At 41.7% G+C, this 115343-nt stretch carries 103 protein-coding genes and 2 pseudogenes (2 of these 105 running past the window's edge); 80 read left to right on the forward strand and 25 right to left on the reverse strand.

Features of this window, described 5'->3' with window-relative positions:
• Nucleotides 1-1702, reverse strand: the 5' portion of a protein-coding gene (locus A5867_RS03395; RefSeq protein WP_087626858.1) for a DUF2264 domain-containing protein. It extends 134 nt beyond the left edge of the window; the window shows 1702 of its 1836 coding nt (coding positions 1-1702); it begins with the start codon at nucleotides 1700-1702; its stop codon lies beyond the left edge, outside the window.
• A gap of 169 nt (nucleotides 1703-1871) precedes the next feature.
• On the opposite strand from A5867_RS03395, the gene A5867_RS03400 reads away from it, so the two are divergent.
• The gene (locus A5867_RS03400) at nucleotides 1872-2720 is read left to right on the forward strand and encodes a hypothetical protein (RefSeq protein WP_074934378.1); all 849 of its coding nucleotides are present in this window, start codon (nucleotides 1872-1874) and stop codon (nucleotides 2718-2720) included.
• Entirely contained in the window at nucleotides 2717-4384 is a 1668-nt protein-coding gene (locus tag A5867_RS03405; RefSeq protein WP_087626859.1) for a heparinase II/III family protein, read from the forward strand. The genes A5867_RS03400 and A5867_RS03405 overlap by 4 nt, the downstream gene beginning before the upstream one ends.
• A 59-nt stretch (nucleotides 4385-4443) precedes the next feature.
• Here A5867_RS03405 and A5867_RS03410 read toward each other — a convergent pair whose 3' ends face one another.
• Nucleotides 4444-5487: a LacI family DNA-binding transcriptional regulator gene (locus tag A5867_RS03410; RefSeq protein ID WP_005232137.1), complete on the reverse strand. Its 1044-nt coding sequence runs from the start codon at nucleotides 5485-5487 to the stop codon at nucleotides 4444-4446.
• Between the two features lie 177 nt (nucleotides 5488-5664).
• Here A5867_RS03410 and A5867_RS03415 point away from each other — a divergent pair, with 177 nt between their 5' ends.
• The 13 genes from A5867_RS03415 to sufB all read left to right on the forward strand — a co-directional run bounded on the left by A5867_RS03415 (nucleotide 5665) and on the right by sufB (nucleotide 19008).
• Nucleotides 5665-6087 (forward strand): hypothetical protein, encoded by a 423-nt coding sequence (locus tag A5867_RS03415; protein ID WP_087626860.1) that lies wholly within the window; start codon nucleotides 5665-5667, stop codon nucleotides 6085-6087.
• On the forward strand, nucleotides 6050-7891 hold the full coding sequence (locus A5867_RS03420; protein WP_087626861.1) for a DUF2264 domain-containing protein: 1842 nt from the start codon (nucleotides 6050-6052) through the stop codon (nucleotides 7889-7891). The genes A5867_RS03415 and A5867_RS03420 overlap by 38 nt, the downstream gene beginning before the upstream one ends.
• The gene (locus A5867_RS03425) at nucleotides 7875-9026 is read left to right on the forward strand and encodes a glycoside hydrolase family 88 protein (protein ID WP_087626862.1); all 1152 of its coding nucleotides are present in this window, start codon (nucleotides 7875-7877) and stop codon (nucleotides 9024-9026) included. The genes A5867_RS03420 and A5867_RS03425 overlap by 17 nt, the downstream gene beginning before the upstream one ends.
• Nucleotides 9027-9071: 45 nt before the next feature.
• Complete coding sequence (locus tag A5867_RS03430) at nucleotides 9072-10343, forward strand: sugar ABC transporter substrate-binding protein (protein ID WP_034857867.1); 1272 nt, start codon at nucleotides 9072-9074, stop codon at nucleotides 10341-10343.
• Nucleotides 10344-10429: 86 nt separating this feature from the next.
• Nucleotides 10430-11332, forward strand: a complete 903-nt coding sequence (locus A5867_RS03435) for a sugar ABC transporter permease (protein WP_081117115.1) — start codon at nucleotides 10430-10432, stop codon at nucleotides 11330-11332.
• A gap of 13 nt (nucleotides 11333-11345) precedes the next feature.
• Nucleotides 11346-12218, forward strand: a complete 873-nt coding sequence (locus A5867_RS03440) for a carbohydrate ABC transporter permease (RefSeq protein WP_005232123.1) — start codon at nucleotides 11346-11348, stop codon at nucleotides 12216-12218.
• An 11-nt stretch (nucleotides 12219-12229) separates the two neighbouring features.
• Nucleotides 12230-12886 (forward strand): hypothetical protein, encoded by a 657-nt coding sequence (locus A5867_RS03445; RefSeq protein ID WP_010748767.1) that lies wholly within the window; start codon nucleotides 12230-12232, stop codon nucleotides 12884-12886.
• Between the two features lie 59 nt (nucleotides 12887-12945).
• Entirely contained in the window at nucleotides 12946-13488 is a 543-nt protein-coding gene (locus A5867_RS03450; protein WP_010748768.1) for a GNAT family protein, read from the forward strand.
• A 294-nt stretch (nucleotides 13489-13782) separates the two neighbouring features.
• Nucleotides 13783-14556: a Fe-S cluster assembly ATPase SufC gene (gene sufC, locus A5867_RS03455; protein ID WP_005232112.1), complete on the forward strand. Its 774-nt coding sequence runs from the start codon at nucleotides 13783-13785 to the stop codon at nucleotides 14554-14556.
• A gap of 13 nt (nucleotides 14557-14569) precedes the next feature.
• Nucleotides 14570-15874 carry a Fe-S cluster assembly protein SufD gene (gene sufD, locus A5867_RS03460; protein WP_005227369.1) on the forward strand — a complete coding sequence of 435 codons (1305 nt, stop codon included), beginning with the start codon at nucleotides 14570-14572 and terminating at the stop codon, nucleotides 15872-15874.
• A complete protein-coding gene (locus tag A5867_RS03465) occupies nucleotides 15871-17115 on the forward strand; it encodes a cysteine desulfurase (RefSeq protein WP_015508911.1) in 1245 nt (414 codons plus the stop codon). The genes sufD and A5867_RS03465 overlap by 4 nt, the downstream gene beginning before the upstream one ends.
• On the forward strand, nucleotides 17093-17587 hold the full coding sequence (gene sufU / locus A5867_RS03470; RefSeq protein WP_005232105.1) for a Fe-S cluster assembly sulfur transfer protein SufU: 495 nt from the start codon (nucleotides 17093-17095) through the stop codon (nucleotides 17585-17587). The genes A5867_RS03465 and sufU overlap by 23 nt, the downstream gene beginning before the upstream one ends.
• 29 nt (nucleotides 17588-17616) lie before the next feature.
• Nucleotides 17617-19008 (forward strand): Fe-S cluster assembly protein SufB, encoded by a 1392-nt coding sequence (gene sufB / locus A5867_RS03475; protein ID WP_005232103.1) that lies wholly within the window; start codon nucleotides 17617-17619, stop codon nucleotides 19006-19008.
• Between the two features lie 288 nt (nucleotides 19009-19296).
• Here sufB and A5867_RS03480 read toward each other — a convergent pair whose 3' ends face one another.
• From A5867_RS03480 to A5867_RS03495, 4 genes are all read right to left on the reverse strand, one after another.
• Nucleotides 19297-19482 carry a DUF6440 family protein gene (locus A5867_RS03480; RefSeq protein WP_015508919.1) on the reverse strand — a complete coding sequence of 62 codons (186 nt, stop codon included), beginning with the start codon at nucleotides 19480-19482 and terminating at the stop codon, nucleotides 19297-19299.
• A gap of 497 nt (nucleotides 19483-19979) precedes the next feature.
• On the reverse strand, nucleotides 19980-20381 hold the full coding sequence (locus tag A5867_RS03485; RefSeq protein WP_087626863.1) for a VOC family protein: 402 nt from the start codon (nucleotides 20379-20381) through the stop codon (nucleotides 19980-19982).
• A gap of 139 nt (nucleotides 20382-20520) precedes the next feature.
• Nucleotides 20521-21030 carry a GNAT family N-acetyltransferase gene (locus A5867_RS03490; RefSeq protein WP_087626864.1) on the reverse strand — a complete coding sequence of 170 codons (510 nt, stop codon included), beginning with the start codon at nucleotides 21028-21030 and terminating at the stop codon, nucleotides 20521-20523.
• Nucleotides 21031-21151: 121 nt separating this feature from the next.
• The gene (locus tag A5867_RS03495; protein WP_087626865.1) at nucleotides 21152-21460 is read right to left on the reverse strand and encodes a hypothetical protein; all 309 of its coding nucleotides are present in this window, start codon (nucleotides 21458-21460) and stop codon (nucleotides 21152-21154) included.
• Nucleotides 21461-22351: 891 nt separating this feature from the next.
• On the opposite strand from A5867_RS03495, the gene A5867_RS03505 reads away from it, so the two are divergent.
• The 15 genes and pseudogenes from A5867_RS03505 to A5867_RS03575 all read left to right on the forward strand — a co-directional run bounded on the left by A5867_RS03505 (nucleotide 22352) and on the right by A5867_RS03575 (nucleotide 41940).
• The gene (locus A5867_RS03505; RefSeq protein WP_087626867.1) at nucleotides 22352-23488 is read left to right on the forward strand and encodes a DNA/RNA helicase domain-containing protein; all 1137 of its coding nucleotides are present in this window, start codon (nucleotides 22352-22354) and stop codon (nucleotides 23486-23488) included.
• Nucleotides 23451-23786 carry a nucleotide pyrophosphohydrolase gene (locus tag A5867_RS03510; protein ID WP_087626868.1) on the forward strand — a complete coding sequence of 112 codons (336 nt, stop codon included), beginning with the start codon at nucleotides 23451-23453 and terminating at the stop codon, nucleotides 23784-23786. Before A5867_RS03505 ends, A5867_RS03510 begins: the two co-directional genes overlap by 38 nt.
• Before the next feature lie 479 nt (nucleotides 23787-24265).
• A complete protein-coding gene (locus A5867_RS03515; protein ID WP_005227479.1) occupies nucleotides 24266-25009 on the forward strand; it encodes a hypothetical protein in 744 nt (247 codons plus the stop codon).
• Nucleotides 25010-25800: 791 nt separating this feature from the next.
• Nucleotides 25801-26982 carry a YdcF family protein gene (locus A5867_RS03520; RefSeq protein WP_087626869.1) on the forward strand — a complete coding sequence of 394 codons (1182 nt, stop codon included), beginning with the start codon at nucleotides 25801-25803 and terminating at the stop codon, nucleotides 26980-26982.
• A 60-nt stretch (nucleotides 26983-27042) separates the two neighbouring features.
• Nucleotides 27043-28488, forward strand: a pseudogene (nagE, locus tag A5867_RS03525) (N-acetylglucosamine-specific PTS transporter subunit IIBC); the annotation flags it as partial.
• Between the two features lie 214 nt (nucleotides 28489-28702).
• Nucleotides 28703-29722, forward strand: a complete 1020-nt coding sequence (locus A5867_RS03530) for a serine hydrolase (RefSeq protein WP_087626871.1) — start codon at nucleotides 28703-28705, stop codon at nucleotides 29720-29722.
• A 226-nt stretch (nucleotides 29723-29948) separates the two neighbouring features.
• Complete coding sequence (locus tag A5867_RS03535) at nucleotides 29949-30530, forward strand: GNAT family N-acetyltransferase (RefSeq protein WP_087626872.1); 582 nt, start codon at nucleotides 29949-29951, stop codon at nucleotides 30528-30530.
• Between the two features lie 343 nt (nucleotides 30531-30873).
• Nucleotides 30874-33111, forward strand: coding sequence for an excinuclease ABC subunit UvrA (locus tag A5867_RS03540; RefSeq protein ID WP_087626873.1), 2238 nt, complete (start codon nucleotides 30874-30876; stop codon nucleotides 33109-33111).
• 241 nt (nucleotides 33112-33352) lie between these two features.
• Nucleotides 33353-34828 carry a helix-turn-helix domain-containing protein gene (locus tag A5867_RS03545; RefSeq protein WP_087626874.1) on the forward strand — a complete coding sequence of 492 codons (1476 nt, stop codon included), beginning with the start codon at nucleotides 33353-33355 and terminating at the stop codon, nucleotides 34826-34828.
• A 377-nt stretch (nucleotides 34829-35205) separates the two neighbouring features.
• Nucleotides 35206-39384 carry a hypothetical protein gene (locus tag A5867_RS03550; RefSeq protein WP_087626875.1) on the forward strand — a complete coding sequence of 1393 codons (4179 nt, stop codon included), beginning with the start codon at nucleotides 35206-35208 and terminating at the stop codon, nucleotides 39382-39384.
• 39 nt (nucleotides 39385-39423) lie between these two features.
• Entirely contained in the window at nucleotides 39424-39942 is a 519-nt protein-coding gene (locus tag A5867_RS03555) for a hypothetical protein (protein WP_087626876.1), read from the forward strand.
• A gap of 26 nt (nucleotides 39943-39968) precedes the next feature.
• Nucleotides 39969-40532, forward strand: a complete 564-nt coding sequence (locus A5867_RS03560) for a hypothetical protein (RefSeq protein WP_087626877.1) — start codon at nucleotides 39969-39971, stop codon at nucleotides 40530-40532.
• Nucleotides 40533-40566: 34 nt separating this feature from the next.
• Nucleotides 40567-40896 carry an LPXTG cell wall anchor domain-containing protein gene (locus A5867_RS03565; protein ID WP_087626878.1) on the forward strand — a complete coding sequence of 110 codons (330 nt, stop codon included), beginning with the start codon at nucleotides 40567-40569 and terminating at the stop codon, nucleotides 40894-40896.
• Nucleotides 40897-41072: 176 nt separating this feature from the next.
• Nucleotides 41073-41468 carry a hypothetical protein gene (locus tag A5867_RS03570; protein WP_087626879.1) on the forward strand — a complete coding sequence of 132 codons (396 nt, stop codon included), beginning with the start codon at nucleotides 41073-41075 and terminating at the stop codon, nucleotides 41466-41468.
• A 124-nt stretch (nucleotides 41469-41592) separates the two neighbouring features.
• Nucleotides 41593-41940, forward strand: a complete 348-nt coding sequence (locus A5867_RS03575) for a hypothetical protein (RefSeq protein ID WP_087626880.1) — start codon at nucleotides 41593-41595, stop codon at nucleotides 41938-41940.
• Between the two features lie 371 nt (nucleotides 41941-42311).
• On the opposite strand, the gene A5867_RS03580 is transcribed toward A5867_RS03575, so the two are convergent.
• Nucleotides 42312-43055: an EAL domain-containing protein gene (locus A5867_RS03580; protein WP_010748787.1), complete on the reverse strand. Its 744-nt coding sequence runs from the start codon at nucleotides 43053-43055 to the stop codon at nucleotides 42312-42314.
• 134 nt (nucleotides 43056-43189) lie between these two features.
• Here A5867_RS03580 and A5867_RS03585 point away from each other — a divergent pair, with 134 nt between their 5' ends.
• From A5867_RS03585 to A5867_RS03595, 3 genes are all read left to right on the forward strand, one after another.
• Nucleotides 43190-44314 (forward strand): GGDEF domain-containing protein, encoded by a 1125-nt coding sequence (locus tag A5867_RS03585; protein WP_249270009.1) that lies wholly within the window; start codon nucleotides 43190-43192, stop codon nucleotides 44312-44314.
• Nucleotides 44315-44738: 424 nt separating this feature from the next.
• Complete coding sequence (locus A5867_RS03590) at nucleotides 44739-45056, forward strand: hypothetical protein (protein WP_034868787.1); 318 nt, start codon at nucleotides 44739-44741, stop codon at nucleotides 45054-45056.
• Between the two features lie 58 nt (nucleotides 45057-45114).
• A complete protein-coding gene (locus A5867_RS03595; protein ID WP_087626881.1) occupies nucleotides 45115-45657 on the forward strand; it encodes a DUF3267 domain-containing protein in 543 nt (180 codons plus the stop codon).
• A gap of 192 nt (nucleotides 45658-45849) precedes the next feature.
• On the opposite strand, the gene A5867_RS03600 is transcribed toward A5867_RS03595, so the two are convergent.
• Together A5867_RS03600 and A5867_RS03605 are read right to left on the reverse strand one after the other, a co-directional pair.
• Entirely contained in the window at nucleotides 45850-46269 is a 420-nt protein-coding gene (locus A5867_RS03600; RefSeq protein ID WP_005232083.1) for a DUF2000 domain-containing protein, read from the reverse strand.
• A complete protein-coding gene (locus A5867_RS03605) occupies nucleotides 46262-47095 on the reverse strand; it encodes an AraC family transcriptional regulator (RefSeq protein ID WP_087626882.1) in 834 nt (277 codons plus the stop codon). The genes A5867_RS03600 and A5867_RS03605 overlap by 8 nt, the downstream gene beginning before the upstream one ends.
• Nucleotides 47096-47422: 327 nt before the next feature.
• Here A5867_RS03605 and A5867_RS03610 point away from each other — a divergent pair.
• A pseudogene (locus tag A5867_RS03610) lies at nucleotides 47423-47567 on the forward strand (putative holin-like toxin).
• A 518-nt stretch (nucleotides 47568-48085) separates the two neighbouring features.
• On the opposite strand, the gene A5867_RS03620 reads toward A5867_RS03610, so the two are convergent.
• Nucleotides 48086-49510 (reverse strand): glycoside hydrolase family 1 protein, encoded by a 1425-nt coding sequence (locus A5867_RS03620; protein WP_074536600.1) that lies wholly within the window; start codon nucleotides 49508-49510, stop codon nucleotides 48086-48088.
• Nucleotides 49511-49678: 168 nt separating this feature from the next.
• On the opposite strand from A5867_RS03620, the gene A5867_RS03625 reads away from it, so the two are divergent.
• Nucleotides 49679-50392 carry a GntR family transcriptional regulator gene (locus A5867_RS03625; protein ID WP_005227520.1) on the forward strand — a complete coding sequence of 238 codons (714 nt, stop codon included), beginning with the start codon at nucleotides 49679-49681 and terminating at the stop codon, nucleotides 50390-50392.
• Nucleotides 50393-50536: 144 nt separating this feature from the next.
• Nucleotides 50537-51865, forward strand: a complete 1329-nt coding sequence (locus A5867_RS03630) for a PTS sugar transporter subunit IIC (RefSeq protein ID WP_005227522.1) — start codon at nucleotides 50537-50539, stop codon at nucleotides 51863-51865.
• Nucleotides 51866-52057: 192 nt separating this feature from the next.
• Here A5867_RS03630 and A5867_RS03635 read toward each other — a convergent pair whose 3' ends face one another.
• Nucleotides 52058-52810 (reverse strand): MurR/RpiR family transcriptional regulator, encoded by a 753-nt coding sequence (locus A5867_RS03635; RefSeq protein ID WP_005227526.1) that lies wholly within the window; start codon nucleotides 52808-52810, stop codon nucleotides 52058-52060.
• 145 nt (nucleotides 52811-52955) lie between these two features.
• On the opposite strand from A5867_RS03635, the gene A5867_RS03640 reads away from it, so the two are divergent.
• The 8 genes from A5867_RS03640 (at nucleotide 52956) to A5867_RS03680 (ending at nucleotide 62194) form a co-directional block, all read left to right on the forward strand.
• A complete protein-coding gene (locus A5867_RS03640) occupies nucleotides 52956-54281 on the forward strand; it encodes a 6-phospho-beta-glucosidase (protein WP_074536597.1) in 1326 nt (441 codons plus the stop codon).
• A gap of 2 nt (nucleotides 54282-54283) precedes the next feature.
• Nucleotides 54284-55009 carry a glucosamine-6-phosphate deaminase gene (locus tag A5867_RS03645; RefSeq protein WP_087626883.1) on the forward strand — a complete coding sequence of 242 codons (726 nt, stop codon included), beginning with the start codon at nucleotides 54284-54286 and terminating at the stop codon, nucleotides 55007-55009.
• Between the two features lie 14 nt (nucleotides 55010-55023).
• Entirely contained in the window at nucleotides 55024-56286 is a 1263-nt protein-coding gene (locus A5867_RS03650; RefSeq protein ID WP_005227532.1) for a PTS transporter subunit EIIC, read from the forward strand.
• 363 nt (nucleotides 56287-56649) lie between these two features.
• The gene (locus tag A5867_RS03660; RefSeq protein ID WP_074934582.1) at nucleotides 56650-58689 is read left to right on the forward strand and encodes a BglG family transcription antiterminator; all 2040 of its coding nucleotides are present in this window, start codon (nucleotides 56650-56652) and stop codon (nucleotides 58687-58689) included.
• A complete protein-coding gene (locus A5867_RS03665; protein ID WP_005227537.1) occupies nucleotides 58686-58967 on the forward strand; it encodes a PTS sugar transporter subunit IIB in 282 nt (93 codons plus the stop codon). Before A5867_RS03660 ends, A5867_RS03665 begins: the two co-directional genes overlap by 4 nt.
• A 16-nt stretch (nucleotides 58968-58983) precedes the next feature.
• Nucleotides 58984-60348: a PTS ascorbate transporter subunit IIC gene (locus tag A5867_RS03670; protein ID WP_005232062.1), complete on the forward strand. Its 1365-nt coding sequence runs from the start codon at nucleotides 58984-58986 to the stop codon at nucleotides 60346-60348.
• A 22-nt stretch (nucleotides 60349-60370) separates the two neighbouring features.
• The gene (locus A5867_RS03675) at nucleotides 60371-61228 is read left to right on the forward strand and encodes a transketolase (RefSeq protein WP_005231438.1); all 858 of its coding nucleotides are present in this window, start codon (nucleotides 60371-60373) and stop codon (nucleotides 61226-61228) included.
• A gap of 3 nt (nucleotides 61229-61231) precedes the next feature.
• Nucleotides 61232-62194: a transketolase C-terminal domain-containing protein gene (locus A5867_RS03680; protein WP_087626884.1), complete on the forward strand. Its 963-nt coding sequence runs from the start codon at nucleotides 61232-61234 to the stop codon at nucleotides 62192-62194.
• Nucleotides 62195-62308: 114 nt separating this feature from the next.
• Here A5867_RS03680 and A5867_RS03685 read toward each other — a convergent pair whose 3' ends face one another.
• Both A5867_RS03685 and A5867_RS03690 read right to left on the reverse strand, forming a co-directional pair.
• Nucleotides 62309-63775 (reverse strand): PH domain-containing protein, encoded by a 1467-nt coding sequence (locus A5867_RS03685; RefSeq protein ID WP_087626885.1) that lies wholly within the window; start codon nucleotides 63773-63775, stop codon nucleotides 62309-62311.
• Nucleotides 63765-64256 carry a PH domain-containing protein gene (locus A5867_RS03690; RefSeq protein WP_005227545.1) on the reverse strand — a complete coding sequence of 164 codons (492 nt, stop codon included), beginning with the start codon at nucleotides 64254-64256 and terminating at the stop codon, nucleotides 63765-63767. The genes A5867_RS03685 and A5867_RS03690 overlap by 11 nt, the downstream gene beginning before the upstream one ends.
• Nucleotides 64257-64506: 250 nt before the next feature.
• On the opposite strand from A5867_RS03690, the gene A5867_RS03695 reads away from it, so the two are divergent.
• The 4 genes from A5867_RS03695 (at nucleotide 64507) to A5867_RS03710 (ending at nucleotide 68049) form a co-directional block, all read left to right on the forward strand.
• Nucleotides 64507-65226 (forward strand): ABC transporter ATP-binding protein, encoded by a 720-nt coding sequence (locus tag A5867_RS03695; RefSeq protein WP_016609705.1) that lies wholly within the window; start codon nucleotides 64507-64509, stop codon nucleotides 65224-65226.
• Complete coding sequence (locus tag A5867_RS03700; protein WP_016609706.1) at nucleotides 65223-65963, forward strand: ABC transporter permease; 741 nt, start codon at nucleotides 65223-65225, stop codon at nucleotides 65961-65963. The genes A5867_RS03695 and A5867_RS03700 overlap by 4 nt, the downstream gene beginning before the upstream one ends.
• A gap of 21 nt (nucleotides 65964-65984) precedes the next feature.
• Nucleotides 65985-66818 carry a MerR family transcriptional regulator gene (locus A5867_RS03705; RefSeq protein WP_087626886.1) on the forward strand — a complete coding sequence of 278 codons (834 nt, stop codon included), beginning with the start codon at nucleotides 65985-65987 and terminating at the stop codon, nucleotides 66816-66818.
• A gap of 388 nt (nucleotides 66819-67206) precedes the next feature.
• Complete coding sequence (locus tag A5867_RS03710) at nucleotides 67207-68049, forward strand: class I SAM-dependent methyltransferase (RefSeq protein WP_087626887.1); 843 nt, start codon at nucleotides 67207-67209, stop codon at nucleotides 68047-68049.
• Nucleotides 68050-68168: 119 nt separating this feature from the next.
• Here the strand turns inward: A5867_RS03710 and A5867_RS03715 are convergent, their stop codons facing one another.
• The 3 genes from A5867_RS03715 to A5867_RS03725 form a co-directional block, all read right to left on the reverse strand.
• Nucleotides 68169-68630, reverse strand: coding sequence for a GNAT family N-acetyltransferase (locus tag A5867_RS03715; RefSeq protein WP_087626888.1), 462 nt, complete (start codon nucleotides 68628-68630; stop codon nucleotides 68169-68171).
• A 99-nt stretch (nucleotides 68631-68729) separates the two neighbouring features.
• Nucleotides 68730-69248: a helicase gene (locus tag A5867_RS03720; RefSeq protein WP_228078793.1), complete on the reverse strand. Its 519-nt coding sequence runs from the start codon at nucleotides 69246-69248 to the stop codon at nucleotides 68730-68732.
• Nucleotides 69249-69289: 41 nt separating this feature from the next.
• Nucleotides 69290-70198 (reverse strand): YafY family protein, encoded by a 909-nt coding sequence (locus tag A5867_RS03725; protein ID WP_087626889.1) that lies wholly within the window; start codon nucleotides 70196-70198, stop codon nucleotides 69290-69292.
• Between the two features lie 93 nt (nucleotides 70199-70291).
• Between A5867_RS03725 and A5867_RS03730 the strand changes: the two genes are divergently transcribed.
• The 12 genes from A5867_RS03730 to A5867_RS03785 all read left to right on the forward strand — a co-directional run bounded on the left by A5867_RS03730 (nucleotide 70292) and on the right by A5867_RS03785 (nucleotide 83566).
• Entirely contained in the window at nucleotides 70292-70720 is a 429-nt protein-coding gene (locus tag A5867_RS03730; RefSeq protein ID WP_016609714.1) for an effector binding domain-containing protein, read from the forward strand.
• A 15-nt stretch (nucleotides 70721-70735) separates the two neighbouring features.
• A complete protein-coding gene (locus tag A5867_RS03735) occupies nucleotides 70736-71248 on the forward strand; it encodes a ClbS/DfsB family four-helix bundle protein (protein ID WP_005227560.1) in 513 nt (170 codons plus the stop codon).
• A gap of 421 nt (nucleotides 71249-71669) precedes the next feature.
• Nucleotides 71670-74027, forward strand: coding sequence for an HAD-IC family P-type ATPase (locus A5867_RS03740; protein WP_087626890.1), 2358 nt, complete (start codon nucleotides 71670-71672; stop codon nucleotides 74025-74027).
• Between the two features lie 299 nt (nucleotides 74028-74326).
• The gene (locus A5867_RS03745; protein ID WP_349290011.1) at nucleotides 74327-75328 is read left to right on the forward strand and encodes a LacI family DNA-binding transcriptional regulator; all 1002 of its coding nucleotides are present in this window, start codon (nucleotides 74327-74329) and stop codon (nucleotides 75326-75328) included.
• 52 nt (nucleotides 75329-75380) lie between these two features.
• Entirely contained in the window at nucleotides 75381-76109 is a 729-nt protein-coding gene (locus A5867_RS03750) for a sugar phosphate isomerase/epimerase (protein ID WP_140397099.1), read from the forward strand.
• Entirely contained in the window at nucleotides 76084-77073 is a 990-nt protein-coding gene (locus A5867_RS03755) for a sugar kinase (RefSeq protein WP_170927489.1), read from the forward strand. The genes A5867_RS03750 and A5867_RS03755 overlap by 26 nt, the downstream gene beginning before the upstream one ends.
• A complete protein-coding gene (locus tag A5867_RS03760; RefSeq protein WP_087626894.1) occupies nucleotides 77051-77668 on the forward strand; it encodes an orotidine 5'-phosphate decarboxylase / HUMPS family protein in 618 nt (205 codons plus the stop codon). Before A5867_RS03755 ends, A5867_RS03760 begins: the two co-directional genes overlap by 23 nt.
• Nucleotides 77665-78207 carry a 6-phospho-3-hexuloisomerase gene (gene hxlB / locus A5867_RS03765; protein WP_087626895.1) on the forward strand — a complete coding sequence of 181 codons (543 nt, stop codon included), beginning with the start codon at nucleotides 77665-77667 and terminating at the stop codon, nucleotides 78205-78207. Before A5867_RS03760 ends, hxlB begins: the two co-directional genes overlap by 4 nt.
• Before the next feature lie 94 nt (nucleotides 78208-78301).
• Nucleotides 78302-79588, forward strand: a complete 1287-nt coding sequence (locus A5867_RS03770) for a citrate transporter (RefSeq protein WP_087626896.1) — start codon at nucleotides 78302-78304, stop codon at nucleotides 79586-79588.
• A 15-nt stretch (nucleotides 79589-79603) separates the two neighbouring features.
• On the forward strand, nucleotides 79604-81721 hold the full coding sequence (locus A5867_RS03775; protein ID WP_087626897.1) for a hydantoinase/oxoprolinase family protein: 2118 nt from the start codon (nucleotides 79604-79606) through the stop codon (nucleotides 81719-81721).
• On the forward strand, nucleotides 81718-82377 hold the full coding sequence (locus tag A5867_RS03780; protein WP_087626898.1) for a hypothetical protein: 660 nt from the start codon (nucleotides 81718-81720) through the stop codon (nucleotides 82375-82377). Before A5867_RS03775 ends, A5867_RS03780 begins: the two co-directional genes overlap by 4 nt.
• 262 nt (nucleotides 82378-82639) lie before the next feature.
• Nucleotides 82640-83566, forward strand: a complete 927-nt coding sequence (locus A5867_RS03785; RefSeq protein WP_170927490.1) for a LacI family DNA-binding transcriptional regulator — start codon at nucleotides 82640-82642, stop codon at nucleotides 83564-83566.
• 415 nt (nucleotides 83567-83981) lie between these two features.
• Here A5867_RS03785 and A5867_RS03790 read toward each other — a convergent pair whose 3' ends face one another.
• Together A5867_RS03790 and A5867_RS03795 are read right to left on the reverse strand one after the other, a co-directional pair.
• On the reverse strand, nucleotides 83982-84170 hold the full coding sequence (locus A5867_RS03790) for a hypothetical protein (protein WP_005227564.1): 189 nt from the start codon (nucleotides 84168-84170) through the stop codon (nucleotides 83982-83984).
• Between the two features lie 603 nt (nucleotides 84171-84773).
• On the reverse strand, nucleotides 84774-87521 hold the full coding sequence (locus A5867_RS03795) for a sigma 54-interacting transcriptional regulator (RefSeq protein WP_087626899.1): 2748 nt from the start codon (nucleotides 87519-87521) through the stop codon (nucleotides 84774-84776).
• Between the two features lie 252 nt (nucleotides 87522-87773).
• Between A5867_RS03795 and A5867_RS03800 the strand changes: the two genes are divergently transcribed.
• The 9 genes from A5867_RS03800 to A5867_RS03840 all read left to right on the forward strand — a co-directional run bounded on the left by A5867_RS03800 (nucleotide 87774) and on the right by A5867_RS03840 (nucleotide 96205).
• Complete coding sequence (locus tag A5867_RS03800) at nucleotides 87774-88214, forward strand: PTS sugar transporter subunit IIA (RefSeq protein WP_087626900.1); 441 nt, start codon at nucleotides 87774-87776, stop codon at nucleotides 88212-88214.
• Nucleotide 88215: 1 nt separating this feature from the next.
• On the forward strand, nucleotides 88216-88698 hold the full coding sequence (locus A5867_RS03805; RefSeq protein ID WP_087626901.1) for a PTS sugar transporter subunit IIB: 483 nt from the start codon (nucleotides 88216-88218) through the stop codon (nucleotides 88696-88698).
• 2 nt (nucleotides 88699-88700) lie between these two features.
• Nucleotides 88701-89474 carry a PTS sugar transporter subunit IIC gene (locus tag A5867_RS03810; RefSeq protein WP_087626902.1) on the forward strand — a complete coding sequence of 258 codons (774 nt, stop codon included), beginning with the start codon at nucleotides 88701-88703 and terminating at the stop codon, nucleotides 89472-89474.
• Nucleotides 89471-90295: a PTS system mannose/fructose/sorbose family transporter subunit IID gene (locus A5867_RS03815; protein ID WP_087626903.1), complete on the forward strand. Its 825-nt coding sequence runs from the start codon at nucleotides 89471-89473 to the stop codon at nucleotides 90293-90295. Before A5867_RS03810 ends, A5867_RS03815 begins: the two co-directional genes overlap by 4 nt.
• A 48-nt stretch (nucleotides 90296-90343) precedes the next feature.
• Nucleotides 90344-92926: a family 78 glycoside hydrolase catalytic domain gene (locus A5867_RS03820; RefSeq protein ID WP_087626904.1), complete on the forward strand. Its 2583-nt coding sequence runs from the start codon at nucleotides 90344-90346 to the stop codon at nucleotides 92924-92926.
• Nucleotides 92927-93128: 202 nt separating this feature from the next.
• Nucleotides 93129-93587, forward strand: a complete 459-nt coding sequence (locus tag A5867_RS03825) for a hypothetical protein (RefSeq protein WP_087626905.1) — start codon at nucleotides 93129-93131, stop codon at nucleotides 93585-93587.
• 322 nt (nucleotides 93588-93909) lie between these two features.
• A complete protein-coding gene (locus tag A5867_RS03830) occupies nucleotides 93910-95217 on the forward strand; it encodes a DUF3440 domain-containing protein (protein ID WP_016609725.1) in 1308 nt (435 codons plus the stop codon).
• Between the two features lie 36 nt (nucleotides 95218-95253).
• Nucleotides 95254-95745, forward strand: a complete 492-nt coding sequence (locus A5867_RS03835; protein ID WP_087626906.1) for a hypothetical protein — start codon at nucleotides 95254-95256, stop codon at nucleotides 95743-95745.
• Entirely contained in the window at nucleotides 95672-96205 is a 534-nt protein-coding gene (locus A5867_RS03840) for a ParB/RepB/Spo0J family partition protein (RefSeq protein WP_005227576.1), read from the forward strand. The genes A5867_RS03835 and A5867_RS03840 overlap by 74 nt, the downstream gene beginning before the upstream one ends.
• A gap of 63 nt (nucleotides 96206-96268) precedes the next feature.
• Here A5867_RS03840 and A5867_RS17885 read toward each other — a convergent pair whose 3' ends face one another.
• The 3 genes from A5867_RS17885 to A5867_RS03850 form a co-directional block, all read right to left on the reverse strand.
• Nucleotides 96269-96421: a hypothetical protein gene (locus A5867_RS17885; RefSeq protein WP_010748814.1), complete on the reverse strand. Its 153-nt coding sequence runs from the start codon at nucleotides 96419-96421 to the stop codon at nucleotides 96269-96271.
• Between the two features lie 490 nt (nucleotides 96422-96911).
• A complete protein-coding gene (locus A5867_RS03845; RefSeq protein WP_087626907.1) occupies nucleotides 96912-97787 on the reverse strand; it encodes a LysR family transcriptional regulator in 876 nt (291 codons plus the stop codon).
• A gap of 458 nt (nucleotides 97788-98245) precedes the next feature.
• On the reverse strand, nucleotides 98246-99751 hold the full coding sequence (locus tag A5867_RS03850) for a helix-turn-helix domain-containing protein (protein ID WP_087626908.1): 1506 nt from the start codon (nucleotides 99749-99751) through the stop codon (nucleotides 98246-98248).
• A 267-nt stretch (nucleotides 99752-100018) separates the two neighbouring features.
• Between A5867_RS03850 and A5867_RS03855 the strand changes: the two genes are divergently transcribed.
• Nucleotides 100019-100285 carry an LPXTG cell wall anchor domain-containing protein gene (locus tag A5867_RS03855; protein ID WP_223597606.1) on the forward strand — a complete coding sequence of 89 codons (267 nt, stop codon included), beginning with the start codon at nucleotides 100019-100021 and terminating at the stop codon, nucleotides 100283-100285.
• Nucleotides 100286-100467: 182 nt separating this feature from the next.
• On the opposite strand, the gene A5867_RS03860 is transcribed toward A5867_RS03855, so the two are convergent.
• On the reverse strand, nucleotides 100468-101043 hold the full coding sequence (locus tag A5867_RS03860; RefSeq protein WP_087626909.1) for a recombinase family protein: 576 nt from the start codon (nucleotides 101041-101043) through the stop codon (nucleotides 100468-100470).
• Nucleotides 101044-101220: 177 nt separating this feature from the next.
• Here A5867_RS03860 and A5867_RS03865 point away from each other — a divergent pair, with 177 nt between their 5' ends.
• Nucleotides 101221-102711: a helix-turn-helix domain-containing protein gene (locus A5867_RS03865; protein ID WP_034868770.1), complete on the forward strand. Its 1491-nt coding sequence runs from the start codon at nucleotides 101221-101223 to the stop codon at nucleotides 102709-102711.
• Between the two features lie 196 nt (nucleotides 102712-102907).
• Here the strand turns inward: A5867_RS03865 and A5867_RS03870 are convergent, their stop codons facing one another.
• Nucleotides 102908-103111 carry a hypothetical protein gene (locus tag A5867_RS03870; protein ID WP_005227584.1) on the reverse strand — a complete coding sequence of 68 codons (204 nt, stop codon included), beginning with the start codon at nucleotides 103109-103111 and terminating at the stop codon, nucleotides 102908-102910.
• Between the two features lie 422 nt (nucleotides 103112-103533).
• Nucleotides 103534-105021, reverse strand: a complete 1488-nt coding sequence (locus A5867_RS03875; protein WP_005227596.1) for a helix-turn-helix domain-containing protein — start codon at nucleotides 105019-105021, stop codon at nucleotides 103534-103536.
• A 478-nt stretch (nucleotides 105022-105499) separates the two neighbouring features.
• On the opposite strand from A5867_RS03875, the gene A5867_RS03880 reads away from it, so the two are divergent.
• Nucleotides 105500-105895 (forward strand): hypothetical protein, encoded by a 396-nt coding sequence (locus tag A5867_RS03880; protein ID WP_005227597.1) that lies wholly within the window; start codon nucleotides 105500-105502, stop codon nucleotides 105893-105895.
• 986 nt (nucleotides 105896-106881) lie between these two features.
• On the opposite strand, the gene A5867_RS17890 is transcribed toward A5867_RS03880, so the two are convergent.
• Nucleotides 106882-107199, reverse strand: coding sequence for a hypothetical protein (locus A5867_RS17890; protein ID WP_164890368.1), 318 nt, complete (start codon nucleotides 107197-107199; stop codon nucleotides 106882-106884).
• 505 nt (nucleotides 107200-107704) lie between these two features.
• Here A5867_RS17890 and A5867_RS03900 point away from each other — a divergent pair.
• The 8 genes from A5867_RS03900 to A5867_RS03940 form a co-directional block, all read left to right on the forward strand.
• The gene (locus tag A5867_RS03900; RefSeq protein ID WP_087626910.1) at nucleotides 107705-108073 is read left to right on the forward strand and encodes an LPXTG cell wall anchor domain-containing protein; all 369 of its coding nucleotides are present in this window, start codon (nucleotides 107705-107707) and stop codon (nucleotides 108071-108073) included.
• A gap of 12 nt (nucleotides 108074-108085) precedes the next feature.
• Entirely contained in the window at nucleotides 108086-108910 is an 825-nt protein-coding gene (locus A5867_RS03905; RefSeq protein ID WP_087626911.1) for a WxL domain-containing protein, read from the forward strand.
• Nucleotides 108911-108933: 23 nt separating this feature from the next.
• Entirely contained in the window at nucleotides 108934-109866 is a 933-nt protein-coding gene (locus A5867_RS03910) for a WxL domain-containing protein (RefSeq protein ID WP_087626912.1), read from the forward strand.
• An 84-nt stretch (nucleotides 109867-109950) separates the two neighbouring features.
• The gene (locus A5867_RS03915) at nucleotides 109951-111015 is read left to right on the forward strand and encodes a DUF916 and DUF3324 domain-containing protein (RefSeq protein ID WP_087626913.1); all 1065 of its coding nucleotides are present in this window, start codon (nucleotides 109951-109953) and stop codon (nucleotides 111013-111015) included.
• A gap of 365 nt (nucleotides 111016-111380) precedes the next feature.
• Nucleotides 111381-112799 carry an HTH domain-containing protein gene (locus tag A5867_RS03925; protein WP_087626914.1) on the forward strand — a complete coding sequence of 473 codons (1419 nt, stop codon included), beginning with the start codon at nucleotides 111381-111383 and terminating at the stop codon, nucleotides 112797-112799.
• A gap of 76 nt (nucleotides 112800-112875) precedes the next feature.
• Entirely contained in the window at nucleotides 112876-113355 is a 480-nt protein-coding gene (gene lepB / locus A5867_RS03930) for a signal peptidase I (RefSeq protein ID WP_087626915.1), read from the forward strand.
• A gap of 74 nt (nucleotides 113356-113429) precedes the next feature.
• On the forward strand, nucleotides 113430-114194 hold the full coding sequence (locus tag A5867_RS03935; RefSeq protein WP_087626916.1) for a hypothetical protein: 765 nt from the start codon (nucleotides 113430-113432) through the stop codon (nucleotides 114192-114194).
• 47 nt (nucleotides 114195-114241) lie between these two features.
• Nucleotides 114242-115343, forward strand: partial view of a hypothetical protein gene (locus A5867_RS03940; protein WP_087626917.1) — the 5' portion only. Its footprint extends 62 nt past the window's final position; 1102 of the gene's 1164 nt are visible here — the first part of the coding sequence; it begins with the start codon at nucleotides 114242-114244; its stop codon lies off the right edge, out of view.

Consider the following 115343-nt stretch of genomic DNA (forward strand, 5'->3'; position numbering starts at 1 on the left):
GTCCGGCGAGAACGGTTTTGCTTATTTGAGGGATGACTGTTCGACTATAAAGTAGATTCGTGTTGGGTTCTGGCATCAAGAGGGTACCTTCTTGATGCGTCGGGAAGCTTTTGATACCGACACAGCCAACCGAGCTTTGATAAAAGATGCCTTCTTTGCTAGAAAGCGCAGCACCATCAGCTGGTGCTGCAAAGCTGCCATTGACCAGTTGCAACCTTCGATCCGTTTGAATCCGATGGTAACGCAGATGCCAAGGATACATCGGAATCACAAAGGTTTCGATGACGACCTGCTCGTAGGGGCGCCAGCGACTATAGACGTAGTCATCTTCAATCGCAAAGGCTTCGTAACCAAAAGCTGTTTTAAAATCCGTCTGCCCCTCTGAGATCGCCAATGTATTATCATAGGCACCTTGTTTCAATAAAACGGTTGCTTTCGGTACGCTAAACCCAAACGTTGTCGAATAGACAAACTTTTCGTATTTGGCATTGCCGTGAGCATGTTCGTGGGAATGTTGCCCCGCAGTGAAAGCTTGCAATTCTGTGCCTTCTTGGTTATGCACCAAAAGCATCCGACTATGCGGATTGCGCACCGTTGTGGCAAAGGTTGGCGCCTGCTCCTCAAGCGTCCAAAATTCAGCATCCGCTGGGATGGCCAATACACAGAAATTTTTGAAAGCCCAATAAGGCGATCCTGGTGCGTTATAGCCTTCAGCCATATTTAGGTTGGGGTAGGCATAGCCAATACTTAAAAAGCCTTCTTGCGTAAAGATTGGTTGGCGAAACCAGTAACGCATGTTTTGTAGCAGTAAATATTTTCCTTCATTTTTTGTGAAGCCTTCATATTCTATATCGGCGAAAGCACCGACAGCAAAGAAACTTGATTGCGCAAACCGATACGTTAGACTACGACCAAAAGGCAATGCCGCACCGGTTTTTGTGAACCACTGCTTAAAGGATTGCGCAAACGTAGCGGCTCTTTGACGGTAGTTAAACTGATACGGGCATTGGGAACGACAAGTAAGAACACTGTAAAGGAGTCCGTAGTATTGCATCCCAAAAGGAATATAATAGTCGATTTGGTTTTCATAGCCATCAAAATACCAGCCGTCTGCTAAGTAATACCTCTCGATCTCTTCTTGATCAGCCAAAAGGGTGGTTTCTACAAAAGGCAATGCTGCCATTTCAAAGAAGGTATTAACTAAAATCCGAAAGAAGAGCCAATTGGTTTTAGGGATCGTGTGCTGATTGATCTGATTGAGCCAATCAAAGAGATTTGTTTGCTCTCTTGGTGTGAGGAGATCCCAAAAGACGGGTTTGGTAAAAATCAAATAGCTAGCAAGGGCACCCATTTCCACAAACAATTGGTCGTAGTCATGCAGTTTTCCCCAGTACTCCTGAGAGGTCGGGGTGGTGCCTGCAACGATCCCGGCATTGGCTTGTTGAAAAAGTTTTGGGTAACGAAGGCACGCTTCTTCTTGGCTGAACAATGGGCCCAATCCCCAGAGTGTCCGTAAAAAGCCTTCGACGTCACTCTTTTCCTGAGTGTACACTGCTCCTGAATTTCCTAGGTGGACCCTCCCGGGAGTTCCTTGTTGTGCCATACATTCGTATACGGGAGTGACCAGATCAACAAGGGCCTCTTCTAGATCGGTTTTGGTTCGAAGAGGGTTCTTACTTAATGCTTCTTGGAAGTTTCTCATGTAAACAGCTCCTTTTATTTGTTATTTTACTTTATTTAGTAAAATAAAGAAATGGAAACTGTTACATTTTTCGATTTTAAGTAAAAAAATAGTAAAAAATCGCTGGAAACAGTTACATTTTTTTGTCGACATCGCTATAATGGAGAAAATATGAGAGGAGCTACATGCAATGACCCAGATTTCCTTAACGATTTATGACCAAAAGCATCAAGTAAAAAAAGGCAAACGAACACCTGAAAGTGAACCTACCCTTCTTCAAGCGACGGCGGAAGACTTTGTCACGTTGGCATCCCAAGCGTATTGTTACGAGGACGGAGATAAAATCGTTGTCTCGCTCTCACGCAGTGGACAATTTGTGTGGGTCACACTCGATGAAACGCTGGCGACTACTTTGGTGTACATCAAAGGCAACGAGTGGATCTACCCCGTACATCTTAGTGAAAATGCCAAAGAAGCCGCGCCAGAAGGCCGTTTTGCTGGGAAAAGCCATTATTTGAGTGTGCGGGTAGCAACAAAAGAAGAACTAGCGGCTTACCGCAACGTCGCCTTAAACCCTCATGATCAAAAAGAATTCTTGGGTGCCTATCCGCATGCCCATGCCAATGTTGAAACAAGAGATGATGCGACGTTTTTCGCTTGTAACGCCATTGATGGTATTTTTGCCAATACGTCTCATGGCAATTATCCCTATGGCTCATGGGGGATCAATCAACAAGCAGATGCCGCTTTGACGATCGACTTTGGTCATGAGGTCCGCATCGACCAATGTGCGCTTACGTTACGGGCGGATTTTCCCCATGATAGCTATTGGCAACAAGTCACGTTGGCGTTTTCCGACGGGAGTCAAGAAATCTTGCAGACGGTCAAAAGCAGCCAGCCTCAACGGTTTTCTTTCCAGCCGCGAACGGTCACTTGGGTGAAATTGCATGAGCTGATCCAAAATGACGATCCCTCACCATTTCCAGCGTTGACCCAAATCGAAGTCTTCGGACGCTCCATTCAGGAGGAAAACGCGTGAATCCAGCAGATGTAAAAGAAGAAATTTTACAGGCGGCACAGGCTTATCTTGAGACTGGTGAGATTCCCTATTTGCCTTATCAAGGCTATCAAGAGTATCTCGAATCGGGGAATCGTGTTGCCTTCGAATCCCATTATTTTGCCCGCCGACGGATGTTGGTGGTTTTAGGACTTGCTTATGAAATGGAGCGTAAGGCAGCAATCAAAGTGCTGTTGGAGCAAGTGATTTGGGAAATCTGCAATGAATATACATGGTGTCTGCCAGCGCATCTGCCGATTGTCGATGGCCAGTTTTCTTCGCAAGCGCGCCACACAGTCGATCTTTTTGCAGCTGAAACTGGGCAATCCTTAGCAGAGTTGTTTATGTTGGTTGGGGGAGACCTTTCACCAGTCATCACAGAACGAGTGTTGTATGAGATCGATCAACGGCTTTTTTTACCCTTCGAGGAGCAAACCTGGGAGTGGGAGACAAAAGAGAACAATTGGTCCGCAGTTATTGGTGGCTGTCTTGGAATGACGGCGCTCTATGTATTGCCGAAAAAAAGCGAGCGACAATTGCGGATGATCAAACGATTGGATACTGCAATGCAAAGCTATCTCAACAGCTTTGGCGAAGATGGTGCTTGTGTAGAAGGTGTCGGATACTGGGCGTATGGGTTTGGTTATTTTCTGTATTATGCGCAATTGTTGGCAGAAGTATTGCAAGAAGATACCTACCTAAAACAGCCTAAAACCAGAAAAATTGCTGCTTTTCCTTACTACACGATGATTTCTCCAGGCCATTACATTCCTTTTTCTGATTATTCGGCGATCGAACTGCCTAGTGGCTTGGTCAGTTATTGCTACGAGCATTTAGGCGTGGCGGTTCCCCAATTATCGGGGGTCAGTCCGTTAGATTTTGATCCTTGCTACCGGTTTGCCCATAGCTATCGAAATTTGTATTGGCATAACGAGGCGATCACACGAGAAACGAATGCCTCGTTTCATCACTATTTTGAACAAGCGCAGTGGTTCATGGCAAAAGATGTGCAGCAGGATCTCTTTTTTGCTGCCAAAGGGGGGAGCAATCAAGAAAGCCACAATCATCTCGATGTCGGTCATTTTGTATTAGGAACGACAGAGGAGTTGTTTCTGACGGACCTTGGTGCAGGGGAATACACCAAAGAGTATTTTGACGAGAACACGCGTTATCACTACTTTCCCGCAGCCGCAATCAGTCATTCGCTGCCGATCATCAACCAGCACACCCAACGCCCAACAGCCGAGGAAGCAACGGTGCTCCAGGTCGATGACCAGCAATTTGACTTACACCTCAGTGCGTTCTATCCGAAAGCAGCGGTCACTGAATACCAGCGGCGCTTCGTTGTCTCGCAGCAACAAGTAACGATCGAAGACCATTTTGTCTTTGACGAGCACCAACCAAAGAATCTGGTGGTGGAAAACTTTATTACGAACATACCACCAATGGTGCAAGATAAGACCGTTCAACTAATGACAAAAAAAGCACGCTGTGTTCTTGGTTTTACCAGTGATAAGATCCAAATACAGCCAGTCACTTATCAAGATCACCATGGTGTACAGGCACAAGCGTATTTGATTCAAGCCGAATACGCGCTTGAGCAGACAGGGGAAATCAAAACGACCATTAAAATAAAAAAAGGGTGAGAAGGATGCGGTGCTTCCTTGCAATGACATTGATCAATGCGAGAAGACACCGCAGCTTCTCAGCCTTCTTTTGGTTTTGCGGTAGATTGACGAATCACCAGCTGGGTACTTAAAAAGATGCGTCTGGCGATCCCAGGATTTTCGATGCGGTTATAGAGTAGCTCTAACCCCGTTTCACCCATCTCTTCAGTAAATGCTTGGACTGAAGAAAGGGGTGGAGAGACATAGCGGGACACCGAAATATCGTTGATGCCCATAACACTGATGTCTTCAGGAATCTTGATTCCATGAGCCGTTAACGTATGGATGACCCCGATCGCAAAGGCATCATTGGCTGCCAAAATCGCAGTCGGCAAGCGGTCTTGCCACAAAGCCAAAGCCTGCTCCGTTAATTCTTCCCCCGTTTGGACATCCAACCGACTATTTTCTTTCACGATGAAATAATCCTCATCAAACAGCTGATAATGCTGCATCATATCGACATAGGTGTTGACCGTTGGCGTTTTGTACCGCCGATACCCATACATATTTTGACTTTCCTCGGCGCCGATAAAGGCGATTTTTTGATGACCAAGTCCCATCAAGTGAGAAAGAGCCAACTCCGTTGCTTGCGTAAAATCGGTATTGACAGAATCGTAGTCATCCAGGGGAAAGTTACTGCCAATCACACAGAGGTTGGGGTGTAGCTCATGGAGTTTTTTGACCCGCTCTTCTGTAAACTTGCCGATCGCCAGTAAGCCGTCGACGGACTGGATCACTGACTCATCAAGGTTGGAGATTTTTAACAGATCGCAACCCAGTTCGGCGGCTCGTTTTTCCACACCCAAACGAATCGACATATAGTAAATGTCTTCCAATTCTTCATCATCCATCCGCCACTGAACGATCCCAATCGATTTGTTGTGTTTTTTTGGTACATCCACTGGTAGTTCACGCTGCTTTTGCTTGTTTTTGTATTTCGTATAATTTAGTTTTTCAGCTGCCTCGAAAATCTTTCGTTTGGTTTCTTCGGTCACTGAAAGACTAGGATCGTAGTTCAGAACCCGTGATACGGTTGATATTGATACCTCAGCTATGGTCGCTATGTCGGTAATCGTAGCCATAGAATCCCTCCTCCAATGCTTCTCCTCTTCAGTATATTTCTTTTTAGTAAAAAAACCAAGAGAGAAATTGCCCTCAAGTAAAAATTTTACTTTTTTTAGGAAAAACTATTGATTATTTTCCTAAAAAAAAGTATGATTTGAAATGAAGAAAGCGTTTTAAAAATGAGGGTGGCATGAATGAAGTGGATTAATTCGTTATTTATCCTGGGTCTACTTATAGGGTTGACTGCTTGTTCTCCAAATGAAGCAACGCAGACGCAAGCATTTTCCCAAAGCAGCGAAAAGCAATTAAAAGAACGAGCGCTTTGTTATTCTGACGAAGATTTTTCGCAAGGTGTCGTCCCGTTGCATGAATTCGTGAAGCTATCTGGCACCATCGTAAAGAGTGATGCGAAAACAGCAGACATTGAGAAAGGGGATCGATTTATTCTAGAAACAGCGGCTGGACAGTACCAAGTATTCAATGAACAAAGTCAACAACTGAAACTGCAAGATGTGGTGACGGTCTACGGAGAATATTATGGTTTTATTAAAGCGACATTGATTGAAAGGAAGGATGCGGATGCAATCACAGAAGCTGCAGCAATTGAAAAAAAATAAATTTGAAAGTTATGAAGATGTAGCAGCCGGCTTCAAAACGATCATGGACCAACTCAAACCCGCTTTTGCAAGCAGTCGTCCCGGTCATTTGGCTTTAGGCAGCCATGGGACTGTCTATGAGAAAGAGGTACAGGAACTTGAAGCGTTCTTGCGACCGCTTTGGGGACTCGCGCCTTATCTAACCCAGCAAGAAGATTCATTCATGGAAACCTATCTCTCAGGAATTATTGCTGGTACAGATCCAGAGAGTCCCGATTATTGGGGTGTTGTGGAAGACTTCGACCAACGAATCGTGGAGATGGCTTCGCTAAGTACCTTTTTATTATTAAACAAGGAAAAAACGTGGGATGTTTTATCCCAACGCCAAAAAGATGATCTCCATGCGTGGCTGATCCAAGTCAATCAACGAGAAATTCCCGCAAACAATTGGCATTTCTTTCGGGTTCTCGTCAATGTAGCCATGAAGCGTTGTGGCCGCAGCTTTTCCCAAGAAAAGATCGATGCTGACTTGGCATTGATCGAGACCTTTTATTTAGGGGAAGGATGGTACTGTGACGGAGTAGCCACTCAAATCGATTACTATGTATCTTTTGCGATCCACTACTATAGTCTTCTGTACTGTCGATTTGTCCCTGAGGATCTTGAAAGGGGAAGGAAGTTCAAACAACGAGCCACCGATTTTGCTCAAACCTTCAAACATTGGTTTGCAGCAGGTGGAGCTGCCGTTCCATTTGGTCGAAGTTTGACGTATCGCTTTGCGCAAGTTTCTTTCTTCAGCGCATTGGTTTTTGCGGATGTTGAAGCATTGCCATGGGGAGAGATCAAAGGGTTGATCAGTCGTCACCTGCATCAGTGGATGCAGCAAGACATTTTTACTTCCGAAGGGATACTGACGGTCGGCTATTCGTACCAGAATCTGATCTTTGCCGAAGGCTACAATGCACCAGGTTCACCTTATTGGGCGTTAAAAACCTTTCTTTTGTTAGCGGTACCAAAGGAGCATCCCTATTGGCAAGCCACCCCGACGCCATTAGCGATCACTGAAAGAACACTGGCTCATCCCATCAGTAAGAACTTTTATCAACACAATCAAGACTTGACGCATGCCTTGATGTTTCCTGCAGGACAATTTATCAACTATCAAAGTCATGCCAGCAGCAAATATAGCAAATTTGTCTACTCAACGACGTTTGGCAATAGCGTGCCCAAAAGCAATTATTGGTTTTATGAAGGAAATTATGACAATACGTTGGCTTTATCAGAAGATGACCATTACTTTCGCACTAAAGGATTGGATCGCCAGTATCAGCTTTTACCTGATCGGATCATTCATGAATGGAATCCATGGGAAGACGTCCAGATAAAAACAACAATCATTCCACTGATAGGCAGTCACCTTCGCATTCATGAGATCAATTCTCAGCGCGCCCTTTCTTTCTATGAAGGTGGGTTTTCATCACCGAAAGAGCCTACTGCCATCACTGAAAAAAACGCACGCAGCGCTGCGGTACGAACATCGATCGGCTATTCGAAAATCGAGGCGATCGCTGGCTATGAAACGAGCGATGTCCTACGAACGGAGCCAAATACGAACCTCTTGTATCCTGCAACGTGGCTGCCGTATCTAACTGCTCAACGACAAGCGGGAAAGCACCTGTTCGTTTCCCTCGTCACCGGCTTGCTTCCACAAGAACAAGAACAAGCAGTGACCGTCGAAGTGACAACAAACAACATTACGATCAATCAATCCGGACATATGATCCAGGTTGAGCGAATAGGAGGAAAAAATGGAAACCAGCTATGACGTACAGCTATCACAATGGGTAGCCGAGCAAATCGACTTCACCGTTAATCAAGTAAGAAAGAATACTAAGACCTTTGACACGTTGGTCCCACCGGCAGCAAGTGAACAGCTTGTCTATCGACCAGAAGCCAACCATGATTGGACGGCGAGTTTTTGGACTGGCATGTTGTTTTTGAGTAAAGAACTGACGGGATCAACAGAATTTGATGAAACCATCGAAAAACAACTGCACTCTTTCCAAGAACGATTGGACCAAAGAATTGGACTAGAAACCCATGATATCGGGTTTTTGTATAGTTTGACTGCGATTGCCGACTATCGAGTGAACGGACGGGAAACTTCGAAAAAACTCGCGATTGCCGCCGCCGATCTATTGATGGCCCGTTACTCACCCAAAGCCCAGATCATTCAAGCGTGGGGCAATCTCGATGATCCGCAACAACGGGGGCGCATCATTATTGATTGCTTGATGAATTTGCCGCTATTGTATTTTGCTTCCCAAATGACGGGGGATGAATCCTACAAACAAGCAGCCTATGCTCATGCCAAGCAGACCCAGAAATACATCGTGCGAGACAACGCCACGACGTACCACACCTATTACTTCGACGTTGAAACTGGAGCGGCGATCGGCGGCAATACCCAACAAGGCTATGCCGATGATTCCTGCTGGGCGAGAGGGCAAGCGTGGGGAATCTACGGATTTACGCTGAGTTACCTTTACACCGGTGATACCAGTTTCTTGAAGACTGCTCAAGACCTTGCGGATTACTTTATTGCTGAATTACCGGCGGACAAGGTCAGTTATTGGGATTTAGTGTTTAACGATGGTAGTCAGGAAGAAAGGGATAGTTCGGCCGCCGCCATCGCAGTCTGTGGCTTGCTAGAACTGGCGAAACATTTACCGATCACGCAGCCAAACCAAGCCGCCTATCAGGAAAACGCCTTGGCGATCTTGGCGTCGTTAGCCCAAAACTATACAACGATCGACCATCCCGAATCAAACGGACTTTTGATGCATGGGGTTTATGACAAGAATTCCCTCAAAGGGGTCGATGAATGCATGATCTGGGGCGATTATTATTATATGGAAGCGCTGATGCGGGTGTCACAAAGTTGGTATTCCTATTGGTAGTTTTAGGGGCGACCCTTTAAAAAAATGTTTAATGGAGGAATGAACATGCACTTTTTGAAAAAAGGTTTATTAGCAGCAACGATGTTTGGGACAATCGCAGCCTTGGCAGCGTGTGGAGGCGGAGCGACAGATGATTCCGCTGCTTCTGAAGATGGCGACATCAAATTGACCGTAACCACTTGGAATTACGATACGACACCTGAATTCGAAAAACTATTCCGTGCCTTTGAAGAAGCGAATCCGGGCATTACCGTTGAACCTGTCGATATTGCTTCAGATGATTATGATACCAAACTGACGACGATGCTCTCTTCAGGAGATACGACAGATATTTTGACCATGAAAAATTTACTTTCTTACTCTAATTATGCGTTGCGGGACCAATTGGTGGATCTCACCGACCATATCGGATCATTGGATATTGCCCCAGCGCAAGAAAGCTATGACATGTATGACGTAGAAGGCAAAACCTATGCACAACCGTATCGGACGGATTTTTGGGTCTTGTATTATAACAAAAAAATGTTCGATGAGGCAGGTTTAGACTACCCATCAAACATCACCTGGGACGAATATGAGGAGCTTGCCAAGCAGCTAACAAAACCAGACGAACAAATTTATGGTGCGTATCAACACACGTGGCGTTCCACTACCCAAGCGATTGCAGCTGCCCAAAATGGCGCCAACTTGATCGATCCTCAATACGACTACTTGGAAGCGTACTATGATCGTGCATTGCGGATGCAAGACGAAAAAGCGCAAATGGACTTTGGGACAGCAAAATCAACGAAAGTTACGTATCAATCACAATTTGAAAATGAAAAAGCAGCCATGATGTACATGGGAACTTGGTATATGGGAGCGTTGATGACCAATATCGACGATGGCAAGACAGATGTTGAGTGGGGCATTGCGGAAATGCCGCAAAATGAAAAAGGGGAAGTAACGACATTTGGTTCTCCGACTGCTTTTGCCATCAATAAAAATTCAAAACATCAAGAAGCTGCACAAAAATTCTTAGACTTTTGTTCTGGTGAAGAAGGCGCCAAAGTATTAGCAGAAGTCGGTGTCGTTCCTTCGTATAAGACTGACGCCATTGATGAACTTTACTTCTCCCGTGAAGGCATGCCCGCCGATGAAGTATCGAAAAAAGCCTTCAATCCAGAAACCGTCGCGATCGAGTTTCCTGTCGATGAAAATGGACCAGCGATCGACAAAATCTTGCAAGAAGAACATGACTTGATTCTTGTAGGGGATGAAACACCAAAAGAAGGCATTGCGAATATGGAAAAAAGGGTGAAATCTGAAACCGAATAGTCCTAACGAGAGAAGGGACTTGGGCAAAAAAGTTCCTTCTCTTTATTAATGAAAGGGGGCCTGCTGGCAAGCAGCAGGAGACAAATATGGAAATAACCTCAAAATCAAAAGCAGCCAATAAGTTGAAACGCAAAAATACGCTAACCGCGCTGTCTTTTATTGCACCGAACTTTATCGGCTTTTTCTTATTTACCTTAGTGCCCGTTGTGTTCTCATTGATTCTGGCTTTCATGGAATGGGATTCCTTTCGTTCACCTGAATTTGTGGGAATGAAAAATTTCAGCAAAATGCTAGGGGACGACACCTTTTGGATATCGTTAAAGAACACCTTTCTCTATACGATTGGCGTCGTTCCATTGACGTTAGTATGTTCCTTAGGCTTAGCGATTTTATTGAATAAAAAAGTACGTGGAATGAAGTTTTTCCGTACGGCCTTCTTCTTTCCTTATGTCACCTCGTTAGTTGCGATCGCTGTCGTGTGGAACATGTTGTTTCACCCAACGATGGGACCAATCAATCAGTTTTTGAAATTTTTTATTGAAAATCCTCCTGGTTGGACCTCCAGCTCTGATTGGGCTTTGACGGCGATCATCATAGTCAGCGTCTGGCGTGGCATGGGGTATTACATGATCTTATACTTGGCAGGGTTACAAAGTGTGCCAAAGGAATTGTATGAAGCGGCTTCGATCGATGGCGCCAACAAGTGGCAGCAGTTTCGCAACGTGACTTTGCCGTCCTTACGACCAACGACCTTCTTTGTTTCGATCATGCTGGTCATCAACTGTTTCAAGATCTTCGATTTGGTCCAAGTCATGACTGCCGGCGGACCCGGTCGAGCCACCAATGTCTTGGTGTATCAAATTTACAACGAAGCGTTTGTGAAATTTAATTTTGGTTACGCATCTGCGATCGCCATGGTCTTGTTTGTGATCGTTTTGGGCATCACGGTGATCCAGTTTAAGTGGAACCAAAGACAAGAACGGGTGTAAGGAGGGAGTACAGATGGAAAATACACTGAGTAAAAAGAATGTTCAAGCCAAACCAAAACAAAAAGCCAAGCTGTCGGTCGGCAGTGTCTCCTTGATTCTTTTATTAACATTTCTCGCGTTAGTGACACTGATCCCGTTTCTTTGGATGATCTCTGCTTCTTTTAAGACCAATAACGATGTTTTTAGCGTACCGATCCAATGGATTCCAAAAAGTTGGCACCCTGAAAACTATACGGTGATCTGGGATCGCATTCCTTTGCTGACTTTTTTCAAGAACACAGCATTTTTGAGCGTCATCATTACCTTGATCCAACTGTTTACCTCTAGCTTTGCGGCCTATGGGTTTTCGAAGATGCATTTCAAAGGACGCGACCTGTTGTTTCTGACATACATCGGTACGATTGCGATTCCTTGGCAATCATATATGATTCCTCAGTTCATCATGATGCGCCAGTTCGGGCTGACAGACACGCTTTGGTCTTTGGTCCTCTTACAAGCCTTCAGTGCCTTTGGCGTCTTTTTGTTGAAACAATACTATAGTAGTATTCCTGACTCATTGTGTGAAAGTGCGCGGATCGACGGCCTGAGTGAGTGGGGGATCTATCGAAAAATCATTCTACCACTGACGAAGCCCGCTTTAGCGAGTCTGACCATCATCACCTTCGTCAATACATGGAACGATTATATGGGACCATTTATCTACCTTTCCTCAACCGAAAACAAAACCATTCAGTTAGGGTTGAAAATGTTTGTCGGCTTATATGATGCCGAGTACGCCCTGATCATGGCAGCATCTGTGGTCTCCATTTTGCCAGTAGCGATCGTCTTTTTAGCAATGCAAAAATACTTCGTAGAAGGAATCGCTACTTCGGGAATGAAAAATTGAGGTGATCAATCATGTTTACCAAACCTACCTTTGAAAACAATCTTTACATGCGGATCTTCCGCTGGCTATATATTGGCTTTGCCCTGAATATCAGTTTTTGGGTCGTGAATACACCCTACACCCTCACGGCAATGTTCTTGGCAGTCGATCCTAGAAACCTCCTTTGGTTTGCATTGGCACTCTTGCTGATTGGTCCAAGCATGATCAGCCTCCTGGCTGCGATCGATCGCTTTGCAGAACACAAAGACATCGATCCAGTAAAAGATTTCTGCTACTTTTTACGAACCTTTGCCGTGCGCGGGTTTCTCTATTGGCTCATCGGCTGGCTGGGAAGTGTCATTGCGATCGTGGATATTCTGTTTGCGGTTCAATTTGAAAGTGGCAAATGGCTCGTTCCTTTCTTTCTTTTGTTAGGGATGCTTTCCATAGCTCTTAGTATCAACGCGTGGTACTTCCAAGTGCGTAATCCAAAAGCCGCTAAGAAAGATGTCCTGCGTACCGCACTTTTCTTCACTTTGAAAAAATGGCCTGTTAGTTTGTTAGCAACCTTTTTGTTTGTTGCCGTTTTTGTCGCCTTGATTTTGAAGCCGCAATTTGGCTTTACTCTTTTTCCAGTCCTTTTTTTCGGACTCCTTTATTTAAACTTACGGAAATTTCAGATAAAATAGAAAGAAAGTCGTCTACGAATAAAGGAGACGACTTTTTTAGGAGAAAGGGGGGCTTGAAGATGGCAGAAACAGTCACACTTCAACCGATTACGGAAGAAATGATTGCTGAACTTTGGTCGATCAGCTATGGGCCTAAGGCAGATTTAGAATGGAAAAAATGGGACGGACCGTATTTCCAAGACCCCGTGTTGACGTGGGAAGAATTTCGAACGGGGTTTGGTGCTAGCTGCATCGACAACCCGTTACGTAAAGCGATCAGCTATCAAGGAAGAATCGTGGGGATCGCGACCGCTTACTGGGAAGACAATACCTTGCAGCAGTGGTTGGAATTCGGGATAGCCATCTATGATGCTTCCCTTTGGAATCAAGGGATTGGCAGCCAAGCAATTCGCCAGTGGATCAATGAGTTGTTTGAATCACAGCCTCATATCCAGCGTGTCGGTTATACCACGTGGTCGGGCAATCACCGCATGATGAAACTAGGAGAAAAGCTAGGGATGACCAAAGAAGCCCAGATCCGCAAAGTCCGTTTCTGGGAAGGCACCTATTATGATTCCATCAAGTATGGCATCTTGCGAGAAGAATGGGCACAGCAGAAGTGAAGGTAGGGGATGCGGCAGCCAATGTCGTATTCCTTTTTCTTTTTTACAACAAATCAAAAAAATTTCTAGTATTACAGACAATAACCATGTACTATCTCTATGTAATACTTTATAATAATTCCAATGTACCTGTCTCTTATACACATCTAGATGTGTATAAGAGACAGATGTAATACTTTATAATAATTCCAATGTACAGATTAGAAATATTTTAAAAAAGTCGGGAATAGCGTTTGAAGTTCATTCTCAATTAGTCTAAAATAGTGAGAAAGAAAAGATACTGGAGGGAAAGAAATGTCAGTTTTAGAAATCAAAAATCTACACGTCCAAATCGAAGATAAAAAGATCTTAAAAGGCGTTGACTTAGTGTTAAAAACTGGAGAAATCCATGCCATCATGGGACCAAACGGTACAGGGAAATCAACCTTGTCCGCTGCCATCATGGGCAACCCGAATTATGAAGTGACAGAAGGGGAAATTTTGTTCGACGGCGAAAATGTATTGGAAATGGAAGTGGATGAGCGGGCTCGTTTAGGTCTGTTCTTGGCGATGCAATACCCAAGTGAAATTCCAGGCATCACCAATGCGGAATTTATGCGGGCAGCGATCAATGCCAAACGTGACGAAGACGACAAAATCTCTGTCATGGATTTCTTGAAAAAATTAGATGAAAAAATGGATTTATTGAATATGCCAGAAGAAATGGCGGAACGCTATTTGAATGAAGGCTTCTCTGGTGGAGAAAAGAAACGAAATGAAATCTTACAATTGTTGATGCTAGATCCAACCTTTGCGATTTTGGATGAGATCGACTCTGGTCTAGATATTGATGCCTTGAAAGTCGTAGCAAAAGGCGTCAATGAAATGCGCGGCGAAGGCTTTGGCGCTTTGATCATCACCCATTACCAACGTCTGTTAAACTACATCACACCAGACGTGGTTCATATCATGATGGAAGGCCGTGTCGTGATGACCGGTTCGGCAGATTTAGCCAAACGCCTAGAAGCAGAAGGCTATGCTGGGATCAGTAAAGAGTTAGGAATCGACTACAAAGAAGAAGAAGCGTAAGGAGGCAAGGTAAATGGCAAAATTACAGGATTATCTTGAACAAGTCAACGTTTTTTCAGCGTTAAAAGAAGAGCCTGAATGGATGTTGGAATTACGCCAAGCAGCCCTTGCGAAAGTGGATGAACTTGCGTTTCCAAAAATCGAGCGGGTGCGTTACGAGCGTTGGCCATTGTTCAATATCGACGAACAAGCACTTGCTGGTGAGTACGCTTTGCCAGAAGAAGAAGTGGCAGGCGCAGTTCCCGCCTTTGACGCGATGGATAACCATCCGACTCTCGTTCAGTTTGATGACACCACCATCTTTGAGCAATTACCGCAGGAGTTGATCGACAAAGGCGTGATCTTCACCGACTTGTTTACAGCAATGAAAGAAGTACCAGAGTTGGTCAATCAATACTACATGACCAAAGCAGTACCAATGGATGAAGACAAAATGACCGCAGCACATGCGGCGTTTATGAATAGCGGCATGTTCTTGTATGTACCAAAAAACGTGGTGATCGAAGAACCCCTTGAAGCGATTTTCTATCACAATGGCAATAGCCAAGCGCATTTCTTCAAACACATTTTGATCGTTGCTGATGAGCACAGTGAGTTCAGCTACTTGGAACGTTTCCAAACCAAAGGCGACCAAGCGAAAAAACTGTCTGGCAATATCGTAGTGGAAGTGATCGCCAAAGCAGGTGCGAAGGTCAAATTCTCTGCGATTGATCAGTTAGGTGTCAACATTACTACGTACATGAATCGTCGCGGCTACGTATTACGAGATGCGATGGTAGATTGGGCGATCGGAGTCATGAATGACGGCGACGTCGTTGCGGACTTTGATTCTGATCTTGTAGGCGAAGGCGCGCATTCGGAAGTCAAAGCGGTCGCAATCAGTGCTGGGCGTCAAACACAAGGAATCGACACTCGCGTCACCAATAAAGCACCGCATTCCATTGGACATATCCTGCAACACGGCGTTATCAGAGAACGCGGCGTCTTAACCTTTAACGGTATCGGACACATTTTAAAAGGAGCCAAAGGAGCGGACGCGCAACAAGAAAGTCGGGTCTTGATGCTTTCTGACCAAGCCCGTGGGGATGCCAACCCAATCCTTTTGATCGATGAGCACGAAGTAACCGCCGGACACGCAGCCAGTGTGGGACGGGTCGATCCAGAAGAAATGTACTACTTGATGAGTCGTGGGCTGCGCAAAGCAGAAGCGGAACGTTTGGTGATTCGTGGCTTCTTAGGCTCCGTCTTGACCGCGATCCCAGTCAAAGAAGTGCAACAAGAATTGGTTGCCGTTATCGAAGGGAAGTTACTCGCATGATCGATGCCCAAAAAGTGAAACAAGCGTTTCCCATCTTGGATCAGCTCGTAAATGACGAACCATTGATCTACCTCGACAATGCCGCCACTACGCAAAAGCCAGAGGCGGTGCTGCAGGCGATCACCGATTATTACCATCAAGACAATGCCAATGTTCATCGTGGGGTCCATACCCTCGCAGAACGGGCGACCCATTCCTATGAAGGCGCACGGGAAAAAGTGCGCAGCTTTATCCATGCGAATGAAACGGCGGAAGTGCTGTTTACTCGAGGGACGACCACTGGTTTAAATTGGGTCTCCCGCAGCTACGGCGACCGTTTTGTCAATGAAGGCGATGAAATCGTGATTTCCTATATGGAACATCATTCCAATATCATCCCTTGGCAACAATTAGCAGCCCGAAAAAAAGCTACCTTGAAATATATCCAGCTGACGCCAGAAGGCACCTTGGACATGGAAGATGCCAAGAAACAGATCACAGAAAAAACCGCTATCGTTTCGATCGCTCACGTTTCCAATGTTTTAGGCGTGATCAATCCGATTGCGGAGCTAACCAAATTGGCGCATCAGCACCAAGCCGTCATGGTGGTGGATGGTGCTCAGGCTGTTCCACATATGACAGTTGATGTCCAAGCACTGGATTGTGATTTCTATGCCTTTTCTGGCCATAAAATGTGCGGACCAACTGGCATTGGTGTCTTGTACGGCAAGCGGCAATGGCTGGATCAGATGGAGCCCGTCGAATTTGGCGGTGAAATGATCGATTTTGTCCATCTGCAAGAAAGCACGTGGAAAGAACTGCCGTGGAAATTTGAAGCTGGTACACCAAATATTGCTGGTGCGATCGGTTTAGGTGCAGCGGTGGATTACTTAACAGAAATCGGCTTAGAAAACATCCACGCCCATGAAGCAGACTTAGCTGCTTACGTTTTGCCAAAACTGCAAGCCATTGAAGGCTTGACCATCTATGGCCCCCAAGAAGCAGCAAAACGCACGGGAGTGATCGCCTTTAATCTAGCAGGCATCCATCCTCATGATGTTGCCACCGCTTTAGACATGGAAGGCATCGCGGTAAGGGCAGGTCATCATTGTGCCCAACCCCTCTTGAGCTATTTGCAAGTCCCAGCGACTGCACGGGCCAGCTTTTACCTGTATAATACAAGAGAGGACGCCGATCGATTGGTTGACGCCATCAAGCTGACGAAGGAGTTTTTCCAACATGGCACTAACGAAATTAGATAATTTGTATCGACAAGTCATTCTGGATCATTCCAGCCACCCACATCATCGGGGCACCTTGGATGATTCAACGTATAAAGTCGAATTGAATAACCCTACCTGTGGCGACGTGATCCACTTGGAGCTCGCTGTCGAAGGAGACACCATCAAAGATATCGCGTTTACTGGCGAAGGCTGTTCCATCAGTACCGCCAGTGCATCCATGATGGGGGATGCGATTATCGGTAAGACACTAGCAGAAGCTGGTGAGCTATCAGGCTTGTTTTCTGAACTCGTCCAAGGAAACGACATTCCCCAAAGCGATCGCTTAGGCGATGCTTCCATGCTTGGAGGTGTGGCGAAGTTTCCTGCACGCATCAAGTGTGCGACTTTAGCTTGGAAAGCATTAGAAAAAGCCATTGCTGCTGACAGTACACAAGCATCTGTCAGTCACAGCCACGCCAATGAATCTGACACTGAAGAAACCAGCGAATAGACAACCGCACTACAAAAGGAGTGAGAACCATGGGTGTACCCGAATTAGAAGAATATAAATTTGGCTTCCACGATGACGTGCAGCCTGTTTTTAGTACCGGCGAAGGATTGACCGAAGACATCGTCCGTGAAATCTCACGGGTCAAGCAAGAGCCAGAATGGATGCTTGAGTTCCGCTTGAAGTCTCTTGAAGCCTTCAACAAGATGCCCATGCAAAACTGGGGCCCAGACCTGTCTGACATCGATTTTGATGCCATCAAATATTACCAAAAACCAAGTGATCGTCCTGCCCGTGATTGGGATGACGTACCAGAAAAAATCAAAGAGACCTTTGAACGCATTGGTATTCCAGAAGCCGAGCGGGCATACCTGGCTGGCGCTTCTGCTCAATACGAATCAGAAGTCGTTTATCACAACATGAAAGAAGAGTTTGAAAAACTTGGCATCGTCTTTACCGATACCGATTCAGCCTTGAAGGAATACCCTGAGCTGTTCAAACAATACTTTTCAAAATTAGTCCCACCAACCGATAACAAGCTTGCTGCTTTAAACTCAGCCGTTTGGTCAGGTGGTACCTTTATCTATGTACCAAAAGGCGTTCGTGTCGATGTGCCATTACAAACCTATTTCCGAATCAATGCCGAAAATACCGGTCAGTTCGAACGCACATTGATCATCGTTGACGAAGGCGCTAGTGTTCATTACGTTGAAGGCTGTACCGCCCCAACCTACTCAAGCAATAGTTTGCACGCAGCCATCGTTGAAATTTTTACCCTAAAAGACGCTTACTGTCGCTACACCACCATTCAAAACTGGTCAGACAACGTCTACAACCTAGTAACCAAACGGGCCAAAGCCTTAGAAGGTGCTACCGTTGAATGGATCGATGGCAACCTAGGTGCCAAAACAACCATGAAATACCCAAGTGTGTATCTTGATGGCAAAGGCGCACGAGGCACGATGCTTTCCATTGCCTTTGCAGGTGCCAACCAAATCCAAGATACTGGTGCAAAAATGATCCATAACGCACCAAACACCTCCAGCTCCATCGTCTCAAAATCAATTTCTAAAGACGGCGGTGCAGTAAACTACCGTGGACAAGTCACCTTCGGCAAGAAGAGCGCAGGCTCTATCTCCCATATCGAGTGTGACACTATCATCATGGATGACCTATCGAAATCCGATACCATCCCATTCAATGAGATTCACAACAGTCAGGTGTCCCTAGAACACGAAGCCAAAGTCTCCAAAATCTCAGAAGAACAACTGTACTACCTAATGAGCCGCGGTCTCTCCGAAAGCGAAGCAACCGAAATGATCGTCATGGGATTCGTCGAACCATTCACCAAAGAATTACCGATGGAATACGCAGTCGAATTGAACCGGTTGATTAGTTATGAGATGGAAGGGTCTGTGGGGTAATAGGGGTACACCATTACATTCAAAGCTTCATTGACTTGATTAGTATGTTACTGTTTTCCATAAAATAATATGAAAAAAGGAGTACTCTTAGGAGCGCTCCTTTTTGTCGTTTTTTTTATTTGACAAAAGAAATATGGGGCACCACGAAAAAACTGTATCCAAAACCACACCATGTCTATTTTCCTTACCTTATCTGGAACTCAAACAAATGAATTGACTTGATCGTTTAACAAACAGAAGAAAATACCAACTATGAGATAAAAAAAGACCAACAAAAGTTGATCTCACTTACTCTTTATAATGAATACTTCCATCTGGCTCTAATCTTGGTGTAAGTGCAACACTTTTTCCACTAGCACCTGTAACTATCGTTTGAATATACTGCACTTGTGTCTCAGGATCGGTAATAATAAAGATTTCATTAGTGCTTTTTTTATAGACTTTTTCAACTGTAAACTCTGTATTGGTGGTCATACAATCACTCCTTTAAAATTCAGTACCAACAAAGATATCAAACTCAAAAACTTTTTTAAGTAAAAAAGGCAACTCAAGAATTCCCTTTATCCGATATATTCTGTTTATTTCTTCCTGTCTATGCCATAAGTAGCGAAAGCAGGGAGAAAGAGGACTGCCAAGAAGATACCTACCCATTTGAATACTTTAGGAACTTTACTCAATAAAAAACGCCTCCTTGATAACAATGATCATAGACTGAATTAGTTATTAGACGTGTACAAAAAATAAAGAAAAGACCATTTTTGCAAGAAAGGAACCAGCGGCAAAAGCAAGCGCAATCAATAAAATTTCCCAGAGACTTAACCGAGTACTACTCTTTTTCATCGAATCACCTCTAGAAAAAGAATACCACGATAAATAAATAATATCAAAAGTAAATGGTACTAAATAAACAAACATCCAATTTATTTAAATAAAAAAATGCGTTAAACGAGTAGTAAGTAAAAGGTAGTATGCTAATGCGAGGTCATGATCATCCATGTGATACCATATTTATCTTCAACCATACCATAGAGCGAGGCCCAGAACACTGGTGCAAGAGGGTCAATCACTTTTCCGTCTATCGAGAGGCTATTGAAAATAGTAGTAACTTCATCAGCGGATTCTTTTACAAGACAAAAGGAGAAAAAATCATTTGCTGGTCTATTTAGTCTGCCGTCTGTCATCATGATTCTCTGTCCGTCGATGATGATTTCTGAGTCCATAACGAAATCATCAGGCATCTCAGGATCTAAACCTGAATCTACCGGAGCTTCACTCGCATAAACGATGGACTTAACTTGAGCATCTAACGACTCTTGATAAAATTTTATTGCATTTTCACAATTTCCTTGAAAACTTATAGCTGGGATAAGCATACAAAAATTCTCCTTTTTATTGATAGTATCATAAAGAAGTTACTCGCTTCTTTCAGTTTTTTCTTAGGAATCGGAAAATTTTGAATTAGCTATCTGCCAAATAGTCAACTAGAACATAGATGATACGAATCTATATCTATTAAAGAACAAAAAAATAGATTACTTCGCCGTGTTCATCAACGTCTTGAGGAATAAAACCTTGGTTTTGCCAAAAGCGCTCATTGTGTTCATTGGAGGCATTTAAAGCGATGTATAGAGCGTTCTTTGCTTTAAGGTAATTCTTTAATTCAGAAACAACGCGGCTACCTACTCCTTGGTTTCTAAAAGGTTTATCGATACAAAAATCGAGAATAAATGCTTTTGAATCTTCTGAGTAGTAGATTTTGTAAGTAGTAAATCCAACATATTCTTGTTGATTATTGTATATGAATACAAATTCCAGCTGAGAATCTCCTTCTGTTGGGGAATTATGAAGATCCATGATTAGTTCGTAGTATTCGGAAGAGCGAAACCAGTCTACGATTTCATCTAATTCAGCACCGCTTTCTGGAAGGTTGGGGAAAATGTCACTTTCTTCATATTGTCTTTTTTTCTCCCAAAACTGGTTAATCTCTGATTTAGACTTTAACTCTTTGAAATAGAAATCCATGTATATCTCCTTATATTTTTAAGTTAAGTGTACAAAATATCTGATTATTAGTCCATTACCGACAAAAAACTGATTGATAACGGTATCAATCAGTAAGGGCGTAAAACAATCGAGGAGAGTATTACTTAGCATCGTTTTCTTTAAAGTAGTCAACAATGTACGCTTTAATTTTTTCAAAATCTTTAGTCAGAAAAAATTTAGAAGGAACTTTTATGATGGGGAGGTTATTTTCATTATCAAAAGGAGCGAATGGCTCAGGAAGAACCAAGTAATCAACAGTATCTTTATCTCTCAGATAATTGATTGAAACATCGTAAAACGGTGAAAAATAGTCTTTGAGGCTTGTGTCTCTTTGATAAAGAACACCTGGAGTTAATGGTGTGTAAGATAATCCATTGCTCAAAACTAAGACAAAACAAATTCTTTTCATAAACAATCACCTTTCCTTTCGATTAGATACTAGCGTCATCTCAACAGTCAAGGATTCGTTATTCATTTGGTAAATCCATTTTAATAGACAAATGGATAAAAAATAGTGAGTAATAGAAACATAATTCAGTTGTTGGGTAGAAGGGAACCAGCAATCACAAGTTGTTCCTTTAATTTAAAAAACAAGTGATAAAAAAACACCAAGAGCAATTATGATTAAGATTTCAAATGCTCTTTCCAGAAACAAATTGTTGCTTTTTAAAAATATCGTTTTCTTTTTATAGGGGAACCAAAATGACTGGTTTGCGTAGTCTGGCGGATATACGGAATCTAAAATACCACTGATAAACAGTAATGGAATAGCTTTGAAAATATTGTCATGGAAGGCTAAATAAATATAGTATGTTAACAAAGACATTTGAGCGATCCGCAGATGTCTTAGGTTGGTAACTGTATAGTTCATCAAATCATCCTTTCGTAAATGATTATCTCATATTGAATGATTTGGTCAAATTAAAATTATAAAATATTTATTTATTTTAATATTGAAAAATAAATTATTTTAATTTAATAAACAATTTATAAATATCCTAAACAGAGGATGTTTGATGAATTAGCAAATGGGATTTTCAGCTATTTATTTTAGAACGTTTTAGAGAGGATTCGTTTGAAAAGAGTTTCAGGATAATAGGTTAGTCTATTAAATCATTAGCAAAGTATGCACGTTGGACGAAATTAGTAGATTAATCAACAGGGATTTTTTAGATAATGGTTATTTTGCTAAAACAAAAAATTACCAATTTTGTCTTTAATGCTTTAAGAGCAAAATATGCAATGATATACTAAAATAAATAACCTTAATGGAATAGACACTAAACGGAGACTCTAAAATATGACCAACCAACTAATCATAGAAGATCATCATTTCAAGAAAGGTGAGCTATCTAGCATAACGACGGCATATATCGATCAGTACCCAGTCGTTTACATACTCTACAACCGAAATGAAAAGAAAAGACCTGTTGCGTACATTGGTCAAACGGTTCAAGTGAACAAACGATTGAAGCAGCACTTGAATAACTCTAAGCGCAAAGAAATTAAAGAAGTCTTACTGATTGGACATGAAAAATTCAATCAATCAGCGACCTACAATATCGAAACCAATTTGATCAATCACTTCATTGGGGATGAGCAGTTTCAGTTACAAAATGTCAGTCAAACAAGACAGGTGCAGATGCATCAGTATTATGAAAAAGAGTATTATGATGAAGTGGTCTTCCAAGAGTTATGGGAAGAATTGCAAAGACGGCAATTGGCGAAGCACTCAATCGATACGATTCGCAACAAAGCTTCTCGCTTTAAGCTAAAAGATCAATTAAGAATGAAAAGTAGTCCACAAATAATTCAATGGATCGATGATATCGTAGAAAAACGTGTAACACCGATTCCAGAATCAACAGCATCTTTTGAGCTTCAGATTATGGAAACCCATGATGCGTTGAAGAATAAAATCTTTTCTCTCGATAAAAAGGAAGGTCTGTCACGGATTATCTCAACATTCGATTATGTTCATAAGAAAGACGGAGCTTCATATCTTGTAGATCCTGGCGGGATCAACCTGCCATGGAATACGACCGATACGAAGCGAACATGGGCGGAGCGACCAAATACAATCAGTGAAGTCGGTTCAATCTACACCGTCCAAGGCTTTGATTTAAACAATGTAGGAGTCGTCATTGGTCCTTCCGTTGATTACGATCCAGAGACCGACCAGCTTGTCATCGATATCGATAAATATGAGGACAAAGGGGCGTTTACGGGACGTGACGATATGAACCAAGAATTGACGAAGAAAGCCAAAGAAACGATCATCCTTAATTCATTGAATGTATTAATGAAGCGAGCAATCAAAGGGCTTTACATCTATGCAATCAATCCCAATCTCCGCCAAAAACTCATAACCCTACAAAACGAAAGGAGCCAGTCCAACCATGCAAAATCACCCCTCTTCAATGGAACGGATCAATAAATTCCGAGATGATCGCAATTGGCGACAATTCCATAATGAAAAAGATCTAGCTATTTCTATCTCCATCGAAGCCGCCGAATTGTTGGAGATTTTTCAATGGAAAACATCTGAAGAAGCCACTCAAGATTTCGAACATCTAAAAGAAGAAATTGCCGATGTTCTGATTTATTCCTATATGCTGGCAGACAATTTGGGCCTTGATATTGATGAGATCATCAAAGAAAAGCTGGAAAAAAACAACATGAAGTATCCGGTGAAAGAAAGTAAAGATTCGAAAAAGAAGTATAATGAATTGTAATAAAAAGAAGCAAGGACGCTGCAAGTTCTTGCTTCTTTTTTTGATGGAATAGGAGCAGCAACGGCTTTCTGAATTCATCTCGATTGGTTATGAACGTCAAAAATCTGTCATAATTGAGAAAGTTGAAGATAACTTCAAATTGGTTACAATTTTTCGGAAATTTGAAGTTAACTTCAAATATGCGCTTTTTTGATAAAAAATGAAGTTAGGCTTAGTGTCTGCTCGAGCAAAAACAAGATTATCCTATCCGAAAATGAAGGCAGGGTCATCGGGAAAAAATCGGCAATAATGAGAGGCGTTTTCTATCAAAAATATTTCTCCTCAAAAACCTAAAAAACCTATTGCCCCCCAAGCCCTCTTACTGTATAGTAAACAAGAATATTTCATGAAAATAACCAAAAATAACTAATTAAAAAGACTTTGTTATTGAAAATTGCGATTAAACGATGCTGTAAACGGAATGTAAGAAGGAGAAAACAATGACGTATCTAACAAACAATCTTGTGAATTGCATGATCACTTTAGGGTTTATCTTCATCCATCTATCTTCAAATGTTATCTCATCTAGAAAACTAAACGTGCAATACATGAGCTCCTTTGCCGCTGGCGTAGGGATCTCCTATGCGATCGTTCATCTATTGCCCCATTTGGCGTATTTTCAAACGGTGTTGATCGATGAATTTGGCTGGGATTCGGGGATTTTTTATAGTCATGGGGTCTATGGCATCGTTTTGTTTGGCTTAGTCTTCAGTTACGTGATCTACAAAATCGATGAGCGAACGTTTATGGTGTTAGAAAAGAAAGACATCACCAGTGCCAAAAACGCCTTTTTTTGGTCGGATATCGCTTTTCATGTGATCTACAATATCATGATCGGCTATATCGTGATTGCCAATACGCTATCAGAGCGTTTTTACATTTTGACCTACTTTATTGCCTTTGGTTTGCACTTTCTCATGAACGATTGGCTGCTCTATCACCATCATGGTGCCCTCTATAACAAATATGGCCGCTTTGTGCTTTCCTTCAGTATTTTCGCGGGAGCTGCGTTCTCCCTCTTTGTTTCATTGCCCTACTATTTGGTGGTCATCATTGAAGCCTTGATCACCGGCGCTTTGCTGGTGAATATCATCAAATTTGAGTTACCCAATGAAGGAGAAGGCAGTATTCGTGGGCTATTGGTAGGCACGATCTGCTCCGGAATTTTGTTTGTATTTGTCTAACGCAAAAAGTAGGACTGAATCATGGATGATTCGGTCCTCCTTTTTTTATAAATACGCAAAGTAACAGATAATTCTATATGAATCGAAAAACATCACAACAGTTTTTATATTTTTGACCATTATTTACAATTTTATTGCGATGTTCGCTTGCTTTTCCAAAAGACATTCTATAGAATGTAAGCGAATAGAAACCAAAAAAAATAGGCACCCCGTAATTCTGTTGGCGCAGACTTACGAGGCCCTGATCAGTCACTTCTCTAAACAGGATGACCAATCAAGTTGCCATAGTTGATCCCTAAAGGCTCAACGTGTTTATTGTACCGAAAATCTCGCGGTTTTTCTAGTGATTCCAGCGATTTTATCGGAAAAAACGCGGGATGCTGGAGGTTTATTTTGCTGTGTCAAGTCATTGGACATTTCCTGTCTGATGACTTTTTTTGCGTTTGTTTCGTTTCTTATTGGCGCCGATAAGAAAGAACCTACGCCTTTCTAGTGACGATTAGAAAGAAGTCGATTACACCTGACGAGGTGAGACAGACAGTGATGTCCACGGTATAGAAGAGGGGATAGCGATGATGAAATCTTACTTTGTGTTGTCCCTCAGTCTATAAGGAACCAGTGTGACAGCAGACGAACTAGGGTCAGCTTTATCCACTAGAAGCACGTAACTTGCCTAGGTTTCTATTCTAAAAAAAAGAAGGTCGCTTTCTTTACCATGGCAAGCGGGTTCATCTCTTTGAATCCGCTTACCTTCAAGAAGTGAAATATTAAATAGAAAAGAAGGTCTTTTTATGAAAAAAATGAACCATTATCTTTTATTGATGATCGCAATGCTCGTATTGGGCGGATGCACGGAGATGAACCAAACGAAAACCTCCGATACAACAATCAATACAAGTGAACAAACAGAACAAAGTATAGCATCAGCAACTGCAGAAGAACAAACGGAAGATGGGTTTAGCACTTTAGAAAACAATAACCCAACACAAGAACGAATCGATTATTTGTTAGATAAGGCAATGTATTATTATTGGCACGGGGGAGACCTCAAGGAAAATGAACGTGAGGTTTTTGCTGGTTTGACCCTTAAAGGGGATCAAGAAGTACGTGAAGAACTGCTGAAGCAAGTGATACGCCTAGATCCGGTCACCACCGATTATCGACGCTCATTAGCCAGCACAAAAGTGATCAATAATAAACTTGATGAAGCAGTGGCGATTTTCAAAAGTGTAGTTGAGCAAGAACCAGAAAACTATCAAGCACTTGTTCAGTATTACGTATATGCAGGTTTATTAGAAGGCTCCTTTGATGAGACAGTGTATAAGAAAATGGAAACCTTAAATAAAGTCCAAACAGAAAAATTCAAAGATGGATTTGAACGCATAGAAGCGGTACGCAAGCAAGAAGTGCCGACTGCGATCAAAGAATACGAAGAAAATCACTTATTTATTTTACTCGGTTATGCCTTAGATGATGAAGGACAAATGCAGGAAACGTTGATCAATCGCTTAGAGCATGCACTGAAACTTTTGGAGAAAAATCCCACAGCGAAAATCATTGTGACAGGAGGCGTTCCGAAGAAAGAGAATACGGAAGCAAAACTGATGCAGCAATGGTTGATTGAAAATGGCATTGACGAGAAGCGAATTATTCAAGAAGCATTGGCAACAGATACGATTGAAAATGCCTTATTTTCAATTGATTTAGCAAATGAGCTTGATTTCAGTAATAAAATCACAGTGATTAGTTCTGCGAGTCATGTCCGCCGCGGAAAAGTTTTGTTTGAAACTGCGGATCGTATTATCAATGGTCAGCTGCATCCACAAGGAAAGCCTAAATACGAGATAGACATCATTGGTGAACCAGATAATGAAGAGCTGATCAAAACCTCAACGGAACAAGAGCGCCTTGTTTTGTACCGTGATTTGCTGCGGATCGAAGGCATCTGGCAATACCCAAACTTGCAGCGATGAGAAACGTATTCGATTCAAAAACACAACACACAAATGACAGAGTTGGAGGAATCAAGAGAGATGAAAGGATATATGCAACGAATCGGGCGTTCATTGATGCTGCCAGTGGCTACATTACCAATTGCTGCACTTTTTATGGGGATCGGCTATTGGATCGATCCTAGTGGTTGGGGAGGCAACAATTTACTTGCTGCCTTTTTACTGATGACTGGTAGTACGATTTTAGATAATTTAGGTATTTTGTTTGCTGTCGGACTGGCATATGGTATGGCTAAAGATAAGGATGGTGCTGCCGCTGTTTCTGGACTAGTCGCTTTTTTAACACCGATCACGTTGCTAACACCGAGCGCTGTAGCTATGTTTCAGGGTATAGATGCTGAAGCGGTCAATATTGCTTTTTCTGCCATCAATAACAAAAATGTTTTTATCGGTATTTTGGCAGGGATCGTTGCTGCTGAGACCTATAACCGATTTGGGCAAGTCAAGTTACCGATGGCATTTTCTTTTTTTAGTGGCAAGCGACTGGTTCCGATTTTGACAACAGCGGTTATGGCCATCGCATCGGCGGTTTTAATTTTCCTTTGGCCAACGGTATACAGTGGACTCGTGTCATTTGGTAGTTGGATCTCCAGCTTAGGAGCCATCGGTGCTGGTTTATATGGGTTCTTTAATCGGCTGTTGATCCCGACTGGCTTGCATCACGCCTTAAACAATGTTTTTTGGTTCAATATTGCAGGGATTGATGATATTGGCAAGTTCTGGGCGAGTGAAGGAGTCAAAGGTGTGACTGGGATGTATCAGGCGGGGTTCTTTCCAGTGATGATGTTTGGTCTACCTGCCGGTGCTTACGCAATTTATCAATGTGCAAGACCAGAGAAGAAAAAACAAATTGGCTCGTTAATGGTTGCGGCAGCCTTTGCTTCTTTCTTTACTGGGGTGACTGAACCCTTAGAGTTTTCTTTCATGTTCGTTGCTTGGCCGCTATACCTCATCCATGCTGGATTGACTGGTTTATCATTGATGATTGCGGCAACTTTCCAATGGACGGCTGGTTTCAATTTCAGTGCAGGTTTTATTGATTTTCTTTTGAGTTTGAGGGTTCCTATTGCCAATAAGCCTTATATGTTACTTGGTTTAGGAGCGGCGATGGCAGTTGTTTATTACTTTACTTTCTATTTTGCTATCAAAAAATTTAATCTAATGACACCTGGCAGAGAGAAAGATGATGTTCCTTTTTCCAAAATGAAGGCAAAAGAAGGCCAAGATAATCACCATGCGCTAGCCCGAAAAATTCTTGTCGCATTAGGAGATACCAAAAACATTCAAAGTATCGATCACTGTGCCACGCGCTTACGAATTGCCGTAAAAAAGGTAAGTATCGTTGATCAAAAGGCACTTAAACAACCACCAATTGCAGGACTTGTCGTTATTGATGAACAGCATTTACAGTTGATTATTGGAACGGATGTAGGGTTCGTTGCTGAAGCATTGGACCAAATGATGAGATAGGTTGTCATTGCTCATGAAATGACAGATGGATAGAATGGTTGGGTGTCTTTGTACAAAAAGTACAAAGATACCACCATTGTGAAGCGCTTTATTCTATGATACCCTGATAACAGATAGGAGGAGATAAGGATGTTGCGTTTCCAAATATGAAAAGGGTAGGCTGGTGTTGATGACAAGTTGTCCTTGTACGAAACATTCGGAGGAAGAGAAAATGAATACCCAATTAATTGATAAGAGATTAGAACAAAAGCAAAAAGAGTACGCTTTTTATGGCAACATTCGTGTGGTCAAAGCTGACAAGGTTTTGGTGGATCGCTCTTTTGGCTATGCAAACGATGCAGACAAATTGCCAAATCGTGCCCATACCCGTTTTGGCATTGCCTCAGGTTGTAAGCTTTTTACGGCACTAGCCATTTGCCAATTAGTTGAAGCAGGCAAACTGAGCTTTGACACGACACTGCAGGAGTGTGTTCCAGATATATTGCCAAACTTTGATCCAGCTGTGACTGTTCATCATTTGCTGACACATACCTCTGGTATCCCTGACTATTTTGATGAAGAAGTATCCGATGATTTTGAAGCACTTTGGCAAGATTTGCCGACCTATCGAGTGCGAACCCCCCGTGATTTTTTGCCGCTTTTTCAAAAAAAAGCAATGGCTGATCCAGTGGGAAGCAAGGTCAAGTACAACAATGCAGGGTACATCCTCTTAGGAGTGATTGTAGAAGCAGTTAGCGGCTTGCACTTTACCGACTATATTGAAAAGAATATTTTTGAAAAAGCAGAAATGACAGATGCTGGTTACTTTGCCCAAGACACGCTGCCTCGCAATACGGCATTGGGATATATTGAAACGGAATCAGGACTTAAGACCAATATATTTTCCATCCCAGCCAAGGGCGGACCGGATGGCGGTGCTTATGTATCAGTTGAAGACTTAGAAAAATTCTGGCATGCATTGATCAGCGGGCAATTACTGAGTAAAACAATGACCGAGATATTTTTGACACCACAAGTCCATGAGGAAGATGAATTTTTTTATGGCTATGGCGGTTTGATGAAAGTGGTAGAACAAAAAGTGGTGAAGTATATCCAGATGGGCTATGATCCAGGTGTCAACTACCATTCCGTCTACTACCCAGATCAGCAGTTGTTGATCGCGGTATGTTCAAACAAATCGGCACATGCCTATGAAATGCAAGAAGTGTTAGAAGAATTTTTCGTAGACTAATGAAGTAAGACCGAAACAGAGAGGAAGTCTGCTGTTTCGGTTTTGTTTATGTATGTAACCTACATAGTAAGTCTTTGAAAAATGAAAGAAAGCAATTGGTTTTTTGTTTTCCTAAACGAAATCTATATTTAATAAACGAATTGGCGAGCAGTTGTTTTCTAAAGTACCTTTGATTAAAATAGGCACAGCAGCTATCATATATTAACTAAGCAAAGGAGTATGCCACATGCTAATAGGCAACAAAGTCACTTTAACCCCTGCGGAAATCAAAGATAAAGAAGCGATCTATCAATGGTGTTTTCACTCTGAAACCACAAAATATCATTCCGGACCACCTTCTTATCCTAATGCACCGATCGCCACTGAAGCAGAGTTTTTTAAGGACTATCAAGAGTATTACTTTACTGGTGCTCAACCGCAAAATGGCAGAGGCTTTTTGATTCTACATGCAGGTGAACCGATTGGCTTTATTAGCTACTCCTCGTTTCATCTAAAAGACGGCATAGCAGAACTGGATATCTGGTTGAACCGGGAAATTCATTGCGGCAAAGGATTTGGCACCGATGCGATCGTCACCCTCGGTGATCATTTACATGAAACATTCGGCATTCAAAAATTGATGATGCGACCATCGAGAAAAAATATTGCTGCAGTCAAATCTTACGAAAAGGCTGGTTTTACGCAATCTTCCCAAGACCTTGCTGACTATTTGTTGGAAGAGTATCTTGATTTATATGCCGAAGGGGATTATGGGGCAGAAGAAACGGTGACATTGATCAAAACGTTTCCGTCAACTGCATTGAGCTGATCTATAACAGTCGGCTTCAAACGGTTAAAGGTTATTTCATGAAAACAGTCCATTTCACTTTGCAAGCAAGGGGAAATAGACTGTTTTTTTACCTTTTAGCAATTTAAGGTCATTCAAAATACTCGTTCTTCGCTCTGTCTTCTAACTTCGTTCGCACGCTAAATTCCTTCCTATGCAACAGTTATCGAAAAATCGCATAAGCCCCCACCATTGCTATTCCAACATTTAGAACAAAACATAAAATAAACATAGTTTTTTTTCAATATTCCGAGAAACAGCGAGAATGTTTGTGCTATAATGGTCGCTCACTGAAAAAATTCAACAGAATCTGGGAGGGTATAGCATGCAGGAATACATTACGATCCACAACGCCAGGCAGAACAATTTGAAGGGCTTTGACTTGAAGATTCCCAAAAGAAAAATCACGATTTTCACGGGTGTCTCTGGTTCAGGCAAGTCATCGATCGTCTTTGACACGATCGCACAAGAAGCTGGGCGACAGCTGAATGAGAACTTTTCGAAATTTGTCCGCAACTTTTTGCCAAAATATAGCCAGCCCGATGCGGATGCCATCGACAATCTTTCGATGGCGGTAGTAGTTGATCAAAGCCGTTTAGGCGGCAATTCCCGCTCCACATTAGGGACGATCACAGATATCAATCCCTTGATCCGCTTGCTTTTTTCTCGTCTTGGTCAACCGTATTTAGGTCCTGCATGGAATTTCTCCTTCAATGACCCTCATGGGATGTGTCCCACTTGCGAAGGGATTGGGCGTATCGTCGGGTTAGATTTAGAAAAGGCACTGGATCTCGAAAAGTCCTTAAACGAAGGGGCGATCCTGCTTCCTGGCTACAAAGTCGGCTCTTGGCTGCTGAAGTCTTTCACCAATACGGGCTTTTTTGACAATGACAAGCCGTTGAAAGAATATAGCGAAGAAGAAATGAACCGCTTTTTGTATGCCCAAGGAGAAAAAATCGATTCCTTGTATATGGAAGGGATGAGTTCCACCTATGAAGGCTTAGTCGCTCGTTTTAATCGCTCCAATATCAAAGGTGGCAATGAAAGCTCCGCTGCTACGCAAAAGAAAATCGCTTCTTTCATGAATGAGCAGAAGTGTCCTGACTGTCAGGGAAAACGATTCAATCCACAAGTACTCGCGTGCAAAATCGCGGGCTATTCGATTGCGGACTTTTTGGCGATGCAAGTGGATGAACTATTGACGGTTCTTCAAGAAATCTCGGAGGAGAGTGTCCAACCACTGCTTCAAAACATCCAAGCGAGAATCACTGATCTAATCAATATCGGGTTGGATTATGTTTCCTTAGACCGTGAAACGACGACCCTTTCTGGTGGGGAAAGTCAGCGGGTAAAAATGGTCAAACACTTGTCTTCTAGCTTGAACGATGTGATCTACATTTTTGATGAACCGAGTATTGGGCTGCATCCAAGGGATGTCCATCGATTGAATGAATTGTTAGTCAAACTACGGGACAAAGGGAACACCGTCATCGTAGTGGAGCATGATCCAGATGTCATTAAAGCAGCTGACCATATTATCGATGTTGGTCCTAAAGCGGGGAAAAATGGCGGCTATATTACCTACGAAGGAACCTTTGAAGGATTGCTGCGCTCAGATACACTGACTGGCAAAGCATTTGGACAGATGGTGGACTTTAAAGAAGCACCTCGCCAGAGTCAGCAGGTTATCGAAACGAAAAAATCGACGCTGCATAACTTGAAAAATACAGTACTGCGGGTGCCATTAGGAGTATTTACAGTGGTGACCGGTGTCGCTGGTTCTGGAAAGAGTAGTTTAGTGAATGGGGTTTTTGCTAAAGAATACCCCGAAGCCATTACGATCGATCAATCAGCGGTGGCGGGAAATATCCGCTCCAATCCAGCGACCTATTCTGGGATCATGAATGACATTCGGAAGTTATTTTCCCAAGAAAACAAGGTCTCAGCAGGTCTTTTTTCCTACAATTCCGAAGACGCCTGTGAAACGTGCAAAGGCCACGGTACCATCAAGATGGAACTGTCCTTTATGGATTCCGTCGAGGTTTTGTGTCAGGCCTGTGGCGGCAAACGGTTTAAAGAAGAAGTCTACCAGTATCGCTTGAAAGGCAAGTCGATCGATGAAGTCCTTGCCATGAGCATCACAGAAGCGGTGGAATTCTTTGAGGAAAAAGCGATTCAAAGAAAACTAAAACAGATTTTGGCTGTGGGACTAGGATACATGACCCTTGGACAGCCATTGAATACCTTGTCTGGTGGTGAATGCCAGCGACTGAAGTTAGCAAAAGAATTAAGCAAAAAAGGCAATATCTACATTATGGATGAACCAACAACCGGATTGCACATGGCAGACATCAAGAGCATTTTGGCGATCATCGAACGACTAGTGGAAAAAGGCAACACGGTGATCGTGATCGAACACAACCTTGAGGTCATGAAAGCAGCGGATTGGCTGATCGATGTCGGTGTTGATGGCGGGATTCGCGGTGGCGAAGTGTTGTACGAAGGGATTCCAGAAAAACTGATCGAGTGCCAGTCCTCGATTACAGCCCAGTATTTATTTTAATGAGAAAACCAAAAAAAGCCGCAAGCAGCTCTTTCATCGAGCGCTGCTTGCGGCTTTTTTCTTTTTCCTCCAGCAAAAAAGAATATGATAAGTCTAAAAAGTGAATTTCTCCTCGTTATTTTTTTCATTTTTAGTAGGTTTTTTGATTAAAAATATATAAATTTGAGTATATAATTACCAAATAGTGTGCTATTTATGTAATAGTATAGAAAAGAATTTCTTGAAAAAAGGAGTGGGATGAATGAGAGAGTTGCAATTGGCCTTCATCAGCAACCGTACGACTGCGCGCTTGTTTCGGCTGCTGAGTACGATTGAGCGAGACCGTGTGTTCACGATTGGCGACTTAGCAGAGCGCAATCAGGTGACGCAACGAACGATTGCCAATGATATCAAATACATGAAAGAATATTTTGGGGACAGTATTGCCCTCGTTTCGGGCAATAGCGGGTTTGTTTTCGAAGAGAAAAAGCCAGCAGACTATCAAAAAAGAAAGCAAAGCTTGTTAAAAAATGAATGCTTATTTGAAATTATCGGGAATATTTTCCATGGCAAACTATCTAAGGTGGATGAGCTGGCACATCATTATCATTTTTCAGAGAGTACGTTTCGGCGTCTACTCAATCAGCGAAACCCTATTTTAAAAAGCTATGGCTTGCAGTGGGCATCTAATCCCTTAACGATTGAAGGAAGTGAAGCCAACTTGCGTAAGTTTTTCAAAGATTTTTATTACGAAGGTGTGGAAACGATCTATACGTTGGTTCCAGATCAAGCCTTGCATGACTTGATCTTAGGTCAATTGGAGGACAAGTTCGGCTATTATGAAATCGGATCTGGGGCGACTCCCGCAGCGTTTTACTACACGTTTTATATTGCCATCAAGCGTGCGAGCCTCGGCTATCGTATCACTATGCCGAAAGAACTGGTTAGACAAGCGTATAAAGGGAACAGTTTTTCCAAGCTCTACGCACTGAAGGAAGGCATTGAAAAAATCTATCAGGTTCAGCTGCCCAAAGAAGAATTCGCTTGGATCTACTTAGTCACCTTGTGCAAGCGAACCTTGGATCAAGAAGAACGAGAGGAAAAATTTTACCAACAATTTCATCAAGGCGAAGCCATCACAACTGTGACGGACTTGTTTCTTAAAAACCATGAGGTGCCCCAAGCACAAGCCAAAACGGTTGCGACATTTTTACGTTCTTTCTTTTTATCGAGAAAAATTAACCATGCGATTGCGCCGGTTTTGAACAAGGAAATGGATGATATCAAAGAGGTGATCATGCGTTCCAACAGTGAGAGTTACCAAAAGAACTTACAATTTCTTAAGGAGCAGAGCAAAAAACTCTCCTTGTCTACTGCTTACTTAGAAGACATCTGTGTCAGTTTAACGATTTATAGCGAGCTGATTTTCGATTATTATGCACCAGCAAAAACCATTTATTTCCTCTTAGAAGGGGATCATTTTGTGTGCCAGCATATCCAAACAAGAGCGATCCAGCGATTTGGCAGCAAGCATAAATTGACGTTTGTTCAACTGCAATATTTAACAAAACATACGCTTAATGCTGCCCATATCGATTTGATCGTGACCAATTACAATCGCTACCTTGTTGATTATAAAGTCAAAACAGATTACTTATTGTTAAAATCTCTCCCGGATGATCGCGATTGGGAACACCTCGAAAGGAAAATAAATCCCCATCAAAAACCGCTCTTTTAAACCAATTGCTGTGCTGTTCACGCGTTTAAATAGGTATGTTATTTATTCATCTATTTCAGGTGTTTATGAAAATAATGATTTTCCTTTGAGAAACGACCACGCTATTCTTAGTTTAGTAAGCAACACGCGTGTCATACTTACAAATAGTTTGTCCCAATAACCTTCGTTTTTGAGAATCCAGAACTCATATGTAGTTATTATTTTATGAAAACTTAATCTAACAACTTTCTCCAGACATTTGATTCATCAAAATGTCTTTTTTTGTCGTTCCCTCAAAAACGAAGAATATTGAGACAGCTTTGCGTGAAAAAGCAAGGAGCTATTCCCTAGCTTTCAGCTTTCTTAACGCAACAAAGACTTGAAGAAAGGAGGATATGATGAAATTACTTACATTGTTTTCTGCCGTATTACTACTGAGCAGCACGGGCGTCAACACGACGATGGCGTTCCAGCAAGTTGCTTATGCAGAAACAGAGTCACTTTCTGAAGGGACGCAACAATCTTCTGGGGAGGAAACCAATAATTCTGCTGATCAATCGGAAACGCAAGAGTCAACCGAGCAAAGCAGCGAGGAACAAACAACCTCATCGGAAGCCACCGATGATTCAACGACCGCTAGCCAAGAAGAAGTAGAAGAAACTGAAGCACTGCCCGAAACAGAAACGCCAGACAGCTCCGAAGATGAAGAGGAGCCTGAATCTGAAAACGAGCAAGTCGAAGGGTTCGATGCAGAAGCTGCAACCATCCCACTGACTGTAGCAAGTGAGGCGCAATTGCGGGCAATTTTACTTGGGGAACCCTTCACCGATGAAGAGGGCACGGAGTATCGTTACGAAGAAATCGCTAATGAGCAATCGCTAGTGCTTACTTTTGCCAGCAACTTGGCATTAACTGAGCCAATCAGTGGGATCCAACGGACGAACGTTACCCTTCGTAGTCAAGAAATGCCTGTGATCGTTTCACAGACGGCAGCCGAGAACCTGATGCAGTTTGCGGCACCCGTTCAACTGGCTTGGCAAGGGGTGCAGCAACAAGGCATCCAGTCAGCGCAAGGGTTGGCTCAAACAACTGGGGCATCAACGATCACTTTTGAAGATACCCAACTGGAGCTGACCACTACCGCAGGACGCGTGGTGAATAACAACCAAGCACATCTTCATTTCAAAGGAACCAATGTGGTGACGACAGCGACGTCTTCCATTCCAACCTTATTCACGGCGGAAAGGCTTTTGGTTGAAGGGCAATTGACGATCAATCATCGCTCCTCAAATGCCACACCGATTTTTGAAATGAACCAAGTAGCAGTCGCTAGCCAAGCTGAAATTTCTGTCACTCGCAGTACCAACAGCAATACTGGCACCGTCTTTCACATGACGGGTACCGCAGCAAGCCTTGATTTTGGTCAAGGAAGTGTGACGACGATTCGCCAATCTGGTGCGATGGTCTCCTTGCCAAATGCCAATCAAGACAGCCGATTGACGTTAGCCACAGGGGCAACTCTGGATGTTGGTACAGGACAAGGACTTTCCGGGAACTCTACCAGTACGTTAGGAGAGATACGGTTACAAGCAGGTAGTCAGTTAAAGCTATCTGAGTATGGAACAGTCAGTACGACACCCGCCATCAATGTCGGACGCCGCTTCATCGTTGAAAATAGTACCGCAGACCAACCTACCATCATCGAGGGAACGCGGACGGGCACAACGACCGGGGCATTTATTCATGTTCGTTCCTCTGAGGCGGAAGTTCGCTTTGGTGCGTTCACCCAAATGAATGTAAATCAAACAGGGCCACTATTAACTGCTTCTTTAGCAGATGTTCTTGTGGGAGAAAACACACGGATCGATGCTGCGACCGGCAATGGCTTTACTGGTAGCACCATGGTCAAGAGTTTTCGGATGGAAGATCATAGTCATATTGAATTGCAAGAACGGACAAGCAGTAATTCAAATGTCCAACGGTTCTTTGTCCGAGATTCCTTTGTCACAGGCAACGATGTCACCTTGAATGCGAAACGACAAGTGACGACTGGTGACGCTGCTTTCATGCAATTACAAGCGGCGAATGCTCGTTTTATTTCAGGCGATAATAATCAAATGACCATTTCGCAGCGAGGAGCCATCTTCACTGGTTCAGCCACCACAAGTGAGCTGCACTTTGGGAAAGAAAATACCATCCAGCTCACCTCTGGGCGAGGATTAACAGGGAGTACCGGATCTACACGAAGGATGGTGGTGGGCGAAGAAACAAAAATTTTTGTATATGAACATGGCACAAATGATAACCAGCATTTTGTTCGCTTGCGTGATGAACTAAAACTGGAAGCTGGTGCGGAATTGCATATCCAGCGAACATCTACCCGAACAGCGGAAGCCATTCGGCTGACCCGCGCCAACTCTCAGTTTACGATGGAGGAAAGAAGCAAACTGTCTGTCGAAGTCCGGGGGATCGCCTTTTATGGAACCACGACAACGAATGTCTATGTGGGTGACAATGCTGAAATAGATTCGAAAGCTAGTTACGGCTTTACAGGTCGACGAACGATTCGCTCGTTTGTTACTGGGAAAGAGGCAAAAATCAGTCACACTGAGGCAACCAGTGGAAACCTGACTGTGGCAACGGGCTTATCAGATTCGCCTTTTCGAGTGAGCCATACCTTTACACTGGGAGAAGATGCAGAATTTACTCTTCTACGTGAGCGCAATCGAAATGATGCTGGTGCGATTCGAATCAATAATACGAGTGGTGTAGCTACTTTGAAAAAAGGCGCAAAAATGTCCATTCAGCAAGTCGGCGGTGCTTTCTATGCTCCCCGAGGTGCAAGTTTTGTGATGGAAGAGGGGTCATCCTTTTATGCCAATACCTCTAATGGCTTCAACTCAAGTACCCGTCGCTTTAGTCAAATGACGATCGGGAAAAATGCCGATTTCCACCTAACAGATGCCGCTATGACCGTCAATCGTTCCACTAGTCGACCAATGATCGACATTGCCAATACGACCACAGTAGGAGAAGATGCCCAATTTCTGGTAGAGACAGAAGTCAATCGAAGCGAACTTATCTATTTTAGAAATTCGCGGGCCAACTTGAATATCAATGGGGTACAACGATTCGAATTGGTTCACCCGACGACACGAGCGGGTAACAGCCGTACCACTTTGCAACGCTTGATTCGCTCAGGAACTAATACGAATGCGGATGGGTTGAGTATCAATTTTGATAATCAGAAAGTGTCTCTTTGGACAACCACTGGTGAAGCACCAACAGAAGAATTCATCAATGTTTCTGGTACGTTGCGTATCAATCGCAATAGCGGATCGAATCCCTCGTGGGGTTCTTTCAATGTCGAGTCGCGTTCTCGTTACTTGAGTGTTCAGAATGCGGATGGGTCGCTAGAATCTTTAAATGGTGTCGACTTTGCTGCAGCAATCAGCGGAAACAACTACCGTCGTTTGGTTTTTTCAGAACCAGAAGGCCTCGTTGCCCGAATCGATGCATTGAGTGATCAGTCGACTGAAATCACTGGTTCCATGTACGAGGATACCGATGTCACCTTGATCTCCTATACCAATACTGACGGAGAACTCGTTGAATTAGACAAAAACTCTGAACGAATTGAATGGGGCGACTATCGTGATGAAAATCAGCTGTATCGCTATTTCCGTATTCCATTAAGAGAAAATGAACGATTGGAAACAGAGACAGAAGTGTCGATTTTCTTATCAAAACCTTCGATTGAGACCTATGTCGATGTCACAGCTCGTCAAACCGTCATCAAAGGGGTAGACCTTGAAGCGTACAATATCACCTTAGATCGTTATAGGATCAACGAGTTACCTACAAAAGAGGCATTGGATGCTTTGATCCTTCAAGAAAGTCGCGCGCAAGCCGCAGACGTCTTGACGGAAGCGGATATGACGGATGGCTTTCGCATCGTAGAAACGGATCTTACACGAGAAATGGACGAAGACGGCAGCTACTTCGCTGTTCTTGAGGTGGGGAATAAAGCCTACCAGATGACTATCGGTATCGATGTGACATCGAAACTGGAGCATATGCGAGTGACGATCCCAACCAAAATGGTCTTTGAATCCTTGTACAATACGGCGGAATCGAATCGTAATTTTGAAAGCCAAGCGTATGAGATCCGCAATCAATCGCCACTTGCTGTGGATACCTATATCAATCAATTGGCGATCGATGATCATGCCGGAATCATCTTGTTAGAAGAGGGAGAAGATCCCCTCGATTACGCTGAAAGTGAAAGTGAAAGCGAAGAGGAAGACCCAACCCTTACTTATGACGATATCTCAACCCCGCTGTTGCGATTGAACCTAAAAACGGAAGAAACCCAGATCCAACTCTATGAAACGATGGAAGAACAACACTTGGTTCGCTTAGAAGAAAGAAGTCGCGTGCCGATTTCCTTAACGGGGGATTTCTATGGGGATTACCCGCAATGGGTCGTTGATTCAGAAGCCGATCAAGGTGGGTATTATGAAGACTTGCTCGTACCGAATTATCGCATCGTCTTACGCTTTGTCCCACGAGACTAAGGAAAAAAGATCGTACCAAAAGTGAAGGAGGTGAATCCATTGGAGCAAACGAGTCAAACCGAAACGAAGGATCGACGGAAATGGATTTTGTGGTTGTTGCTATTGCTAGTACTTATCGGTGGGATCGGGTACTACTTTTACCAATCAAAAGCAGCAGTCCCTTTGATCAGTGCCGACCTGTTGCCAGAATCTGGCGATGCCACCGATCAGCGGGTTTCTGAACGAGCACAGGAAATTGCAGATGCGAATTATTTCACCCTGCAAATCAATCCAGAAGCCATTTTTGAAGATGGTCAAAGTACGGGATCCATCGAGATCGTCAATCCGGGCACCAATGTGTACCCAATCGCCGTGGATATCTCTTTACTGTCGAGCGGGGAAGTCATCTATTCTTCCGGTGCGATCTATCCAAACCAATTTGTTGAAAATGTCGCCTTGGCGACACCGTTGGCAAAAGGGGAATATCCCGCCAAAGCCACGATCAATATTTACGACCCTGAAAGCAAAGAAAAACAAGGGGTCACTGAAGCTGAATTAACGATTATCGTTAAGAATTAAAAAAAAGGAAAAGTGAGGAAGTAAAAATGAAAAAATTTGTAGCAGCCATTCTAAGTACAGCAACGATCGCAGGAGTAATCGCAAGCGGCACCACCGCTTTTGCGACACAAACCATTGACGGACGTGAAGGCGATACGTCAGGAGATGTCCAAGTAAACGGGATCATCGGTGAATTCGATAATACAACCCCTGGACCAAATCCAGAGCTAATTGATCAATGGATCAATGTAACGATTCCAACGACTGCTTTGTTCTATACGACAGAAGCGTCAAGTCATAAAGAGATCGTTTCGCCTACGTACACTGTGACAAATAACTCAGCAGTTGGTGTGATCGCTTCTGTTGCAGGTGTTGATACACCATTGAATATGTCTGAAGTAGACTTGTTAAACGTAAACGGGATTGAGTTGTTTGAAAACGGCACACCAACCGTAACAGAAACAGAATTGTTTACCCTTGAAGGCAACCATGGAACGAATGAAGGCACGTTTGCGTTCACTGGTGAAGCAACCCCTGTCAATGCATCAGAAGAATCAAACCCAAGTTTCAAATTGGTCTTGAGCTTTGCGCCTGATGTAGAGGAAGACTAAGAATTGAAATCCCAGTAAAGAAGGGATCTATCGTATGAAAAAACGAAAACGAATCGTTCTTTTCGTCGCTGTGTTACTGACTCTGACTGTCTGGGATCTATCGGCAACCAGCGTCGCAGAGGCGACGACAGGGCAAGTTTCTGTGACTGGTCGAATCGGTGAAACGGTGACGCAAGAGGAAGAAACAGACGATGACAATAAGAAAACGATCGTAGCAGATGGTTCTCAAATCGGACAAGGAAAATTACCGAAAACAGGTTCATCAAACACAAGCAGTTTGATCATTCTTGGGTATGCACTCCTAGTACTGTTTGTCGTCGTAGTAACAAGAAAAAAGAAACACGGTGAAAGCGTCGCTCCTTAACTATAGGCATCGCTAGAAGCGTAAAGGAGAAACTGTGGGGAAAACTTGCAGTTTCTCTTTTTTTGATGAAAGATTTAACAAATAAAAAATGGACCAAAAGAAGCAACAGTACTTAGTGATACCACAAACGCTGTATAAGTGAGGTCAGTGATAGCTTTGAAAGAAGGATACAGAAGATGAAAATCAAGAAAGAAGCGTTTGAAAGAACCATCATAAATAGTGAATATATCGGGTACTATACCCATCTGCTGAGTGCAGATAGTTGCCCGTATCACCAAGGAAAGCAACTCGATACCATGCGTTACTTACTAGAAAACGATCGTATAGAAGAAATAAAAGCCAATGCTCGCTATTTATTTCCTTTACGTAAATATAAATTACCCAGCAACCTGCAAAAAGAGTATCAATTATTGGAAGAAAGTGTCTCCTTTATCTCAAGTTTAAATACTCATCTGCTGATTCCTCAAGCAGCGATTGAGCAAAGTCTTTCAATCAAGGCAGAAAATGGAGCAAAAGATCAAAAAGAGCATTACAAGCAGTTGGTCAGAGGATTGCTGGATATTCTGCATTGACGCCTGTACCTGGGTGATTTTTCAGCAGCTAGAAAAAATAGTGAATGAATAACTAGAAGAACAAGCTGAGCTTTAGGAAGAAAATAACGGGGCTTGTTCCCCTCAAAGAAAGGAGTAAAAAAGCATGACGGTATTTACATCAAAAACAGAATACCTTGATGGATTTCAAAAGAAATTTGCGGAGTCACACCGCGCCAATGGCGATTTAGCGGCGTATGTTGAAAAGCAATTGGCCCTCCTTGATGAATTGGTAGCAGCCATTTCACCAGAAACATTTTGGACGATCACCCCAGATATTTTGGGCATCGACGCCAAACTGGTCTTAGTCACAGAAATGATGCGATTCGACGATTTTTCCGACAATGAGATCATTCGAATCGTTGAAAATGATTACCGCTTTTATCTAAAAGAACTGTGTGGTTACAATCTAGGAACAAAAGCGAAACATTCTCTGGTTTTCAATGTGAGATGAATCAAGGAGGGAATGGTAGGCATCACTTCTAGCAAGACGAGAAGGTAAGAAGTGATGACTATTTTTAATACTTTTGCAATTAGGGAAGGTGAGCGATTGAAATAGAAGGGGTGTATCGAAAAAAGAGTGAATAGACAAAAAGCATTCAGGAATTGACTTCTTGAATGCTTTTTGTCTATTCACCTATCAAAAAAAGGTCTTTTCTTTGATTTCTACTTTCTCTCATGTGAAATCACCGTTTAAACGATGCCGAATCAGCAAAAATTCTGCAAATAAAATTATTTGTGTTATATTTGAAGGGCATCTGTTCATTTTTTTAATAATCGTTTATTTTTGATCGCGTATAGTGAGAAAAATAAACGATGCGAGGGCTATTTTTTTCGCTTTAATTGATCAGCTGGGGCAGGTTTGTCCAAATAAAACCCTTGTTGAAGAAAAATCTCTTCTTCAAGCAGGTACTCATGGATATCCGAGGTTTCGACCCCTTCGACAATAAATTGGATTTTACGATTGCTGGCGATATTTCGCCAGAAGTCGATCAAAAAGAAAATCTCTTTTTGGGACAGGACTCGCAACGAGATAGGCGAAAACTTGATCACATCGATTTTATCCAGCATCGGTGCAATATTTGTCAGTGAATGAATGCCTGTCCCTACATCATCCAATGCGACAGAGAAGCGCATCTTTTTTATTTGGTTGATTTTGTTCATAAGAAAGGACTTGGGATCACAAGCGATAGAAGGTTCTGTATCGTCTTCGGTGATCTCAATCAAAATACGATCATGGTAGGGAGCTAAATCAGCTAACATCAAAAAGGTTTCTGGGTAGCTGAGTTGTTGCGGGTGGATATTGAGACTGATTTTTGTTTCTTCGTTCGGATGAAGCAAGCTGAAAATTTCATTTCGATACCACTGCAGTAAACGAGTATGTAATTTTTTGTATTTGATCACTTGCTGGAAGAAGGAAAGGGGAAACCTATTTCTTTCGGTACTTCTCAATAATAATTCGTAGCCAATCACTTTCTGACTATCTGCTTTCATTTGAAAGATAGGCTGGGCATCAAAATATAATTGGGGAAATATCGATAAGAGTTCTTGTTCTATTTTCTCAGACATTGGTTTCTGCTCCTTTCTGGGGTCGCTTTATTTTTAGTTTCATGAAGTGCAGGAAAAAAGCTTATTTCGTGCGCTGCATCGTTAAAGAATCGAACCTTTCAAAATCATGGGCGAACGATTTTAAAGAAAAATCTATGAAAGAAAGAGGGAGTAGTGTGTTTGTCCATCTGATTTATGCTGCGATCTATTCTGTGTTAGTCGTGAGCTTGCTCATTTCGTATGATTTGTTTATCAAGAACTTCAAAGAATTGAATTTACGCCTGTCGTTTAAAATTCTTATTGGTATTGTTTTGTTTATTTCGCAAGTCTACTTTATTATATCATTTTCTTTGAACAGTATCGGTTATGTTGCGTATGAATATACGATTCCAATCTTTATTTATTATTTTGGCATTCTCAAAGAAAAAATCTATCTGGTTGGGTTAGTACCCGTCATTTTGCTGACCTTTTTTGCATTGATCAATAAATTTGAATGGGAAGCCATGCTCTTTATTATCGGATTAAATTACATCATTTTAATCGTTACGGGCTTATTAAAGAAAAGATTTTATGGACAACCAAATCACACGGCATTTTACCTATTTTCGATTTTCGTTACGGTTGTCTCGCCGATGCTCAACGCATTGCTTTTTTATCGCCGCGAAATTAGCGTTTGGGATGTAATGTCTTTAGGCATTGGATCTGTGGGGATCGTTTCTTTATGGAAGTATTATTTGCAGAATCAAAAAAATTTCCTGGAAAAAATTAACACAAAAATGATTGAACGCAATTATGATGAGTTGACCAAGGTGAAAAATTTCCGCAGTCTGAACGAGGATATTTCAAAGCTGGCGCTACTTGAGAAGGACCAGCTCGTCGTGGTGATGATGGATTTAGATCATTTTAAGCGCATCAATGATCACCATGGACATCAAATCGGCAATCAAGCCCTATCCTTCTTTTCGGAAAAACTGATGACGTTTCTCTACCAGAAAAGTCCTTCCCATTTAGTCGAAGTCTATCGATATGGCGGCGAAGAATTTTTAGTCCTATTTAAAGAGAATACTTCTGATGCTGTGAAAGCAATTATTGAAGAATTCCATTTGTTTTTAAGCAATGAACAGTTGAAATTAGAAACCGCCCAACTGACTCTTTACTTTTCGGCAGGGATTTCAGAAGCAGCCTCTGCGTTAGACATTTCAGAAACCTTTTACCAAGCAGATCAAGCATTGTACGAAGCCAAAAGGAAGGGCAGAAACCGCACGATTATTTTTTCTTGAGACGTTTGCTTTTCTCAAGTAGATCAGGTGTTGTAAAAAAACAAAAGGAAAGACAAGGTCGTATGTTTTTTTTAGACGAATATTTTTCAGAAGAAGTTTTAATAAAGAGACAAGGTTCGCAGGCTTCTTTGTCCAGCGTCGTAGCTTTTTCAAAAGGAAGAGAGGAAGCAATCTGGTAAGTATAACGGTTTACCGATTATCTTGAGAGGTTAATTGAAGGGAAAAAACAAGTAGAGTGCTTTTTAAGAAGTGGGAAGAAACCACTTCTTTTTTTGCACCAAGCATTGGGCAGTCGCGCTTGGCAGCATCGACTTGGTTTTCTGGCGTGTTTACAGTCTTTAAAAGCAATGGTATATTTATTTGATAAGTAAATAAAATTATTTTGTACCTGTGTGTAACGATTACTGACTAAGGAGACTTCCCCATGAAACCAATTCGGCGAATACTGTACCAAAGTGTTTTGTACGTAGCTATTCCTTTGATCGTGAGTCTACTGATTGGTTACCTAGCCAAATGCTCACTCCTGATTCCTGCCTCCATTATTTATGGCGTTCTGTTGGTGTTTATGATCCCTTCCGACAGCTTTTTATCAAGCAGCGTGGACTACCAAACGAAACGTATGAATCCAAGTTTTCGTCCTCCGCCATTACAGAGAAGGATTGAAGGTGCGCCAGAGATGATCAATTTCCTCTTCGTTTTAACGGCACTGGTTTTGTGTTTGCTGCTCTTGTTGGTTGGGTAAAGGGAGTTCATAGAAATCATATACTAAGAAGAATGACAAAAAGAAAAGGAGAACAGCGATGAAATTACTCAAACAAATCAATTTGATGGATGATAAAAAAACAATAAAGAGATTGAATCTCGCGGCGATCCCTAGTTTTATTTTTTTCTATGTGTTCTTTACACTCTTTGTCTTAGGTGGTCATGGGTCAAATGCTGAAACTTCGTTTGTTTTCGATCTTTTGATCTTAATGGTTGCGTATTTTATTCTCATCATTATTCATGAATTGATCCATGGTGCCTTCTTTAAGCTTTTTGACCCTAAAGGGAAGGTAAAGTTTGGGTTCAAAAATGGGGTAGCATATGCCACGAGTCCCCATTCCTTTTATTCAAAAGGGAAATTTGCCATCATTTTATTGGCGCCATTCCTTGGCATTTCTGTGGGTCTCTTTCTATTTTATTTATTTGGCTGGTTGACGGCATCTCTTTTTATCTTGATTGCTACCGCACATGCCGCTTCTTGTGTGGGAGACTTTTACTTTCTTTTTCTGATTGTTAAAGCACCAGCGAACAGTTGTGTAGAAGATACTGAAGTGGGGCTGAATATTTATCAAGGAGAGTAGTTTATTTTTCAATTGATCTTGGCAAAATCAAAGAGCAAGAAAATGTATGCTAGAAAATCTCTTACAAAAAAACAAACACCTCAAAAGTGTTTGTTTTTTTATAGGACTGTTTATAAAAAACGTATATAGCAAGAAGACTGTTCGGTCGACAAAAAGAAAACTTGTTTTAAACGACCGTTTTTTACTAGCGCTTTACCGATACAACGGCAAGCTGCCAGCGACTTTATTGATACTCTTTTTCTTGCCTTTTAAACAAAGACCAAAATAAGCCAGTGTTTCTGTGGGAATTGTCTCAAGCGTCTGACGGTATTGCTCGTAAGAATTGGTGGTCTGAGCAACGTCGGAAAAATCAATGATGGTTACTTCTGGATCTGCTTGTTGACTGATCGATTCACGAATGGTCTGCAACTGTTCCTTGTTCGTTTTTAAGATAGGAATGGGAAAGTTGACAATGCCAAGGTGTTTTCTGCCTGTGGAATCGTAAATATCCTCTCCGATTCCTTCGGGAAACAATTTGCCTAAGGTTGCGCCTAAAATTGCTGCAGTATTTGCAACTAAGCCAATCGGTAATTGTTCATCGATAATCATGACACATTTTTCTTGGTTATTCATACGTTCTCACTCCATCTTCTTGGTAAATTGTTTGGTAAGCTTTCGGGGTGACCCCAATCAAGCTTTTAAAGATACGGGTAAAATGACTTTGGTCACTAAAACCTGTCAGAAAAGCGACTTCTGCAATTGCTTCTTGTGCTTCTAGTCTTTTCTTGGCAGCACTGATGCGCACCGTACTTAAATATTGAAACGGCGACAGCCCATACGCTTTGGTAAACTGCCGAATCAAGACGTACTGATTCATTCCAAGAACGTCACTTAATTCACTCAAGGACAATTTTTCGGCATAATGTTGATCGATATAGGCTTTTGCCGTTGTGGCTTTATTTGACACCGGGTCCGTTTGTTCGTGGGTGAAATCCGCATACTGAACAAGCAGGTCGTGAAGCAGACAAGTAAAGCGTTCTTGCTTTTCAAACTCATCACCGCGATCCGACAGCAGCAGCTGATGCACTGCATGAAATTCCTCTTTTTCTTTCACTTGGCGAATGACCGGTTCAGGAAAGTGGGGCGTCAATTGAGTGTTAAAAATTTTTTGTACTTGTACCGCCATGTTCTCCGGGGTTAAGTGGATATTACGGTAAACCAGCTTCTCCTCCGTGAGTTGCTGGCAGCGGTGGGCAGCCTTTGGTGGAATCAAAATCAAGTCGCCTGCTTCAACGATATAGCAGGTATTTTGACAGGTGAATTGACGCGTCCCAGCTTCCATCAAGCCAATCACATAATATTCGTGCCAATGGTTAGGAAACTCCTGCTGGATGCCGTTAAATAATAAAGCTTCTACACCAAGGGTGCTATCTTGAATGATTTTTCGTTCATTTCTCATCTGCATTCTCCTTTTTGTTACTATAACAAAAGTGGTTTTTGGTGAATAGAATGATATTGACTTTTGACTATTTTTCTTGATGGAAGACACTTGGTTGGGACTGAGAAAAGGGACTGGAGAAGGTCGGAAAAGAGTGGATCAGGCTTGAAGAGAGAACAGCGGGTTATTTTGACGAATTTATGGAATGAATCACAGCAGATGGACCATGAGCCGTGAAAAAATAATGATAAATCCTTGGCATTTGAAAGTTTTATTGATGGAAGTATGGTACCATTTGACTGCAGTAAAGTTTGTGACGGTGGCTATCTTTGAAAGGTGGTGGTGCTTATGAATGTAAGTACTAACTCTTCAGAAAGGAGAAGCCTTTTTGTCCACAGCGGAAGCAATCGGGCTAATGATCAGTTTTGGTACATTTACCGCCATGCTGATCTTTGGTATCCTAGCCGCAGTGAAAAATGACAAAAAAAAATAACCGTCAACTTTAGCAGGAAAACGGTTATTTTTTAAGTTAATAAACCTGTCGCCGTCTTAAATGGCGCTGCAGAGGGGTTGTGGCCACAACTCCTCTTTACATAGTTAGTATAGCAAGAAGAGAGTGATTTTTCAACTTTAACAAGGATATTTTCAAACAAAATCGATAAGCGACATAGGCAAAACCTTATTCTCAATTGGAATAAGGTGTTCGATGTAGTCATTTTGGAGAAGTGTTCGAACATCTAAAAACGAATGCAATGTTTAAAGAAAAGGGAAGCATGATTATCGAAACTAGCGGCTAATAAGTTCCAGATAAATTCTGGTACATTTATTGCCATGCTGCTCTTTCGTATCCTAGCCACAGTGAAAAATGACAAAAAAATACCCGTCGACTTTAGCAGGGAAACGGTTATTTTTTTACTAACAAAACCCTGTCGCCTTCTTAAAAGGTGCGAAAGAGGAGTTGTGGCAACAGGTTTCTTCTATACAGATCACTATCGATCATATTCGTGAATGCTAATCTACCAGTCGCTCGAGATCGTAGGAAAAACCGTTTTGCTTACTTAGTTCCTTGTAAAACAAGCCGCTTTTCTTTATTGTACGTTTCTGTGTGGCTAAATCTAAAGAAACTAAGCCGTAGCGGTTTTTATATGCATTGATCCATGACCAACAATCAATGAATGTCCATAGATGGTATCCTTTTATATTACAGCCATCTTGAATTGCTTTCCATAAATAGGCGAGATGGTCTTGGATAAATTCAATGCGATAGTCATCAATCACCTGTCCATTTTCATCCATGAACCGTTCTTCATTAGCAACACCCATACCGTTTTCTGAGATAAAGGATTCAATATTTCCGTAGTTATTTTTGATGTCCATACATAAATCATAAATTCCTTTTTCATAGATTTCCCATCCACGATATTCATTCATTCGACGGCCAGGCATAATATGCGGTTCAAAGAACCATTCTGGTAAGAATGGACTTTCTAGATTAACGGCAGAAGTTCTTGCTTTGACACGGCGTGGTTCATAGTAGTTTAGACCAAGTATCTGTGCGGTATTCTCTTCAATAATTTTTAGGTCTGTGTCATTGAAATCAACGGGTAATTGGTCATATTCCTCCAGCAACGAGACTAGTTTTTCTGGAAATACTCCTTTGACCATGGGATCTAAGAAACTACGAGTATAAAAAAGATCCGCAATTTCTGCTGCTTTTTTATCTGCTGAATTTTGGCTTCTTGGGAAAGTCGGACTCAAATTGAGAATTACTCCGATTTTGCTAGATAGCTGGTATTTTTTAAAAGTTTGAATGGCTTTTGCATGAGCTAATATGGTAAAGAACGCTGCTTGAGCACCACGCTTAAAATCAATGAGATTTGGATAGTGAAAATCTTCTAAATAAGAGCCCAAGATTGGCCCCAAAGGTTCGTTAAAGGTGAACCAATGATAAACTAAGTCGCCAAACGCTAGAAAACAGGTATCAGCAAAATTTACATAAGCATCAACAACTTCACGTGATTCCCATCCCCCTTTATCTTGTAATTTTGCGGGCATATCAAAATGATAGAGATTCGCAAAAACTTTGATATTATTATTTTTCATTTCGGTAAAAAGATCTCGATAATAGGCTATCGCTTTCTCGTTTGGTTTACCAACCCCATCATTTGGAAACATTCGTGCCCATGAGATAGACACACGAAATGAATTGTGCCCCGTTTGTTTCATCAATTGAATATCTTCGTGGTAACGATGGATATGGTCTGTCGTAATACTAGGTCCAATTCGTTTATAAAAACGATGAGGTTCTTCGTGAAACCACCGATCCCATACGGTCTCTGCTTTTCCTGTTTCTCCACGCCCTTCAGATTGTTCTGCTGACCAAGCGGAGCCCCACCAAAAGTCATCTGGAAATGTTAACTGAGTTTGTCTTGACATTATCGTTTCCTCCTGTTCGTTTTTAATAGTGTAACATTGCTTTTAGTATAAATAAATACTTTTTATTAAAAATATATATCTTTTCGTGATGGGTATATTTTTAGCTGTAAAAAGACAATTTTTTATGTTAAAGTATAAGTAATAGAGATGAGTATGAGGGAGTAAGTTATGAAGAAACAGCCAAAATATATGGAGGTTTATACGGAGGTAAAGAAAAAAATTGCCAATGGAACCTATCAAATCGGCGAAAAATTACCTACAGGCGATGAACTTGCGCATGAGTATCAAACAAGTAAGCTCACTGTGAAGAAAGGTATTGATATGCTAGTATCAGAGGGAGTTTTACGAACACGTAGTGGATTCGGAACGGAAGTTCTACGCAGACCAATTGATAATTCGAAAGTGTTTGGACCAAATGAAGGTCTTTTTGATTTAGTAGGGGAAGAACATGTGACTTCTGAAATCCATACGTTCTCAATTGAGTTGCCATCGAATGAAGTGGCAGAAATTTTAGAAATAAATCAAAAAGAGTATGTCTATAATATTATTAGAAGTCGTTTTATTGATGAACAACCGTATTCTATTGAGCAAACGTTTATGCCACTTTCTGTTATACCGGGGTTAGAACCAAAGCATTTGAAACGTTCTGTATATGGCTACATTACAAATGAGCTTGGTCTAGAGATTAAATCTTCCCATATTTGGATCAAAGGTGATGTGGCAAATGACTTCGATGCGGAAATTCTTTCTGTAAAACCAGGCGAGTTTATGATAGAGGTAGACAAAGTGGTGTCATTGTCATCTGGTGTACCGTTTGAATATTCTCTTTCGAGACATTTATACAAAGATTTTATTTTTGAAGCAGTTTTTGTTGAGAAGTGAAGACCAACGAATTTCGTTGGTCTTTTTTTGATTTTAAAAAAAGATATATAATTTTAAATAAAGATATTTACTTTTTTAAAAAGCTGGTGTATGATCATCCCATAAGCAATCGCTTACAACTAAAAAAGGAGACTGATCGGGATTATGAGTAAAAAAGATGCTATTTTTGAAAAGTTCGGAATAATAGCCACAAGGCTAGGGAACCAGATTCATCTTCGAACACTAAGGGATGCTTTCGCCACTTTTATGCCTTTTATGATGTTGGCGGGATTTGTTACATTGATCAACTATGTTATTTTAGAGCCAACAGGATTTATGGGAAATATCATTGATCCAGCAACATTAACGACGATTCAAGAAATCGGGACTTCCATCAGTAATGGAACGCTAAGTATAACGACGCTATTAGTTGTTGCGGCAGTTTCTTATCATATGTGTGTTAGCAGAAATTATACAAATCATATTGCTGCTGTTCTAGTCGCTATTTCAACGTTTATTGTTCTCACCCCTATGATGACGATGTTTACACCAGAAGGAAGTCAAGAAGCGCTGGAGGTAGGCGGGGTTATTCCCGTCACTCATACTGGTGCGTCAGGAATGTTCGTTGGAATTTTTGTGGGCTTAGCTGCTACGGAACTCTTTATTAAGTTATCAAATAACAAAAAGTTACAAATTCAGTTGTCAGGAAATATCCCACCAGCTGTGTTGAAGTCATTTAACGTCCTTATTCCAATCATGATTACCGTGACTACCTTCGCAATTGGTTCATTTGCTGTCAATCAATTATTCAATATGGATGTTAATTCGTTGATTACTACTCTAATCACTGGACCTTTAAGTAGGGTAACGACAGGTTTACCAGGGTTCCTCTTAATTACCTCAATTGCAAATCTATTTTTCGGGTTTGGAATTCATCAAGCAGTGATATCAGGTTCACTTCTCGATCCGTTCTTAATTCAAAATATGCAAGAGAATATGGCTGCTTATGCGAATAGGGAAGATATTCCACATATCATAAACATGGCATTTAAAGATACGTTTGCTGTTATGGGAGGATCAGGAAATACTATTGCTTTGCTAATTGCTATTTTTATCTTTAGTCGTCGTAAAGACTACAAAGACTTTGCAAAATTATCCGTAACTCCTGCACTATTTAATATCAGTGAACCGATCATTTTTGGTTTACCAATTGTTTTCAATATTAGTTTGATTATTCCATTTGTATTGGCGCCGATTTTTTCCCTAACAGTTGCATATTTTGCAACAGCTGTTGGTTTAATCAATCATGTTGTCGTGCAGATACCTTGGACCACTCCTCCTGTCATATCTGGATTTTTAGCAACTGGTGGCGATTGGCGAGCATCAGTCTTGCAAATTGCGATCATTGCTGTGAGTGTTTTTATCTACTTACCATTTTTACGTATCGATGAAAAAGTTACCTCAACAATAGGGAATGAAGAGGCAAATGATTGAGAAGAGGAAACTTCACAAGATTTTTTGAAGTCTTCTCAAACCAAAGGTAAGAGAAACAAATAAATTGAACAAATCTATATATCAAAAAGAGACCACATAGATACATGTGAGTCTCTTTTTTTTGTGGGAATATCGATCGGTGAACTTGTGAATAGAGGGAAAGAATTACCTGAAGAATTTTTTTTTACAAATCTATTGAGTTTCCATTCTATTTCTCACGGTTTTCGCTAACTTTTCAATAATGTACATTGCCGGTATCTGTGTTGTAATATCAGCTTCATTAATTTTTTCTAGCGAAATATTATAGGTTATTGCAATATCAGCTAATTTAGAAAGTGTTGAATTAGAGCTGCTGGTAATTCCTATTACTGAGCTTTCTGATAGATTCAAATGATTTAAATATTGAATGATTTCTGTGGTCTCGCCCGAAACGGATAAAGCGACGATACACATTTTTTTTGCTAACTCAGTGGATAGGTAATTAATAGGGTAATTACTAGGATCTTCAATGCGAATCGCCATGTTAAATAGTGACGAGAAATAAAGAGAACCATATTCAGCAACAACATTTGAGGAGCCTACGCCAATAAAAATAATCAGCTCTTTTTCCATCAATAAGTGAACTGCCTCATCAAATTTATCTTCAAAGAATTTGTCTTGTGTCCGTGCTAAAAAATTCAAGAGTTCACTCTCAAAATCAAGTGTTTTTACCTCTTTTTCTTCTTTAAGAGATTCGAGATACGCACTGAGGTAAATTTTAAATTCAGAAAAACCGGTACAGCGAAATTTTTTACAAAAGCGTAGTACGCTGGCAGTACTCGTATGACTTTTCTCAGCTAATTCACGAATACTCATGGAAGCAACTGCATTTACGTCTGAAATTATTGCTTTATATACTTCAATATCCGTTTCATTTAAGTCTGGTTGATAGTCAAGAAACAACATAGTAATCCCCTCCTGTTACAAATTGTAACAGGATTGTAACCGGTGTCAATCTTTTGCTTTTGTAACCGTTTACTTAAAGGCGGTATTTATGGAGATAAAAATAATCTATACTGACCATGTAGTTAAGTTAAAGGAGTGTTTCAGGATGGATAAAGGAATAAAAATTGCAACAATTGGCGGTGGATCAAGTTATACACCAGAATTGATAGAAGGATTTATTAAACGATATGCTGAATTACCGATTTCAGAATTATGGCTTGTGGATATTGAACAAGGAAGAGAGAAATTAGAAATTGTTGGGGAACTTGCTAAACGTATGGTAAAAAAAGCGGAACTTCCAATGAAAATTTATATGACTCTTGATCGTGAAGCGGCATTAAAGGATGCGGACTTCGTTACGACCCAATTTCGTGTAGGTCTTTTGGAAGCGCGAGCGAAAGACGAGAGAATCCCTTTAACATATGACACGATTGGACAAGAAACGAATGGTCCAGGAGGGCTTTTTAAAGGATTACGCACGATTCCCGTTATCTTAGAAATAGTGAAAGACATGGAGCGTCTTTGCCCAGAAGCATGGCTGATCAACTTTACTAATCCAGCTGGCATGGTGACAGAAGCTGTCTTACGCCATAGCAATATGCGTAGAGTAGTAGGTTTGTGTAATGGACCAATTGGAATAGAACGTGGCATTGCAGAAACATTAAAAGTACCCAAAGAAGAATTATATGTTGAATTTACTGGACTAAATCATATGGTTTTTGCGAAAAAGATTTATCATAAAGGGATTGATGTGACCCAAAAAGTACTTACATTGATGACGCAAGATGCTGGTGATGCAGTTGGTCTGAAAAATATTGCTGATTTAGAATGGGAACCAGATTTTTTCCGAACACTTGGCATGATTCCTATCGGCTATTTAAGGTATTACTATCAAACAGCCACTATGTTGTCTGAGCAAAAACAATCAGCAGAAAAAGAAGGAACTCGTGCAGAAGTTGTGCAGAAAATCGAACATGAATTGTTTGAACTTTATAAAGATGAACATCTAGCAATCAAACCACCTCAATTATCAGAACGTGGGGGCGCTTATTATAGTGAAGCAGCATGTAATTTAATTAATTCCATCTATAATGACAAACGTGATATTCAAACGGTCAATACAAGAAATAATGGAGCCATCAGTGATATCGATTGTGATTCAGCGGTTGAAGTAAATTGTTTGATTACAAAACAAGGACCGATCCCTTTGACTACAGGTGAATTACCTATTCCTATCAAAGGGCTAGTTCAACAAATTAAGTCTTTTGAACGTATAGCGGCCCAAGCAGCTGTTACGGGAGACTATAACACTGCTTTATTAGCGATGACGATCAATCCCTTAGTTCCAAGTGATAGGACAGCAAAGCAACTACTTGATGAAATGCTTTTGGCACACAAAGAATATCTGCCGAATTTTTTTAAAGGAGAATGACAATGAATATAAAATACTATGTTGAGGCAAATTACCAGGAAGTCAGTAAGATCTGTTCAAAACTCATTTTAGATGTCTTGAAAGAAAAGCCAAATGGGTTATATTGCTTTGCAGGTGGTGATACACCCGTAGGAACGCTTAACATCATTGCAGAAGCAGCAATCAATAAAGAAATAGATTTATCCCAGGCAAAGTTTATTGAACTAGATGAATGGGTTGGAATCGATCCGAAAAATGAAGGCAGTTGTATATCCTATTTGAAAAGAAACTTATTCAATCGGGTTCCTATTGACCTAAAGCAACTTCACACATTTGATCCTTTAGCCGATGATTTAAATGAGGAATGCAAAAAAGCTGATAAATTTATCGAGGAGAATGGAGGATTAACACTGAGTTTGCTTGGGGTTGGAGTAAATGGTCACTTAGGTTTTAATGAGCCTGGTTCGTCCTTCGAAGATAAAGCTCATATAGTGAACTTAGACGAATCAACCCAAAGTGTTGGGAAAAAATATTTTTCAGACGAGAAAGTTGATCGTACGAAAGGAATTACGTTAGGGATAGGACAATTATTACAATCTGGAACAATGATCGTACAAGCTAGTGGAGCAAAAAAGAAATCTGCGATACAACAATTTCTAAGCGGTACGATTACAAAAGAGTGTCCAGTTACTTCTCTATGGTTGCACAAAGATCCTGTGTTGGTGGTTGATAAGGAAGTCGTGAACTAAAAGGAGGAAAAACGATGCAGGTCATTGAGAACAAGGTATTGCCTATATTGCTGAAAATAGGCAATAGTAAACACTTAGTTGCTATAAGAAATGGGATTTCCATGACGATTCCTTTTACTATTGTTGGAAGTATCTTCCTAATCATTGGTAACTTTCCAATACAGTCATGGATGGATTTTGTGTCAAATTGGGGGCCGCAGTTGAATGCACCAGTCAATGTTACGTTCGGAATCCTTGGACTGATATCTGCAATTGGCATAGGCTATCATTTAGGAAAAGAGTTTGGTGTTGATGCTATTTCTAATTCGATGCTCACAACTATCGGCTTTCTTCTAGCAACATTAAACGATGACTGGACGATAAATTTGGCTAATTTTGGTGCTAGTGGTATGTTTACCGCGATCATTGTTGGGGTATTTGTCACTCATGCTTTTAAATGGTTTGTCACTCATAATATTGTAATAAAAATGCCAGAAGGTGTGCCGCCCACTGTAGCAACTTCTTTTGCAACGTTAATCCCAGGAGCATTTATTCTGACCGTTATATGGATCGTCAGAACTTTATTAGGGGTTGATATCAATGAAATCATTACTATTGTTTTCCAACCTTTAATGCAAGGGATGGGAACACTCCCAGGCATGCTGCTATACACACTTCTCGTTTGTTTGCTATGGATATGTGGAATCCACGGAGACAATGTTTTGTCTGGAATTGCGACCCCTGTTTTCCTAAGTTATCTTGCTGATAATACGGCAGCTTTTCAAAGTGGTGTAGAAGTTCCTCATGTTTTTGCCGATGGATTTTGGATTGTCTTTATGTGTTTAGGCGGAACTGGAGCAACACTAGGTCTAGTGTTAAATATGCTCCATTCCAGAAGTAAGATGTATAAGTCGATTGGACGATTATCATTGCCGTCAGCTATTTTTTGTATCAATGAACCGGTTATTTTTGGTTTGCCTATTGTGATGAATCCTGTAATGCTTATTCCCTTTATAGCAACGCCTATGGTCCTATGTATCGGTACGTATATCCTAATGAATATTGGTATAGTAGGACCGATTGTTATTCAAGTTCCATGGACTATTCCTCCTATTATTGGTCCTTATTTAGCTACTAATGGTAGTATTGGAGCAGCTGTTTGGTCTGTTGTATCAATTGCTATCTCATATTTTATTTATATGCCATTTTTCAAAATATTGGAAAAGCAGCAAGTAAAAAACGAAGCCGCAAAGACACAGGAAACGGAAACAACGATTCCTGTTAGTATAAGTGAGTAGATAGAAAAAGCTTATTTTCCATCATTCATTAAGATAAGTCTTTTAGGTATCAGAAAATAACTTTAAAAAAGTATATTGGAAAAATGACGATTGCTTTTAATGATTCTGATAGTTTCAATAATAAAACAACAAATAGCATCAGTATCTAAGCGAATCAGTAAATGATTCGCTTTTTTTAATGTTGTATTTTTTATCCATTTGTTTCTATCAACAAAACCTTCTCGGATACTATATTGGATGTTATGGTAATCCTTGAAATCACCTCTTCGGTCCATCGTTAAAAAAAAACGAAGTTTCAGTTGTACCGAGAAATGATGGCGATTTCATTTTGTGCAAGCTATAGTTTAGGTGGGGGTAGCAAATATGATTCATTTCAAATTGACGTATCTGTTTTCAGAACCAAATGTTGAGGCGTTTCTTGATTTGACGAAGTGGAGGGATGAGGAATTTTTGGCGGAGATTGCCAAAATCAATCAAATCACTGAACAGCGGTTGAATCAACGAATCATGATTCATGAGGGAGAAGTTTTGATTCCTTCACTGATTCAACGAAAATGGCCGGAAATTCTTTTCGATGTCCAGAAGAATACGTTGTTTTTTTCGGAAGAAGAGCGGCGGTCCATGATTTATCTTCTGACTTTTTCAGCAGTGAAAGATTTATCCGTCTATCAGTTTCAAGAGCTGTTCTATGTCAGTAAAAATACGATTTTGAAGGATGTAAAGGGGATCAGAGAGGAACTTGCAGCTTTCAAGATTCAACTATTGTACTCTCGAAAATATGGCTTTTATCTAGAGGGAGAGGAATATCAGATTCGCGCTCTTGCCTTTCGAAAGGTCAGCACGTTATCCAATACGAAAAACGGGAACTTGCTCTTATTTGAGGGAATCTATGAGCAGGATAAAACGATCTATGTTCAAATCAGAGATCGTTTGTCCGCAACACTGACTGATTTCAATCTGGTGATCGTTCCGAGTCGCTTCGAAGAAATGCTTTATTTTCTTAATTATCTATCCTTTCGGATGGCAGAAACGGCTGTTTCTTTAGCGGAGACAGAAATACCGCTGCTCCAGTCGCTGCATGTCCATCAAGTCAGTCAGCAGTTTTTAGCAGAATTTCCTGACATCAAAGATCGGAAAACAGAAGAACTTTATGTAACGATCCTGTTGAAAACGATTCTGCAAGGAGATATCGAAGATACTTCATTAGAGTTTTTATTGGAATGTGCCAGTAAGATCATTCATGAAATGGAACGGCTGGCAGCTATCGAGTTTGTGGACTATCGCACCCTTTTGATGAACACATTCTATCATCTTGTCCCAGCGTATTTTCGAATCCGCTACGGTTTTCCACTGGAGAATGTACTGATTGAAGAAATCAAGCTGCAATACAATGAGTTGTTTGAACTGACGAGACGAGCACTGGGTTCTTTAGAAGACCTAGTCGGCACGATCCCTGATGAAGAAATCGGTTATTTTACGATTTTGTTTGGTGGAGAAATCAGTAAACAAAAGGCCAAACGTGATTACTTCCAACTGAATGCATTAGTCGTTTGTCCCAGTGGCATCAGTTCATCCTTGATTTTGGAATCAGAATTAAAGGAACTGTTTCCCCAGATCCATTTTTTGCCGGCTCGTTCGATCGAAGAGTATGAAAATGTTCGGTTTAATGAAGAGATTGATCTGATTTTTTCCAGTGCGCCGATCAAAACCAAACGACCCTGTTATGTGATCAATCCGATTATGACACCCATTGAGAAGGATGAACTGGTTAAAAACGTACAAGCGGCATTTTTCCCTTCAAAAACTGGATTGCATTCCATTGACGATGTGTTAGAAGTGATTTTGCCCTATGTTGATTTAAAAGCAGGAATCAGTAAGCAAAAGCTGAGAAAAATTTTGCAAAGAAAAATCAATCGAGAATTGAATAGAAGGGAAGACCAACGTCCGATGTTATCAGATTTATTAACAGCAGAAACCATCCAATTTACCGAGGTGCCGCTGACTTGGCAAGAAGCCATTCGAGCAGCTGCTGCGCCATTAAAAAAGACCAATAAAATTGAGGAGCAGTATATTACCGCCATGATCAATAAAGTGGTGGATCACGGTCCTTTTATCCATATTGGAAAAGGCATCGCTTTGCCTCATGCACGTCCAGAAGATGGGGTCAATGCCATCGGGATGTCGTTATTAAAAGTCAAAGAACCAGTGCTTTTGAATGATGATCCGCAACACCCCATTCACGTGTTTATATGTTTGGCGGCGGTTGACAATGAACTCCATCTAAAAGCGTTAGCGAGTTTAACTAAAATTTTGTCGAATAATGAAAAACTAACTGCGTTACTTTCCGCAACCAATGCGGATCAAATAATTGAAGTGATTAGAGAAGGAGAAGATGAAAAATGAAATTTGCAGCAGTGTGTGGGTCAGGATTAGGATCAAGTTTTATGGTGGAGATGAATATCAATTCTGTTTTAAATGAACTGGGTGTCTCAGGCGTGGAAGTGTCCCATTATGATTTAGGAAGTGCTGCACCCGATATGGCGGATGTTTTCTTCGTTGGCGGCGATTTAGCCGATAGTGCGCAGCATCTAGGTGAGATCGTAGTTTTAGACAGTATTATCGATCTCGATGAATTGAAGCAAAAGGTTCAAGCCGTTTGTCAGGAAAAAGGATTACTATAAAAAGGAGTAGACAGTCATGAACGAATTTTTAGATATTCTTGTTGATATCGCGAGTACCCCAGCGATCTTAGTTGCGCTGATCGCCGTTTTGGGGAATGTGCTGCAGAAAAAAGACATTGCCACGATCGTCAAAGGGGGCATCAAAACCTTTGTTGGGTTTCTCGTGGTCACTGCCGGGGCTGGGGTGATCGAAAGCTCTCTGGCGCCATTTGGGGAGATGTTCCAAGCAGCCTTTAACATGCAAGGGGTCGTACCAAATAACGAAGCGATCGTTGCGCTAGCGTTGACAACTTACGGCACCTATACCGCACTTATTATGTTAGCCGGAATGGCCTTCAATATTTTGATTGCCCGTATCACTCGCTTTAAATACATTTATTTGACTGGGCATGCCACGTTGTATATGGCGTGTATGATTGCGGTTATTTTGAGCGTTACTGGAATGAATACTTTTAATCTAGTTTTATTTGGGGGCTTAGCGTTAGGGATCTGTAACACGATTTTCCCAGCGATCGCACAACCGTTTACCCGAGAAATTACTAAAAATGATTCCGTCGCATTGGGGCATACGGGGAACTTCGGCTACGCATTGAGCGGGTTGATTGGGAAATACGTCGGCAATAAGGAAAAATCTACCGAAGACATCAATTTTCCGAAAGGCCTGTCTTTCTTGCGGGATTCTACTGTTAGTATCACGATTACGATGGCGGTTGTATACGTGATCGTAGCAATTTTTGCTGGGAGTGAATTTATTACGGAAAATCTTAGCAATGGCACGAACTCGATCATTTATTCGTTGCAGCAAGCAGGTTCGTTTGCCGCTGGTGTCTTTGTGATTTTAGCTGGTGTCCGTTTGATTTTGGCAGAAATCGTACCAGCCTTTAAAGGGATTTCTGAAAAGCTTGTTCCTAATGCGATTCCTGCATTGGATTGTCCAATCGTCTTTCCTTATGCGCCAAATGCTGTTCTGATTGGTTTTCTAACCAGTTTTGTCGGTGGGATCGTTAGTTTGATCATCATGGTCTTCACAGGAACAACCGTTATTATTCCAGGGGTCGTACCCCATTTCTTCTGTGGCGCAACGGCAGGTGTTTACGGCAATGCAACGGGTGGTGTGCGAGGCGCCGTCATTGGGTCCTTTATTCATGGGATCATTATCAGCTTTATGCCGATCTTGTTGATGCCAGTCATGGGGGATCTTGGGTTCCAAGGATCAACTTTCTCTGATACCGACTATGGGGTTGCAGGGATCTTCCTAGGAAACCTAGCCAATATGGGCGGTCAAATCGCCATCTTCTCAGGGATAATTGCGGTAGTCGCGGTCTTGATCGGATTGACGATTTTCAAGAAAAACAGTCGGGCAAAATCTGTTTCTGAATAAATAGAGGATGGAGGGATAAATAGTGGCAATCAGTGAACAAAAATACCACGAGCTTGAAGAATTAGCGGCAAAGATTCGTTTAGATACCCTTTGCAGCATCAAGAAAATGGGACAAGGCCATCTGGGCGGCTCCTTTTCAATTGTTGAATTATTGGCCGTTTTGTACGGCAAACAGCTGCGAATCAATCCACAAGATCCACAGTGGGCGGATCGTGACCGACTCGTCTTGTCAAAAGGGCATGCTGGCGCCGCACTGTATAGTGCATTAGCAAATACGGGCTATTTTGATCGGTCGTGGTTATGGACGATCAATGAGGGCGGCACGAGACTGCCTTCCCATCCGGATCGCTGGAAAACGCCAGGGGTTGATGCCACCACAGGTTCACTGGGACAGGGGACTTCCATGGCTGCTGGGATCGCGACAGGCCTGCGCTTGGCAGGCAAGGACAATTTTGTTTATTTGATCGTCGGGGATGGTGAACTAAATGAAGGACAGTGCTGGGAAGCCTTCCAATACATTGCCCACTTTAAACTGAATCACTGTATCGTCATTATTGATGACAACAAAAAACAGCTAGATGGGCCAACCAAAGACATTCTTGATCCTTTTGATATCCAGCAGAAGATGACTGCTTTTGGCTTTTATACAGAAAAAGTTCCAGGGGCAGACATGCAAGCCATTGATGAGGCAATCGAGCGCTGCAAAGCAATCGAAGACCAAGCGGTTTGCATTGTCTTGGACAGCGTGAAAGGACAAGGCGTTCCTTTCTTTGAAGAACTAGATGCCAATCACTCCGTGAAGTTTACCACGGATGAGATCAATCAAGCGGCAGAAGCGGCAATCAAAGAATTGACCATAAAAATCGAAGGAGGACGCTAAGGCATGTTTACATTAAGCAAAACCACTGCTGCTGGTAAAGAGCTGCGAACTTGTGTCGTTGACACATTGGTGGAACTCATGGATGAAAATAACCAGCTAGTTGCGTTAGATGCCGACCTTGGCTCTGCCAGCGGCTGGACCACGATTGCCAACAAACATCCCCAACGCTTTATCAACATGGGGATCGCGGAAGCCAATATGGTTGGTGTCGCGGCTGGCTTGAGTTTAACTGGTTATACACCTTTTATCCACACCTTTGGGCCATTTGCAACGCGTCGGGTATTCGATCAGCTGTTTATTTCTGGCGGCTATGGCGGCAATACGATCAATATTTACGGTTCTGATCCAGGGTTTGCAGTCGGGCACAACGGCGGCACCCATACGACATGGGAAGATGTGGCTTTGATGCGAATGATTCCCCAATCGGTCGTCTGCGATGCAGCGGATGAAGTCCAAATGGCGTGGATCATAAAAACCTTTAGCCAATTATCAGGCATTCATTACGTACGAGGCAATCGGAAAGCGGTTCCGATGATTTATGAAAAAGGCTCGACCTTTGAACTAGGAAAAGGCAATATTTTAAGACCAGGCGATGAACTGTTGTTGATTGCTAGCGGACAATTGGTTTCTGAAACACTGCAAGTGGCAGAAGAATTAGCAGAAATAGGAATTAGCTGCGAAGTGATCGACATGTTTACCATCAAACCAATCGATAAAGAATTGATCCTCCGCGAAGTTCAGGGGAAACGGCAAGTCATCACCATCGAAAATCATTCTATTACCGGTGGACTAGGAAGTGCCGTCGCCGAAGTGCTTGCTGAAACAGGCAGTGCTGTCCCCTTAAAACGTATTGGTGTCAACGAACGATTCGGTCAAGTCGGCACACCCGATTTCCTGCAAAAAGAATATGGCTTAGATGCTGCTTCAATCAAGCAGCAAATAGTCGAGGGGAAGGTCAAGGGATAGAAAAAGGAAGCATCAGCGAATCAATGGTTGATGCTTCCTTTTCATTCCTTTCAGATCTTGTAAAAAAAGCGTCAAACAGCGTGTCAGTCCTGCTGTTTGACGCTTTTTTATGAACTAAGACAAAAACCAGCGCCGTAAGTTTTCTGCTTCGGTTAATGGAAAATAGAACAGCTTACTTTCGGTGAGCGTATCTTCGGTTTTGATGGTTAGCTGTGACTTGCCAAGCCCTCTTTTGTGCTGCCAATGCGTGGTGGTGACAGTGAAATCTTGGATTTTATTTTTCTTCAGATAAGCGGTCACCTTCGTAAGACCGCGGATCGTTTGGCACAACAATACGTGGTTATCTAAAAATTGATAGCCTTGTATTTTGCCTCGCCAGATGCTTGATAACACGAAGGAGCCAAAGAACACGAAGAAAATCAGCGCTAACCACCAGAAAAAGAAGGCAGAGATTCCTACAGCAAGCAGTCCGATCAGCAGCGGCCAACGGCAGAAGTACCAAAAGTTGGGTCGTGGATTTTTCACTAGAGCGGTTTGTTGAAACGACCATTCGGGTAAAAAGCGGGTCAATGTTTCGGTCAGCTGCGCCTCTTTCAAAATGGGGAACAGATAGACCGTATCATCGCTTTCTGACGAACTGCCAGCAGCCAGCAGTAATTTGACGGAGCTTAGATGAAAGATTCTTCGATAAAGATTTTGTTCGACACTCAGCCCTTGGATCCTAGCGAGGGGAATCGTTTGGTGACGTTTAGAAAACAAGCCTTGCGTGATCAGCAGCTGTTGTTGGTTCGTTTCCACCGTAAAGCCATAATAACGGAAAAGATTCCTGGCGATCGCAAGGAAGAAAAACAAAATCAGCAGCCCGAGTAAAAGTGCAGCACCTAATAAAAGGCCAAGTTGCTGCAATTCCGATGCATAGGCAAAGAGATTGGGAATGTTGTCGATCACGTTGTAGCCGATGACTAGAACCAAGGTGAAAACAGAAAAATCAGTGAGAGAAAACAAGAAAATCTCCTTAAATTTCAAAGTGAATGTTTCTAGCGGCGGCTTGGCTGACTTCTCAGCTGAAAACGCAGCATAATCGTCGGTTGGTTCTTCTCCACTAGTTGTTTGGGCATTCGGCTGTTGTGGTGTCGCAGCCGCCTTTTTTGACGCTTCGATGGAGGCAATGAGAGCCAGCGGCAATGCAGGGAAAAGAATTTCGGCTTCACCACTCGAACTTGCGGCGCTTTCCAACTTCACTTCAGCTAATTTAAATGGACGTAAATAAAAGTAATGATTTTCTTGAATCGTTTGGATGCGTTCAAATGGCAAAATCGTTTGTTTTTGGATAAAGAGTCCTTTGTTGACTAGTACACTCGTTTGATCGATTTGAAAGGTAAAGCGGGCGTAAGACAGTACCGCAAAAAGCAGACAGACCAGTAAAAATAGCAGAATGCCACCCAGAATCATCGGAAAAGAAGGGGCGTCGTTGAATAATTTGAATACAAGCAGAAATGCTAGTACCAGAAAATTTTTGCAATTTTTGAACCAATAAAGACCGATACACAGCAACGGCAGTCGTTGTTTTTCATAGATCATCTTTGACCACCTCGACTAAATTCATGATGGTTTCTCGCAAGCGTTCGGCTTGCGCCACTGGCAAGCCTTCAATGGTGTGGTTGGTGGCAGCCGTATGGATCTGTAAGGAGACTAAAGCGTATTTTCGCAAAAAGATCCCTTGGTCTGTTTCGATGTGCTGGATTCGACGGATCGGAATATACGTGGTGCTGCGAAATAGATAGCCACGTTGAATAGCGATATCCTTTTCTTGGATCTCGTAGCGATGGAATTTGTAACGATAGCTCATCAGCACAAAAGAAAGCAGATGACTGATCAAAGTCAGTGCCAATAGGCTTGACCAAAGGGCGAACACCCAGAAATGAAGCCAGTTTTGCATGGATAAAAACCAAAAAGAAGCAGCGAAAAGTAAACTGAAAATGATCAGTGAAGTAATTGTCCGCAACCGCCAAACACGGATGATGGTCTGAGGCATTTGTTCATTTAATAAGGGATAATTCAAGGGAAACGTCCTTTCTACATAGAAATAACTGGTTTACCCACAAATATAGTGGAGATAGAAGAAAAAAACAAGCTTAGAAATTAAAAATAGTTAATTGTGATTTAAATAGTGTGGCTCTATCGAACAAAAAGAGAAAGCCGCTTTTAGCTAACCAATGAGTATGGGGTTGTTCATCATGAAAAAAGGCAAGTAGGCTATTGACTCTCCCTCAAGAGAAGACAGTATGCTTTAGTAGAAAGGGGCGATTGCTATGGAAAAAATGATTGAGGTTGCCGAACTATCTAAGAAAATCAACGGTCGGAAAATTATTGATCAACTTACCTTCACCGTAAAAAAAGGAGAGGTGTTCGGCTTATTAGGACCGAATGGAGCTGGTAAAACGACAACGATTGAAACAATTTTAGGTATCAAAACACCAGAGGAAGGTTCTGTCAAAATTCTCGGATCAGATCCTCAAAAAAAGCGGCGTGAGGTATTTGAAAAAGTGGGGGTACAGCTTCAATCTTCAAGTTATCAGAACAATATTCGCGTCGGAGAATTGTGCAAAGAGATGACGCTCTTGTATCGACAGCCTCAAGACTATCAAGAACTTTTGCGTTTGTTTCAGCTGGAACCATTCGAATCGCAATTCATCGACAAACTTTCTGGTGGGGAAAAACAAAAGCTTTCAATTGTACTCGCGTTGATCCCGAATCCTGAGGTGATTTTTTTGGATGAATTGACAACGGGACTGGATACAAAAGCACGGAGAAGTGTCTGGCAAACGCTCCTCAAACTAAAAGAAGCGCAAATGACGATTCTATTGACGACCCACTATATGGAGGAGGCGGAGATTCTTTGTGATCGGCTATGTATCATTGCTCATGGGCGCAAGGTAGTTGAAGGCAGCACAAAGGAGCTGTTAAAACGAAGCGGTCAGCAAAAACTTGAAGAGGCATATCTTTGGTTTGTAGGGGAGGAGATAGAATGAGCAAAGTAATGAAACTAGCAAAAATTGAAGGAAAGTTAGCGTTGCGAGGAATTGATGGGATCGTCTTTGGTATTGGCATGCCGCTGGTCGTCCTGTTTTTGACGAATATGATCGGTGGAGAGAAAGTGATTGGTGCTACTTCATATACATTTCAAGAGGGCAGTTTTGCTTCGTTGCTGGTGGTAGGGATTTGCGCAACAGCCTTTATGGGGATTCCGTTAACTATCTGTGATTATCGAGACAAAAAGATTTTGAAACACTTTTTTGTTACCCCAGCTTCTCCAGTTCATCTGATTGCGGCTCAAGTGGTAGTAGCTGCAGCGACTGCACTACTCTCAGCGATAGGTGTCGCATTCGTGTCGGTGGTATTTCTCGACTATCAAATGAAAGGCAGCTGGATAGTATTGATAGCTAGCTATTTTTTCGTTATGATTGCCATGTATAGCCTAGGACTATTGATTGCTAGTTTGTGTAAAAATATCAAGATTGCCAATCTCGTATGCACAGTGGTTTATTTTCCCATGTTGTTTCTTTCTGGGGCAGTGATTCCCTTTGAGCTCTTTCCAGAAGGTGTACAAAAAGTCGCTAATGTTCTGCCATTGACACAAGGCGTTAAATTGTTAAAGAGTGTGAGTCTCGATCAACCAATCGGTGACCCTCGATTCATTCTTTTTCTATTGACAGTGGTGACGATCATAGGATTTGGTTTGGCAGTTAAGCTTTTCCGTTGGGAATAACAGGAAACGGAGGAAAGAGTTATGACACAAGAATGTGAAAAAACACCAGATAAGCTGTATCGAATCGGCATGTTTTCTAAAATGAATCAAGTGACGATAAAAACACTGCGTTATTATGATGAGGTGGGGCTGCTTAAGCCCCATTTTATCGATCCAGATAATGGGTATCGCTATTATATCTCTAGTCAGTTGGCACCATTGCATCGGTTATTAGCTTTACGCAGAATGGGGTATAACATCGATGAAATCAAACAAGTGCAAGCAGGAGAAAGCGAAAGGAGAATACTGCATCGCAAGAGACAGCAATTGATGAGAGAGATCACGGAACGGATGGCGATGCTCACGCAGATCGAAGGGTATTTGCAACAGGAAGAAGCCAATTACCAAATGATCGTGAAACGTTTGCCAGCGGTTATCGTCGCTTCAATGAGAATGGTCGTGCCAAGCTTCGATCGGTTGTTTTCTATGATCCCAGAAATGGGGCTTGAGATGGAAACAGCTGGTTGCGTCTGCGCATTGCCCGAATATTGCTTTACTATCTATCATGACAACGAGTACAAAGAAGAAAACATTGATGTGGAAGTTTGCGAAGCGGTCACAGAAATGAAAGATAATCAAGGAAATTTGGCCTTCAAGCAGATAGAAGAAGTACCAGAGGCAGTTTGCACGGTCCATAAAGGAGCCTATACTGAGTTTCCGAAAGCCTATGCTGCGGTTATCCAGTTTGCTGAAAATAACGGCTATCGAATCACAGGGCCTTTTCGTGAAAGCTATATTGATGGTATTTGGAATAAAGAAAGTGAAGAGGAATGGCTGACTGAGATCCAGCTTCCTGTTGAAAAAATCAGCAGGTGAAGGGAAGTAAACATTCAGCGTTCTTGCAAAATTTCTACTCCGTAAGGCGTGAATTTCGGCAAGACCATCGTTTAATCGAGTGTCTACAGTCAATTCCCATTGACAAATCGACTGGCGCCTTCTAAACTAAAAGCAGAAAAACAAGAGAAAAAGGTGATGTCTCCGGCCTATTTGCTGTTATTCCTTCGTTAACAGGGGTAGGACTGGAAAAGAGTAAATAAAATCAATTTCATAGGCAAAAAATTGACTGCTTGCAGTTTTATTTGAAGTGCCTATCATTGATTTTATTTTACTCTTCGCTTTTTGATCTTCATCGCTTGAAGATTGACCGCAGAGTAAAATCTGCGGTCTTTTTTGTTTTTCAATTATTTTGAAAGGGGAAAAGAAGATGTACCAAGAATTGAGAAAGGCAATCGAGCGGCCACCGCTCTATAAAAAAATGACAGGGGCGTTTTGGGATGATGCGTATATTTCCAAGCAAACGTTAAAGGCTCATTTGGATCCTGATTTTGAGGGAGCGAGTAGAAAGGCTGACTTTATCGACGAATCCGTTCGCTGGATCAGTCGCATTGTTCCACCAGAAAAACAGACGCAACTTCTTGATATCGGCTGCGGACCAGGGATCTATGCGGAAAAATTTGCAGCGCTAGGCTATCAAGTGACAGGTGTTGATTACTCCAGAAGGTCCATCGCCTATGCGAGAGATTCCGCGAGTAAGCAGCAATTAAACATTACCTATCTATTTGATAATTATTTGGAGATAGCATTGCCTCAGCAGTTTGACTTTATTACCTTGATTTATTGCGATTATGGAGCCTTAAATCCAGAGGAACGAAAACTGCTGCTAAATAATGTGCTGGCGCATCTAAAACCGGGTGGCAAATTTTTGTTCGATGTATTTACGATTGCCCAGTTTTTAACGCTTGATGAAGAACAGACCTGGGAAAGTCATGAATCAGCAGGGTTTTGGCGGGGCGATCCTCATCTTGTGCTGAATCAACGATGGAAATATCCTGATCACGTCTTGCTGGAGCAAACAACGATTTTAGCAGAAACTGAGCTCACCAATTATTATTTATGGACGACCTATTTTACAAAAGATGCATTGCTGAGGGAAGTTCAGGCTGCAGGCTTTGATATCTGTGAGGTATTTGGCGATGTCAAAGGCAGTCCTTATAGCGAAGAAGGTTCAACAATGGCGATACTACTGAAAAAACCATGCACTCATTGAAAGAGTGGTTTTTATGTAAATAGAAGCAAAAAGAAACGACGATTTTCTGTCGTTTCTTTTTGTTTGGCGCAGGTCTGGTCGATTGATTCCTAGGTACGAATGATGTGGCTCTTTTCGTACTACTCAGCGAAACGTCGAACCATCGTAATATCTGTTTCCAAATAGCCCATTTTTTTGTATAGCTGATACGCAGACTGATTATGGGCAAAAACGTGCAAGCCGATTTCGGTGATGCCTTGCTGGATCGCCCACTTTTCCAAAGCCTGTAACGCTTTGGTGCCATAGCCTTTTCCTCGCTGGTCTTCCTCGATGATAAAGTCATAGATGAAGGCTTTCTGGGCAGCTGTGTTGACCCAAATCACCCCGATCGGTTCATTAAAATCAGCTGCAAATAAAGAAAACAAGTGATTGTTTTCGGTGGCAGTCCCTTGAGGAAGCAGGGAAGCAAAGCTTTCTTTGGCTAGGGCGAGGGCCTCGTCTTTGGCCCATGTGCCTGCTTGGACTTTGTCATTGGCGTATTCGAAAACTGCATTGGTTAAGTAGGCAGCATAGTCGCTGTCTTTCATTGGGATTAAGTTCATCTGTTTCTCCTTTTGTCCTTTTCGGCTCTTCTTAACCTACGGAATGATTGTAGGCAATGAGAAACAAGGACATTTGATATGAAACGGTTTGTTTCCCCTTCAGTTGAGGCGCTCTGGCAGCGGGTCTCGTCGTTGAAACAAAAATAGGTCATCCGGTGCAAACTGGTGGCGTGCATCGCAAGTATAGCCTCGTAGCCAGTCAACCCCATCGATGCGGCGAACGTAGAATCCTTTGGGGAAATCGTCGGTTTTTTCCAAAGGCACAGAAGCGATCGTGATTGCGGCAGCTGGCGCTTTTCCTTGGGATTTCAGTCCGGTACTATTTGCCAGTTGGCGATAGCTAAGACGAAAGTGTAAGGCCATTTCCAAGGTACAACAAGTCAATCCATAAGAAGGCGCAGCTGCAAAAATCTCCGTCAAAGAGCCGCCTTGGGGGAGTCCCAGTTCTTTAAGGGGAACAATCACACAAGCAGCACGCTGTTTATCGGCACTGAGGGAGAGCTGGGGATGGCGCAAGAGCTGGTTGGCATACGCGTTTAAGTGAATCTGATTTTCTTTCAACTGCTGGCAAAGGCGGTTTAGCGAAACCCCGCCATACTGTACGATCACTTCCTTCAAATCAAACACTCCTTTCAATAGGGAACCTTTTCCTAAAAAAATCAGTTCGCGCCCTCGTTCTCGGACAAATTGGCATAAATCGCAGCAACTTCTTCTTGGTAACGATTCTTTAGTCGAGGGGGACTTAAAATGCATAGGCTTTTTCCAAAAGAGAACAAATAGGGCACTACCCAGCTTTCCTCGGGCAAATCAACGGTAACCACAGCAGTGCCTTCCTCCGTCAAAGTAATATCCTGATGATCGAACTCATCATATACCCGATAAAGAACGTCGGCTTGAAAGAACAAACGCGCAGGATAGGTGTCAACAGTCAACTCAATGGCAGAATCAGGCGCAGTGACTGGGAAAAAATGCTGGTCAGAGACGTAGACCTGACTCATGCGGCTGATTTTAAATATCCGAAAGGCATTCTTTTGCTGGTCGAAGGCTTGCAGATACCAAGCTTGCGAGCGAAAAAGCAGTTTATAAGGCTGGCAGATGCGTTTTTGCAGTCCCTGTTTACCGACATAATCAAAGGTGATCACGTGGTTTGTTAAAATACTCTTTTTTAATAAATCAAACGTGTCGTTGCCGTTTTCTCGCCGATGCCAAGTGGAAAAATCCACTTCTAGCCAATCAGCATCGGGCTGCTTAAACAAGGATTGCAGTTTTGCCAGCGATTGCCCACTGATCTGTGGCGTCAGCTGGCGAATCCCTTTCAACGCCAAAAGTAGGTTTTTCCGTTCTTCCTCTGATAATAACACTTTATCCAACACAAAACTGCTTAACAGATAAACGCCGCCATTTCGACCCGTTTCAGTATAGATGGGCACGCCAATACTGCTTAGGGTATTGATATCTCTGGTGATGGTGCGAGTCGAGACTTCAAATTGTTTGGCCAATTCAGAAGTGGTTGCTTTTTCATGATTCAACAGGTGGTAGATAAGGCCGAATAGGCGTGTCGTGCTCACTTGGTTTACTCCTTTTATAAAAAGATGATAAAACACTGACACAAGGTGTCTAGGTTTCTATCGTATCATAAAGACAAAGAAGGAGGAAATCCAATGAAATTTTCGATAATGGCAACGGAAAGAACCAATAATTTTACTGATCCAGCGATTCAAGCAAAAATCACTGGCTTATGGGAGAAAAACAGCGAGGCGGTCAAGAAAGCCGCAGAAAAAGGAATGGTCATCGCTTGCGTTTACCACGAGTATGAGTCAAACTATCAAGGAGACTATGCCGTTTCGCTTTGTTTCGAAGAAACGGAGCAAGCAGACTTTGATACAGAAAAATATACTTGGAAAAAGTATCCGATCGATCGGCGCGATGCGCAGGGCATTTTGACTACTTGGCGTCAAATCTGGTCTGAGGAAGAAAACCAGCAGCTGCAGCGCAGGTATTCCTTTGATTTTGAACAGTATGCGCCAGACGGCGAAGTAACGATTTTTATCGCCATTGCTGAAAGCGACAAAGAGCAGCTATTTTCCTGAATAGGAGGACAAACAATGAGACAATATGAAAGCAAAGCAGCGCTGATCCAAGAGATTACAGAACGTTACCAAAAATTTCGCCAAGAATTTGATGAAATTCCTGAAGCCCTGCGAAATCAACGGATAGCAAGTGTCGACAAGACCCCTTCAGAAAACTTGTCTTACCAAATCGGCTGGGTCAGTTTGTTATTGTCATGGGAAGCACAGGAACAGCAAGGGATGAGCGTTCACACACCTGCTGAAGGGTACAAATGGAACAACCTTGGCGGATTGTATCAATCTTTTTATCAGACATACGGCAGTTTGACCTTAGCACAGCAGCAGGAGCTCTTAGACCAAAAAGTGACGGCCCTTTGCCAGTGGATCGAAGGCTTATCCGATCAGGAATTGTTTGAAGCAGGGCAGCGGGATTGGGCAACCACCAAAGCACAGTGGCCAGTCTATAAATGGATCCATATCAATACAGTAGCACCCTTTACCAATTTCCGAACGAAAATCCGAAAATGGAAAAAGGAAGCACTGCATTGATCAATAAAAGAAGCAAGCGGGTTGAGCGTTTTTTAGCAACTGAGGAACAGCTAACTTAAAGAATTGTTAAACAGTTGATCTGTGAAGATCAGCTGTTTTTTTGTTTTGTGTCATCGCAAGAAACCACCTGGAAAGCCTATACTAGCTTATTGTCTAGTCGGTTTAGGTTAAGGAATAAACTGTTATTTTAATTCCTAAAGTGACGCGAAGGTGACAAAAATGAAACGCCAATTCTTAAAAGGGTATGCTATATTTTAAACAGTACTTGTTTTTTTACAGAAAAAAAGCGGGGAGTCGATGGCCTATCTTACGCAATCGACGCCAATTGGTTTTATAGAAAACACACAAAACCATTCCCAAGTCTGATGCAAGTTTGCTGAATATTCAGCAAAATAAAAGTAAATGACTAAGAATAGAAAGGGTGAGGATCATCGAAAACAACCAAACCATTGGCTTGACGTCAGGAGAAGTCAAGGCGCGGGTGCAGCGCGGTCAAGTCAATAAGACAAAAAAGGATACGACGAATACGTACCCGAAAATCCTTTTTACCAATATCTTTACCTTTTTCAATTTGATCAACTGTGTCCTATTCTTTCTCGTCTGTTTGACGGGTTCTTATCAAAACGGTTTGTTCGTCTTTGTTGTCTTCAGCAATGTGATCATCAATCTCTTTCAAGAAGTTCGTTCCAAACGAACGCTGGATAAGCTGGCACTGCTAAAAGTTGCCAAAGCCGATGTTTATCGGGATGGCAAGCTGGAGAACTTGCCGATACACAAACTCGTAATGGATGATGTGTTACGACTGAAAAGCGGGGATCAAGTGCCGACGGATGCCAAAGTCATTCAAGGATCTTTAGAAGTCAATGAATCCTTGCTGACTGGTGAAATGGATACGATCTACAAGCAGCCAGCAGACGAGTTGTTTTCTGGCAGTTTTATCACTGCTGGCGAAGCGTTATGCCAAGTGATCCACGTAGGCGCTGACAACTATATCGCAAAAATCAACAAAGAAGCCAAAACCATCAAACGACAAAAATACTTGATCCAAGGCAGTTTAAACAAAATCATTCGTTGGATCAGCCTGATTTTGGTCCCATTATGTACCCTCTTATTCGTTAAACAGTTCTATTTCTCTCATGCAACTTTCAACACCGCCATCTTACGGACGGTGGCGGCAGCTGTGGGAATGTTCCCCGAAGGTTTGTTTTTATTGACCAGTGTCACATTGACCATCAGTGCCGTCTATCTGGTGCGCAAAAAAGTGATGGTGCAGGAATTGAACTGCATTGATGCCTTGGCACGGGTCGATGTTCTTTGCTTAGATAAAACGGGCACGATCACCGAAGGCAAGATGACGGTGGAAAAGACGATTTCCTTTCAATCGGAAACACCGCTGGCAGAAATCACTGGTAACTTAATGGCGCAGCTGCCCGATCAGAACCCAACAGCAATGGCGCTACGGACCTTTTTCCCAGAAAAAACGACGTACCAGATGCAGCAAGTCGTCCCCTTTTCATCTGATCGTAAATTCAGTTGCGTCACGTTTGAAGGACAAGGCACTTATTTCATCGGAGCTGCGTCGATTTTACTGGGAACCAACCATGAAGCTGTCTTAAAACAGGAAAGGCAGCTGGCAGAAGAAGGCTACCGGGTGATCGTTTTGGCGCACAGTACGCAAGGCTATGAGGAGGCAGGACTGCCGACGGATATTGAACCGCTGGGCTTTTATTTACTGTCAGACACGATTCGTGAAGATGCCAAAGAAACCTTGGAGTATTTTCGTTCACAGGCAATCCAATGCAAGATCATCTCTGGCGATGATCCAGTGACAGTCAGTCAAATCGCGAAAAAAGTCAATCTACCAGGGGCAGCTGATTTTATCGATGTGTCAAAATTAACAGCGACCGAATTAAAAGAAGCTGTCAGCAACTATCAGATTTTTGGTCGAGTGACGCCGCAACAAAAGAAAGAAATGGTGCTCTACTTGAAAGAACAAGGGCATACCGTCGCAATGACTGGCGATGGCGTCAACGATGTTTTGGCGCTGAAAGAAGCCGACTGCTCGATCGCAATGGCTTCTGGTGTTGATGCTGCGCGTCAAGTGTCAAATCTGGTTCTTTTGGAAAATCAATTTGATGCTTTGCCATCGGTCATGGATGAAGGCCGCCGAGTGATCAATAACATTACCCGCTCAGGTTCATTGGTGCTAGTGCAAGTCTTATTCTCCATCATGATCACCATGGGGACGTTGTTATCAGGAACGACCTATCCTTTTGAGCCGATCCAATTAACGATCATCAATGCCTGCTTTGTTGGCATTCCGACCTTCTTTTTAAACTTTGAACCAGACTTCAATCGGATCAAAGGGGACTTTATGACGACGATTTTCAAAAATGCTTTTCCAACAGCCTTGACGATTACGGTAGGAACTTTGCTGATCATCAACTTTGGTTATTGGTTCAACAGCAGCAGTAAAGCTCTATCGATCATGAGCATTATTTTTACTGCTTGGAACTATCGCTTGATCCAGAAAAAAGTCTATCCAGCGATCAACAGCTATCGAACGATGATTTTTTTCAGCACTCAGATCTTGTACTTTGCTGCTTTGATCGTCGGTCGCGACCTCTTTAACCTAGGCAATACCAGCTATCTCAACCTCATTCTCTTGATTGCCTTGTTGAATTTTTCCGCCTACATGCAACGCTTTGCGGATAAGGGCATCGAGCTGCTGATGCGAAGATATACGAAGAAACGAGCGCTGCAGAAAGTGCAAAACTAATAGAACAAGCCTGAAATGATGGATACCACTCATTTCAGGCTTTTTACCATATTAATGCGAAAAATGATAAATCAGTCATCATCCTTAGAAAACAGAACCAACTTTTTAAAAGTGGTTGTTTAAAACAGTCAATCAATTTTTGGGAGAATTATCGGTGTAATCGGATAAATCTTCTGGTTGATTTTTTAATTTGTCATATTAATACGAATTTCAATCTTATAATTATGTAATTTGATAAAAAACGTTGCTTTTCGTTTAGAAAGCGATTGCAATATGTGTATCGGTTAACCAAACTTGAGGTGATTCATATGAAAAAAGCAGTAACGATTCAAGAAGTTGCAGAACGTGCAGGAGTATCAAAGACCACGATCTCCCGTTATCTGAATGGTAAATATGGCAATATGTCCTTGAAAACAAAAGAAAAAATCAATCAAATCATTCAAGAACTGGATTATCGTCCGAGCAAACAAGCGCAAGGTTTAAAGCTGCGGAAAAGTTCGTTGATCGGTTTACTAGTCGCTGATATAGAAAATTTATACTCTGCTTATTTGATCAAGGCAGCCCAAGATGCATTAAGCGACACAGGATATCAGATGATCATTATGAACACGAACAACAATGAGGAAGAGGAGCAAAAAGCACTTCAAAAATTGATTGATCAAAATGTCGACGGGATTTTGCTTCAACCGGTCTCAACAGAATTGGAAGCGTTTAAAAAAATCATTGATTCGGATATCCCAACAGTACTGGTGGACCGCTCCATCGGCCGCTCTGATTGGACAGTAGTTCAATCAGATAACTTTACAGTCACGAAGAAATTAACGCAAGAGATCATAGAAAAAGGATATGAAAAAATCATATTAGTCACAGAGCCTATAGGAAATATTAGCCCTCGTGTAGAGCGCTATGAGGGAATAAAAATTGCTGCCTTAGCAAAAAATATCTCAGTTGAAGTCGTTCAGTTATTCTCAAAAGGAGAAGGCAGTGCAATTATTGATTATGTAAAAAGAAATCCTTTAGAGAAAAAAACGGCATTTTTTGCATCCAACGGAAATGCACTCTATGAGATTGTTGTTGCGTTGCATCATATGGGACTTGTATTTCCAAAAGAGTGCGGAGTGTGCGGATATGACGACTGGTTCTGGGCAGAATTGATCACACCAGGCATTACAACAATTCACCAAGACCCCCATAGAATTGGACAGCGTGCGGTTACGATATTGCTTGAAGAAATGACCGCTCCTCAGCCTGCGGAACGAATTGAAGTAGCTGCTGCAATTCATCTAAGAGAATCACTATAAAAAAGATTGTGAGGAGTATTTATTGAAGAACATCTATATCAATACGATCATTATGACTGGCACAGAATGTAGTTCACAAAAAGATTTTATAAAAGAAGCAGCACTATTAGATCTGCCGATTCAGGGGGTGGAAGTTCGCAGGGAATACTTTCCATTTGATCAAAAAGAAAAAGAAGAAGAAATTTCGCTTATTTTGGAAACCGGTAAACGTAAAAATTGGCAAGTCCGTTATTCAGTTCCTGAACCATTATTTACCCCTACGGGACTGAATGTCTCGTTTGGACAATGGCTGGAAGAAGCCAAAAGGTTAGGCGCGGAATCAATAAAATGCAATATTGGTGAAGTAGAAGGAATTTCGAAAAAAGCAAAGGCTGAACTTGATCATTATTTAATGAAATATCCGATCGAGGTAACGATTGAAAATGATCAGACTCAGAAGAACGGCTTATTGAACCATGTTTTAAAAGCGCTTTCTCTCCTCGAAGAGCATCATTTACCAATCGGATATACATTCGACTTAGGAAACTGGCTAGAGGTAGGGGAAGATCCTGAGGAAAGTTTTCGACAAACCAAAAGCGAGATTCGAGCGTTGCATTTGAAAAATTTAAATTTCGAGGGTCAAGTTGTTTTGTTAGAACAAGGCTGTATTCCTTGGAAAGAATATCTTGCTAAAGAATGGCCGATCGTCTTGGAGTATCCAATGAATTTTGAAGAGTTAGAAAAAGAAGTGATTCAAGTAAAGGAGGGAAAGTGTGTTGGGAAAAGTAATAACGATAGGTGAACCTATGGCCATGTTTGTTGCCCAGACTCCAGGAAAGTTAAAAGATGTTACAGGGTATGACCGCTTTATTGCTGGCGCTGAAGTGAATGTAGCCGTAGGAACGGCTCGCCTCGGTCATGAAGTCCAATACATCACTCATTTAGGAGAAGATCCTTTTGGGGAATACATTCATGATTTTTTGAAAAAAGAAAAAATCGACACTGAGCTTGTTTGCTTTGATCCAGAACACCCTACCGGTTTTCAGCTAAAGAATAAAGGCGCAAAGAATGATCCTGAAGTCGTATATTTCCGTAGAGGATCGGCAGCATATCATATGGATCAAGAAAAATTGAAAGATATTGATTTTAGCGAAGCTGATATTTTTCATGTTACTGGTATATTAATGGCTTTAAACGATACTACTTTTCATTTAGTAAAGCAATTGATAGCGAAGGCAAAGGAACAAGAAACTGTGATCGTTTTTGACCCAAATCTTAGGCCAGCTCTATGGAAAAGCCAGAAACTGATGATTCAGCGAATCAATGAAATTGCTAGATATGCTGATTATTTTTTACCAGGGATAGAGGAAGGCGCTATTCTGAGTGGGAAAATAACAAAAGAGGACATCGCTGATTATTATTTGGATATGGGAATCAATACAGTAATTATTAAGACAGGAGAAAAGGGGGCTTACAGCAAATCGTTGTGCGCCAAAAAGTCTCAAGTTATTGAAAAAGCAGGATTCCATGTGGAAAAGGTTATCGATACAGTTGGTGCTGGAGATGGTTTTGCCGTGGGGATTGTCACTGGATTGATGGAGAAACTTTCGATAGAAGAAATGCTGGAAAGAGCTAACGCAATAGGAGCGATCCAAGTAAGTCATATCAGTGACAATGAGAATTTGCCTAACAAAAAGCACTTAGAGGACTTTATTGAACAGCATAAAGAAAAGGAGGGAATCAATGAAATTACAAGTTGCTATTGATAGAGTTAGTCTTGAGCAAGCAAAACAATTCGTTGGGCGAATCGATGGGGTAGATATCATCGAGATTGGTACATCTTTGACAAAAGACTTTGGACTAGACTGTCTGCGAAAAACAAGAGCATTGGCGAAAAGCAGTAAAATTCTCGCAGATATCAAGACGATGGATGAAGGAGAATATGAATTTCGCAACTATTATGAGGCTGGTGCAGATATATTAACTGTTATGGGAGCAGCTGACCCTGAAACGATTGATATTTGCTGCAAAATCGCTAAGGAATACAACAAAGAAGTAATGATTGATCTTTTGGGCTGTGATAAAAACAAAATCAAGCAAATCTCTCACTATGATGAAGCAATTTATGCTATCCATGTTTCTAAAGACAGTGATAAAGCGACCTCCCTTGTGGAAGAAACGCAACATTTTAAAGAAGCTTTTCCTCACGTGAAACGGATCGCAGTCGCTGGCGGACTGGATCTTGAAAAAGTAAAAACATTAGTGTTAAGTGAGATCGAAATTGTCATTGTTGGAAGTTCAATTTTAAAAAAAGAAACTATTGAAAATGAAATAAAAAAATACTTGGAGGTGATTCGATGAAGCAGATGGATTTGATCTTGCGAGAAATCAAAGAAGTCATGACCCGTCTCGATTTCCAACAGATAAATCAGATGATGGACGCATTACAGCAGGCAAAGCGGATATTTGTTCTAGGAGAAGGGCGAAGTGGATTACAGGGAAAAGGTTTTGCAATGCGGTTGATGCATCTAGGTTTCCCCGTATATGTCATAGGAGAATCAACTACTCCCTCAGTAAATTCTGGAGATACATTAGTGGCGATTTCTGGTTCAGGAACTACCAGTATGATCATATCATTGACGGAAAAGGCCAAAGCAAATGGAGTTAAAATCATTGGACTAACAAGTTCGGATACTTCTAAACTTGCCCATTTGGCAGATCATCCAGTGATCATTCCAGGTGCTACTAAAACAGGAAGCGGAATTCACTCGATACAACTCTTAAGCAGTCTGTTTGATCAAACACTCCATATCACCCTTGATTATGTGTGTTTGGAACTTAGTCAAAAAAAATCGGTCAGCAATGAGCAAGCAAATGAGCAGCACTCGAATATGGAATAGAACACAGCGTTCAGCAAGTCATTTTTTATGAAATTTGTCTACAAATCTTCAAAAAAATAGATATAACAAATAAAAATGGGTAAGGAGAGAAAGAATGGATTTTATTATTGGCATTATATTGTTGATTAGTTACTTCTTATTGATACGCTTTGCTGCAAAGGGAGGAAATCTCATGATCGGCTTCTTCGTTATGGCGATCATATGGGTCTTTTTCAGTATCGTAGGCGGACAGTTGACTTGGGAATCCGCCATGTTGGATGTGTTTCAAGGAGGACCGGAAAGTTGGGGTGCTACGGCTGTCATAGTTATTTTCGGAAGCTGGTTTGGTAGGATTTTGATTGAAACGGAAATTGCTTCAAGCTTGATCAAAAAGACGGTTGAATTGAGTGGAGAAAATCCATTATTTACAACCGTATTGCTATGTGTTGTGACGACATTGATCTTCACTTCCACATTTGGAGCTGGTGCAGTTGTCGCGATCGGAATCATTGTTTTGCCGATATTGATGTCACTAGGGGTACCGAAGCCGCTTGCTGTGACCGCCTATCTCATGAGTGTTGGAAGCGGCATGTATGTAAATATCGTGCTGTTTAAACAGATGCAAGGGATTTTTACAGAGTATTTGTATGACTGGAATTATTTGCGTTTCGGATTTACAGCGGCTGGTGTTCAAACGTTGATGGTGATCTTTATGCTGTTCTTCGGCTTGAGAAAAAGAAAGACCTATAATTTAGCTGCAGTAGTGAGTGCAGTTCCTAAAGAAAAAGAAGTGCCTGTCTATGCATTGATCACACCTGTCATTCCTGTAGTTCTAGCGATTTTCTTTGGTTGGCAGCCGATTCCAGCATTTATTGTTGCTTCTCTTTATGCGCTAGCTGTTTGTGGAAAATTACCAAATTACAAAGAAGGCACACGCTTGATCACACGGACTTTTTATGATGGAGTCGTTGATGTTGCGTCACTGTTGGGTTTCCTGTTCATTTTACCGATGTTCAACCGAGCTTCTGGAATTGCAGCTCCTTTTTTCCAAGCGGTAATTGGTGATTTTGTACCTACAAGTACACTGGTGCTATGTATCGCATTTGCTGTCATGATTCCTTTCGGTCTATTTCGCGGACCTTTGACCATTTTTGGTGCTGGCAGTGCAACAGTCGGCATTCTTCAAGGGATGGGGATATTTCCAGTAAGTTTGCTTTTTCCATTGATTTATATACCGACAATTGCAATGAATCTCTCGACGTGTCCAACACAGTCTTGGAATCTGTGGGCATTGAATTATACCAAAGTTGGGGCAAAAGAGTTCATGCGGACAGGTGTTGCTTGGGGCTGGGCGGCTGGTGCGATCAATGTAGTTATTTGTTACTTGATGTTTGGACGATAAGGAGGAGAAACAGTCATGAAACGAGCGATAAGAGTCGGAATTGATGTTGGCGGTACGCACACAAAAGCAGTTGCAATAGACAATGATACTTTTGAAATAGTGGGGATTGGGTCTGTTAAGACGACACACGATGAAAAGCTTGGCGTATCGGCAGGAGTTGTCCAAGCGTTTGAAAAATGTCTATCAGAAAATGAGATCTCTCCAGAAGAAGTAATGTTTATTGCGCATAGTACCACACAAGCAACAAATGCGTTATTAGAAGGAGATGTAGCAATTACGGGTGTTATTGGACTAGGAAGCAGTTTTCTTGCAAAGAAGCAAGCTGTTATCGATGATATCGTACTGGATGAAACAGGCAAAAGAAAAATTCAGACATTTAATAAGTATATTCCCCTGAAGAAGTTTGATAAACAAATGGCGAAAAAAACGGTGGAAGAATTGCTTAGTCAAGGAGCAGAAGTGATCGTTGCCTCAAAAGCATTTGGTGTTGATGATAAGACGGAAGAAGAAACTGTAGCAGAAATCGGAAAAGAGATGAATGTTGAAGTCTCTCAAGCAAGCGATATTAGTAAAATGTACGGATTATCGAGACGTACCCGAACAGCAGTGATCAACGCTTCAATATTGCCGAAAATGTTCGAAACTGCTGACAGTACAGAAGATAGTGTTCGACAAGCCGGCATAAAAGTACCGTTAATGATCATGCGTGGTGATGGTGGTGTCATGGATATTAATGAAATGCGTAAAAGACCTGTTCTTACCATGCTTTCTGGGCCTGCAGCTTCTACCGTCGGAGCATTGATGTATCTAAAGGCTTCGAATGCGATTTTTTTTGAAGTTGGAGGAACGAGTACCGATATCGGTGTAATTAAAAATGGGCGTCCTATGATTGATTATTCTGTCGTAGGAGGGCATAAAACCTTGATCAGTTCCTTAGATGTTCATGTTTCCGGCGTTGCCGGAGGCAGCATGGTCAGAGCAGGAACAAATGAAGTTGTTGCTGTTGGACCGAGATCCGCCCATATTGCAAAATTACCTTATGCTGCTTTTACAAACCCAGAAGAGATCATAGAACCAAAAGTCGTTCGAATCCAACCGTTAGATAATGATCCATCAGACTACATTGCCATTGAAGGAAAAGATGGGAAACGTTTTGCAATTACAGTAACTTGCGCAGCAAACGCATTAAAATTAGTGAAACCGGGCGACTATTCATACGGAAACTATGAAGCCAGCTATAAAGCAGTCAAAGCTCTTGCTGATGATTTAGGCGTATCAGTCAAAGAAGCAGCAACTCAAATTATGGATCGTGCCTCAGATGTGGTCATTAAAGTAATTAATTTCTTAGCTGATAAACATAAAGTTGAGCGGAATCAAATTTCGTTAGTTGGTGGCGGCGGTGGTGCGACATCGTTACTTCCATACACTGCAAAGAAAATGGGGCTAGGTTACGATATTGCTAAGCATGCAGAAGTGATTTCCTCGATTGGAGTAGCGCTAGCGATGGTTCGTGACGTCGTTGAGCGGGTTATTCCTAATCCAAGTCCACAAGATTTAGAGGATATCAGAAATGAAGCAATCAGCTCTGCAACTAAATCTGGGGCATCACCAGAAACGATTGAAGTGCAGATGGAAATTGATGCTCAGACGAATAAGGTCAGAGCGATCGCTACAGGATCGACAGAAGTAAAAACGACCGATCTTTCAGCAAAAGTCGATCTTGAAGAAGCCAAACAATTAGTGGCAAAATCAATGCAGACAGAAGAGGGGAATGTCTATTTAATCGAAGAAAATGACTTCTTTTTCTGTTTTGGAACGATGAAAAAGGGTCAGCAAGAGATCAGAATCATCGATAAAAAAGGATTCATCCAAGTTCAAAGAGGTGACGGGGAGGCAATTAAAACCTCGGTAGGCGGCATCAGAAACGTAGTAGATAAGTTTTGGGAAGATTTGGCAGTCTACAAGAGCGATATAAAGCTGGCACCAGACATTTATCTTTGTATCGGTGCAAAAGTCGTTGATTATACTGGAATGCTGGAGTTATCCCAGCTGCACATGGTGATGGATACAGAACTTATGCAACATGGCGGCAGAGAAGAAGTGATCGTAGCAGCTGCCCGAAACAACCTATGATTTATAAAAAAATAGATGATTTTTTGGCATTGCCTGAAGAAACAATCCAGTTTGTACAGCTAAAAGAGGATCGCTTTTTTTCAAAAATCCCTTCTGAGGAGTATAGGTGTTTGATTCATAAAGCGAGTGATTGCGGAAAATTAGCGGCACAAAGGATGCTGGAACAGAATCCCTCATTATCTTTAGCAGAGATGATTGGTAAATTGGGGATAGAATTGTCCTTTTCAGAAATGACTGTCGACAAAATGTTTGCCTCTGTCGGCTATTTTGAATCGCCTAATAAAATCATTATCAACTCAAAAATACACGAGCAGGAGTCTTTTTTTGAGAATAACGAGCTGAGCTGGCTGAAATATTCTGAGTGGAAAAATATTGTCATTGCACATGAATTGTTTCATTATTTTCAAGAACAGGATAAAACGCTGTTCATAAACAACTATAAACTTCCTTTATGGCGTATAGGACCCTATCAACACAAGACAAAATTGGGAAGTTTGAGTGAAATTGCAGCGATGGCTTTTGCAAAAAAACTTCTTTCTTTGACGTTTTATCCAGGATTTCTCGAATATTTGATTCTCTATCCTTATTTTCCTGAGGAGATAGAAAGAAAAATAGACGATGTCACACGTATGGCTCGTTTGGGTATGTCATATTAATAAATAGCTAATGGATCAGAGAAATAATACTTAGCCTGCGTGTAACGATCAGGCTAAGTATTATTTTTGATTAAAAAACTTCGTGTTTACTAAATGATATGGAATGGGTATGATATCACTCAAAAAATTGCTTGCTATGAAACTCGTTTCATACCGTACAATCAATCAAGAGACCTTTTCAGAAAATTGTCGAAAGTGGAACAACTAATTTTCTATGGTAGACTTAGGTCACGAGCAAAACAATCAGATAGGAATGAAAGAAATGGCAACGATTCGCGATATAGCAAAAATTACTGGTTTTTCGATCACGACGGTCTCTCGTGTGATCAATGGCCATCCTTATGTTGATGAGCAAAAGCGAGCAGCGATTTTGGCGGTGATGGAAGAACTGGATTACAAACCGAATAAAATCGCCCAAAAGCTCAGCTCGGGGAAAACCTATAATATTGGAGTCATCGTACCGTTTGTCAATCACGCCTTCTTTGATGGAATTTTAAATGGCATCATGGAAGAAGCCTTTGCCCAAAAATACAAGGTGACGTTGCTGCCGACCAATTTTGATCGGAAGCTGGAGCTAGAATATCTAGAAGAATTCGCTGCAAAGGGATTTGACGGCTTGATCGTCATCACCCGCGCAAATCATATCGAGACATTTTATCCCTACATGGAAAAAGGACCGATTGTTTTTTGTGAAAATTCGACCGGTACTGCCGTTCCTTTCGTGGCGATCGACTTGGTCGGCTCTGTGACAGCCAGTATCAAGTATTTGAAAGAACAAGGTGTAAAACGCTTGGGACTGACGCTAGGGCGCAGCAAACGCCTCAGCTGCAATTCAGTCAACACGATCGCAAAAGCCAAGGAGCTGTTTCCTAATTTTTCTGAAGCAGATATTTATTGGGATTGTATCAAAGCACAAGACGGGATTTCCGCAGCTGCATTTTTTAAGGAACGAGGAATCGATGGGGTGATCACAAATGGGGACGAGATCGCAGCGATGATCTTAAATCAATACCCTCACGGAACAGCACCCGTCGTGATTGGGCAAGAAAACCTGCTCATCAGTCAAATGCTGCACTTTTCTTCCGTTGAGTTTCATCTGGATCAGTGCGGCAAAGAAGCCTTTCGCTTGTTTCAAGAAAGAAAACAAGAGCAGATCATTCTGCCTTACGAACTTATTATCCGTGAATAATCATTGTTATAAAAAGAACACACCTTTTTGTCGAGAGGTGTGTTTTTGCCTGCTTATTAAAGGGGAATTGTAGAGATAAAATAAAAAAATAAAGAAAAAATTTATTTTGAATGCTTGCTTTTCACAGAGTAAAGGGCTACCATTGGTCTGTGGCTTTTTCGCCACAAAAATAGGAAACGTATCAGACAAGAGTACTTGGGGAAGATTCTCTTGGGGGAAGCCTGATACGTTTCCTTTTGTTCATTCTAACACTATTTATATATAAAGTAGAGAGATATTGAGTAGATAAATAAAAATACTACTGTAATTGATGAATAGGAAAAAGGCAATCTCACAGACGAGTATCTCTGGAGCGATTTCCTACAACATGCTGGATGGCAAATTGCTCCATCATGTTTTGATTAATTACAAAGCATCAACTAACTAATTGTGTTGCACCCACTAGAAAATTACATAATTTCGCAACACCTGTTTCAGCTGTTTCTTTGATTAGAACAGTCGCAGTATTTTCGTAAACATGAATCACACTAACTTCTTGTAAACCGGTAAAGCCAATAACATTTGCCTGATAGTTTTGACCAGGGAACACTTGGTATTTTTCCATGTTTTTATCTCCTTCATTAATCTTATTTCAAAAGAATAATAATTAAAATTTAAGAAAAAGTAAAGTGAAACGATTTTTCATTCAAAAACTCGTCCTTTCGGCTGTTTATTCGAGTGGAAATCAACCTTTTCTGTAATTTTTCATTTGGTTTTTCAATAAATATACGATGGCTAGTTGAATATTATTCAATGGATCGTACCAATTTAGCGAGCGATCGACTACAAAGTTGAGGGAAAGAAAGCCAGAAATCCCCAGCTATATTGTTTGTTTTGTCCCGTCTTCACGCTTATAATAAAGGTAGGAAGAATGATCGGCGTCACCACTTCCTAATTCAATTGAAAAGGGCGTGCAAGTTATGGAAAACGTATACCGAAATAACTTTGTCAAAAGAACGGTTCAACTGATGTTTGCACCAAAAAAAATCAGAAAACGTCCACCCGAACAATGGATCAAAATGCCTACCGACCGAGGTATTCGGAGAAAGGACGCGTGATCCAGCATCTCGTAGCTATGCGTGAAATAGTGTTTGAAGAAAGTAGAAAACAAAGGCAAACCTGTTTGTAGGTTTGCCTTTTTTATTTTACCAAGTAGTGATGGCGTTCATTATTTTTCCAAAATGATATCCAATAGGAAATAACATTCATCGTCAGAAATCGTGATCATAAACTGTTTTTCAATTTCTGTTAGTGCCGTTTTGATTGATCTTAATGTAGCTTCATCATGTTCGTTTGTATCGGGATAAGCCAATTCATTCCCTTTTAGTAACAAACGTTCAATCAAATAAGCCGTATGGACCAATGTGTTTAAGATGATCGAATTGGAAAAAGTCATGCCAAAAGCTGTTTCTAATTGGACGACCAAAGACTTTAAAGTGTCTTTTAGTTTAAAACCCGAAAGCAAGTAGAGGTATTTGTCTACGGATTCGATCCCCATGTCAATGACGATATCACGTGTGTAAAGCTCTGACGTAGCAGTTTGCTCTTTTTTTAATACACCACCAGCAAGTTTGATTAGCTTGTGCAGACCATTATTTAAGATGATTTCTTGCAAGGAGATGAAAGGGATAAAGGCAATTTTAGGATCTAATGTACCGACCGTTGCGAGAATTTCGTAATCGTTATGTTTATCAATGAATTCGGTGACGGATCGTGCATCATTGCCACTGATCGGTTTGATATCCACGTCGTAAATACCGAAATTCTGAAAGCTGCTCTTTAGATTTGTTTCTAAAAATTTGGCAGTTCCTTCACCAGTACGGCAAACAGTATAAATGACTTTTCGCTTTTTGATACCAAAGTATTGATTGATTTTTTGCTGAATACCGTGGCTTCTTTTTTTCTCCAAATCAGCCAGTGACATTGCGGTCAAAGCCAGTTCCATTGAAAGCAATTCTTTGTTTTTTGCGGCTTCAAGCAGTAACAGAGTATCGATTCGTTCAAGAATAAATAAGTTCTTACCGGTTTCTTCTTTGATTTGTCCTTCAATCCCAGTCATGGAGCCCATATCGACAAACAATAAACAGTTTTCATAGTCTAGTTCCACAATCAATTGCTTGATTTTATCATAGACTTCTTTTGGGGCAGCCTGAAGTGGCATATCAATCGGTACTATAATCTCTTTACCTAAAAGCTGATTGATCGTATGGCTTAATTCAGTCGCCACTCGGTCACCATGTGCACAAACGAGTATACCAAAATCGCTAGTTTGTTTTTCGTTGTTTTTTATCGATGTAATTATTTCCGATAGAACAAGAATGTCATCTTCAGAGAAGAAGAGTGAATATTGGTTTTCTAGCTTTCGTATGATCCTTCTCAGTGCATTCGTCACTTTTTTATCAGCGATTTTTTTGCTCAGATCCAAAGTCGGTGCTTTTCCTTCTGCAGAGCGACTGTACATGTACAAAGCAAAGGCAGTACTGATAGTGTCACTTATGATAATGTCACATTCTTCATACAAAATATCGGAAACGATCAACATGATATTTTTTATGTCTTCATTCAAAAGGAAAGTGAACTGTTCGTTCATCAGCCGTTGCTTAGCGATTTTTTGACTGTAATCATTAAATGCTTTGGTGATTGAGTAGCCGTCTTTCTTTTCTTGGAAAAATTCCAGAAAATCATAGTCACCTTCAATAGGTTCATGCAAGAAAGATTCACTCCCGAAAATAAAAGCTTCTCGGTCGATCAATGTGTTGATGATCTTTTTTTCTTTTTGAGTGGTCGAAATAAAAGCAGACATGACTGAAGGTGGGAAGAACTCTTGGGTAATCAAGACTTTTTCAGCCTGTGTCTTTTTCTTTTCTAAAAGCCCTCGGGCTACGGACAGCTGGATATCGCTTTTCAGTTGTCCGATGTTTCCAATTGGCGTGTAGGTCAATAAGGAGGCAACGGCTTTTCCATCAACAGTGATCTGAGCGTTGATTTTTTTACTTTCACGGTCATAGAGATGAAAAATAAGTTCCAGGCGTTCTGAAAGATCACGATTGTTCAAACTAGGCATCTGAATGGAAACTGGAATACGTCGTTTAAAGGTATCCAACAAAACAGAATTAGGTGGTTCAGTAGTGGCAATGATCAAGAGTGCAGAAGCATACGATTTATCTTGCGTTTCTCCTAGTTTATAGTAACTGCCTTTATCAATATATTGGAATAGCATCTCTTGACCTTCAGGAGGCAATCGATGGACTTCATCAAGGAATAATACACCGTTATCTGCAATCTCAATCAAGCCTTTTTTATCTGCTTCAGCCCCAGTATAAGCGCCTTTCTTACTTCCAAATAGCTGTCCCAGTAGCAGTTGCGGGTTGGTGGAATAATCCGCACAGTTTAAGGTGACAAACTGTGCTTCTTGAGAAAACACCCCTTCTTTTTTACCATGCTCGTACATTTTTTCAGCCAGTAGGCTTTTTCCAGTTCCTGATTCACCCAAGATCATCGTATGTAATCCTCTCGGAGGATAATTGATTGCGGCTTCGGCTAATTGAATAACGGGTGCTAAGCTTTTATGGGCACCAATCAGTGTCTCGAATGGTCGGTCTGATGATTTACTTTTTGACAAAGCGACGATCTCCTCAATGCTAGAAATCGTTTGCAATGGAATATATGGCAAAGAAAAGAGCTTCTCAAGGCTACGCTTGCAGAGAAAACGAGTAGGTTTTCCTGTGATTTTGATCAGTTTGTCTTCTTTTACTAATGCATTTAGATCAGCCGAGACATTGTTTCGCATCAGTCCTAATTGCTTTGCCACAAACATTGCGGTGATTCCAACATCAGGTTGTTTTACTAAATCTGATCGCGTCAAATCGGCGGTTACTTCTAAACAAAAAGCATATATTTTATCTATTCGTTTCATCAATCGTTCACCTCATGTCTAACTATACCGATAATCTTCGTAAAAGCAATACTCCTTCCTAAAGGGATGTGTCTCTCATGCATTGTTGGATCGTCTCATGTGTATTGAAGCGTATCGCAGCGAAACATTTTTATAAAAGTGAACAATTATGTGTATTGGATGTGTCTTATTATCTGTGGGAAAGCCTATTATTTCAGTAAATAAAAAAGTTGGCACGCAAATTGCATAAAGAAAAGTGAAAGGAGCGAGGATATGGAAAACAAAATAGGCGTCTTATTAGCAAGCCATGGGAAATTTGCTCAAGAGGCATTGAACAGCTTGAAAATGATTTTGGGAACGGTAGAAAATATCGAAGCAGTAGCTTTAGAACCAGGTACTGATCTTTCTGGATTTGTCGAGGTGATGGAGGCAAAGATCGAGAAATTAAATACCGAGGACGGTTTGCTGATTTTAAGTGATATTTATGGCGGCACTCCTAGTAATGCTGCAGCAATTATTTTATTAAATCATCAACAGGAAAACTTTATCGCCTATTCTGGATTGAATTTAGCGGTTTTATTGGAGATCGCTAATAATCGTAATCTGTCATTTGTGAAGTTCGAAGATAGTATCCAGCAAGTGCTGCCGTTGATTTTTAAGAAAATCGAAGTGGCACCACTAGAAGCAACAGCAAAAGAAGAGGAGGAATTATAGAGTGGCTATTGAACTAGTTAGAATCGATGATCGGTTGATCCATGGACAGGTAGTGACGACTTGGGTCAAACAGAAAAAAATTGAGCAAATTTTGATTGTTAATGATGATATTGTAAATGATCCTGTTCAAAAATCAGTTTTTGACATGATGGCACCGCAGGATGTTTTAGTGAAAACATTTGGTGTAGATAAGTTTATCGAGGTCTACCACAAGACGACGATCAAACGTAGAACGTTGATTCTGCTGACCAATTCGATTGATGCACTCAGTCTTTGTACAGGAGAAGTTGCCTTTGAGACGTTGAATGTTGGTGGGATGAAAAACAAACCGGGCAGAAAGCAATATACCAAAGCTGTTTCTTTATCCGAAGATGAATTGAAAGCCCTTCAACTTATACAAGAAAAAGGAGTCGCTGTAGAAATTCAGATGATTCCTTCGGATAAGATCATCACCTTAAAAGAGATTGAAAGGAGTGAAAAATAATTATGTTGATACAGTGTTTAATGTTGGCGATTTGGGCAGGGATTTGTACGGTTGATGAAAGAACCTTATGGACAGGTACCCCGAAAGCAATCCTAGCAGGATCTGTTGCGGGTCTGATTATGGGGGATGTAACGACAGGGTTAGTGATCAGTGGAACGTTGCAGATGATGTGGCTTGCTAATGCGGCGATTGGGGCTTATGTACCACCGAATGAAGCGACAGGTGCAATTATTGGGGTGGCAATTGCAAGTATGACTGGAGGAGGCTTGGCTACGGGTTTAGCAGTTGCTGTTCCTACGGCATTGTTGTGTCAGCAAATTATTATGTTGACGAATACAGTCAATATTTTCTTCCTCCATCAAGCGGATAAAGCCGTTGAAACGGGTGATTTTGACAAAGTAGCACGCTATAACTATTTGGGGATTCCATTGAGTTTTGTTGCGGGAGCGGTACCGGTCTTTTTGGCATCATACTTTGGTGGACCAGCGGTGGAATCTGTTCTTGATTTCATACCGGAGCAAGTGTTTGACGGCTTGACTGTCGCAGCGGGGATTATTCCTGTTGTGGGGATGGGAATGCTACTTATGATGATGATGGGGAAAAACATGTGGATCTTTTTGCTATTGGGCTTTGTTTTATCCGCTTATTTAGGGTTAGGGACCATTGCCATCTCATTGATTGGGATTAGTTTAGCAGCGTTGTACGACTTGATAATCAATAAAAATGAAAAAGAAGCAGTCAGTGTAGAAACAAGTGAGGGGGACTATGATCTATGACGAACAAAGTACAACAAGATGATGTGATCAAATCAGAACTAAGAAAATCATTTTTCCGATCAAATTTGTTGATGGCGACAAGCAACTTCGAGCGGATGCAGGCATTAGGTGCATATTATTCGATCGTTCCAACGTTGAAACGGCTATACGGGGATAAGCCTAAAGAAGAACGTGTGGCAGCGATTCGTCGGCATCTGGAATTTTTCAACACTAACCCATATGTTTATGGTCCTATTTTAGGGATTACAATGGCGATGGAAGAACAGACACCGAAAACCCAAAAGGAGTCAGTTATTGCGGTTAGAACGGGACTGATGGGCCCGTTTGCCGGGTTAGGGGATAGTTTGTTAGCAATGACTGTTGTTCCGATTTATATGAGTATTGCATCAGGGTTAGCGATTGAAGGTAATCCAATTGGTCCGATCTTATTCTTTGTTTTATTCTCTTTAACTATTTGGCCCATCAAATACAAAGGATTGATGCTTGGTTATGAAAAAGGCTCGGCTCTTTTAACGGGGAAAGACGGCAACAACATTTTGAGACGTCTTTCAACAATGGGGAATGTCGTAGGTATGATGGTCGTGGGCTCGTTGATCGTCACAACTGTTCGAATCAACACTGCAATTGAATACACAGTGGGAGAATCAACGATCAATGTTCAAGAAATGCTTGATGGCATCATGCCAAACTTGTTTCCATTCCTGTTGACTATCGGAATTTACTATCTTCTAAAGAGAAAGAGTGCAAAAAATGCCGTTCGCATTATTATTGCTATCATGGTTGCTGGGGTAGCACTTTCTCTGCTAGGAATTTTGGCATAATCAACAACGGCTGCTAGTGAATGTCAGCAGTAAGAGAGGGAAGGTTCTATGGAAACAATGCGTGTCAACGGCAAAGAAAATAACTGGTCGGTGGATCTTGAACAGCCGATTAAAATTGATTGGTCAGCACTTGATATCGACGTACTAAACGCAGAACTGATCATCTATCACGAAAATAAACAGATATATCGATCAGCCGTAGGTAGTGATGAAGTATTTCGATACTTAAAGTTGTCCATATGTGGTAAAGAGCGGAAAAAATTTGTTGCTCAGCTTTTGGATTTGTCAGAAGAGACCGCTGAGTCAATAGTAAGAGCGGCGACAGTGTTTTATTCAGCTAATGGAAGATTAGAAACGGCTTCTTGGATCACACGCTTAGATGATCCGATTGAAAAAGAACAGACCTTTTATCGTCCACGAGGCAATATCTGTTTTGAAAGAGAACTGATGATCAAGAATAAACAGGCAGATACCTTTTTGGATATCGCAGGGCTTGGGTATTATGACGTCTATATTAATAACAAGAAAATCAACGATTATTTTTTAAATTCTGATGTAACCAATTATTCGGCTTGTGTATATTACGACACGTATAAAATCAACGATTTTTTGCATCAGGGTCAAAATCTGATTCAAGTGTTTTTAGGAAATGGCTGGTATACAGCAGCCCCATTGAAACTTTTAGGGAAATACAATATGCGCCATCGTCTAGCAGTCGGCAAACCGATGATGATTTGCCAAGTAAGTCAATATCAAAATGGAACGATTACTGAGTGCTTATGCTCTGATAGCAGTTGGCAAGCATCGGCGACAAATCTCGTGTTTGATAATCTTTATATTGGGGAAATAAGAGATTTTAGCGGTCGCTTCATGGCTGCACACGAATGCCGAAAAGTTGACTTGACGACAGTTGAAATACCTGGTCCCGGTGGAATACTTACTCCTAGTTTTATTGAAAAAATCAAACGAGAATCTGGACTTTCACCCAAGTCGATCATTAAACAGGACAATCATTACTTGATCGATTTCGGTCGGATCATTTCGGGTCAAATCAGATTGGCTGTTACGGCAGATAACCAGCAGATTTGTATCGAATATGCCGAAAAAATAACCGAAGCGAATGAATTGGACTATTCTACAACGACAACCAGTACGTATGGGGTAGATGATCCTGAGATGCAGATTGCTGCGGAAGATCCTGTGATTCAAAAGGATCAATTTACGACAGGTGTGGGTGTGACTATTTTCGAAAATCAGTTTACGTATCATTCTTTTCGTTATGTTTCCATCTATGAAAAAAGAGGTGCTTCTTTCGAGATCGAGAAAATCGAAGCATTTCCGACTTATACAGAAATGAGTCAAATCACAACATTCGATTCTTCAGATGAATCATTGAATCAGCTTTTTGAGGCACATGTTCAGACGAAAAAAAACAATATCCATTCCTATTATGAAGATTGCGCGCGGGAACGTTTAGGTTATGGTGGGGATATCGCAGCCTTGTTGGAATCACAGCTTACGTTATTTGATTCCGAAAATCTGCTGAAAAAAGTATTGGCTGATTTTCTCTACGACCAGACGATAATCGGGGGAATCACGCAAACAGCACCTTATATGGGGATTCAGACCTATGGACCAAGTGATAAAGCTGGGTCTTTGGGATGGCAGTTGGTCCTACCAGAAATAGCGATCAAATTGATCAAATATTATGGGACTCACTTCTTAACAACGCCTATTCGAGATGGGTTGAAAAAGCACTTGAATTATTTGCTAAGCTTTAGTTATGACTATATCAAGCAATGCTGCCTTGGCGATTGGGGTGCTTTAGAGACAAAGATAATTAACGGAAAAGAAACACCACCTGATCGAGAATTTTGTTCTGCTGCAATGTACTTGATCTTATTGAAGAAGTATCGATTATTGTCGCCTAAATTAGCCTTATCAACGGAACAAAATGAACAGCTGAATGAAAGAATCGCTCAATCGGAGGCGCAGATCAATGAGGAGTTCAAAAATCCTGATGGTACTTTTCAAAGTGGAAGCCACTCGTCGTCCATCTTTGCATTAAAAGCTGGTTTAGTAAAAGATGAAGTTGTTTTTATCGAACGTTTGGCGGCTCAGATTCAAGCAGCGGATTCGCTTATTACTTGCGGTATTTTTGGCATGGCATGGTCATATGAAATCTTTTCAGATCAGCCACAGTTGATTTATCGTTGGTTAACTAGAAAAAAACACCCGAGCTTTTTCAATATGATTCAGCAAAACAGGGGGATATTGAGCGAATATTTTGAAGCGATGCCGGGTTCTTCGCTGAACCATGCAATGTTCTCATCCTATGGCAGCTGGTTTGTCACAAATCTACTAGGTCTGAAGGTAACAGAGGACAGTGAAGGTACTGACTGCTTGTTCTTCTCCCCTTATGTGCCAGAGGATTTACATTTTGTTAAGGGAAGCTATCGATCCATACATGGAATGATCACCACTTCTTGGCAAAATTCCGAGACGATTGTCACTTGTCAGCTTAAAGTACCTAAAGCCATAAAAGTGATATTTGGCGCACAAGTTCAAGTTCATCAAAAAGATAGTTGTGAGCAGGGAGATCAATACGTTTTGACGATTGCTCCAAGCTAATTCAGAACGATGAAACGGAATAAAGTAAAAACGATCAGAGAATGGTTCTGATCGTTTTTATTTTTCACATGAAGAATAGGAGGAATACCAGAAAGAGGGGAAGAAAAATTTAGGTAGTCTTTTTCATACTTGAATTCTGTTAAAATACATATATAGGTTCAAACAAAAAAATAATCTTATATTTTTTAAAGAAGGTGAAAGCATGGACTACCAAGAAATCGCGCGTCATTTTCAGACAACATCGTTTGATCCCCAACCGTTTGTGCAAACGGCGATCGATGATCGAAAGGTAAGGGAGAAGCTAGTGGAGAATGTCGTTGATGGTCAAAATCATATCAATGAGTATTTTAATAGTTATTTGATCATTAAAGAAGTAGCCATTAGAAATCCTGAGTTGATTTATGATGAGTGGGAACGGATTTGGGCATTGCATACCCACAAAAATTCCTATCATCGGTGGATCGCCCACGATTTGATCACGCAACTTCTGATGATCGATCATGAAGACAAGTTTGAAGCAATCAAGCGAGAATATGTACTGCTGCCAAAAGAAGAAAAAATCAGTAATTACAAGAAGATGTCTGAAAATATCCAAAAGGCTATGAAGCTCAAAGACCTCAGCAAAGAAATTTCACTGTTATGGAAAATTAAGTACATGTGATGAATGAACGGATAATCAGGTTGGTGGTATTGCTTTCTATTAGCTAAATCATAGAAAAAACAGGCTATCTTTTTGTGATTCAAAAAAGAGCAGATGTATCAGTAGCAAGCATCGATTATAACGTTGAAAAAATTGATATCTCTGCTTTTTTAGCCTGTAGTTGACTCATTATCCGATACTGAGCGTGCCTATTTCAATATGTCGCTGTATGAAATAACAGGGAAATCTCCCTTAAGTCCTTGTAAGAAGCCAAGTGAAACTTTATACTAGAATGTAATACTTATTCAAAAAAAGGACAAATAAAATGAGGACATGAGCTTTTATGAAGAAATATTGTAAGGAAAATGTGCTAGAAGCGGCGATGACGCGTCTGGAATATATTTTTGATACGTTTCCCCATGTGTATTTCTCTTTCAGTGGTGGAAAAGATAGCGGGGCCATGATCCAATTGGCAGACCAAGTCGCACAGAAAAAAAAGAAAACCTTTGATCTGCTGATTTTAGATATCGAGGCAAATTATGATGCTACGAGAACGTTCATGGAAAAAATCAAAGCGTTACCAAGTATCAATCAAACCTTCCACTTCTGTTTGCCCTTTTACGAGGACAACAATACCAGCGTCTTTCAGCCACAATGGCTGATGTGGGATGAACAAGAACGTGAGAAGTGGGTACAGCCGATGCCAAAAGATGCGATTTCACTTGCTGATTTGGATGAATCATTGATGGAAATCTATCAGAGTGCAAATATGAACCCTGATAAGTTCTTACGAAACTTTGCTCATTGGTACGCAAGCTATCATCAGTTTGAGCCTGTTGCTTGTGGTGTGGGGATACGAACCCAGGAAAGTCTGTATCGGTATCGATCGATCACATCGCCAAAGTATAACTTTCGGAAGCAATGCTGGATCAAACGGCAAGTAGCAGATTCAATGGTCGTTAATTTTTACCCCATCTATGATTGGAAGACCGAAGATGTGTGGGGAGCCTATGCCCATTTTGACTGGCCGATCAATGGCTTTTATGAAAAGTTGTATGATCATGGCGTTCCGATCCATCAAATGCGGATCTGTCAGCCTTACGGTATGCAGCAACGAAAAGGCTTGTACCAATATGCTTTGGTGGAACCGGAAACGTGGGAACGCGTCGTAAATCGTGTGTCAGGAGCCAATTTTGGTCGCTTGTATGCCCAGACAGGATTGCTGGCGCATTACAATACGAGAAAGCCCAGTCATATGACTTGGCAAGAGTATGCGGTCTTTTTACTGGAATCAATTGGACTTTATTCAAAGAAATTACAGGATCATTATTACCGCAAAATCACGATTTTGATTGATCATTATCGAGAAAAGCACGGGATCGAAGTGGAAGATATACCCGATGTGACCAAACGTAAGGACTGGCTGAAAAACGAAGTACTCTGGCATGACTGGAAAGGGATCGCTCGTGCGTTAGAAAAAAATGATTTTTCTTTGAGTACGCGACAATATAGTTTGACGAAAAAAGATGAGTCTGAATTGTATGAGTTGGCGGTCGATTTTGGCGCGGCTTTGGGGATTGAGCATTTACCCAAGTATCAGTTAAAAAAATTGAATGCCAAATACGAGTATTTAACGAAAAAAATCACCTAACGATGGACGAGTGCGTCCTTAGAGAGGAAGGGTTTTGTGAACGAACGATTGGTTTTATTTTTTCCACCGTATAAGAAAAGCCAATTCTATCAATTGATGGGGGCTTTTTTTGCGGAACGGGTGTATCAGCAGCAATTTCCGTACTTAGTCAATGATGAGAACTGCTACTGGTACGTGATTCTTGATGACGAAAAACGGGTGACTGCTTTTTCTTATTATGAAAAAGGCGCCAACAAAGTGGAGCTAGGGGAATTTTATGAAAAAGATCCAGCCGCTCAATTTAAAAAGTTTCTTTTACGGAAAATGTTGGTGGATATCAGCCGCAACTACCCAGAAGCAGAGATTCTCGCTTCTAGTAACCAGCCTAGTGAAATTGCCCTTTTGGAATCAAAAGGGTTTGCGGTCTATCGCCAAACAAAAAATTATTCATTTCTAAAAAGGAGTGTAGTCCCTCATGAGCGATATCGATTTTCCAGTGTTAGCGGCAAAGCTGATCCCAGTCAGCAAGATTCACGCGAATACGTATAATCCCAACACCGTGGCTGCTCCAGAAATGGATTTACTGGAACTGTCGATTCGAGAAGATGGCTTTACGCAGCCATTGGTTTGTTACCACGATAAGGAGCAAGACAAGTATATTTTGATCGATGGGTTTCATCGGTACATCGTAGCAAAAGACCGCTTGGAATTGCCAAGTGTTCCGGTCACGGTGATCGATAAGCCTTTTGAGAATCGCATCGCTTCAACGATTCGCCACAATCGAGCACGTGGTACCCATGGCATCGAGAAGATGGGAAATATCGTGCAGCAGTTGGTGGCTAACGAGTGGTCGGATGAACGAATTGCCAAGGAATTGGGGATGGACCGCGAAGAGGTCTTTCGCTTTAAGCAGCGTTCAGGTTTAAAAAGTGCCTTTTCTAACCATGAATTCAGCAAATCTTGGATTGAGTTTGAAAAAAGATACTACAAAGGCAAAAAAGAGACCTGAGAGGTTGAAAAAACCATTGAAAAAACTATCTAAAAAAGCTATCTATTAGAAGATAGCGATTCGTTAATAATTCTTTTTAAATTTTGAATAGGTGTTTTTTACAACGATAACGATCAAATTGACCACCATCGACAAGCAAAGCGTCCCTAAGAGAATAGCTAGGATCACACCTAATGCGTCTCTTAAAAAGCTGAAGATCGCTTCAATGATAAACATGGTTTTTCCTCCTTTTCTCATCGTCTATTTTTTCTGACAATTGCAAAAACAGCTTCCTTGAGCAATAACTACCCAAAGACTTTGCCCTGCGGGGTACAAGCCTCAGTTTCTTGAGAACTCGTCGCTTCAAAATTGAGTATACTTTGTAAATGATGAAAAAACGTTTCTATTTTTTACAATCGGAGAAAAAATCGGAAATGTTAAGAATAACGACATCTTTTCTGATTTTTCTTCGGTTTACATGAATAATCGTATCAGGTTGCATAAAAAAAGTAAAATGATAACAAAAAATCGAATCGAGAGAAAAGATACCATCTCATAACTTTATAACCGTAAGCGAATTCAAAAACCCTGCTGCACCAAGTCTTTAATACGTAAAGACTTGGTGCAGCTCTTTTGTTTCCCGCAGTGACGAAGTTTACAAAATGACTGACATTATTTTTCTGGAAAAAGCATCATTGCATAAAAATCAATGCGGATTAAAACCGTTTTATAACAAAGATAGTAAGCGCATTTTTAGCTCGACGACAAAATTTTTTGTGATGCTGGGAGAAAGCATCAGTGGATGTTTTGACAATAAGCCGATCGACATGTGGGGATCAGGCAAAGGAAGCGAGATGATTTTTACTCGAGCATGAGTTTGCTCAATGATGGAACGAGGGATCAGACTGCAGTATCCAGTTCGTTCGATCAAGTAAGGAATCGTACTGATATTGCTGACAGACTCCCAATGGATCGAAGGAACCTGATTGTCAAGATAGCTTTCAATTTTTGTGCGAGCTGGACAGTCAGACTTGGAACGATAGAGATGGCTCCCTTCAAGGTCGGCTAGCTCATTGATGATTAATGGGTTTGAGAGTGAGGTAATGCAGCAAAGCTCTTCTTGAAACAATTCCTCGTAAGCAAAATGTTTCTCGTGAGGAAGTGAGCATAAGGCGAAATCAATTCGGTTTTCATTTAGTGCATTGGCTAATTCCAGTGTTGATCCCACGACGATCTCGAAGTTTATTTTTGGATAGTGCTGCGAAAAATCGTGAAGCAGTGCAGGCAAAACCAAAATGTCATAGGGTTGAAGGATGCCCATCCGCAACGAATACTCGACCGTATGGGAAGCATTGATCAACTGTTCTTTGACCCGCTCCCAGTGGGCAATCAGTTCGGGTACTTCCTGTTTCAACAATTCGCCTTCCAAGGTCAATACATTGCTTTTTCCTTCCAAAAATAACGCTACTTCTAATTCGTCTTCTAACTTTTTGATATGGTTCGTAACGGTCGACTGGGCATAGTTTAGTTTGGCGGCAGCTCTAGTAAACGTACCTTCCTCGACGATTGTTTTGAAGGATTGCAGCTCCTTGATAAAATCCACGTTTGTTCCCCTCTCTTTTTACCTATTATACAAAAAAGGAGCGGGGAGAAAATTTCTTTTTTTTCTAGTAAATAAAAAAAATAGATACAAATGTTATTTAAAGTATGCAGTCTGTTTTGACCGTATGTTTCTTTGTTTTTAAAATAACGCTTCTCACAGTTGGGGCTAAGAGTAGCCGCTAAAATTTCATTCATTAAAAAATCCACGAAGCAGGCCAACTTTTCAGGGATTACGAACAGCACACGAAAACAAGACAGTGGCTTTCTCCGCTGCGCTTGAATGGAAAAGCGTTTATTAGGAGAAGAATCTTGCGAAAAAGATCTGATTTTTTTCTGATGTGAAAAAAATAGACACGCTAAGAGAAATGAAAAATGGATACTTAGGAAAGGGCAAAATAGCGAATCATGCAATGAAAAACTGACGGCGCTTCCTTCAAGAAGGCCGCCAGTTTCCTTAGCTCAACGAATCGGTGTGATTCTTGGCTGAATCAGCTGTTCAATCGTTTTGTGGATGATCGTCCAATCCGAAAGGGTGGGGACATTGGAAATGCGCAGTTGCTGAAATTTGGTGTTGCTTTTCAGATGTAAGTCAAAATTGCTGACGATCAAATCTATTTCCCGATGGATCAATTCTTGTTCATCAGGAGCCACTTCAAAAAAGTAACTGATTTCTGTATGGTCGTTTTTAAATAATTCCGTTGATGCGGCTAAGAAAGCATCTAATCCAGCACCGCCTTGAAAAGCAAAGGCTACTTTGAGGTGTTTTTTCAGCTGGGGATTAGGCGCTAACTCGCTTAACAAAGTCAATGTGACTGCGATATGTTCCAAGTGTGTAAAGGAAAAGAAGCGGCTTTGATCGTTGAAAGGTTTCAACCACTCATTCCAAGAAAGGTAATCCGTCTTGAATGTCGTTTCAACAAAGGCTTTGATCTGCGGATCAGCAAACTCATAATTGGCAGAAATCATCGTCAGCAGGCGAAGATTTACGAGATAAGCGATGATCTTGTGGGCAGCTGCAGGTGGAATAGCGACGCCAGATTTCTCTAAAAAGGCAGCCGCTTCTGCAATAATTTCTGGTCTTTCTGTATGGTGAAAAATGTAATCCGCATCGCTTTCGCCGTTGATGTCCATCGTACTATAGGAAAGACAGTGGAGCGCATTGACAAAGATCCAAAGCAGCTCTTGTTGCGGCAAGTGGATGATTCGGTATTTTTTCAAGTAATATTCGTTTAATATTTCTGAGAAAATAGCGAAGCGTTCTTTCTCCAATAGATTGCGTTCTAAAGACGGCGGCAAGGTCAAAAAGTAAGAATAGCGCCACCTACGCTTGGCGATACTTAGCCACAGAGCAAGTCGGTAATGGCTGTAATGCAAATCTTTCGTGTTGGCTTCCTTGGCTTTTTGGACCAGCAGGCGGGCATCCGCTGGACTATCCTTATCTAAAATCGTGCTATCGCCATAAGCAGAAAAAAAGACGAACAGACAAAATCGGATGTCCGCTTCGGTACCAATAAAGTCAAGATGATTCGTGGCAATAGTTACAGAATAGGTTTGCAACGACTTGTTCATGTAGCTGATCGTCCGTAAAAGATGACTGCGAGAATAACCGAATTCAATCGTTGCTCGGTGAATAGAGTATTTTTTATTATCAATAATACTCGTCATGATTTTAAACTCCAGCGTTTCCATCCCCAGGTATTGGATGGCAGAATTGATGGAAGCGTTCGGCGCATAAGCGATCGAGACGATGTTCGTTTCTGAGAGTGTGATCTTGACCAGTTCTTTTGGCAAACTGTCACTTAAAATACTCAGCTCTTTGGTAACTGTAGGCAAAGATAGCCCTAGTAAGGTCGCTAATTCTTGTGGATGATACCCTGTCGGTGCAGCATTTAGCACTTGCAAGATTTTTACTTGTCGAGAAAATGCTTTGTCCCGATGCAAGTTGATAGATAAATTTTCTAACATTGAAGTCACCACCTATCCATTGAAATTACGCTCGTTTTAAGTAAATTATATAATACTCTGCGCCAATCAAGAAGTCTTATCCCTTGAAAATTGGCGGATTTCATGTTAATAGTGCGCCGCATGTTTCATCGAGTGTGAAGCAGTCATTGAAAACAGCTTTTTTAGAAAAAACAACCTTGCCAGTTGCAGACCTAAAACGCTTGGATAGATTGGTCCAAAGATAAGTGTGAATAACGTTGGGGAAAAGAAAAAGGAGAAAAAATGATAATGAAGAAACGCGTAGTTATAAGTAAGAGCGCTTTAGTAGGGATGCTGATTTTAGGGACAACCTTTCCAAGCACATGGCCGATCGCTCAGGCAACAGATACACAGCAAACAAAGCAGCAAACACCATCCATAGACTCATCGGTTCCCTTGCTGGCAGATTCAACAGGAAACATGAACACAGGAGAAACAAGCAGTGTCTTGCTAAGTGTGACAGGTATCTTATTCTTAATCGGCGGACTGGTGTTCTTGTACCGTAAGAAATCATAGAGAAAACAACAATAGGATCAACAGAAGAGCCAGAAGAATAAAACATACAGGACGAACAAGCTGGATGAATTGCTTTAAGAGAACAAATATCGATCTTTAAGCAATCACAAACATCAGCAATGTTCGTCCTGTTTTTTATATAGTGAGCAGCCGAAAGTACTAAGTTCAGCCAGCACGTGTATTTATGAAATGACATCATCCTTCTCCAGACTAAGATAGCGATAAAAAGTCGAGCGCTTTAAGCCTGTTTGGGCACAGATATCCACAACGGCTTTTCCTTCCTTTTGATAAAGGTGCAATGCGTGTTGGATCAGTGTGGGATCGATTCGTGGACGCCCGCCAATATTTCCTCTAGCACGTGCGGATTCTAAGCCTTCTTTGGTCCGTTCAACGATGATGTCTCGTTCGAATTGGCTGAAGGCTTGGAAAACAGTCATCATTAATTTTCCTTGAGGGGTTTGTGTATCAAAATTTTCTTTGATACTGATGACTTTTACGCCTTTCTTTTCAAAAAAGTAGACGAGATCAATCAAGTCTTTGGTACTTCTTCCTAGCCGCGAGAAACTTTCAATAATGATTTTATCGTTTTCTTTCACTCGTTTTTTTAGTTTATTTAATTCAGGACGATTTGCGCGTACACCACTGATCTTTTCAGTATAAATTTTGTTGCATTCATACCGGTCAAGTAAATCCAATTGACGAGAGAGATCCTGTTGTCTTGTGGATACACGGGCGTATCCATAAACCATATTTGTCATACAAATTCCTCCAGTTGCACAAAAGAGTCTACATAGAGAATACCTTGTTTGTTCACTTAAGTACATATTCTAACACCAACTTAAGTAAATTTGGGAAATAGCAAGGTTTTTTTATAGACGCAAATATTGTACTATAGAAAAGAAACCAGTCGGTGAAGGAGAAACACGGAGGGCAAAATGAGAGAATTGCAGTTAAATTTTATGCTAAACAAAACGACCGTTCGATGGCTTCAAATGTTAAATACCTTTGAGCGAGAACGGACTTGTTCCATCGCAAGTTTAGCCAACAAGCTTGATGTGACCCAAAGGACGATCAGCTCTGACATCAAGGAATTGAAAACCTATCTGCAGGAGGCAGCGGAATTTACTCTTGAAGCCAATGGCTATCATTTTAGGGAAACTGATCCGAAAAGATACTTGTCTCAAAAAAAGGAGCTTGTTGCAGAAGAAGGCATGTATCAAATCGTGGAAGCCATTTTCCACGGGGAATTCTGTTCGGTTGAAGAGTGGGCGCAGCGCTTGTATGTATCAGAAAGTACGATGCGTCGCTATTTGAATACCGCTTCTGCGACGTTACGAAAGTATCATTTGGAGTGGATCTTGCAACCGGTCAATTTGAGTGGATCAGAAGCCAATATTCGCAAGTTTTTTAAAGATTTTTATTACGAATCAGATGTCACGCCGCATACGCTATTGCCCCCCAAAGAACTGATTGCGTTAGTCAGTGATGCCTTCTCAAAAATTCCCACAGCGCTGGTGAATACAGGCGTTTCTCCGAGTGATTTTTATTATAGTTTGTATATTGCGATCAAGCGCTATCAACTGGGAAAGACCGTTCAGATTCCTCGATCGTTGGCAGCAATCGTCGAAACGCATGAGGCATTTGCGATAATGAAGAACTTAGCGCCTAAAATCGAAGCGTTATACCGAGTAAGACTACCGCAACAAGAAATGATGTGGCTTTATTTAGTGACCGTGATGAAACGGACTTTGACCGAGCCTGAAAAAGAGCAGCAATTCGTTGCAGCGTTTGGGCTGTATCCTGAACTCGAAGAACTGAGTCAGCGCTTCGTGCAAGAATGGGGCATTTCCTTTCAAGAGCCTCAACAGGTTCAGACGATGATCCACGCCTTTTTCCTGTCAAAGAAAATCAATGAGCAGCTGGCGCCCGTTTTAAATCACTTGCTAACAGAAGTAAAAAATGAAGCGCAAAAGCATGGTTCTGCTGCTTATCAAAAAAATCTGGCATTTATGAAGCAGCACCAAGCGATTCTAGGAATCAAACAGGAGTATCTGTCAGATATTTGTGCCGCACTGACCCTTTATAGTGAAGCAATTAGGGAGCTTTATGCACAAAAAGTCAAACGGATTGCGTTGATAATAGAAGGTGATCTCTATGCCTGTCACACGATCCGTGCGCGCTTTTTGCGTTATGTCGGCAATGATCATCGGGTATTCTTTCCAAAAATCAATGAATTGACGAGCGATTATTTGAAGGAAAACGCCATTGATCTTGTGGTCACGAATTATAGTGAATATTTATCAGAGTTCATCTTATCGACTGATTCTCTTTTACTCAAAGCAATCCCCGATCATCAAGATTGGCTAAGAGTGATTGAAAAAATCGATCCTCAGTTAGGGCAAGCGTTAAGCGTTCCCACAACCTGATACACGTGTTGCAAAACAGCATGACGAGGACATAGGTGGATAGATCAAAGAGAAAAGCCGCAACCGTTACGATCGACGGGTGCGGCTTATATTCGTTTGTCTAATAAAAAAAGGAGTTATCTGAAAATATGCCCACTGTTCCTGAATACCAAAAGATTGGGTTGTTTTGGTGAAAGAACAGCCTACGCGAAAATAATTAGTTGGCATTTACTAGTTTATCAAAAATCGCTTCAAAGGTTTCGAACGTATCACTATCTAACTGACAAAGCCATAAAAGGTAGCTTTTTTCTTTGAATGTCCATTCGATTGAAGGGTAAGAGGCAATCAAGGCATGGTATTTCTCTCGTTGTTCACTGGTAGCTAATAACCACCGCTTCTCAAAAATCTTTTTCTCTTCCATTTTTTATCTATCCCCCATAAAGAAACGTTGCCTGAAACTTCACTAACGGGCAACGTAAATCTAATGATACGCAGATCTATATTCAGTATACCAAAGAAAAATGAATTTTTTTAGAAGGTGTGTAAAATTACAACGAATTTCTTTTATTTTGCTTTTTTTCGGACATTTTTATAGAAATCGAATTGGCAGAAGAAGAGATCGTCAAGATGATCAAAAAGGACAAAAATGTCTATTACCGACAAATGGCAGGGATCGGCACGAACCAGAAAGCCCCCCATGGGTTGATCTACCTCAGCGAGAAATGAACACTCTGATTGGCTTGATCGATCAGAGTTTCAACCACTCGTTATGTAGGAGTTGTTCTTATAAAATAACGAGTTGCAGCTGCAACGATCCTACAAGATAGTGCCTGAGAAAATGTCCTATGCGTTGTTCAAAACCACCAGACGCAAGATTCGTGGATTGATTTGGTTAAGTAATCGATTCCAATCCGTGGCATCTGGAAAAGATTTTAGCAGGATACACTCGACTTCAAGCAAATATTCCATCGTATATTCCGAATAGTTGGTTACTAGCAGATCAATTTGCTTTTCCTTTAAATAGGCTGGGGAGAGTTCGCTGGCATCAGGATAATACAACGTGTGGAAGCGTCCTAGATATTTCCGTACGATACTTTCGGCATATTCGCAGACATATTCATTTCCTTCAAAAATCACAGCGATCGTCCGTTGTGTCCCCCAATTTTCTTCTTTGATCGCTTCCATGTGAATCGTTAGACTGGCACAAAAGTCTTCGAGATAAGAAGGCGAATAGAGCTTTTTGACTAGCTTATGCTTTGCCAAAAATGCATAGTTTCTCTTATATTCGTGGGAAAACTTGTCTTTGACGAATTGGGTAAGATCGTCAATATTGACATTCATGATGGGAGAGAGCATGTCGCGTATTTTCACGATCGTAAAAAACGACTCTAACCAGTGTAAGTCTTTTTGTTCATCGTAGGAATTGCCGCGATTAATGGCATAGAAATCTTTTGCCACTTGTTTGATCTCAGGCCAGCGATTGTAGGATTGGCAAAATTCTTCGATCGAAGGATGATTGATTTTTCGGCGACAGATGAGGCAAAGAAGCAAATAAATGATTTCATCTTCAGGTAGGCGATAATGAAAATAAGAATAAAGGATCTCCGTCAACGTCTCTGGAGAAATCAATGAATCGTAAGCATAAAAAATCTCCTTCAGCTCAGGAGAAAGTTCGACCTGCAACCCTTTCTTGCTGCGTTCCAGCGTAATGTAGAGAATATAGGAAAAGTAAGAAAAGGTAGAAGCTGGCTGTTTTTTTGAATGCAAAAGATTCGTGATCTCAATCACGGCATCTTGGACATCCAATGACGGGAAGATCGTATTGACATTGATATCGGACTCATAATAAAACAGACAAAAAAAGCGGCGAATATCGATCTCGGAACCCACCAGTGTGACAGGATTCGTTGATAGGCGAAGGTTGAAGGGCTTTAATAAGCCATTCATTTTTTTTAAGTAGCCAAGCAATGCTTGTTCAGAAAGATTAAGGGTCAGGCTCCAATCCAGCACCGATTGTAATTCATCGAAAAAAATACTTTCGAGAATCATAAAAAAAGGTTCATCTTTGACTAAATTTTGTTTTTGTTTGATATATGCCTCGGGATCCAGTTCTTCAAATAAATAACCAAACTTCGAGGAGTAGATTTCGATTGCATCATTGAAATGTTCACGAATCATAGCAATGTCCGCAATGATCGTGCGAGTACTGCTTTTTGTTACTTCTGATAAATCGCCCAATGTTGAAGACGGATTCTTCTCAAATTCATTTAATAATTGCAATCGTCGAATTAAAGAACGATTTTTGATAAATTTTAACTGAAAATTTTTCATAGATGCCCCCGTTGAATTTTAAAAAGAATTAATCATATTATAAACAATTGCTTAAAATACTTCAATTTTTATGTTTATTTTTAATTTATTTGACTAAATACAAAGTTTTTATTATTCTAATGGATGTAAACGTTTGAAACTATTTTGAACAATGTAGGTTTTTTCACCGACAGGTGAAAATTGCTATTTTTTTTTAAAGAGATTTGACGCTATAGTGAGACCATAGTCCGATGCTTAGGAGTATTTGTTTTTTCTCAAGAGGAAACCTGTGAATTGTTGGTTGGATCAAAAGAGAGAAGATGGAAAATAAATGGAACTAGCAAGTGCGTGAATGTGCCATCAATACCTAGAAATGCAGTGTCGTTGAAGGCTGTCCACGAATGAGATAGAAGGAAAAGAGATTGGTTGAAGAAAATTTACGGTTACTAGAAGAGGGAAACTGGGAACGATCGTACAGATAGATTACGAGGAGGCTAATATGCTGGCAGAAAAGATAGCGGGAGCAGAAGAATATTTGGCGCATTTTCAAACAGAGCTAGAAAAACAAGGGGTGTTACGCTTTTTTCCAAAACTAAATGCCTTTTATCATCGGTTAGCAAAAGAGTTTTTAACGATTTTTCATAGCAAGGAAGAAAACCTGTTTGTTCAATGGGGCAACTTATTGGCGATTGATGCACAATTGCAAATATTGATGGAAATCAGCAACAATCGCAAAGAAGGATTGCTAGATGACCTTGGGATGAGTGAGGAAGAAGTCATTGAAATGATTGAAAATGACCATAAGTATTTTTATCGTGAAATCACGGGGGCAAAGCTAACGCAAAAACCTAAAATGGGCTTGATTTATTTGAGCGAACATTTAGCAGAGTCCTGAACATTCATTCTTGGTGCGCCGAGTTGTGTCTGAGAATTGGGAAAAAAGCTTGCGATAAATGGAAAACGATGACGAGCAATAGACTATTGGGGAAGTTTTATAGATAGAGCGTTTTTGGGATAGAAATGAAGAGTAGTAGTGGGGCGAAAAGGACGATTTTCAGGTGGTAAGGACCCTTGAGAATAACCAAGAGCAAAAGGGCTACTCAAACAACGCAGTGGGGAAGGCAATTGGTTGGTCTTCCTTGCTTGAGTAAGAGCTTTTTTAGAAACGTTAGACTGACTGGTCAGGATCGTGGCAATGACGAACGCTGGTTGACCTTTTCGGCGAAACGAGTTACCTTGTAAGACAAGTCACAAAGAATACAAAAAGCGTATGAAGGTAGGACATCAATGGAATGAAACTTTTTATCATTTTTGCCTGTTTATCGGTAGGCATATCGGTGGCACAATATGGCGTATATTATTTCTTTCCCAGCATATCTGTGATCCTTCGCAGCTGGTTTCAATTGGGACAAGTCATTCTTTTGCTAGGCTATTTCTTTCTGCTGGTTATGTATTTTTGGGTGCAGCGCGACAGAACAAGGAAAGAGAAGCAATCTTTAGGAGAATGATCAATAGGTAAAGCACAAGGATCTGCAAAGAAGCGTTTCTTTTAAGTAGGAAGAAATAGCTTATTTGTAAAAAAAAGTATACATAAATGAAACGACCCAGACGATCCTTTTCGTAGGGGCTTACTTAACATAAGAGAATTGGCAGCAGATGTTTGCTTCTTTTGGTGAAAACCTAGGAGTGATCGTCTGCTGCTTTTTTGGTGCAATTGAACAGCCAATAATATATGTTTTCGGACGTGTGGAAGGGAACTGTAGAACAAGAAATTGAGAAATTCTTAAGGGGAAGGTTAGAAGAATCGATTCGTTCTGTAAATAATAACCAAAAATGGATGACTGAAGAATTATTTGTAAGAGAGTCAACAAAATGATTCATTTAGGAATTGTTTATTTGGCAAAGCGGCATTTCTAAGGAGTAATGAGGGATGTTAGATAGAGAGGATAAAGCAATGGACAGGTAACGCCAAATTTTTAGAGCCGCAATAGCCATCGGAGTACTCTTTGTTTTGACAGCATCACCTGTATTGAGAACAACGGATTGCTCAGTAAAGGGCTGGATAAGTGAAAGTGTACGGTAAAAGTGGCGAGCTGAAAGAAGAACCATAGCTGCTGCTCCGTTAATCGTCGAGGAACCACCCAACCATTTTCCGCAGAAAAATACCCAACCGAGCGGAAGGCTACCACTGATAGACATGCTCCTTGTTCTTATCAGTTTAGTGATTCTAAGAAAAACGACATAAAAGAAAGAATACCCGACAAATGTAGCTTGGGGAATCAAATGAAAAGAGAGGAACGTTCTTAATAAGGATGACACTCCTTTTTTGACGTTATTTTATTGTACTTTTATACAAGGAAGAACTGCGGTGCTTTGGAGAGTGATAAATGTTTTTTCTATGATAACAAGCGTTTTGACATATGTTAAGGATTGCTCACTTTAGTCAGATTCTCTGGTGAACAATTTATTTAAAACGGGGGTTTGTTTTTTTATCTAGGCATCGATTTCATCAGCCAGTGAATTTATTGATTTTTCCCGCATCACAAAGATAGCTATAATGAAGTATATCGAGGGTAAAAACCAGCGTTTTTGAAAGCCAACTGAAACAAAGACCGATCGACTTTGTTCAAGGTTACCGTTTAAGTGAGGGTGTCTAAAAAATGGTGGTTTTTAGGCTTGATGATGTCAAAAAGGGGGAGGGAGAATGAAAAGAGCGAGGGGAAATGTTTGGGTTCACCTGATAGTCTTCGCTGCTTTTTTTCAAGTGATCAGTGCTTCGACGATTTTGGTTTCGGCACAAGAGCAGCGTTCCGTCGATACAGAAGGCTCAGTGCAGTTCACGGGTGTCTATGAACCAGACAAACCAGAACCTTCACCACCGAGCGGACCGTCACAGCCTGGCGACGATGGGGGACGTTTGCCCCAGACGAATACCCGGAAAAGTTCCAGTGCCACGGCACTCGGATCCTTGCTGCTATTGATCGCTGGCTATGCAACAGTGAAGAAGACACGCAGGTACCAAAAAGAACAAGCAACCTCACGAACACCAGAAAAATTGAGCAAGAGAGAATAAGGGAATGATCTTATGAGATTTTTGCGATTTGCAACGAGTACCATACTTGCCGCAACCCTTTTGATTGGCGGGTTCCAAGGGACCGCCGCTGAAGTAAGAGTCGCTGAAACCGATGGTCAAGTCAGCTTTGTGCCCAATGACCGAGACCCGACGGAAGTCATCCCACCTGATCCAGGACCAGAAGGACCGGATGTGGAGATCCCGCCGATCGGACCAGACGGACAAACAGGGCCATTGACGATCGCTTATGCGCCGACTTTGGATTTTGGTACCCAAGAAATCTCCAACCGCGATGCCGTCTATTCGATGGTGGCAGAAAAACAACAACTAGCCGATACCCAAGGGGAAGAAAACAAAGTGCCCTATGTTTCCTTCGCCCAAGTACAAGATACCCGTGGGTCAAATGCTGGCTGGCGTTTGACGGTGGCATTGAGTGCGTTTGAGTCTGGGACGCAGCACAATGAACTGCGAGGGGCGCAAATCTTCTTTGCCTCACGCGAAGTCGAGTACCTCAGTTTTAATCAAGAGAATGCACCGAGTGCCCATGAAGCGGGCTTACGTTTGGATGCCAATGGGGCGGCACAAGCTGTTCTGACCGCCGATGCGGGCAAAGGGGCAGGCACTTCATCCGTTGTTTGGGGCGATCAAGATGAGCTGAATGCACAGTTCCATGACCAAGCGCCGGTGGTTCGCAATGAGGCGATCCAGTTGTTCATTCCGGGAGCCACCGCCAAAGATGAAGCCCTCTATGTGGCGACATTGACATGGCAATTGAGCACCACCACCCCCCAATCAGGAGAAACAGTTCCAACGGCGCAAGCCGATGAAAAAAACTAATTTAAAAGAAAGAAGGAATAAAAATGAAATGGATTCGCTTAGCAACAGTCGCTGCACTGACCTCTACGATCTTCGCAGGTGGCGTACAAGTAGTAGCAGATGAGGAAGAAAATAATGAACCAAGAACACCACTTTTTGAGGTCGAGACACCAAATGAGATTAACTTTGTCGAAGGGGATGATGACGTTGATGACGTTGAAAATCCACTTGAATACCCACCAGTTATCATTGATCCGCTTCCAGTAAAAGGTCCATTAACGATCGTTTATGTGCCAGAAATGTTTGATTTTGGTCAACAAGCCATTACATCATCTTCAGCTGAATATTCTGTGATTGCTGAAATGCAAAAAGTAGATGAAGAGCATCCTCTTGCAATTGATAATAGCCTTACAGGCGAAGTTCCTTACGTTTCCTTCGCCCAAGTCAGTGATACACGAGGAAACAGTGCGGCAGATTGGACGTTAAGTCTTGCTTTAACAGATTTTGTCGGTAAAGATACAGGCGATATCCTTTATGGCGCCCAGCTTCACTTCATTGATCCGCAGATCAAACACAATGATGGTACTGGGCCTGCTGACGAAGCGCCTGTAGCACCAGTAACTGAAACTGATGGCGATCGTGTGATTTTAAATGCTAATACGGATTTAGAATCGAGCATTCCAGTCATGACCGCAGGAGCCAATCAAGGACAAGGACGTTCCTCTGTCTTCTGGGGAGACCAAGACAAAATGATGGAGCAGTTTAATGATGATGATTTTAACGACACGATTCTGAATGATCGTATTCAGCTGCATCTTCCATCAGCTGCGACTCCACAAAAAGACACCTATACAGCAACCTTGACTTGGTTACTATCTACCACAGTTGGTGTAGATGGTGAAAATGGCGGCGGTGAAGATGGTGGCGATGAAAATGGCGGCGGTGAAGAGGACAACGATTCAAATCAAGAAGACTAATCTTCAAAGCAACGCAACAATAATGTGAAACAACTGGCAGGAGTAGACCGTTATTCCTGCCTTTTTTTGGAAGGAGAACCAACAGTGATCGAACAACCAACAAACCAACGCTGGCTGCGGCTTTTGACTGCAATGATCGTGCTTTGCTCATTGATTACTTTGCCGACACCAGTACGAGCAAATGATGACATAGAATCAGAGTTGAATTTTTTTGTCACCCCGATTTTCCCTGATAGCCAGATCGAAGGCGGTGCTAGCGGCTATTTTGATCTGAATTTAGGCGCAGGGGAACAAGAGGAATTGCAGTTACGCATCCAAAATACATCGGAAGAAACCATCGACGTCGAAGTATCGGCTCATACTGCCTTCACCAACGTCAACGGAGTAGTAGAATACGGTCGTGATGCCGAATATCCTGACCCGACATTGCCTGCCTCGATTGCCGAATTGATTGAAACACCTGGGGTCATCACCTTAGAAGCCCAAGAAGAACAGATCCTTACCCTTCCTCTGACGATGCCTGAGGAAGAATTTGAAGGGGTACTGGCAGGATCGATCCGAGTAGAAGAGGTCCGCGATGCAGCGGCAGCGGAGGCGGAAACAGAAGGAATCGGGATTCGTAATGAGTTTGCCTTTATTTTAGGAGTCGTCGTAAGCAATAACCGCTCGTCAACGGATCCGGGACTTGAATTGCTGGAAGTTTTTGCCAGTCAAGTCAATTATCGGAACGTGATCAGTGCCAAGATTCAAAATTACACCCCGACTTTCGTCAACCACATAGAAATTGATGCCGAGGTTCGTGCCAGCGGCAGCGACACCGTCTTGTATGAAACGCAGCGCACAAGCATGCAGATGGCACCAAATTCCCATATGGATTTTCCGATCCCTCTAAACGGCGAGCGTTTCCGTCCAGGAGACTATGTCCTGACTATGACGGCCCGTTCACAAGGAGAGGAATGGCATTGGGAAGAACCCTTTACGATTGCGGCTGCTGATGCCCGTCGTTTGAATGAGGAAGACGTGACATTGGAACCAGAAACAAATTGGTGGCTGATTGGCGGAATCGCCGCACTTGTTTTGTTGCTGATCATCGTTGTTGTTTTAATCATTAACAAGAAAAAAAAGGCTAAGGAAAACAGTGAGCAATAGAAGAAAAGACACAGAAAAACGAGCGATCACATAAGATAGAAAGGTTTTGTATTTCCTTGTCTTGCTTAGCTGGAGATGTTTCCTTCATGGAGAAAAGGCAAGCGGAAGCTGCAGTTCCATTACGCTTTTTAGTCGTTCTTAAAAAATCAGACAAGCAGACAGCAATACCCGAGCTTTGCTACTAGCGATCATCGATCTACTGGTGAGAGGAACAGTAAAAGCAAAAGGAGGCAACGTTGTTCCGATGGAATCCGTTGATACCATTATGTGAGCGCAGAAAAACGAGGTTTTAATAAGAATCAAGCAGAAGCTGCTGGAAATCGCCTGCAGCTTCTCTTCTTTCGGATGTATGGGGAGGTGAAACGATGAGAAACAAGCCGTCTTTATTGATGAACAGTTTATTTTCAATGACGCGCAAACGGCAACTGACGATTTTACGGCAGTTGGAATGTTACGGACATTTAAGTGGGCAACAGCTGGCACAAGCTTGCGGCGCTTCACGGCGGACGATTATTTCAGACATTGAGGAACTACGCCAATTGTTTGGGGCTTCGACGATCCTCGCATCTGCCAGCAATGGCTATGAATTGGTGATCCAAGAATTGGCGGAGTATCAGGAAAAAAAGCGAGCATTGCTGGCGGATGACCCAAATCTGTTGTTTCTGCATTTCTTGTGTCAGCAAGAAACGGGGATACCTGAAAAACTGGCTGCCATCACAGGGTTAGGCAATCAAACCTTTTTGAAACAATGCCGCCAGCTTCAGACCTTGTTCGCTGCTTATGAGCTGACTTTGAATAAAAAGCAGTGGTGCCTAGAGGGGGCAGAAGGAAATATACGGTATTTCTATAAAGCCTTTTATTTTGAGGAAGAGGAACAGCCTCACCAACTCTTTGAGCAGCTGGCTGAGACGTTGACACTGCGGTATCGTCCCTCCTTGCCGATCGATCCAGTGGTTTCGCTGCAGTGGACGAAGGTCTTTCTTTTGCGGGCGCAACAAGGTGGGCGCTTGGAGGAAAATTGGGAAATGGCTGACTTTTGTCGGTTGTTTCTTGAAAAAACGGGCTTTGTCATCGAAGGCTTGGAGGTCTGCAGGTCCTTGTCGCAGCAAGAACGGTGTGTCCTACTATTCCTGATGATGGCGGATGAAGGGGTACTTTCGTTTTTATTGAAACATCCGTGGGTCGAAGAAACGGTGCCCTTTGATCCAATCGATAGTTTGCGAGAGACGTTTCCTAAGCAAGCAGAGACATTGAGAGAAGATCGCGTATTCGTGCAAGTGACGTTAGCAGTCATGTTATTGGATCGACTCTTCCATGTGCCTCCTCCTTTACAGCGGGATCGTCAAAAGCCAGCAGTGTCTGGTATTGGAAAGTCTACGGCACTTTCTAGCGCTGCTTCTCACTATTTGGTGACATTGGGGGAGACGTATTTAAACAAGCAGCAGTTAAAAAACAAACAGCTGATGGTCACCTATCATTTGAGTGGAAATGAGAAAATCAAAGGCTGGATCAAGCAACGTCTGAGGGATTGGCTGGTTGCACAAGGAGTAGATGTCGTCGTCGAGGCTACGAGTGAGCTGTCGATTTTCACCGCCCGCCAGGTGTTGGTCACTGATCAACCGCTCTTTTTGTTAGAATTGGAACAGCCCATCTATCGGTTGGAACGACCGATTGAGCCAAATTCCATCGAACGCCTCGGCAAGGCAATTTTAGCCGATTTTCTTGGTTCATGTGAAGGCTCGATTCCTAGTGAAGAGCTTCCAGCAGCGTCTGCCCTTCGCTAAAAGCGGTAGAGTCAACGGTATAATCAGTCAAAGGCTACGTACGACGTAAAATTATGGTAGAGGAGCAACAGGTATCATGGGTCGATTCCAAAAGCAATGGGCACTTCGTGTGTTGGGAATAAGTTGTCTGCTACTGCTGCTGTTCTTTTTCTTTTCAAACTACAAAATTGCTCGGGTCAGCGGTGAGTCGATGGTCCCCATCATTCAAAACAACGAGTTAGTCCTTATTCAAAAGAATCAGCTGCCCCATCGCTATGATCTCGTGGCTTTTGAGCATGAAGGGCGGCTGATCGTAAAACGAGTGATCGGGGTTCCTGGCGATTCTTATGCTCGCAGTGGCAATCGCTTGCTATTGGGTGCCTCGGGTTCCTATTATGATTTTTCCTATACTTTTACGCTGACGCAAGAAACGGCGAGGGAACTGCCAATCGGAGGCATCTTGCAACCAGGTGAGTATTTCGTCGTCGGGGATGCCATCATGCACTCGATCGATAGTCGTGAATTTGGCATGGTGACGAGCGAGGCGCTTCGTGGGATCGTCTTGAATTTATTTTAAGGGTTCAACGAGGTCAGTCAGCGTGTCGGATTGAAAATCGAGGCTTATTTAGAGACCGAAAGCTGGAAAGGGGGATGTCCGTGAAGATGGTTTATGGCAGTATACTGTTGCTTTGTTTTGTGGCGATCGGGGTACTTGCTCAACGGGGATACCTCGAAATCTTTGTTCGAAGGCTTGAGCGGCAAACAAACATGACGGAGTTGGAAAAAAGAAAACTGGCTTTTTTTAAGCATAAGATTCGTAATGAACATTCGTTAGCGTTGCTGATGGTCAGTGGTCTGTTTCTTTTAAGTCTGCTGCTTTTTACCTTTCCCCATTTTTCCTTACAGACGCAAGTTCGTAGGATTGAAAAGGAAAGCCAGCAGCTGAAACAGGAAATCTTGCATTTACAAAAAGAACAGATGGAAGGGATGCAACAACCGTTATCGGTGTACCCGTCTGCGGGGCTCCCTTTTGAAAGCCTTGCCTGGCAGACGCTGCTGATGGCGGATGATCGAGAAGCGCGATTTCAGCTAGAAGAAGAATTTGGGACACAAGTGACGCCCTTTTTAGGACCGACCGTCGTATTGATCCATATTAACCAACCGCTGCAAGAAATCACTTTAACGAGTGCCAGTCATTTGCGCTCAGTTGACGATTTTTCCACTTGGGAGGCCAACTTGGAACGAATCATCGATGATCTATCACAGGCACAAGGCGTGCAACGGTGCCATTTCGTTTTACAAGTAGCAGATGCGCCCGATACGTCATTTGAACAAACGATCGTCCGTGATGCCCAGGGACAGTGGCAAGTACTCAGCCGAAAAGAGCTTGCTCAAGCTTCAGACACGGGCGCTTAGAAAGAAACAATCAAAAGAGTTATTGATGAAAGGGAGGGATTCATGGGATGAGTAAGAAGAAGGGGCGTGGGTGGTTTTCTGCTCAGACGCTATTCGATGAAATGAACCAAGTATCATTGAAAGAATTAAAAGGATTTGAAGAAACGTATGAGAAAGAAAACGGATCTGCTGAGGCAGCTGTTGTCAGTGGACCAGTCAAAGAAACGATCACCGATACCTCAAAAAAGAAGACTACGAGTAACGATCAAGGGCTAACGGATACCAGTAGTAAACCCCAAAAAGGCAAAAAGCAGGGGCAACGAAGCGGGCAGACGCTGGTACCGTCTCCTTCAGCACAAGCAGGGCTAGAGGAACGATCAGCGCCAGAAGGATCGCCTAAGCACTCTGCGCAATCCTGGTCGTCAGAAACTGGCATGCCCCATCCGACAAGCAGTAAAGGGAAGAAAAAGCGTAAAAGCACCAAAAAGCGCAATGACACCGTCAATGCGCCCTTACAGGGCTACCAAGAAAAACGCTCTTTTGAAGAGTTTAGCGCAGAAGCCAACAGGGGGCAGTTGGAGCTGGCGCCTGAGCTACCAGCAGATATGAGCTTTGAACAAACCCATCAAGAGTTAGCATTGGCACGTACGAGAATCACCGAACTTGAAAAACGGCTCCATGCAGAAGCCTTGCAGCGCTCACAATCGGATATCCAGCAAGTGAAAGAAAAAGCGATTTTTGAACGCTTGGATTGGGCGAGAGAAAAACAATGGTATGAAAGCAAAGCCCAAGAACAAAAACAGCTGTTGCTCCAAAAAGAAGAGGTCATCACTAATTTGGCGAACCAACTCGCTGAAAAAGAAGCACAGCTGGAGGAGCAGGCTCGAGGTGTTCAGGAAGAAGAAGCCGCTGCGCTTCGCAAAACAGTCAATGAGCTGCAAAAAGAAAACCAAGAGTTACAAAAAGAAAATCAGCAGTTTCAAGCGGAAATGCGGGATATTTTGCTATTTGCTAGAAAGAAAGCAGATCGGACGCTTGAAGAAGCGCAGGTTGAAGCAGAGCGGATGATCTACAACGCTGAAATGCGCTTGAATATCGCTCATCGGACGGCAAAAGAGATCCTTGATGAAGTGAGCGATACGAAAGAAAACATGAATACCCTCTTTGATT

Source organism: Enterococcus sp. 6D12_DIV0197, from assembly GCF_002174385.1.
Taxonomy (GTDB): Bacteria; Bacillota; Bacilli; order Lactobacillales; family Enterococcaceae; genus Enterococcus_D; species Enterococcus_D casseliflavus.

Bases quoted from the DNA above. Each gene is read 5' to 3' on its own strand.
- A5867_RS03400 (WP_074934378.1), top strand. From the start codon at position 1,872: ATGACCCAGATTTCCTTAACGATTTATGACCAAAAGCATCAAGTAAAA.
- A5867_RS03410 (WP_005232137.1), bottom strand. From the start codon at position 5,487: ATGGCTACGATTACCGACATAGCGACCATAGCTGAGGTATCAATATCA.
- A5867_RS03415 (WP_087626860.1), top strand. From the start codon at position 5,665: ATGAAGTGGATTAATTCGTTATTTATCCTGGGTCTACTTATAGGGTTG.
- A5867_RS03420 (WP_087626861.1), top strand. From the start codon at position 6,050: ATGCAATCACAGAAGCTGCAGCAATTGAAAAAAAATAAATTTGAAAGT.
- A5867_RS03425 (WP_087626862.1), top strand. From the start codon at position 7,875: ATGGAAACCAGCTATGACGTACAGCTATCACAATGGGTAGCCGAGCAA.
- A5867_RS03430 (WP_034857867.1), top strand. From the start codon at position 9,072: ATGCACTTTTTGAAAAAAGGTTTATTAGCAGCAACGATGTTTGGGACA.
- A5867_RS03435 (WP_081117115.1), top strand. From the start codon at position 10,430: ATGGAAATAACCTCAAAATCAAAAGCAGCCAATAAGTTGAAACGCAAA.
- A5867_RS03440 (WP_005232123.1), top strand. From the start codon at position 11,346: ATGGAAAATACACTGAGTAAAAAGAATGTTCAAGCCAAACCAAAACAA.
- A5867_RS03445 (WP_010748767.1), top strand. From the start codon at position 12,230: ATGTTTACCAAACCTACCTTTGAAAACAATCTTTACATGCGGATCTTC.
- A5867_RS03450 (WP_010748768.1), top strand. From the start codon at position 12,946: ATGGCAGAAACAGTCACACTTCAACCGATTACGGAAGAAATGATTGCT.
- sufC (WP_005232112.1), top strand. From the start codon at position 13,783: ATGTCAGTTTTAGAAATCAAAAATCTACACGTCCAAATCGAAGATAAA.
- sufD (WP_005227369.1), top strand. From the start codon at position 14,570: ATGGCAAAATTACAGGATTATCTTGAACAAGTCAACGTTTTTTCAGCG.
- A5867_RS03465 (WP_015508911.1), top strand. From the start codon at position 15,871: ATGATCGATGCCCAAAAAGTGAAACAAGCGTTTCCCATCTTGGATCAG.
- sufU (WP_005232105.1), top strand. From the start codon at position 17,093: ATGGCACTAACGAAATTAGATAATTTGTATCGACAAGTCATTCTGGAT.
- sufB (WP_005232103.1), top strand. From the start codon at position 17,617: ATGGGTGTACCCGAATTAGAAGAATATAAATTTGGCTTCCACGATGAC.
- A5867_RS03480 (WP_015508919.1), bottom strand. From the start codon at position 19,482: ATGACCACCAATACAGAGTTTACAGTTGAAAAAGTCTATAAAAAAAGC.
- A5867_RS03485 (WP_087626863.1), bottom strand. From the start codon at position 20,381: ATGCTTATCCCAGCTATAAGTTTTCAAGGAAATTGTGAAAATGCAATA.
- A5867_RS03490 (WP_087626864.1), bottom strand. From the start codon at position 21,030: ATGGATTTCTATTTCAAAGAGTTAAAGTCTAAATCAGAGATTAACCAG.
- A5867_RS03495 (WP_087626865.1), bottom strand. From the start codon at position 21,460: ATGAAAAGAATTTGTTTTGTCTTAGTTTTGAGCAATGGATTATCTTAC.
- A5867_RS03505 (WP_087626867.1), top strand. From the start codon at position 22,352: ATGACCAACCAACTAATCATAGAAGATCATCATTTCAAGAAAGGTGAG.
- A5867_RS03510 (WP_087626868.1), top strand. From the start codon at position 23,451: ATGCAAAATCACCCCTCTTCAATGGAACGGATCAATAAATTCCGAGAT.
- A5867_RS03515 (WP_005227479.1), top strand. From the start codon at position 24,266: ATGACGTATCTAACAAACAATCTTGTGAATTGCATGATCACTTTAGGG.
- A5867_RS03520 (WP_087626869.1), top strand. From the start codon at position 25,801: ATGAAAAAAATGAACCATTATCTTTTATTGATGATCGCAATGCTCGTA.
- A5867_RS03530 (WP_087626871.1), top strand. From the start codon at position 28,703: ATGAATACCCAATTAATTGATAAGAGATTAGAACAAAAGCAAAAAGAG.
- A5867_RS03535 (WP_087626872.1), top strand. From the start codon at position 29,949: ATGCTAATAGGCAACAAAGTCACTTTAACCCCTGCGGAAATCAAAGAT.
- A5867_RS03540 (WP_087626873.1), top strand. From the start codon at position 30,874: ATGCAGGAATACATTACGATCCACAACGCCAGGCAGAACAATTTGAAG.
- A5867_RS03545 (WP_087626874.1), top strand. From the start codon at position 33,353: ATGAGAGAGTTGCAATTGGCCTTCATCAGCAACCGTACGACTGCGCGC.
- A5867_RS03550 (WP_087626875.1), top strand. From the start codon at position 35,206: ATGAAATTACTTACATTGTTTTCTGCCGTATTACTACTGAGCAGCACG.
- A5867_RS03560 (WP_087626877.1), top strand. From the start codon at position 39,969: ATGAAAAAATTTGTAGCAGCCATTCTAAGTACAGCAACGATCGCAGGA.
- A5867_RS03565 (WP_087626878.1), top strand. From the start codon at position 40,567: ATGAAAAAACGAAAACGAATCGTTCTTTTCGTCGCTGTGTTACTGACT.
- A5867_RS03570 (WP_087626879.1), top strand. From the start codon at position 41,073: ATGAAAATCAAGAAAGAAGCGTTTGAAAGAACCATCATAAATAGTGAA.
- A5867_RS03575 (WP_087626880.1), top strand. From the start codon at position 41,593: ATGACGGTATTTACATCAAAAACAGAATACCTTGATGGATTTCAAAAG.
- A5867_RS03580 (WP_010748787.1), bottom strand. From the start codon at position 43,055: ATGTCTGAGAAAATAGAACAAGAACTCTTATCGATATTTCCCCAATTA.
- A5867_RS03585 (WP_249270009.1), top strand. From the start codon at position 43,190: ATGAAAGAAAGAGGGAGTAGTGTGTTTGTCCATCTGATTTATGCTGCG.
- A5867_RS03590 (WP_034868787.1), top strand. From the start codon at position 44,739: ATGAAACCAATTCGGCGAATACTGTACCAAAGTGTTTTGTACGTAGCT.
- A5867_RS03595 (WP_087626881.1), top strand. From the start codon at position 45,115: ATGAAATTACTCAAACAAATCAATTTGATGGATGATAAAAAAACAATA.
- A5867_RS03600 (WP_005232083.1), bottom strand. From the start codon at position 46,269: ATGAATAACCAAGAAAAATGTGTCATGATTATCGATGAACAATTACCG.
- A5867_RS03605 (WP_087626882.1), bottom strand. From the start codon at position 47,095: ATGAGAAATGAACGAAAAATCATTCAAGATAGCACCCTTGGTGTAGAA.
- A5867_RS03620 (WP_074536600.1), bottom strand. From the start codon at position 49,510: ATGTCAAGACAAACTCAGTTAACATTTCCAGATGACTTTTGGTGGGGC.
- A5867_RS03625 (WP_005227520.1), top strand. From the start codon at position 49,679: ATGAAGAAACAGCCAAAATATATGGAGGTTTATACGGAGGTAAAGAAA.
- A5867_RS03630 (WP_005227522.1), top strand. From the start codon at position 50,537: ATGAGTAAAAAAGATGCTATTTTTGAAAAGTTCGGAATAATAGCCACA.
- A5867_RS03635 (WP_005227526.1), bottom strand. From the start codon at position 52,810: ATGTTGTTTCTTGACTATCAACCAGACTTAAATGAAACGGATATTGAA.
- A5867_RS03640 (WP_074536597.1), top strand. From the start codon at position 52,956: ATGGATAAAGGAATAAAAATTGCAACAATTGGCGGTGGATCAAGTTAT.
- A5867_RS03645 (WP_087626883.1), top strand. From the start codon at position 54,284: ATGAATATAAAATACTATGTTGAGGCAAATTACCAGGAAGTCAGTAAG.
- A5867_RS03650 (WP_005227532.1), top strand. From the start codon at position 55,024: ATGCAGGTCATTGAGAACAAGGTATTGCCTATATTGCTGAAAATAGGC.
- A5867_RS03660 (WP_074934582.1), top strand. From the start codon at position 56,650: ATGATTCATTTCAAATTGACGTATCTGTTTTCAGAACCAAATGTTGAG.
- A5867_RS03665 (WP_005227537.1), top strand. From the start codon at position 58,686: ATGAAATTTGCAGCAGTGTGTGGGTCAGGATTAGGATCAAGTTTTATG.
- A5867_RS03670 (WP_005232062.1), top strand. From the start codon at position 58,984: ATGAACGAATTTTTAGATATTCTTGTTGATATCGCGAGTACCCCAGCG.
- A5867_RS03680 (WP_087626884.1), top strand. From the start codon at position 61,232: ATGTTTACATTAAGCAAAACCACTGCTGCTGGTAAAGAGCTGCGAACT.
- A5867_RS03685 (WP_087626885.1), bottom strand. From the start codon at position 63,775: ATGATCTATGAAAAACAACGACTGCCGTTGCTGTGTATCGGTCTTTAT.
- A5867_RS03695 (WP_016609705.1), top strand. From the start codon at position 64,507: ATGGAAAAAATGATTGAGGTTGCCGAACTATCTAAGAAAATCAACGGT.
- A5867_RS03700 (WP_016609706.1), top strand. From the start codon at position 65,223: ATGAGCAAAGTAATGAAACTAGCAAAAATTGAAGGAAAGTTAGCGTTG.
- A5867_RS03705 (WP_087626886.1), top strand. From the start codon at position 65,985: ATGACACAAGAATGTGAAAAAACACCAGATAAGCTGTATCGAATCGGC.
- A5867_RS03710 (WP_087626887.1), top strand. From the start codon at position 67,207: ATGTACCAAGAATTGAGAAAGGCAATCGAGCGGCCACCGCTCTATAAA.
- A5867_RS03715 (WP_087626888.1), bottom strand. From the start codon at position 68,630: ATGAACTTAATCCCAATGAAAGACAGCGACTATGCTGCCTACTTAACC.
- A5867_RS03730 (WP_016609714.1), top strand. From the start codon at position 70,292: ATGAAATTTTCGATAATGGCAACGGAAAGAACCAATAATTTTACTGAT.
- A5867_RS03735 (WP_005227560.1), top strand. From the start codon at position 70,736: ATGAGACAATATGAAAGCAAAGCAGCGCTGATCCAAGAGATTACAGAA.
- A5867_RS03750 (WP_140397099.1), top strand. From the start codon at position 75,381: ATGACTGGCACAGAATGTAGTTCACAAAAAGATTTTATAAAAGAAGCA.
- A5867_RS03760 (WP_087626894.1), top strand. From the start codon at position 77,051: ATGAAATTACAAGTTGCTATTGATAGAGTTAGTCTTGAGCAAGCAAAA.
- hxlB (WP_087626895.1), top strand. From the start codon at position 77,665: ATGAAGCAGATGGATTTGATCTTGCGAGAAATCAAAGAAGTCATGACC.
- A5867_RS03770 (WP_087626896.1), top strand. From the start codon at position 78,302: ATGGATTTTATTATTGGCATTATATTGTTGATTAGTTACTTCTTATTG.
- A5867_RS03775 (WP_087626897.1), top strand. From the start codon at position 79,604: ATGAAACGAGCGATAAGAGTCGGAATTGATGTTGGCGGTACGCACACA.
- A5867_RS03780 (WP_087626898.1), top strand. From the start codon at position 81,718: ATGATTTATAAAAAAATAGATGATTTTTTGGCATTGCCTGAAGAAACA.
- A5867_RS03785 (WP_170927490.1), top strand. From the start codon at position 82,640: ATGGCAACGATTCGCGATATAGCAAAAATTACTGGTTTTTCGATCACG.
- A5867_RS03790 (WP_005227564.1), bottom strand. From the start codon at position 84,170: ATGGAAAAATACCAAGTGTTCCCTGGTCAAAACTATCAGGCAAATGTT.
- A5867_RS03795 (WP_087626899.1), bottom strand. From the start codon at position 87,521: ATGAAACGAATAGATAAAATATATGCTTTTTGTTTAGAAGTAACCGCC.
- A5867_RS03800 (WP_087626900.1), top strand. From the start codon at position 87,774: ATGGAAAACAAAATAGGCGTCTTATTAGCAAGCCATGGGAAATTTGCT.
- A5867_RS03810 (WP_087626902.1), top strand. From the start codon at position 88,701: ATGTTGATACAGTGTTTAATGTTGGCGATTTGGGCAGGGATTTGTACG.
- A5867_RS03815 (WP_087626903.1), top strand. From the start codon at position 89,471: ATGACGAACAAAGTACAACAAGATGATGTGATCAAATCAGAACTAAGA.
- A5867_RS03820 (WP_087626904.1), top strand. From the start codon at position 90,344: ATGGAAACAATGCGTGTCAACGGCAAAGAAAATAACTGGTCGGTGGAT.
- A5867_RS03825 (WP_087626905.1), top strand. From the start codon at position 93,129: ATGGACTACCAAGAAATCGCGCGTCATTTTCAGACAACATCGTTTGAT.
- A5867_RS03830 (WP_016609725.1), top strand. From the start codon at position 93,910: ATGAAGAAATATTGTAAGGAAAATGTGCTAGAAGCGGCGATGACGCGT.
- A5867_RS03840 (WP_005227576.1), top strand. From the start codon at position 95,672: ATGAGCGATATCGATTTTCCAGTGTTAGCGGCAAAGCTGATCCCAGTC.
- A5867_RS17885 (WP_010748814.1), bottom strand. From the start codon at position 96,421: ATGTTTATCATTGAAGCGATCTTCAGCTTTTTAAGAGACGCATTAGGT.
- A5867_RS03850 (WP_087626908.1), bottom strand. From the start codon at position 99,751: ATGTTAGAAAATTTATCTATCAACTTGCATCGGGACAAAGCATTTTCT.
- A5867_RS03855 (WP_223597606.1), top strand. From the start codon at position 100,019: ATGAAGAAACGCGTAGTTATAAGTAAGAGCGCTTTAGTAGGGATGCTG.
- A5867_RS03860 (WP_087626909.1), bottom strand. From the start codon at position 101,043: ATGACAAATATGGTTTATGGATACGCCCGTGTATCCACAAGACAACAG.
- A5867_RS03865 (WP_034868770.1), top strand. From the start codon at position 101,221: ATGAGAGAATTGCAGTTAAATTTTATGCTAAACAAAACGACCGTTCGA.
- A5867_RS03870 (WP_005227584.1), bottom strand. From the start codon at position 103,111: ATGGAAGAGAAAAAGATTTTTGAGAAGCGGTGGTTATTAGCTACCAGT.
- A5867_RS03875 (WP_005227596.1), bottom strand. From the start codon at position 105,021: ATGAAAAATTTTCAGTTAAAATTTATCAAAAATCGTTCTTTAATTCGA.
- A5867_RS03880 (WP_005227597.1), top strand. From the start codon at position 105,500: ATGCTGGCAGAAAAGATAGCGGGAGCAGAAGAATATTTGGCGCATTTT.
- A5867_RS17890 (WP_164890368.1), bottom strand. From the start codon at position 107,199: ATGTCTATCAGTGGTAGCCTTCCGCTCGGTTGGGTATTTTTCTGCGGA.
- A5867_RS03900 (WP_087626910.1), top strand. From the start codon at position 107,705: ATGAAAAGAGCGAGGGGAAATGTTTGGGTTCACCTGATAGTCTTCGCT.
- A5867_RS03905 (WP_087626911.1), top strand. From the start codon at position 108,086: ATGAGATTTTTGCGATTTGCAACGAGTACCATACTTGCCGCAACCCTT.
- A5867_RS03910 (WP_087626912.1), top strand. From the start codon at position 108,934: ATGAAATGGATTCGCTTAGCAACAGTCGCTGCACTGACCTCTACGATC.
- A5867_RS03925 (WP_087626914.1), top strand. From the start codon at position 111,381: ATGAGAAACAAGCCGTCTTTATTGATGAACAGTTTATTTTCAATGACG.
- lepB (WP_087626915.1), top strand. From the start codon at position 112,876: ATGGGTCGATTCCAAAAGCAATGGGCACTTCGTGTGTTGGGAATAAGT.
- A5867_RS03935 (WP_087626916.1), top strand. From the start codon at position 113,430: ATGTCCGTGAAGATGGTTTATGGCAGTATACTGTTGCTTTGTTTTGTG.